This window comes from Streptomyces sp. NPDC051963, from assembly GCF_044593495.1.
GTDB lineage: Bacteria > Actinomycetota > Actinomycetes > Streptomycetales > Streptomycetaceae > Streptomyces.
Window position 1 is genome coordinate 349,812 of record NZ_JBIUCC010000009.1, and the last position, 113,589, is coordinate 463,400.

The following is a 113,589-nucleotide window of genomic DNA, read 5'->3' on the forward strand; positions in this document are numbered from 1 at the left end:
CAGCCGCACCCGACCCGCCCGCTGGCGGAGAGGTCGACGTCGGCCCTGCCTGCCCGGTGGTGTCGGGTTGGTGCCCGGGGTTGGTGGGTGGCTGGGCCTGGGCCGTTGCTAGTTTCTCGGCGGTTTTGCGGGCGGCAGCGATCTCCTTGGGTTCCTCGGCGGCGGGGTCGAGGGCGGGTGGGGCCGGGACGGTCCACATCCAGTCGCGGAGTTTGTCCCGTTCGTGGGTGAGTTCGTGGATGTCGGTCTCGGCGTACTCGAACTCCGGGGACCAGAACAGGGCGTCGAAAGGACAGACCTCGATGCAGATACCGCAGTACATGCACAGGGCGAAGTCGATGGCGAAGCGGTCCAGGACGTTGCGGCTGCGCTCGCGGCCGCCGGGGGCCGCGGGAGGGACCGTCTCCTTGTGGGAGTCGATGTAGATGCACCAGTCCGGGCACTCGCGGGCGCACAGCATACAGACCGTGCAGTTCTCCTCGAACAGGCCGATGACGCCGCGGGTGCGGGGCGGGAGGTCGGGCTGAGTCTCCGGGTACTGGTCGGTGACGGACTTCCTCGTCATCGTGCGGAGGGTGACGGCCAGGCCCTTGGCGAGGCCCGACCCAGGAATCGACAGGCGGGGCCGTCCGGAGGGCGTCGTGGTGGAGCGGTGGTCGGGCGACGGGTGGGACATGGTTACTGGATCACCACCTTCACGATGCCGGTGAGGGCGATCTGAGCGAGGGAGAGGGGGACGAGGAGCGTCCAGGAGAGCTTCTGGAGCTGGTCCTCACGCAGGCGGGGGTAGGTCACGCGGAGCCAGATCACGATGAAGGCGAGGACGGCGGTCTTCAGCAGGGTCCAGACCCAGCCGAGCCCGTCGGCACCCCACGGTCCGTGCCAGCCGCCCAGGAAGAGGACGGTGGTCAGACCGCACAGGACGACGATTCCGGCGTACTCGGCGAGAAGGAACAGGGCGAAGCGGAGGCCCGTGTACTCGGTGTACGCGCCGAAGATGATCTCCGAGTCGGCCACCGGCATGTCGAACGGCGGGCGTTGGAGCTCGGCCAGCCCCGCCACGAAGAAGACGATCGCACCGACGATCTGCCAGGGCAGCCACCACCACTCGAAGGCGTCGAGGATGCCGGGCAGGGAGACCGTGCCGGCCGCCATGGCCACGGAGGCGGCGGTGAGGAGCATCGGGAGTTCGTAGGCGAGGAGTTGGGCGGCGGTGCGCAGGCCGCCGAGGAGGGAGAACTTGTTGGCGGAGGCCCAGCCGGCCATGAGTGAGCCGAGGACGCCCACGCCCATCACCGCGAGGACGAAGAAGATGCCCGCGTCGATGACCTCGCCGACCGCGCCCTCGCCCGGGCCGATGGGGATGGCGAGGAGGACTAGGAGGTACGGGAGGAGGGCCACTGCGGGCGCGAGTTGGAAGATACGGCGGTCCGCGCCCGCCGGGACCACGTCCTCCTTCTGCGCGAACTTCACGCCGTCCGCGACGAGTTGGGCCCAGCCGTGGAAGCCGCCGGCGTACATGGGGCCGAGGCGGCCCTGCATGTGGGCCATCACCTTGTGCTCCGTCTGACCGATGATCAGAGGGAAGGTGAGGAAGACGACGAAGACGATCAGGAGTCGCAGGGTGACGTCGAGCACGTCGTTCACTGCGGGCCTCCTGCGGGGTCGTCAGGGGTCGGGGAATCGGGAGTCGCCGACGGCTCCTCGGTGGGCTTCGGGGTCGGGCCCGGCTCCGTTTCCTTCGGCTCGGGTTCGTCGAAGGTGGGGCGGGCGTGGTGCCAGGGGGCATCCGCGCTGCGGGGGGCGGCGGGCGGTCGGCTGGGGGCAGAGTCCTCCGTGCCAGCCGGCGTCGGCGGCTGCGCGCGCTGCGAGGTCGAGCCCTCGCTCACGCTTCGCGAACGACGCGGCCGAGCCGCAGGAGCCTGAGGAGCCGCCGGAGTCGTGCCTTCCGGTGTCTGCTCGGCTGTCTGCTCGGCTACCTGCTCGGTCGCCTGCTCGGCGCCCCCCGGTCCCTGACTCGCCGAGCCCTCCGAGGCCGTGCGGGCGCGGCGTACGGGACGCTCCCCCGCGCCGGCCCCGCCCGCTCGCGCAGGACGTTCGCCGGTTCCGCGTGCTGCGGCGCCCCGTGCCGGTCGGGCCGGGGCGGGCGGGAGTTGGCCCTTCTGGGGGCCCCATTCGTTGGGGTCGGGGACGCCCGGGGGCAGCATCTGGCGGCGCTTGGGCCCACCGTGTTCGGACTCGCCCGGTTCCTTTGCCCCCGGCCAGGCCTTGACCACGCGGGAGGCCAGGACGAAGTCCTTGCGGAGGGGGTGGCCCTCGAAGGTCTCCGGAAGGAGGAGGTGGTCCAGTGCCGGGTGGCCCTCGAAGGCGACGCCGAACATTTCGTGGGTCTCGCGTTCGTGCCAGGCCGCGCCCGCGTACACGTCGACGGCGGAGGGCAGCGTAGGGGCCTCGTGCGGGACCGTCGTACGGAGCAGCAGGCGTCGTACCGGCGAGAGGGCAGCGACGTGGGCCGCGACGCGGAAGCCCGTGCCGGGTTCGTCGACCGCGCTGAGCCAGTCGAAGTACGTACAGCCGAGCTCGTCGCGGGCGGTCCGGAGGGCCGTGATCCAGGCCGACACCGGAACGTCGACCGTCAGGACCTCGTACGACTCCTCGGCCGTGGCCTCAGGGCCGAAGAGCTCCTCGGCGGGGGCAGGCAACCAGCCGACCGCGGTCATCGCCCCTCCCCCGAGCCCGGCGCCGCATCCGAACCCGGCGGCCGCACCAGCCCGCTCTGCAACGCCGCCGCCGACGGACGCCCCGCCGGCGTTCCGTACCGCTCCCCCAGCGACTCCCGAGCGATCTTCTCCTGGAGCTTGATGATCCCCTGGAGGAGCGCCTCGGGCCTGGGCGGGCAGCCCGGTACATAGACGTCCACGGGGATGATCTGGTCGACGCCTTTGGTGACGGAGTACGAGTCCCAGTACGGGCCGCCGCAGTTGCTGCACGCGCCGAAGGAGATGACGTACTTGGGCTCGGGCATCTGCTCGTACAGGCGCTTCACGGCGGGCGCCATCTTGTCGGTGACCGTGCCGGAGACGACCATCAGGTCGGCCTGGCGTGGACCGGGGGCGAAGGGGATCACCCCCAGCCGAATGAAGTCGTGACGGGCCATCGACGCGGCGATGAACTCGATCGCGCAGCAGGCGAGGCCGAAGTTGAAGACCCAGAGCGAGTAGCGGCGGCCCCAGTTCAGGACGACCTTCATCGGCTCGGGGGCGAGGCGGGCGAGGGCGCCCAGCCGCTTCGGCTCCGGCAGCAGAACAGGCTCTGAAGAAGACGAAGACGAAGCAGACGAAGAAGGCGACGAAGGCGACGAAGAAGAAGTAGGAGTCACGTCCATTCCAGGACTCCCTTCTTGTAGGCGTACAGCAGGCCGACGGCCAGGAAGCCGAGGAAGAGGAACATCTCCACGAGGGTCGCCGCGCCGTAGCCGGGCGCTGCGAAGACCGTCGCCCACGGGAACAGGAAGATCGAGTCGACGGCGAAGATGACGTAGAGGAAGGCGTAGACGTAGTAGCGGACCTGGGTGTGGGCCCAGCCCTCGCCGACGGGGTCGACGCCGCACTCGTAGGTCAGGAGCTTCTCGGGGGTGGGGACCACGGGCCGCAGCAGGCGGCCGGCCCCGAAGGCGACGGCGACGAACAGCACGCCGATGACGGCGAGCAGCCCCACGACCGAGTACGACTGGAAGTAGTCCGCCGCGACGACGACGGTCGAATCGCGCACGCCGACCTCACTCCCTGACCTCGTGACCCACGTGAACCCTGCGTTCGACGATCTGTACGCACCGGAGTCTAGGCCCTGATAAAGAGACGGTAAGCAGGCCGTCACGCGTTGCTCCACAAGGGTGGGGTTTTCCCCCGTAGAACCCGGCGGTCGACCTCATGGCGCGGCGGCGCGTCGCGCGGCACGCTAGCCCATATGACCGCACGCATCCCCACCACCGGCAGACCCCGAGCCGATGCCACCGGCACGTCTCGATACGACGTCTCCGCCACCGACGCCGCCACCGACGCCGATCGGCTGCCGCCGGCCCGTTTCGCCTACGACCGGCAGACCTGGAAGGAGATCGCGCATCTGCTGGCGAACCTTCCGGTATCGCTGTTCGGGTTCGTGTACGTCGTCACGGTGCTGTTCCTCGGTGCCGGGCTGACCGTCACGGTGATCGGCCTGCCGCTGCTCGCGCTCGGGCTGATGGGCGCGCGGCAGCTGGGCAAGCTGGAGCGGAAGCGGGCCAGGGCGCTGCTCGGGGTGCGGATCGACGAACCGAGCCCGCTGCCGTTGGGCAACCGCAGGAACGGTTTCTTCACGCGGCTGTGGATGGCGCTCAAGGACCCGGTGGGCTGGCGCACCATCCTGTACGACTTCATCCGGCTGCCCTGGGGCATCCTCACCTTCGTCATCGCGCTGAGCTCGCTTTTCGTGCTGTGGCCGGTGCTGCCGTTCATCGCGCGCGGACTGACCAACGCGGACCGGGCGATGGTGCGCGGCCTGCTGTCGCCCTCGGACGAGCTGGAACGCCGTATCGCCGAACTCGAGTCGGACCGGACGGTCGTGGTCGACACGACCGCCGCCGACCTCAGGCGTATCGAGCGCGATCTGCACGACGGTGCGCAGGCCCGGCTGGTCAACCTGGCCATGGGGCTGGGCCTGGCCAAGGAGAAGCTGCTGGAGGGGCAGGCCGACGAACATGTGGCGGCGATGGTCGAGGAGGCGCACGGCGAGGTGAAGCTGGCCCTCCAGGAGCTGCGGGACCTCGCGCGCGGCATCCACCCCGCCGTCCTCACCGACCGCGGCCTGGACGCGGCGCTCTCCTCCGTCGCCTCGCGCTGCACCGTGCCCGTGAAGGTGACGGCCGACCTGAACGCCAGACCGGCCGCGGCGATCGAGGGCATCGCCTACTTCACCGTCTCCGAACTGCTCCAGAACATCAGCAAGCACAGCGGGGCACGGACCGCGTCCGTCGACGTGTGGCGGTCGGCGGACCGGCTGCTGATCCAGGTGTGGGACGACGGGCGCGGGGGTGCGCGGCTCGACGGCGGGACCGGCATGAGCGGTCTCGCCGAGCGGCTGGACGCGGTCGACGGCCTGTTCGTCGTCGACTCCCCGCAGGGCGGCCCGACGACCGTGACGGCCGAGCTGCCGTGGCGGGACCGCGCGCGGGACGCGGGTGGCCCCGGGTGACGAGGAGTGGCCCGGGATAGGCGTGGGGTAGGGAAAACCCCCCGTTCAAGACGCCGACGGACTCCATGGTCCGCGGACCTGCGGCAGAGCAGTGTGGGAGTACGACGGCGCAGCCGCGGTACGACAGGACGAGCAGGCCGAGTAGAACGGACGACGCCGATGGCCACGGAGTACGGACAGGGTTACGCCCCGCGCGACAGCGGGCTCGGATACCCCACCGAGACCAGGCGGCACCGGCTGCCGGCGGGGCTGCGGGCGCCGTTCGAGGCGCGCAGCTGGCGCGAGTTCACGTATGTGCTGCTCAGCCTGCCGGTCAGCATCCTGCTCTTCACCTACGCCGTGGCGATGGTGTCGCTGGGCGCGGGCCTGCTGGTCACCTTCCTCGGGGTTCCGGTGCTGGCGGCGGGTCTCGCCGGGTGCCGGGGGTTCGGATCGCTGGAGCGGGCGCAGGCGCGGGGGCTGCTGGGGCTCGAGGTGGCCGCGCCCGAGCCGCTGCGGATGCGCAAGTCCGGCCCGATGGCCTGGATGGGGGCCGTACTCAAGAGCGGCTCGTCGTGGCGGGCGCTGCTGTACTCGATCCTGCACTTCCCTTGGGCGGTGTTCTCGTTCGTCGTCTCCGTGACCGCCTGGTCGATCGGCTGGTCGCTGCTGACGTACCCGCTGTGGTTCTGGCTCTTCCCGATGTACGGCGGTCAGGACGGCCTGCAGCTCTACGGCGACGAGACCCACCACGTCTACCTCGACAACCCCTTCGAGATCACCGTGACGGCGCTGGTGGGACTGTTGTTCACGCTGGCCACGCCGTGGATCGTGCGGGCGCTGACGACGGTGGACCGGCTGCTGGTGCACGGGCTGCTCGGGCCGTCGCGGCTGGCGACGCGGGTGGTGGAGCTGGAGTCGGACCGGGGGGTCGTGGTCGACACGGCGGCGGCCGACCTGCGGCGTATCGAGCGGGATCTGCATGACGGGGCGCAGGCGCGGCTGGTGGCGTTGGCCATGGATCTGGGGCTGGCGAAGGAGAAGCTGACCGAGGACCCGCAGGCCGCGGCGCGGATGGTGGACGAGGCTCACGGTGAGGTGAAGACGGCGCTTCAGGAGCTGCGGGATCTGGCGCGGGGGATTCATCCGGCGGTGCTGACGGACCGGGGGCTCGATGCGGCGCTGTCCGCGGTGGCGTCCCGGTGCACGGTGCCGGTCCAGGTCGAGGTCGAATTGACTCAGCGGCCGGCGCCGGCGATCGAGGGGATCGCCTACTTCACGGTGTCGGAGCTGTTGCAGAACATCAGCAAGCATTCGCGGGCCACGTGGGCGGCGGTGGATGTGTGGCGCGTGGAGAACCGGCTGATGCTTCAGGTCGTGGACAACGGGGCCGGGGGCGCCGAGGTGAGCGGGGGGTCGGGGCTCGCGGGGCTTGCGGAGCGGTTGGACGCGGTGGACGGGATCCTGGTGGTGGATTCGCCGGCGGGCGGGCCTACCAGGGTGACCGCGGAATTGCCCTGGCGGAGCGAGCAGGTGTGAACACGTGACGTGGGCTGGGGCTGAGGCCGGACGACGGTAGGTCGCGCGGCCTCAGCGCCGTGCCGGCTGGAGCGAGAATGCCCGCAACTCGGGGCCCGACCCAGCCCGGTGAAGTCATCTGCCACCCGCAGCCGCGGGTGGCCTGTTAGTGCCCCCTCCTCCACCTGCTCCCCGATCCCTCCCTCCCCCATTTCCGCAGCCTGGGCGCAGCCAGGGGCGTTTGCTGGAATGCTGGAGGCCTTGGTGGGCGCAGTTGGGCTGTGGGGGGCCGAGGATCGTGGAGGACAGGGTGCGTGTGGTCATCGCCGAGGACTCGGTGCTGCTCCGGGAGGGGCTGACTCGGCTGTTGACCGACCGGGGGCACGATGTCGTGGCCGGTGTCGGCGACGGAGACGCGCTGATCAAGACCATCGGCGAGCTGGACGCGGCCGGCGCACTGCCCGACGTCGTCGTGGCCGACGTACGGATGCCGCCGACACACACGGACGAAGGTGTCCGGGCCGCCGTACAACTGCGCAAGGCGCATCCCGGACTGGGTGTGCTCGTGCTGTCGCAGTACGTGGAGGAGCGGTACGCCACCGAACTGCTGGCAGGTTCCAGCCGCGGGGTTGGCTATCTCCTCAAGGACCGGGTAGCCGAGGTGCGTGAATTCGTGGACGCGGTGGTCCGGGTGGCCGAGGGGGGCACGGCGCTGGACCCCGAGGTGGTCGCGCAGCTGCTGGGCCGCAGCCGCAAGCAGGACGTGCTCGCGGGACTCACCCCACGGGAGCGTGAGGTCCTGGGCCTGATGGCCGAGGGGCGGACCAACTCGGCGATCGCCCGGCAGCTGGTGGTGAGCGACGGCGCCGTCGAGAAGCACGTCAGCAACATTTTCCTGAAGCTCGGCCTGTCCCAGAGCGACGGCGACCACCGGCGTGTTCTCGCCGTTCTGACCTACCTGAACTCCTGAGGGCGCGCCCCCGTGTCAGTCGTACAGGGGGGCGGGCGAGCAAGACCCGAGTGGCACGAGAGATCAAGGGACGAGCCTAGAACCGAACCCCGTGTGGGGGCGTCTTTCAGGGAAGCGTCAGAGGGCGGGAAATCATGACAAGTCAGGGCGGCGAACCGTCCCAAAGGGGCGTCCATCATGCGAATGGCCGCGGGAAGGCGACCCTTACGGACGTAGGGTTGATCCTGGGAGGGCCCGCGGGAGGGCCGCTCCCGGACAGCCGCCTCGAGGGAGGTCCAGTTCAGTGACCAGCCAGGTCAGCAGCCCAGCGGAGCAGGCCGACGAAGCCGTCGTGGGAGAGCAGCGCAAACCGGCGGGAGCGAAGGACGTCCGCCGGCTGGACAGAGTCATCATCCGGTTCGCGGGGGACTCCGGTGACGGTATGCAGCTCACCGGTGACCGTTTCACCTCGGAGACGGCGTCCTTCGGCAACGATCTGTCGACGCTGCCGAACTTCCCGGCCGAGATCCGCGCGCCCGCAGGCACCCTGCCGGGCGTTTCCTCTTTCCAGCTGCACTTCGCCGACCACGACATCCTGACCCCGGGCGACGCACCGAACGTGCTGGTCGCGATGAACCCGGCCGCCCTGAAGGCGAACATCGCCGATGTGCCGCGCGGCGCGGAGATCATCGTCAACACGGACGAATTCACCAAACGGGCGATGCAGAAGGTCGGCTACGCCGTGAGCCCCCTGGAGGACGGGTCGCTCGACGGCTACAACCTTCATCCGGTGCCGCTCACGACGTTGACGGTCGAGGCGCTCAAGGAGTTCGACCTCACCCGCAAGGAGGCCGAGCGCAGCAAGAACATGTTCGCTCTCGGCCTGCTGAGCTGGATGTACCACCGGCCCACCGAGGGCACGGAGCGGTTCCTGAAGACCAAGTTCGCCAAGAAGCCCGAGATCATGAGGGCGAACCTGGCGGCGTTCCACGCGGGCTGGAACTTCGGTGAGACCACCGAGGACTTCGCGGTCTCCTACGAGGTCGCGCCCGCCGACACCGCGTTCCCCACGGGCACCTACCGCAACATCTCCGGGAACCTCGCCCTGTCCTACGGACTGGTCGCCGCGTCCCGCCAGGCGGACCTGCCGCTGTTCCTGGGCTCGTACCCGATCACGCCGGCCTCGGACATCCTGCACGAGCTGAGCCGGCACAAGAACTTCGGTGTCCGGACCTTCCAGGCCGAGGACGAGATCGCGGGCATCGGCGCCGCCCTGGGCGCGGCCTTCGGCGGCTCGCTGGCCGTCACCACGACGAGCGGCCCCGGTGTGGCGCTGAAGTCGGAGACCATCGGGCTTGCGGTCTCCCTGGAGCTGCCGCTGCTCATCCTCGACATCCAGCGCGGCGGCCCGTCCACCGGTCTGCCCACCAAGACCGAGCAGGCGGACCTGCTCCAGGCGATGTACGGCCGCAACGGCGAGGCGCCGGTCCCGATCGTCGCCCCGCAGACCCCCGCCGACTGCTTCGACGCGGCCATCGAAGCCGCCCGGATCGCCCTGACCTACCGCACGCCGGTCTTCCTGTTGAGCGACGGCTATCTGGCCAACGGCTCCGAGCCCTGGCGGATCCCCGAGGTCGACGACCTCCCGGACCTGCGGGTGCAGTTCGCACAGGGCCCGAACCACACGCTCGACGACGGCAGCGAGGTCTTCTGGCCGTACAAGCGCGACCCGCAGACCCTCGCCCGCCCCTGGGCGATCCCGGGCACGCCGGGCCTGGAGCACCGGATCGGCGGCATCGAGAAGCAGGACGGCACGGGCAACATCTCCTACGACCCCGCCAACCACGACTTCATGGTCCGCACCCGCCAGGCGAAGATCGACGGCATCGACGTACCCGATCTGGAGGTCGACGACCCGGGCGGCGCGCGGACGCTGGTCCTGGGCTGGGGTTCGACGTACGGACCGATCACGGCGGCGGTACGGCGGCTGCGCACGGCCGGGGAGTCCATCGCGCAGGCGCATCTGCGGCATCTGAACCCCTTCCCCCGGAATCTCGGCGCGGTGCTGGAGCGTTACGAGAAGGTGGTGGTCCCCGAGATGAACCTCGGTCAGCTCGCCACACTGATCCGGGCGAAGTACCTGGTCGACGCCCACAGCTACAACCAGGTCAACGGCATGCCGTTCAAGGCCGAACAGCTCGCCACGGCTCTCAAGGAGGCCCTCGATGGCTGAGACGTCCACGGAAGGCACGGGCACGATCGAGGCGCTTTCGCTCGTCCCCAAGGCCGAGGCCCGCCAATCCATGAAGGACTTCAAGTCCGACCAGGAAGTGCGCTGGTGCCCCGGCTGCGGTGACTACGCGATCCTCGCCGCCGTGCAGGGCTTCATGCCGGAGCTGGGCCTGGCCAAGGAGAACATCGTCTTCGTCTCGGGCATCGGCTGCTCGTCCCGCTTCCCGTACTACATGGCCACGTACGGCATGCACTCCATCCACGGCCGCGCGCCCGCCATCGCGACCGGGCTGGCCTCCTCGCGCCGCGATCTGTCCGTGTGGGTCGTCACCGGTGACGGCGACGCGCTGTCCATCGGCGGCAACCACCTCATCCACGCCCTGCGGCGGAACGTCAACCTGAAGATCCTGCTCTTCAACAACCGGATCTACGGCCTCACCAAGGGCCAGTACAGCCCGACTTCAGAGGTCGGGAAGATCACCAAGTCGACGCCGATGGGCTCGCTGGACGCACCCTTCAACCCGGTGTCCCTCGCGATCGGCGCGGAGGCGTCCTTCGTGGCGCGGACGGTGGACTCCGACCGCAAGCACCTCACCGAGGTACTGCGCCAGGCCGCCGCCCACCCGGGCACGGCGCTGGTGGAGATCTACCAGAACTGCAACATCTTCAATGACGGCGCCTTCGACGCGATCAAGGACAAGCAGCAGGCCGAGGAGGCGGTGATCCGGCTGGAGCACGGGCAGCCGATCCGCTTCGGAGCCGAGGGTTCCAAGGGAGTCGTACGGGACGAGCGCACCGGCGACCTCAAGGTCGTCACCGTCACCCCGGAGAACGAGTCCCAGGTCCTGGTCCACGACGCCCACGCGACCTCACCGACCACGGCCTTCGCCCTGTCCCGCCTCGCCGACCCGGACACCCTGCACCACACCCCCATCGGCGTCCTCCGCTCCGTCGACCGCCCCGTCTACGACACCCAGATGGCCGACCAGCTCGACACGGCGATCGAGCAGAACGGCAAGGGGGATCTGGCGGCGTTGTTGGCGGGCGGGGATACGTGGACGGTTGTCGGCTGACGGGCACCGGACACACGAAAGGCCCGGATACGGCATGGCATCCGGGCCGCCGGCGTCAGGCGTCAGGCGTCCGGGATGTCCTTCTTGGCACGGAGAAGGGTCTCGCGGGTGATCACGACGATGCGCTCGTAGTCGGCGCGGGAGGCGTCGGTCGGCAGAATTCCGTCAAGTTCGTCCGTTTTGTCGGTGCCGATGATCGCGAAGTTGCCGTCACTGAGTTCCAGGATGTCCGGGCAATGGTCGCCCCCCATGCTTCCTCGCAGGCGGGGGGAATCCCCGAGTCGGCGGACGATACTGACCACGGGGAGTTCGCTGTGCACGCGTGAGCTCTCTGTCTATCTAAGCCCGAACAGGGTCAAGTCCAGCCCTGAAGCGGGAAGTTGAACGCAGTTCCGCGAGGCTAGCAGCTGAAGTGCACCTGGGTTGCACCTGCGTCGAGCCTGCGCCGAAGTCGTCACTCGGAAGGGCCTACGACCCACCATTCCCTGCCGCCGGCGATCTCTTCCATCATCACGTCCACGGCCCGGCCCACCCTCGCCTCCAGCGACTCGTGCGCCAATGACCGGCGGGCTTCACCCGTCAGGTCCCAGTACTCCTGAAAGACATTGTTGGAACACCACCACCGCAGGTAGCCGATCAGCTCCTCCCAGTTGATGGCATCCAAGCGGTAGTGCAGCACGATGGTGCTGTACTGCGCGTTGACGAAGAGAAACTGCCTGCGTCTGGCCTCCGGCAGGTCCTGAAACCGGCTCATCGCCTCCAGCAGCACCGGATCGTCGAGAGCACGCCTCGTCTGCTCCGCCAGGGTGCGGTGCAGCTCGATCAAGTTGGACTTGCGAACCTCGTCCGCAAGCCGCGCGACCTCGTTCAGCAGCGCCAGGACCAGATCCTCCACCCCCACCGTGGAATCGCCCGCTGCAGAATCGATCCTTCGCGCATCCGGATTCTCTGTGGCCAAGGCGAACCCCCGAGTCAGGCGTCCGGGCGCCGACCGGTGCTCGCAGGCGGCACGAGGTCCGGCGCACGGGTTGGGCACGGCGCTCCGCCCCCCAGGATGCCGGGCAGCACAATGCGGCGCAGGAGGCGGAGCGGGGGCGCATGGGTGGACGTACCGCTCATGCCAACCAAGGCCTCGACCTATGTGTGCCCTACGAGCGCCGCCCGCATGCGCGTCGACCGACCGCGGCTGCCGGCATCATCCCTGCTCAGGCCTGCTTTTTCGTCGCGTCATACGCATCCCGCGCCTCCTGCACCGCGCCCATTCGACGCTCCGTCCACAGTGCGAGGTCGCGAACCTGCTCCGCGGCCTCGCGGCCGAGGTCGGTGAGGGAGTAGTCGACGCGCGGGGGGATCACCGGCTGGGCGTCGCGGTGGATCATGCCGTCGCGTTCCAGGGTCTGGAGGGTCTGGGTGAGCATCTTCTCGCTGACCGGGCGGACCTCGCCGATCGCACGGCGCAGCTCGCTGAAGCGGTACGGACGGTCGAGGAGCTGGATCAGGATGAGGACGCCCCACTTGCTGGTGACGTGCTCCAGGACCAGGCGGTACGGGCACATCGTCTCGCCGTCGGACTGCCATTCGCTTACTGCCATGCCAGTACCTTACTTCAAAGTTGGTACTTTCGCAGAGTTAGTGCAGCCCCTAGGGTTAGTGCCTACGCACCCCACAAGGAGTTCTGCATCATGAGCATCGTCGTCACCGGAGCCACCGGACACCTCGGCCGCCACGTCATCGAGCAACTGCTGGAGAAGGTCGCGGCCGACCAGATCACCGCCGTCGTCCGCACCCCCGAGAAGGCCGCCGACTTCGCGGCCCGCGGCGTGCGGATCGCGGTCGCCGACTACAACGCTCCGGAAACCTTCGACGGCCTGTTCGCGGCCGGCGACAAGGTGCTGCTCATCTCGGGCAACGAGTTCGACAAGGGCCGCGTCGGGCAGCACAAGGTCGTCATCGACGCCGCCAAGGCGGCCGGCGTCGCGCTGCTCGCGTACACCAGCGCGCCCGGCAGCCTCACCGCCGCGCTCGCCGACGACCACCGTGCCACCGAGGAGGTGCTCCTGGCGTCCGGCGTGCCCTACTCCCTGCTGCGCAACGGCTGGTACCACGAGAACTACACCGAGCAGCTCGCCCCGGTGCTGGAGCACAACGCGGTCGTCGCCGCCGCCGGCGAGGGCCGGATCTCCTCCGCGTCCCGCGCCGACTACGCGGCCGCCGCGGCCGCGGTGCTGACCGGCGAGGGCCACGAGAACTCGACGTACGAGCTGGGCGGCGACGTGGCGTGGAGCTTCGCCGAGTACGCGGCCACGCTGAGCGAGCTGACCGGCAAGGAGATCGCGTACAACGCCGTGTCCGCCGAGGCGCTCGTCGGGATCCTGACCGGCGTCGGGGTGCCCGAGACGTTCGCCACGATCCTGGCCGGTGTGGACCAGTCCATCGAGAAGGGCGAACTGGTCGTCTCCACCGGCGACCTCTCCCGCCTGGCCGGGCGCCCGACCACCCCGCTGTCCGAGGCGATCACCGCCGCACTCAAGGGCTGACCTCGCCGAATTCCCGACGACCCCTGCCCGTCATGACCGTATGCCGATACGGACATGACAGGCGGGGGCCCTCGGCGCTACCTTCGTGCAGGCGAGCGACGCATGAAGGAGGAGCCGGTGACCGGGGAGCCGAGGGGCGAGCGGCGTACAGGACTGCTGAACGGCTTCGCGGCTTACGGAATGTGGGGACTCGTCCCCCTCTTCTGGCCCCTGCTGAAACCGGCCGGCGCGGTCGAGATCCTCGCCCACCGGATGGTGTGGTCCCTGGCGTTCGTCGCCGTCGCGCTGGTCTTCATACGCCGTTGGGCCTGGGCGGGCGAACTGCTGCGGCAGCCGCGCAGGCTCGCTCTGATCACGGTCGCCGCGGCCGTGATCACCGTCAACTGGGGCGTCTACATCTGGGCCGTGAACAACGGTCAGGTGGTCGAGGCCTCGCTCGGGTACTTCATCAACCCGCTCGTCACCATCGCCATCGGCGTCCTGCTCCTGAAGGAGCGGCTGCGGCCCGTGCAGTGGGCGGCGGTCGGCGTCGGCGCCGCGGCCGTCCTGGTCCTGACCATCGGATACGGCCGTCCGCCGTGGATCTCCCTGACCCTCGCCTTCTCCTTCGCCACGTACGGCCTGGTGAAGAAGAAGGTCAACCTCAGCGGTCTGGAGTCGCTGACCGCCGAGACCGCGATCCAGTTCCTGCCCGCCCTCGCCTATCTGCTGTGGCTGAACTCGCAGGGCGACTCGACGTTCACCAGCGAGGGCCCGGGGCACGCGGCACTGCTCGCCGCGACCGGCATCGTCACCGCGCTGCCGCTGGTCTGCTTCGGCGCGGCCGCGATCCGCGTGCCCCTGTCGACACTGGGCCTGCTCCAGTACCTGGCCCCCGTCTTCCAGTTCCTGCTCGGCGTCGCCTACTTCCGCGAGGCCATGCCGCCCGAGCGCTGGGCCGGGTTCGCACTGGTCTGGCTGGCGCTGACGCTGCTCACCGCCGACGCCTGGCGGGCGGCGCGCAGGGGCAGGGCCGAGATCAACAGGCCCAGCATCACCATCCCGACGGGCACCCAGAGCGCCGTACGGAACGCGGCGAGCGCAGCCTCCGGACCCGATCCGGTCGACGCCAAGCCGTAGACCGCGGTCACCGCCGAGATCCCGATCGCCGAGCCGAGCTGCGTCGCCGTGGTCAGCAGCCCGCCGGCCAGCCCCTGCTCCTCCTCGGCGACCCCGTCCGTCGCCGCGATCGTCAACGGCCCGTACGCCAGCGCGAACGCCGTGCCCCCGATGATCAGCGTCGGGAACATCGCGGCGTACGGCCAGTCCACGCCGACCGGCAGGAACAACCCGTACGCGACGACCGCCGGCACGAAGCCGCCGACGATCACTCGGGCGTTGCCGTAGCGGGCGACCAGCTTCGGGGTGAGCGTCGGGGCGAGGATCGCGTCGCGGCGTATGACCGGCGAGGGGCAGAGGCCATATAGGACAGCCTGAGACCTGGTGCGCCGCTATAAGTGACCCATGACTCAGACAGCAGGCACACCCGCCACACCCGCCACACCCATCCACTGGAAGCTCGTCATCGACTGTGCGAGTCCGCAGCAGCAGGCCGACTTCTGGGCCGCCGCGCTCCGCTACGAGGTCGAGGACAACAACGCACTCATCGAGCGGCTCCTCGAACTCGGCGCGCTGCCGCGCGAGGCCACCGTCGAGTTCCATGCACGGCTCGCCTTCAAGGACCTGGTCGCCGTACGGCATCCGGACGATCCGTACGACGAGGACAGCGGTACCGGGCTGGGGCGGCGGCTGCTGTTCCAGCGCGTGCCCGAGGCCAAGACCGTCAAGAACCGGCTCCATCTCGATCTGCACCCGGGCGAGGGGCGGCGCGCGGACGAGGTCGAGCGGCTGCGGGGGCTGGGGGCGAGTGTGTTGCGGGAGGTGAAGGAGCCCGCCGGGGAGTGGGTGGTGATGGCCGATCCGGAGGGCAACGAGTTCTGCGTGCACTGATCGCCCGCAAACGCCCGGTATACGAACACCTCTGTCCTGATACCGCTCTTGACTGAGCGTTAGCCAGAGCTTCACCATCCAGGCACCCCATTCACTGTGGAATCCCTGTGATTCCCGAGGAATTCGGAGCCCCCCACATGAAGCTCTCGGTTCCCGGACGCGCGACGGCCACCGCCGTCATCGCGGCCGCCTCACTGCTCGTCGGCGGATCCATAGCGGGGGCGGCCCCCGCACCCGCGCCGGCCGCCGCTCCCGACATCCCCGTGGCCAACGTCCAGGCCCACCTCACCCAGCTCCAGTCCATAGCCACCGCCAACGGCGGCAACCGGGCGCACGGCCGGGCCGGCTACAAGGCCTCGCTCGACTATGTGAAGGCCAAGCTGGACGCGGCCGGATACACCACGACCATCCAGCAGTTCACGTCCTCCGGCAGCACCGGCTACAACCTGATCGCGGACTGGCCCGGCGGCGACACCAACCAGGTCGTCATGGCCGGCTCGCACCTCGACAGCGTCTCCTCCGGCGCCGGCATCAACGACAACGGCTCGGGCTCGGCGGCGATCCTGGAAACCGCGCTCGCCGTGTCCCGCGCGGGCTACCAGCCCACAAAGCATCTGCGGTTCGCCTGGTGGGGCGCGGAGGAGCTGGGCCTCGTCGGCTCCCGCTACCACGTCAACAACCTGTCGTCGGCAAACCGGGCGAAGATCAGCGCCTATCTCAACTTCGACATGATCGGCTCCCCCAACCCCGGCTACTTCGTCTACGACGACGACCCGGCGATCGAGAAGACCTTCAAGGACTACTTCACCGGCCTCGGCGTCGCCACCGAGATCGAGACCGAGGGCGACGGCCGCTCCGACCACGCGCCGTTCAAGAGCGCGGGCGTGCCGGTGGGCGGGCTGTTCACCGGCGCGAGCCGGGCCAAGACGGCCGCCCAGGTGACCAAGTGGGGCGGTACGTCCGGCCAGGCGTTCGACCGCTGCTACCACTCGTCCTGCGACACCACGTCCAACATCAACGCCACCGCGCTGAACCGGAACAGCGACGCGGTGGCACACGCGGTGTGGGAGCTGTCCTCCTAAGTCCTGCCCGGCGGATCAGCCCGCAGGAAATCGACGGCGACTGATCAGACCGGCGCCGGTGAGCGGGGGCCCGGTGCGTCCACCTGCACGGCAGAGGGGCGTGCCGGGTCCCGCGTCTGCGGCTGATCCGCCATCCGCCATCCGCCATCCGCCGGACAGGCTCTAGGAGTCCAGGGCCCGGGCGCGCTCGGCCAGACGGCCCATCCGTGCCCGGGCGGACTCGAGTTGCTCGATGTCCTCGGCCACGGACCCGTCCTCGGTGGCCAGTTCGGTCCACAGGCCGATCAGGTCGACGCCCAGGCTCAGGCCCTGCTGCGGGTCGCGTACGGCCCGCCAGGCCGTGGCCGCGCTCTGGACGTTGGCGTACGCCGCCTCGATGTCGCCGGCCTGGCTGCGGATCCCGGCCACGTCGAGCGAGAGACCGAAGGCACGGACCGGGTCGCCCGCCAAGTAGGCGACGTAGGCCGTGAGTTCACGCAACCGCAGCACTTCGGGGTGCTCCGCCCCAAGCGTCCCCGACGCCTGCGCCACCGTCTCCTCCGCCAGCTCCATCGCCGACTCGATCTGCCCCGCCTTCACAGCCTCGCCGATCCGCGCCACCGGCTCCGCGAGCTGAGCCCCGCCCTCACCATGCGCACCGGCCAACGGGTCGTCCCCCAGCACCGCTTCAGCCACCGCATCGAACCCCCGAGGCGGCGTCGGCTTGGGGTCCGGGTCAAGACCGGGGTCGGGCACGAAGGGCACGTCGACGGACGGATGCGGCTTGCGGTTCTGTGGCAGGAGGGGCTGCGGGTCCTCGGACGGGAGGGGCCGCGGTTCCTGCGGCAGGGGCGGCTGGGGAACGTCGGGGCGGAAGGGCTGCGCGTCCTGCGGGGGGACGGGGGCGGCGTCGGGGGCCGGGAGCGGCCGGACGTCCCGAGGCGGGAGCGGTGGCGCGTCCATGGGACCGGACGGACTCGCGTCCTGCGGCGGGACCGGGCCGGTGTCCGGGACCGGGAGCGGCTGCGCGTCCATCGCGGGCGGTGGGCCGAATTCGCCCGTCGGTGGCGCGACCGTGCCGGGCGGGATGTCCTGCACCGACTCCGGTACGGCGTGGAGCGGGAAGGCGGGGGCCGCGTCACGGGTTGCCTGCGGCTGCGGCTGCGGCTGCGGTTCCGGTTCCGGTTCCGGTTCCGGTAGGGCGCGCAGCACGTGGGTGGAGTTGTCGCGGGGCGGCGGCGCGGGCGGACCCGGGGGCGGTGGTACGGCATCCGCCGGGGGTACGGCGCCCTGTTCCGACCCTCGTACGGCCTCCGCCGGAGGTATGGCGCCCTGCGCCGACCCTCGCACCGCCCCCTCCGCGGGTTCGGCCTCCGCGGCCTGGCCCGAAGCCCAAGCCGGACGGGAAACCCCAGCTGAACCCGGAGCCCCCGCCGTACCAGAACCACCCACCAGACCCGGAGTCCCAGCCGCACCAGAACCACCCACCGAACCCGGAGCCCCCGTCGCCCCGGAACCTCCCGTCGCCCCCACCCGCACCGGCTCCGCCGTGAACCGCGTCGAGCCGTCGCCGTTCATCTGGAGTGGGACGACGTACCCGATGCGCTCGTCGCGGATCGTGGCGTGGACGGGGTGGCCCGTGGCGAGGGCGATGCGGTGGAGCTGGTTCAGGATGGTGTGCTGGATCTCCTCGCCGGGAGGCGCGGCGATCGGGACGCCGCCGACGGATGCGGTGCCCGCGCCGGGCCCCGCCCCGGGGACATGGACGTCGATCGGGGCCACCACGGGCGCCGCCGACTGGGCGGCATGCCGCTGTTCCCGCTTCTTGTCGCGGCTGAGTCGAAACATCGTTCCCTCACTCGGATGTGTCGGGTAGTCCGCGGACGGGACGTTCGGGTACGGGCTCGGTTTCCATGGTGCTCCCTCCGGCCCCGCTGCTTCCGCTCCCCCGACAACAAGATCCGGTCGTACACGTACTGTTGAGTAGTCTCTCCGCTCACCCCCGGTTCCCGCGTCACCGTGGCGTCACAGACTCGTCCCAGGACTCACGCCCCGTCACGGAACCAGCCCCGGCGCGGTGAGATCGGCGACGCAGGAGGAAGGAGCGCGGCATGCGGACGGATGCGCAGCAGGGCCCGGAGATCTGGCTCCGCGGGCCGACGGGCACGGCGGGATCGGAGGGCCCCGCGCACACCGGTGTCACCGCCCGGCGCTACTCCTGGGTCGGCACGCACGGCGGGGCGGGCGTCTCCACGCTGGCCGCCGTCTACGGCGGTCACGACGGCGGACGCGACTGGCCCGGCCCAGGTGATCCGCACTCGGTGCTGCTCGTCGCCCGCACCCACGCGGCCGGTCTGACGTCCGCCCTGCACTCCCTGGAGGCCTTCCGGCGCGGAGAGGCCCCTCCGGGGCTCGACCTCGACGCGGTCGTCCTCGTCGCGGACGCACCCGGCCGGCTGCCGCGCCCCCTCGCCCAGCAGGTCAAGGCGATCGAGTCGGTGATCGACGTGTACCACGTCCCGTGGGTGCCGGGCTGGCGCCTGGGCGACCTGAGCGGGACGCCGCCGCGCGAGACGGCCGATCTGGCGCGGCTCACGGGAGCGGGAGTACGGGCTCGCTGAACGCCACCGAGATCGCCGCCGCCGTACGGTCGGGGGCCCTGCGTGCCGTCGCCGTCGTGGCGGAGTCGCTGGAGCGGATCCGGCACGCCGAGCCCGAGCTGTGCGCGTTCGCCGAGGTGTGGGGCGAGGAGGCGCTGCGGCGGGCGGCCGAGGTGGACACCCGGGTTGCCGCGGGCGAGCGGCTGCCGCTGGCCGGCGTGCCGATCGGCGTGAAGGGGCGGCGGCGCGGGCTGCGTGCGGCGGCTCCGCTGATCGAGGCGGGGTGCGTCGCGGTGGGCGCCACCTCCGTTCCCGGGCCCGGAACTCCCTGGCAGACCTGGGGACTTGGCGCATACGGCCGTACCGTCAACCCCTGGCGCGCCGACCGTACGCCCGGCGGCTCCTCGGCCGGGTCCGCCGCCGCGGTGGCCGCGGGCCTGGTACCTCTGGCGACCGGGAGCGACGGGGCGGGTTCGGTGCGGATCCCGGCCGCGTGGTGCGGCGTCGTCGGTCTGAAGACGACGAACCCCGACCGCACGAACCTCACGGCGGCCGGGGTGCTGGCGGGGTGCGCGGCGGATGCGGCTGCGTGGTGGCAGGTGACGGTGGCGTCGGGGGAGCAACCCTCGGATTCCGATACGCCGGCCATGGCTGCCTGCTCTCCCGCCTTGGCCGCCGCCTGGTCCCCCGGCCTCGGTTTCGCGGTCCCCGATCCGGACCTCGGCGCGATCGCCCTTACCGCGGCGCAGCGTCTCGCGGACGCCGGCGTCGTACGGCTCGCAGACGCCGCTCTCCACCTCGATGACCCGGCCCCCGCCTGGCTCACCCTCCGTACCCCGGGTGCCGACCCCGCCCCCGCCCACCGCGTCCGCGCGGAGAACGACCGGCGCCTGGACGCACTCTTCGCGGACGTGGACCTCCTGGTGACCCCGACGACCCCGAACCCTCCCCACGGCCACGAGGGCCCGGGCGACCGCTACTCCACGGCTCTCACCTGGGCGTTCAACCTGAGCGGGCACCCGGCGATCAGCATCCCGGCGGGGTTCGACGCCGACGGCTGTCCGGTCGGGCTCCAACTGATGGCGGCGCGCGGGCGGGAGGCGTTGCTGCTGGGGGTGGCGCGGGCGGCGGAGGGACGAGCAGGGTTGCGGGTGATCCCAGCGCCGGGCGGATGAGCCCTGGAAGAGTTACATGAGTGCGCATATACTGAGTGCGCATATACTGCGTATGCATGTAGTCGCCGCACGCCGACCAATGGGGAATGTCATGAACCGCCGCTTCCTGTTCCTGCTGGGCAGCAGCCGTAGCGAGGGCAACACCGAGCTGCTGGCCCGCCGGGCCGCCGAGCAGTTGCCCGCGGGTGTCGAGCAGGAGTGGATCGATCTCGCCGCCCACCCGCTGCCCGACTTCGAGGACCTGCGGCACGACAGCGACCATGTCCGCCCCACGGAGGGCAATACGGGGTTCCTGCTGGACTCGACCCTCGCGGCGACGGACATCGTGATCGCCTCGCCGCTGTACTGGTACTCGGTGTCCGCCTCCACCAAGCGCTACCTCGACTACTGGTCGGGCTGGCTGCGCACCCCCGGCATCGACTTCAAGAAGACCCTGGCCGGACGCACCCTCTGGGGCGTCACCGCGCTCGCGCACGAGGAGGGGGAGGTCGCCGACCCGCTGATCGGAACCCTCAACCACTCGGCCGCTTACATGGGGATGCGTTTCGGCGGGGTGCTGCTCGGCAACGGCAGCAAGCCCGGCGATGTACTGAAGGACACCGAGGCACTCGCCCGCGCCAAGACGTTCTTCGCACAGGACGCACCGCTCGCCCGCTTCCCGTACGACGTCTGAGCGCTCCGTCGCCGAACCAACCGCGGCCGTCCCGGCCCTGGCGGGTCTACGCGGTGATGTCCTTCGTAGTGAACCGCGCCCACGCGGCCGCGCCGAACACCGCCGCGTAGAGGCCTTGCAGTCCAAGGTTCTTCACCAGGTCGTCCCAGTAGACGGGGTCGCGCATGAGGTCGGCGAAGGACAGCCAGTAGTGGGAGAAGAAGTACGGCTGGAGCGCGTGGAGCTGGGGGATCTGGTCGAGGATCTGGATGGTGATCAGCAGGCCGACCGTCGTCGCCATCGCCGCGATGCCGCTGTTGGTGAGGGTGGAGACGAAGAGGCCGAGGGCCGCCACGCCGATCAGCGACGCGGCGACGACCAGCGCGATCAGCAGGGCCCGGCCCAGGCCCTCGGCGAAGCTGATCTGCGTGCCGGAGATCGTCGTCAGATCGCCGAGCGGGAAGAGCAACGCGCCGACCGTGAGCGCCGAGACCGCGACCACCAGCGTGGCCACCACGCAGAAGGCCATCGTGGTCGCGTACTTGGTGAGCAGCAGACGGGTGCGGCCGGCCGGGGCGACGAGCAGATAGCGCAGCGTCCCCGCGTTGGCCTCGCCGGCGATCGCGTCGCCCGCGATGACGCCGATGGCCATGGGCAGGAAGAACGGAAGCGTGGCGGCGAGCGCGGTGAAGACCAGGAACAGGCCGTTGTTGGTGATCTGCGAGATGAACGCCGGCCCCTCGCCGCCTCCGCCACCACCCCCCATGCCCGAACCGTCGCTCGTCTCGATCTTGACGGCGATCCCGACCAGGACGGGTACGGCGGCCAGCACACCGAGGAGTGCGAGCGTGCGCCAGCGTCGGAACGTCGTCACCAGCTCGCTGCGGAGGAGGCCGAACGTCCACAACGGGCTCTGCGGCCGCGGGACTTGGACCTCACTCGACCCGACCAGCTCAACCTGCGACATCGAAGCCCTCCCCCGTCAGCGCCACGAACGCGTCCTCCAGGGAGGCCCGTTCGACCCCGAAGCCGCGGACCCGGATGCCTGCCGACACCAACGCGGCGTTCACCTCGGCAAGATCGCGGTCCGGTGGTTCCGCCGTGACCCGGTCGTCCTCGGCGATGACATCGGCCGCGCCCTGCTCCTTCAGTACCCGGGCCGCGTCGCCGGCGTCGGGCGTCGTGACGACCAGGCGTCCGCGCGCCCCGGCCGCCAGATCCGCCACCGCACCCTGGGTGATGAGCCGCCCCTGCGCCATGACGGCGGCATGGCTGCACACCTGCTCGATCTCGTCGAGCAGATGGGAGGAGAGGAAGACGGTCGTGCCGTCCGAGGCCAGCTCCCTGATCAGGGAGCGGATCTCGCGCATGCCCTGCGGGTCGAGGCCGTTCGTCGGCTCGTCGAGGACGAGGAGGCGGCGGGGCTGGAGCAGAGCGGCGGCCAGTCCGAGCCGCTGCTTCATCCCCAGGGAGTAGGCCTTCGTCTTCTTGCTCCCGGCCGCCGTCAGGCCCACCCGGTCCAGCGCGGCCGCGACGCGCGCACGCCGGGTGCGCGGGTCGGCGGTCGGGTCGGCGGCGTCGTACCGGATGAGGTTGTCGCGGCCGGAGAGGAAGCCGTACAGCGCGGGCCCCTCGATGAGCGCGCCGACGTGCGGCAGCACGGTGCGCGTGGCCCGCGGCATGGGCCGGCCGAGCACGCGTGCCGTGCCGGAGGTCGGCTCGATGAGCCCCATCAGCATGCGGATGGTGGTCGTCTTCCCCGAGCCGTTCGGACCGAGGAAGCCGAAGACGCTGCCCGCCGGGACGGTCAGATCCAGACCGTCGACGGCGAGCTGCCCGCCGCGGTAGCGCTTGCTGAGCGCACGGGTCTGGATGACGCCGTCACCCACACCCTCCGCGTCCGGCTCCGTGGCGGGCGGCTCGTCCATCGGCTCCCTCGATTCGTCGTACGCGTACGGTACTTCGCGTACGAGTGTTCTGCGTCCGGCTGTTACTTGGCCGCGTCGGCCGCCTTCACCAGGGCGTCCTTCGTGACCGCGCCGACGTAGACCTTGCCGTCGTCCGTCATCAGGGCGTTGATCAGGCGGGTCTTGAAGACCGTGCCCTCGCCGAACTTGCCGGTCACCTTGTCGCCGAGGGAGTCGAGGAAGCCACCGAACTCGCCGCCGGCCTCGGCGCCGGAGGGCATGCCCTCGCCGCCGGTGTCGAAGACCGCGATGGAGTTCCAGCCCTCACCGATGGTCTCCGGGCCCTCCTCGGAGGGAACCGTCGATTCCGGCTTCTGGGCGGGAGCGTGCTCCTCGGCCGCGACCTCGCCCTCCTCGGTGACCTTCGCACCCTTGGGCGGGGTGAAGTCGAAGGTCGAGGCGGCCGGCTTGGAGAAGCTGACCTGGGTGAAGCCCGCGTCCACGACGGCGGCGCCGCCGCCGGCCGGGGTCAGCGTGAACTTCAGCGGCAGACCGGTCTTGGAGTCCACGCCTATGGTGATCGCGCCGACCGTGGAGCCGGAGTCCTTCGGCTTGATGACCAGCCGGTAGGCATCCCGGCCCGCGATCTGCGCGGTGCCGTCGACGGTCACGGAGGTCGTGTCGTCGACCGACTTCAGGGCCTCCTCGGCGAGGTCCTGCGGTGTGGTGGGAGTGTCTTCCTTGGTCTTCCCGTCCGCGCTCTCGGCGGCGGTGCCGTGGAAGACCTCGTTGGACGAGCTGTCGTAGCCCCAGACGTCCTTGCCGTTGTGGATCAGGCTGTACTCCGCCGCGTTCTCCAGCAGCGAGAGCTTCTGCTTGTCCGGGCCGTCGGCGGCGACGCGCAGCGTGTGCGTGCCGGACGCCAGCTCCATCAGCTTGGAACTCGGGTCGGCGGACGAGCCGTCGCCCGGCTGGGTCGCGCCGGACATCAGACTGCTCTCCAGACCCCCGATGTCCGGCAGTCCGAGATCCGTGCTGACCTTCACCGTGCCGGACAGCTGCTCCACGTCCGATGCAGCGATCTTCTCGATGAGTTGCTGGGCGGTGATCTTGGGCAGGTCGGGGTCGCCGGAGTCGGCGATCGCCGGGACGAGCCCGATGGTCGCTGCGGCCACGCCCACCACCGCGACCGGGACGACGTAGCGCGCGGCCTTGCGGCGTCCGGCGCGGAGGTCGTCGGCCTCCCCGGCGGTCGTGCTGTCGTCGGTTTCGTACGGTGCCATGTGTGCCTTACCTCCGTCGTCGGCGGCGGCTGTCGCTCAACTGCACTACGTCCCCTGAGCCGCCATTCTCACCCGAATCGGTGAGGAGTGGTGTTTTCCGTGGTCTCCAGTTGACCAAATCGGCGGGAGGGAAACGTCAACCTGCGGAGCCAACTCCATGTACTGCTGCGGTATGACACACGAGGGCGACGCCTCCCCCGACCCGTAGGGGTCGTGCGGAGAGGACGCCGCCCTTTCTTGTGGATCAGCGCTGCGTGGATCAGCGCTGCCTGGATCAGACCAGCACTGCTGGATCAGCGCTGGATGAACACGTAGTCCGCCTGGTAGGGCACGCCGACGACGGCACCCGGCTCGCAGGAGCCGGCCGGGGCGACGCCGCCGACGGTGTTCAGCCGGAGGATCTCCGCCGTGTTCGCGAGGAGCCCGCGGTGCTTGCCGGACTGGGTGGCCTTGAGGTCCAGCTCCGGGATGTTCGCGTCGCCGTTGGACGTCTTGCTGATGACGGATCCGGTGACGGCGCTGCGGTCGGGCGCGATCCACTGCGGCGTACCGGAGTTGGGCTTCACGAAGGAGTGCGCGATCGGGCCGGCGAGCACGGCGGCGACGTCCCGCTGGGCGAAGGCGTACCCGCCGCCCTCGGCCGGCTTGCACTCGTAGATCTGCTTGCCCTTGAGGACGGATGCCTGGAAGTTGTCGAGTGCGTCGCGGAAGTCGAAGGCCGTGGTCACCTTGTGCAGCTGACCGCGGACGGCCCCGCCCGGGAACTGTGCCGTGTGCAGGTTGGCGTAGAACGAACCGGGGTCGGACTTCAGCGAGTTGAGCAGGGCGGGGTCGTCGACCTTGACGCTGCCGGTGACGGTCTTGCCCTTGCTGCCCGCGAGCAGCTTGGTGAAGTCGACCTTGATGCCGCCGTTGGTGCCCTTGGCCCCCTGGTGGATGTGGAGGAGGGTCGGCTTGCCGGTGCCGCGCCACTTCACGGCGACGGACACGGTCTTGCCGTGCACCTTCACGAACTCGAGCGCGGCGCCGTCCTTGTCCCCGACGGCCGGACCGCCCTCCACGGGCACCTCCTCGGCGCCCCGCAGACTGGCGGCGAGGATGGTCCCGCCCCTGCCGCCCGACACGGTGCCGCTCTGGCTCACGATGCTTTCGCCTCCGGTGTGGCCCGCGTGGTCGGCGCGGTTGCCTCCGGCGGCGAAGGCGGGAATCACCGCGGCGGCGACACCACCGGCGGTGGCCACCGCGACAGCGGTGACGATCAGGCTCTTACGGCGCGTTGAGAACGTCGCTTTCATGCCCATTTTCTTTTTTCTCCCCGTAATGCAGCCGACGCCCCCTGCGTCAGCTTCTGGGCATGAATACGGAGGCGATCTTAATTTGGACTCAGTCCAGAACTGTGACCTGTATCACGTACGTCCGTCCGTGTCGGCCGGCGCCTCTCGGGGCGAGGGGCTAACCGGCCCGATGCACCACGGCGTCGCACAACTCCAGCAGTGCCGCCTTCGCGTCGCACTCCCGCAGCGGAGCCAACGCGGCCCGCGCATCCTCCGCGTACCGCACGGTGTCCCGCCGCGCCTGCTCCAGCGCCGGATGCCCACGCAACCCCGACAGAGCCTCCGCGAGCCGCGCATCGTCGCTCAGGTCGGAGTCGAGCAGTTCGCACAGCGCGACATCCTCGGCCAGCCCCAGCCGGGCCGCCCGCTCACGCAGCCGCAGCACCGGAAGCGTGGGGATGCCCTCGCGCAGATCGGTCCCGGGCGTCTTCCCGGACTCGCGTGCCTCGGAGGCGATGTCCAGCACGTCGTCCGCGAGCTGGAAGGCGACTCCCAGCCGCTCCCCGTACTGCGTCAGCACGTCGACCACCGTCTCGTCGGCGCCCGACATCATCGCCCCGAACCGGCACGACACCGCGACCAGCGAACCGGTCTTTCCGGCCAGGACGTCCAAGTAGTGCTCGACCGGATCCCGACCGTCCGTGGGCCCGGCCGTCTCCAGGATCTGCCCGGTCACCAGCCGCTCGAACGCCTCGGCCTGTACCCGCACCGCCTCCGGACCGAGATCGGCGAGCGTGTGCGAGGCCCGGGCGAACAGGAAGTCACCGGTGAGGACCGCGACCGAGTTGCCCCAGCGGACGTTCGCGCTGGGCACCCCGCGCCGTACGGCCGCCTCGTCCATCACGTCGTCGTGGTACAGCGTCGCGAGGTGGGTCAGCTCGACGACCACCGCGGACGGCACGACACCCGGCGCATACGGGTCCCCGAACTGCGCGGCGAGCATCACGAGCAGTGGCCGGAACCGCTTGCCGCCGGCCCGTACCAGATGTTGCGCGGCCTCCGTGATGAACGGGACCTCGCTCTTGGTGGCTTCGAGCAACCCTTCCTCGACAGCCGCCAATCCGGCCTGGACATCGGCTTCCAGAGCCTGGTCCCGCACGCTCAGCCCGAACGGCCCGACGACGGTCACGAGGGGTCTCCTGTCTGCTGGTGTCTACTGCGGTTACACGGCTTGTCGATAGGTCGCTGCCATCACTCGTGTCAGCGTATCCGGTCATCTTTCGATCACCGATGCCGCCCACCCGTGCAGCACGGGCGGTATCGGATCACGACCGGTATGTTTTCGATCATCTGAAAAGAATGGACATCTATCGACTTACCCGGAAGTAGTGGAGTGTGTCCGGAACCACCGTCGATGCCCAGCCCGGCAGCCATCCGCCGCCCGAGGACGACACCGCCTTCTTCGGTCAGCCGAAAGGCCTGCTCACGCTCTCCGGTCTGGAGGTCTGGGAGCGTTTCTCGTTCCTCGGCATGCAGGCCATCCTCGTCCTGTACTTCGCCGACACCGTCGCCCATGGCGGTATGGGCATGTCCGCCGGAACGGCCGCCTCCGTCTCCGCGGCCTACGGCACCCTCGTCTACCTCGTCTCCGTGGCGGGCGGCTGGCTCGCCGACCGCATCCTCGGCTCGTACCGCGCGGTGCTGTGGGGCGGCATCCTGATCGCCTGCGGGCATTACGCCATGGCGGTGCCCACCGCCACCATGACCTGGGTGGGCCTCGGTCTGATCAGCGCGGGCACGGGCCTGCTCAAGCCGAACGTCGCCACGATGGTCGGCAAGCTCTACGCCACCGACGACGACCGCCGCGACGCGGGTTTCGCGCTCTACTACATGGCGATCAACATCGGTGCCTTCGCGGGCCCGCTGATCACCGGCTGGCTCGGCGACCACCAGGGCTGGCACTGGGGTTTCTCGGCCGCCGCGATCGGCATGACCTTCGGCCTGATCCAGTACGTCGCGGGCCGCCGTCACCTGGCCGGGCGCAAGCACGCGGCCGAATTCGCCCTCTCGCGCGAGGCGATGCTCCGCGCGATCCGGCTGATCACCGGCGGGGTCGTGGCGGCGGCCGCCCTCGCCGTGCTTCTCGCCGCGGCCGGCTGGCTCACGATGGACCGCTTCGTCGACCTGCTCACCCTGGTCTCGGTGATCGCCCCGGTCGTCTACTTCACGGTGATGTTCATGAGCCCGCGCGTGACGTCCGCGGAACGCGGCCGGCTGCGTCCGTACATCGTTCTCTTCCTGGCCTCGACCGTCTTCAACTTCATTCTGTTCCAGGCCTACTCGACGATGATGCTGCTGGCGGCGTCGAACGCCGAGACGACGATCCTCGGCTTCGACTTCCCCACCAGTTGGTACGCCTCCGCACTGGGCGCCTTCGAGGTGGCCCTGGCGCCCGTCGTCGCCACGCTCTGGGTCCGCATGGGCCACAGCCAGCCGCACGCCTCCAACAAGATCGCGATCGGGGTCGTGCTCGGCGGGCTGTCCTTCCTGCTGATGGTGGTGCCGACCAGCGGACACAGCGGCGACGACTATCTGATGTCGGCCTGGTGGATCGTCGGCTCCTACTTCCTGCTCGGCCTCGGCGACATCCTGCTGGAGACCTCCGGCATGTCCGCCACGACCAAGCTCGCCCCCGCCGCCTTCGCCAGCCAGACCATGTCCCTCTGGTTCCTGTCCCTCGCCCTCGCCAACGGCATCCAGGCCCAGACGGTGAAGCTCTACGACGACGTCTCCAAGCCGGCCTACTTCGGCGTCAACGGCGCGATCGCGGTGGCCGCGGGCCTCGCCGTGATGGCCGCGGCGCCCTGGCTGCGCCGCACCATGCACCCCGTCCACTGAGGTCACTGCGATGAGCATGCACATCCGTACGTCCTTCCCCTACGAGACGACTCACGACGACCTCCGCATCCCGCTGTCGGACGGGACGCTGCTGTACGCGCGCGTGTGGCGCCCGCTGACCGACGAACCCGTGCCGACACTCCTGGAGTACCTCCCGTACCGCCTGACCGACTGGACGGCCCCGCGCGACTTCCAGCGCCACCCCTGGTACGCGGGCCACGGCTACGTCTCCGTCCGCGTCGACGTGCGCGGACACGGCAACAGCGAGGGCATGCCGGGCGACGAGTACTCGGTGACGGAGCTGGCCGACGGGGTCGAGGTGGTCGACTGGCTGGCGGCGCAGCCCTGGTGCGACGGCAAGGTGGGCATGTTCGGCATCTCCTGGGGTGGCTTCAACTCCCTCCAGATCGCGGCCCTCGCGCCCGAGCCGCTCAAGGCGGTCGTCACGGTCTGTTCCACGGACGACCGCTATGACAACGACGTGCACTACATGGGAGGTTCCGTCCTCGCGGTGGACATGCACGCCTGGGCCGCCACCATGCTCGCCTTCGTCTCCCGCCCGCCCGATCCGCGCTACGTCGGCGAGGCGTGGCGCGACATGTGGGTCGAGCGCCTGGAGGCCGTCGAACCCTTCATCCACACCTGGCTCGCCCACCAGACCCGGGACCGCTACTGGCGCCGCGGCAGCGTCTGCGAGGACTACGGCGCGATCAAGGCGGCGGTCCTCGCGGTGGGCGGCTGGCACGACCCGTACCGCGACACGGTGCTGCGGCTCGTCGAACACCTTCCCTCCGATCGCGTACGGGGTCTGATCGGGCCCTGGTCGCACCAGTACCCCGACCGCGGCCTGCCACCCGGCCCGGCGATCGGCTTCCTCCAGGAGACGCTGCGCTGGTGGGACCACTGGCTGAAGGGCAAGGGCGAACTCCCCGAGCCCCTGCTGCGCGCCTACGTCACCGACTCCCACCCCCCGGCCACGCTCTACGACACGCTGCCCGGCCGCTGGATCGCGGAGCCCGCCTGGCCCTCTCCCGACGTCACGACAGTGTCGTACGGCTGTCAGGGCGCCCCCGCTCTCGTACGGTCACCGATGCACACCGGGGTCGACGCCGGCCGTTTCTTCCCCTTCGGCAACGATGCCGACCTGCCGCCGGACCAGCGGGAGGAGGACGCGCGGTCGGTGTGCTTCGAGTTCCCGGTGGCCGAGGAGACCTGGGTGCTGGGGCGGCCGCGGGTGACGCTGCGGCTGGCCTCGGACGTCCCGCGCGGCCAGGTGATCGCCCGGGTCTGCGACGTGGCCCCGGACGGCTCGTCGACCCTGGTCACGCGCGGGGTGCTGAACCTGTCGGCGCGGGAGGGGCGCGAGCGGGCCGTGCCGTGGACGCCGGGCGCCACCGAGGAGGTGACCTTCGAGCTGAACGGCATCGGCCACGTCTTCCCGCCCGGCCACCGCATCCGGCTCGCCGTCTCCTCCGCGTACTGGCCGTGGATCTGGCCGCAGCCCGACTCCGCGGCGGGCTTCACCCTCGACCCGGCGGGCAGCTCCCTCGAACTGCCCGTACGCAAGCCGAAAATGGGCGGTAATGTCCGTTTCGAGGAGCCCGAGCAGGCCGAGCCGCTGGGCGTGAACTTCCCCGCGACGCTGGACGAGCCGCGGCCCGAGCGCCTGGTGGTGCGGGACGTCGCCCGGGGCTCGTGGCGCCTGGAGGTCGATCCGCGGTACGGCGGCACGCGCGTGTACCCCGACGGCCTCGAGTTCACCGAGGAAGCGCTGGAGACGTACACGATCGACGAGAGGGACCCGCTCTCGGCCCGCACCCGCTCGGACTGGTCGATCCGGTTGCACCGTCCGGAGCCGGGCTGGGACACCACCGTCCGCACCCGCTCGGAGATCAGCTGCGAGGGGGACGACTTCGTCACCTCCGACGAGGTGATCTGCACGGAGGGCGGTCAGGTCCTCTTTCACCGGACATGGGAGAAGCGCATCCCGCGAACGGCCGGTTAATAAAACCCTCTTGGCCTGATTGCCCGATTTGCCAACCTTGTGCATCGACGTGACTTGACTCACGTCCGCGCCTGCACAGGAGCTCCACAGATATGGCCGGATCCGCCTTCCCTTTGCGGCCAGTTGGGCTTTGTGACCGCAAAGGATCAAGCACCGCATTCCCCTCGGATCAAGGTCAATAGGCACGATGTGTGAATCCGGTACTTGTTCCGGACATGTGCTCTCGCATACGTTCCCGGCCTGTCGGGCGGACGCCTAATCCTGCCGCCGCCCGAACGACCCGTTGACGAACTCACCGCACGGCAGGAGCGGGGGACCCAGGTAAGCCGCCGGACCGGACACCACACCGGACCGGCTTGGGGTCAAGTCGCACCCGTAAGGGCGTGGCCGGGCACCTCCCAGCCCGAACCCGACAGCTCACCTCGCAGGCGCCGGAGAGGAACTTCGCCATGTCTGCAGCCGGAAAGCACCGCCGCACCAGAACCGCCCGCGTCACCCGCGCCATCGCCGTCGCCGGCACCGGCGTCGCCGTGCTCGCGCTGCCGATCGTCGGCGCGACCAGCGCCTCCGCGGCCACCCCGACCGTGACCACAGCCACCTCGCTGGGCTACGCCAACAGCCTCGACGGCTGGATCCAGGCGTCCCTCCAGGTGATGGCGCAGAACGGAATCCCCGGGTCGTACGACGGCATCTACCGCAACATCATGCGGGAGTCCTCGGGCAACCAGTACGCCATCAACAACTGGGACTCCAACGCCGCCGCGGGCACCCCGTCGAAGGGCCTCCTCCAGGTCATCGACCCGACCTTCCAGGCCTACCACGTGGCCGGCACGTCGTTCGACCCGTACGACCCGGTCGCGAACATCACCGCCGCCTGCAACTACGCGTTCCAGCGGTACGGCTCGATCGACAACGTCTTCGGCGCGTACTGAGTCCCGGTACGTTCCGAGTTTTCGGCGCACACCGGGAACTACCCCTTCGGGAAGAGTCGTTCGAGGACGACGGCGATGCCGTCGTCCTCGTTCGACAGGGTGACCTCGTCGGCCACCGCCTTCAGTTCGGGATGGGCATTTGCCATGGCAATGCCGCGAGCCGCCCAGTCGAACATGGGAATGTCGTTGGGCATGTCCCCGAAGGCGATGGTCTGTTGAGGCCCCAGCCCCAGGTGCTCGGCCGCCAGCGCGAGACCGGTCGCCTTGGTCACTCCGCATGGCTGGAGTTCGACGGTCCCGGGCCCCGACATGGTGACCGTCGCGAGGGAACCCACCACCGATCGCGCCGTCGCCGCCAACTCGTCGTCGGACAGCGCGGGATGGCGCAGCAGCACCTTGCTGATGGGCGCGCACCACAGGTCGTCGCGGCGCCCCACGCGTACGGCGGGCAGGGTCGGGTGGGGCATCAGGTACCCCGGCTCGATGAGCGTGAGCCCTTCGACGCCGTCCTGGTCGACGGCGGCGTACACCTGCCCGACCTCCGCCTCGATCTTGCCGAGCGCGGTCTCGGCCAGCTCCCGGTCCAGGGTGACGGACCACAGCAGACGGTCCGCGCCGGCGTCGTACACCTGCGCGCCCTGTCCGCACACCGCGAGCCCCCCGCAGCCGAGGATGTCGAGCAGCGGCCGCACTCTCGGGGCCGGACGCCCCGTCACCACCAAGTGCCGGGCGCCGAACGCCGTCACCTGCGCAAGCGCGGCGAGCGACCGGTCGGAGAGCGTGTCATCGCCCCGGAGCAGCGTGCCGTCCAGGTCAGTGGCGATGAGTGAATATTCGGTGGATGCGGCCATGATCAGAGAATACGGACAGAATCCCTGACCGACTCGACGTGAACCGGACGCCTCCCACGCTCACATGCGCCCCCACCGTCCCGAACACGCCGTGAACCGGGGCTCGTTGAGATCTTGCCGCCGGCCGGCGCATCCACGGCTCCATGACCCCGCTGACCTGCGCCTCCCCCGGCGGGCAACGCACCCGTAACGTGTTCCGCGACCACATGACACAGCAGGCATACGGACCGCACGAGAGAGAGGCAGCACCCATGCCCCCCTTCGATGTCCCCGAGGGCGACCCCTTCGGCCCGCACAACCTTCCGTACGGTGTCTTCTCCCCCGCCGGTACCGACGAACGCAGGGTCGGCGTCCGGCTCGGCGACCACGTCCTCGACGCGGGCGCGGCAGCGCACGCGCTCGGCTCGCCGTACGCCCCCCTGCTCGCCCGGCCGACCCTCGACGCGCTGCTGGCCGCGGGCCGCACCACCTGGTCGGACGTACGGCGCGCCCTCACGGCATGGCTGACGGTCCCCTCCCACCGCGAGACCATCGAGCCGCTGTTCCACCCCCTGTCCTCCGTGACCCTGCACCTGCCCTTCGAGGTCGCGGACTACGTCGACTTCTACGCCTCCGAGAACCACGCCCGGAACGTCGGCCGCATCTTCCGCCCCGACGCCCCCGACTCCCTGACCCCCAACTGGAAGCATCTGCCGATCGGCTACCACGGCCGCTCCGGCACGGTGGTCGTCTCGGGCACGGACGTCGTACGACCGTCCGGCCAGCGCAAGTCCCCGGCCGACCCCGCGCCCGTCTTCGGCCCGTCCGTCCGCCTGGACATCGAGGCGGAGGTCGGCTTCGTGGTGGGTGCGCCGTCGCCGATGGGCCGACCGGTGGGACTGGGCGGCTTCCGGGACCACGTCTTCGGCCTGTGCCTCCTCAACGACTGGTCCGCACGCGACATCCAGGCCTGGGAGTACGTCCCGCTCGGCCCGTTCCTCGGCAAGTCCTTCGCGACGTCGGTGTCGGCGTGGATCACGCCGCTGGAAGCGCTGGAGGCGGCGCGGGTGACGCCGCCGGAGCGCACGCACGCGTTGCTGCCGTATCTGGACGACACCGCATCCGACGTGGAGCCCGGCGGCTACGACCTGCGTATCTCGGTCGCCGTCAACGGCCACGTGATTTCGGAGCCCCCCTTCTCCACCATGTACTGGACGGCCGCCCAGCAACTGGCCCATATGACCGTCAACGGCGCCTCCCTGCGCACGGGCGACCTGTACGGCTCCGGCACGGTCAGCGGCCCCACTGAGTCCGAACGCGGCTCCCTCCTGGAACTGACCTGGAACGGCCGCGACGCCCTCGAACTCCCCGACGGCAAGCGGACGTTCCTGGAGGACGGGGATGTGGTGACGCTGTCGGCGTGGGCGCCGGGGGCGGATGGGGTTCGGGTGGGCCTTGGGGAGGTTGTCGGGAGGGTTGTGGCGGGGAGCTGACGAGGGACGGGGCGGGTGACCGCTGTCCAGGGCTCGGGCGGGTTCGGACGGCGGCTGTCCACGACCCGGGCGGGAACCGGGTGACGGTTGGCCCATGACGCGGGCGGCCATCGCCGTCATACTTACGGCGGGCGGCGTGCCCGGCGCGTACGTCGCGCCGTCCGCCCCCGTACCGCGCCGCAAGTGCCACCCGTACCGCACCACGAGTAGCCGCACCTCTTCCCGACCAGGATCCGGAGCCCTCGGCATGACTGTCTGCCTGCTCCTGCTGAGCGTCGTCGCCCTCACGGCCGCCGTGCCGGTTCCGCGTACGCTGACGCGAGCCCTGTGGCCGGAGCGGGAACCCGTGGTCGGGCTGTGGGTGTGGCAGTGCCTGGTCGCCACCGTGCTGCTGTGCTGTCTGACGGCCCTGGTGCTGGGCGCGGCCGCCGTCTTCCACACCGTCCGTGACCATGTCTTCGCCCCGGCGCCGCCGTCGGTGACCGCCGCGTACGACCTCTCCACGGCCCCGACCTGGGCCGCCGCCCTCACCCTGCTGCTGGCCTGCGGTGCCGCCTGGACGACGGCGATGCTCGCCCGCGAACTGGTGGAGGCGCGCCGGCGTCGCGGCCAGACCCGAGCGCACCTGCGCGAACGCGCCCCCGAGCTGCCGGCCGGACTGGGTGCCGCCGCGCGCGGTCCCCTTCTCGTCCTGGAGGACGAGTACCCGGACGCCTGGTGGATGCCCGGCAACCCGCCCCAGCTGGTCGTCACCACCGGCGCCCTGCACCGCCTCACGGACCACCAGCTGGACGCCGTCCTCACCCATGAGCGCGACCATGCCCGCGCCCACCACGACTGGCTGCTGCACCTGTCCACCGCGCTGGCCACCGGATTCCCCCGCATCCCGTTGTTCGCCCATTTCTGCGACCAGACCCACCGCCTGGTCGAACTCGCCGCGGACGACACGGCGTCCCGCCGGTGCGGCCATCTGACGACCGCGCTGGCGCTGATCGAGCTCAACCAACACCGGGGCGTCCTCTCCTGCGCGTCCAGCCATCGTCTGCTCGGCGAGCGGGTGGACCGGTTGCTGGAGCCCCGTCCGCGACTGGGCCGCCGGCACCGGGCCCTCGCGTCGGCCGCGGCCGCGCTGGTGCCGTTGCTACCTCTCCTGATCGTCTTCGGGCCCGGGTTGACGGCGTTGGCGTAAGTCGGGTCGCCATTCGGCTGCGGCCGAGTGGGGGCTGGTCGCGCCCACGCGGCGGAGCCGCATATCGATACAGCCCCGCGCCCCTCGGGGGCGTCGCAGTCGTGGTCGGTCGCATGCCGCCGCGAGTGGCCGCTGCCTCCCGCCCAGTCCTCACCCCGGGCAGGCCGCGAACCCGGGTGGCAGATCTCCCCTGCAGCCTCCAAAAACCCCAGCTCAACGGCCAAGCCGGCGGAGCCCCTGGTGGCGCAACATTCCCGCAACACTGCTTTCCCTACCGGATCGCTATGGTTCAAAACATGCCCCCCTCCGACCGCATCCGAGACCACGCCGGCCAGGGCGCGACCACCGTCGCCGCCCACCGCGCGCGGCGCCGGCTGCGCGCGGACCAGGCCCGCCAACTCGCCGACCTCCTCCGCCACCAGCTCCTCACCGACGGTTTCCCGGACGGCACCCTCCCCCATGAGTCGGCCCTCGCCACCGACTACCGAGCCTCCCGCAACACGGTCCGCCAGGCCCTGGATCTGCTCCGCGCGGAAGGCCTGGTGGAACGCCTCCCCGGCGTCGGCACGGTGGTCGTCGCCCAGAAGTACCCGCACGGTCTCGACCGCCTGATGGGCCTCGCGGAAACCCTCCTCGAACACGGCCGGGTCACCAACGAGGTCCGCACGATGGGCCCCGCCCCCGCCCCCACCCCCGTGGCCGAACGCCTGCGCATCCCGCCCGGCACCGACGTCCTCTACATCGAACGCCTGCGCCGTCTGAACGCCCTCCCCCTCTCCCTGGACCTCACCTACATCCCGCTGGACATCGGCACCGACCTGCTCGGCGCCGACCTCGAGAACACCGACGTCTTCCGCCTGCTGGAGACGATCACCGGACAGCGCCTCGGCCACGCGGAGATCACCCTGGAGGCGGTGAACGCGGACGCCCACTCCGCCGCCGTACTCGAAGCCCCGCGCGGCACGGCCGTCCTGATGCTGGAACGCCTCACGCACCTGGCCGACGGCCGCCCGGTCGACCTGGAGTTCATCCGCTTCCGCGGCGACCGCATCACGATGAGCGGCCTGCTGCACCGCTCCCTCTGACCCTGCTTGCCTCTTTCCTGGAGACAGCCATGCCCTTGGCGCCCCAGCGGGCCGACGTGCCCGTGACCATCGACGAGTCGAAGTGCATCGACGGCTGCACGCTCTGCGTGGACATGTGCCCGCTGGACTCCCTCGCCATCGACGAGAGCAACGGCAAGGCGTACATGCACGTCGACGAGTGCTGGTACTGCGGTCCGTGCGCGGCCCGCTGTCCCACCGGAGCCGTGACGGTCAACATGCCCTATCTGCTCCGGTGAGAGGCCCGAACCCGTATGAAACACAAAGCAGTTGCCGCGGGAATCCTGCTGCTGGCTCCCTTGACGGCCTGCGGCGGCAGCGCCGAGGCGGGTGACGGCTCCACGGTCACCGTGACCGTCGGCTACCAGTCCAAGACCATCAACACGGTCACGGCCGGAACCCTGCTGCGCTCCCTCGGCTCCTTCGAGAAACAGCTGAACTCCCTTCACGACGGCATCACCTACAAGGTGGACTGGCAGGACTACGCCACCGGTGCCCCCATCACGGCCCAGATGACCGCGGGGAAGATCGACATCGGTTCGATGGGCGACTTCCCGCTCCTCATCAACGCCGCCCGGGGCAAGCAACTCGGCAAGCCCACCCACCTCGTCTCCGTCACCGGCTACAACCTCCGCGGCGGCCTCAACACCGTCGTCACCTCCCCCGACTCGGAGTTGGCCTCCCTCGCCGACCTGCGCGGCAAGAAGGTGTCGACCAGCATCGGCTCGGCCGCCGACGGCACCCTCGTACGAGCCCTCCAGCGCGCCGGCATCGACCCGGACGACGACATCGAGAAGCTCAACCAGCAGCCCGCGGTGGGCGCTTCGGCCCTCTCCTCCAGCAGCGCGGACGCCCTCTCGCAGTTCGTCGCCTGGCCCGGCCTGCTCGCCTACCAGGGCAAGGCGAAGGCCCTGTACGACGGCGCCCAGCTGAACCTCCCCACCTTCCACGGCGTCACCGCCCGCGAGGACTTCGCCCAGCAGCGGCCCGCCGTCCTGGAGGCCTTCCTCAAAGCGCAGGCTGAGGCCACCGACTACCTCGACGACCACCCCGTCGCTGCCGCCGAGAAGGTCGCCGAGGCCACCGGCCTGCCCGCCGAGGTCGTCTACCTCTACAACGGCGCCCACGGCATCGCCACCTTCGACCCGGCGATCAAGCCCCAGCTGATCTCCGCCCTGAAGGACGACGTCTCGGTCCTGAAGTCGGCCAAGCTGACCGGCGACGTGGACGTCGACTCCTTCGTCGACGACCAGTACGTCAAGAAGGCCCTCGGCGCGGACTACGCGAAGCGACTCGCCACCACGCCCGCACCGGCCGCCGGCGAGGTCTGGCCCAAGGGCGCCGAGCAGACGCGCAGCTTCAAGTCCGCCGCTGAGCTGCTGAGTTACGTCGCTCAGCACCAGGACGGCATCCGCGCCGCCTACGTCCCCGACGCCACCACCGGCACCCTGTGGTTCGCCGACAAGGCGGTATGGGTCGCCGACGGCGATCAGCTCCTCCCCTTCGTCGCACCGGCCACCGCGCAGGCGTACGTCGCCGGTCACGGAGGCGCCCGCGTCATCACATACGCCGACGCGCTGGAGCGGGCGTCGTGACCCGGTATGCGCTGCGGGTGTCCGCCCTGGCTGCCGCCCTCGGCCTCTGGCAACTGCTGACCAGCCTGAACGTCGACCTGTGGCTGCGCTTCTCGCAGTTCCCCACCGTCGCGGACGTGGCCCGAGCCTTCGCCGACCGCGTGACCGGCCCCGACTACTGGACGGACCTCACCGACAGCCTCACCCGCATCCTCACCGGCTTCCTGCTGGCCGCCGTCCTGGGCATGGCCACCGGCGTGCTCGTGGCCCGCTCCCGGCTCGCCGAGGACCTGCTCGGCCCCGTCCTGGAGGTGATCCGCCCGATCCCGGCGATCGCCCTCGTCCCCGTCGCGATCCTCCTCTTCCCCTCCAACGAACAGGGCATCGTCTTCATCACCTGCACGGCCGCCTTCTTCCCCGTCCTGGTCTCCACCCGGCACGCGGTCCGCGCCCTGACTCCCGTGTGGGAGGAGGCAGTTCTCACCATGGGCGGCGGCCGGTGGCGGATCCTCGGCTCGGTCGTCCTGCCGGGCGCCCTGCCCGGCATCTTCGGCGGTCTGTCGGTCGGCATCGGCGTCTCGTGGATCTGTGTGATCTCCGCCGAGATGATCTCCGGCCAGTACGGCGTCGGCTACCGCACCTGGCAGGACTACACGGTCGTCGACTACCCGGGCGTGTTCGTCGGCATGGTCACGATCGGCGTACTCGGCTGGGCCACCTCCACGGCCGTGGAACTCCTGGGCCGCCGGCTGACCCGCTGGCTGCCCCGCACGTCGTACGTCCCCGGTGCCCGGCCCCGGCCCCGGACACTCCGGGCCACCGCCACCGCGTCCACCGCCGCCGCCCCCGTACCCACGAAGAACGAGACGGAGGGAGCGCGTGATGAGCACCTCGTCTGAGACCCTCGCCGACACGGCGGCCGAAGCACAGGCCGCGCACGGCACCCGGCTCACCCTCCGCGCCGCCGTGCTCGGCCGGCCCGGCGCCCCGGTCCTGACCGGCGTCGACCTGGACGTGGCACCCGGTGAGATCCTCACCGTCGTCGGCCCCTCGGGCTGCGGCAAGTCGACCTTGCTGCGCACGCTCGCGGGCCTGCTGCCCGCGCTCGCCGGATCGATCGAGCAGGACGGGAACCCGCTGCCCGGACCGTCCGCCGACCGCGCGCTGGTCTTCCAGGAGGACGCCCTGCTGCCCTGGCGCACCCTGCGCGCCAACCTCGAACTTCCGCTCGCCATCAAGGGGTTCCCGCGGGCCGAACGCCGCACCCAGGCCGACTCCTGGCTCGCCCGCGTCGGACTCGCCGCGCAGGCACGGCAGTTGCCGCACCGCGTCTCCGGCGGCCAGCGCCAGCGCGCACAGCTGGCCCGCGCCCTGGCCGGCAGCCCGCGCGCCGTCCTCATGGACGAGCCCTTCGGCGCCCTCGACGCCCAGACCCGGTCCGGCATGCAGGAACTGCTGGTGGAGGTGTTGCGGGGCACCGGCGCGACCGTCGTGTTCGTCACCCACGACGTGGACGAGGCCCTGTTCCTAGGCGACCGGGTAGCGCTGCTCGGCGCCGGCCGACCGGTCTCCGTACGCGACGTGCCGCGTCCGCGCGACCGTACCGCCCACGACGACCCGGCCCGCGTCGCCCTGCGCCGCGACGTCCTCAGCTCACTCGGTACTTGAAAGGCACCCCGGTGGACACCCCTGTGCAGATTCCGGCCCTCACCGACGCCGAGGAGATCAGCTGCGACGTCCTCGTCATCGGCGGCGGCACCGCCGGCACCATGGCCGCACTGACCGCCGCCGAGCACGGAGCCGACGTGCTGCTCCTGGAGAAGGCCCACGTCCGCCACTCCGGCGCCCTCGCCATGGGCATGGACGGCGTCAACAACGCGGTCATCCCCGGCCGCGCCGAACCCGACGACTACGTCGCCGAGATCACCCGCGCCAACGACGGCATCGTCGACCAGTCCACCGTCCGCCAGACCGCGACCCGCGGCTTCGCGATGGTGCAGCGCCTGGAGTCGTACGGCGTGAAGTTCGAGAAGGACGAGCACGGCGAGTACGCGGTGCGGCAGGTACATCGCTCCGGCTCGTACGTGCTGCCGATGCCGGAGGGCAAGGACGTCAAAAAGGTCCTGTACCGACAACTGCGGCGACGCGAGATGCGGGAACGGATCCGCATCGAGAACCGGGTGATGCCGGTGCGGGTGCTGACGGCTCAGGGGCGGGCCGTGGGGGCGGTCGGCTTCAACACGCGCACGGGCGCCTTCGTCACCGTCCGCGCCGGCGCGGTGATCCTGGCGACCGGGGCCTGCGGCCGCCTCGGTCTGCCCGCCTCCGGCTACCTCTACGGCACCTACGAGAACCCGACCAACGCCGGCGACGGCTACGCCATGGCCTACCACGCGGGCGCCGAGCTGACCGGCATCGAGTGCTTCCAGATCAACCCGCTGATCAAGGACTACAACGGCCCCGCCTGCGCCTACGTCGCCAACCCCTTCGGCGGCTACCAGGTCAACCGGCACGGCGAACGCTTCGTCGACTCCGACTACTGGTCCGGGCAGATGATGTCCGAGTTCGCGGCCGAGGTGGCCTCGGACCGGGGCCCGGTGTACCTCAAGCTGAGCCACCTTCCGGAGGAGTCGATCTCCGCCCTGGAGTCGATCCTGCACTCCACGGAGCGGCCGACCCGTGGCACCTTCCACTCCGGCCGCGGTCACGACTACCGCACCCATGACGTCGAGATGCACATCTCCGAGATCGGCCTGTGCGGCGGCCACTCCGCCTCCGGCGTCCGCGTCGACGACCGCGCCCGTACGACCGTGCCCCGTCTGTACGCCGCCGGCGATCTGGCCTGCGTCCCGCACAACTACATGATCGGCGCGTTCGTCTTCGGCGACCTCGCGGGCGCGGACGCGTCCCAGTACTCGCCGTACGAAGGGGAGTTGCCCCTCGACCAGCTCCGCGATGCGCACGAGCTGATCTACCGCCCGCTGCACAACCCGGACGGCCCACCGCAGACCCAGGTCGAGTACAAACTGCGCCGCTTCGTGAACGACTACGTGGCCCCGCCGAAGTCGGGAGCCCGCCTCTCGCTGGCCCTGGAGGCCTTCGAGCGGATGCACGAGGACATCGCCTCGATGGGGGCCCACACCCCGCACGAGCTGATGCGCTGCGCCGAGGTCTCCTTCATCCGCGACTGCGCGGAGATGGCCGCGCGCGCCTCCCTGGCCCGTACGGAGTCCCGCTGGGGCCTCTATCACGAGCGTCTCGACCACCCCCGGCGTGACGACGCGTCCTGGTTCCACCATCTCGATCTGCACAAGTCCCCCTCTGGTGCGATGGAGTTCACGGCCCGTCCCGTGGCTCCCTATCTGGTCCCGATCGAGGAGTTCACCCCGACCGGCGGTCCCTCCCGGCATCTCGGCGAGATCCGTCCCGAGCACGTGGCCACGGCCGGGGCGCGGGACGTGCCACCGATGGCGACGGAGCCCACGTCCCCGCGCGTCACCGAGTCCCCGGACAGCGCACGGGACACCGCCTCACCCCGGCTCCTGGAACTGCTGACCCTCGCCGAGGAGCAGCCCGAACTCGCCCTCGTCGAGCCCTACTTGACCGACCCCGACCCCTCGGTCCGCCGAACGGCAGTCACCGTCCTCACGGAGACCGCGCCCTCAGGCACCGGACGGGCGCTGGCCGGCGCCCTCTCCGACCCCGACGCCGGCGTCCGATCGGCCGCCGCGGCCTCCCTGCGCGAGCTCGTCGAGACCCTCCCGCCCGAACCCGCCCTGCGGGACGCCCTCGCCGGTGCGCTCGCCGAGGCCGACCCCGTCGTCCGGGCCGCCGCCCTCGACCTTCTGCGCGCCCTACGGCTGGGCGACTCCGATGTGTTCGCCGCCGCCCTGGACGACCCCGACATCGCCGTCCGCATCGAGGCCGTGCGCGCACTCGTCTCCATCGACGCGGTGCCCCCTCTGGCACGGGCCGCCGACGACCCCTCCCGTGAGGTCCGCGTCGCCGTGGCCAAGGCGCTGGCCGGCGTCGGCGCAACCACCCTCCCGGCGGTGGACCGCGAGCTCCTCAACGGCACCCTGGACCGGCTCACCGGGGACCTGGACGTCCTGGTCCGCGGCGCCGCCTACACCGCGCTGGGCACCACCGGCTGCACGCCCCCGCTCGCCGCCCGCGCCGTGACCGCCCTGGCCGATCCGGCCTGGCAGGTGCGGTCCGGTGCCGCCAAGGCGCTGTCCACCGCCGAGCCGGAGGTGGCCGTGCCGGCCCTGACCGAGGTCCTCACGGACCCGAACGCCGACGTCCGCAAGGCCGCCGTCCTGGCCCTGACCCGGCACCGCCACACCGAACAGGCCCGCACGGCTCTCGCCACGGTCACGTCCGACTCGGACGCGGACGTCAGGGCGTACGCGGTCCGGGCGCTGTGAGGAGTGCCGTCGGCCGATCCTGCTGAGGGCGGACGAGCCGACCGTGCTGAGGGCGGACCGGCCGACCCGGCAGAGAGCCGACGGGCCGACCCGGCAGAGGGCCGACGACCGACCGCTGAGGGCCGACGGCCCAGACCGTCATATCCAGTCGTCCGGTTCCGGTTCCGCGTCCATCTCGGGCCAGTGGTCGTCGTCTCCCGCCGCTCCGGCGGCCGCCGGAGCGGAGCCGGACGGCCCGCCCTCCAGCGAAGCCAGTACCGCGACGACGCCCTCCCCGTACGTGGCGAGCTTCTTCTCACCGACGCCGCTGATGCCGCCCAGCCCCCGCACCGACGTCGGCCACACCGTGACGATCTCCCGGAGCGTGGCGTCGTGGAAGATGACGTACGCCGGAACGCCCTGCTCGCGGGCCTGCTCGGCGCGCCAGGCACGCAGCGCCTCGAAGGCGGGCAGCAGCTCCTCGGGCAGCTCGGCCACGGCCGCCTTGGACTTGCCCGCGCCTCGGCCGGACGAAGAGGACGTGGTGCGCGCGGACGCCGGCTTCTTCGGCTCCTTGCGCAGCGGCACCTCCCGCTCCCGCCGCAGCACCGCCCCGCTGGCCTCGGTCAGCACCAGCGTGCCGTACTCCCCCTCGACCGCGAGCAGCCCCTGTGCCAGCAACTGCCTTACGACGCCCCGCCATTCGCCCTCGGACAGCTCCTCGCCGATACCGAAGACGGACAGCTGGTCATGGTCGAACTGGATCACCTTGCCGGTGCGCTTGCCCAGCAGGATGTCGACGATCTGCACCGCGCCGAACTTCTGCCCGCGCTCCCGCTGGAGCCGCACCACCGTCGACAGCGCCTTCTGCGCCGCGACGGTGCCGTCCCATGTCTCCGGCGGAGTCAGGCAGGTGTCGCAGTTGCCGCAGCCCGCCGGATCGGGGTCCTGACCGAAGTAGGCGAGGAGCTGTGCCCGGCGGCACTGCGCCGTCTCGCACAGGGCCAGCATGGAGTCCAGGTGGGCGGCGGCCCGTCGCCGGAACGCCTCGTCGCCCTCGCCCGACTGGATCAGTTTGCGCTGCTGTATGACGTCGTTGAGCCCGTACGCCATCCAGGCGTTGGACGGCAGCCCGTCTCGGCCCGCACGTCCTGTCTCCTGGTAGTACCCCTCCACCGACTTCGGCAGATCCAGATGCGCGACGAACCGTACGTCCGGCTTGTCGATGCCCATCCCGAAGGCGATGGTCGCCACCACGACCAGGCCGTCCTCCCGTAGGAACCGGGACTGGTGCGCCGCGCGCGTGCCCGAGTCCAGGCCGGCGTGGTACGGCACCGCCTCGATGCCGTTGCGGCTCAGGAACTCGGCCGTCGACTCCACCGACTTGCGGGAGAGGCAGTACACGATGCCCGCGTCGCCCGCGTGCTCCTCGCGCAGGAAGCCCAGCAGCTGCTTCTTGGGGTCGGCCTTCGGCACGATCCGGTACTGGATGTTGGGCCGGTCGAAGCTCGCCACGAAGTGGCGGGCCGTCGGCATGTTCAGCCGCTGGGTGATCTCCTGGTGGGTCGCGTGCGTGGCCGTGGCCGTGAGCGCGATCCGCGGGACGTCCGGCCAGCGCTCGCCGAGCAGGGAGAGGGCCAGGTAGTCGGGGCGGAAGTCGTGGCCCCACTGGGACACGCAGTGCGCCTCGTCGATCGCGAAGACGGCGATCTTGCCCCGGGAGAGCAGATCGAGGGTGGAGTCCAGCCGCAGTCGCTCGGGGGCCAGGTACAGCAGGTCCAGTTCGCCCGCCAGGAACTCGGCCTCGACCACCCGGCGCTCGTCGAAGTCCAGAGTGGAGTTCATGAACCCGGCGCGCACACCGAGCGCCCGCAGCGCGTCGACCTGGTCCTGCATCAGCGCGATGAGCGGCGAGACGACCACGCCCGTACCGGGTCTGACCAGGGACGGGATCTGATAGCACAGCGACTTGCCGCCGCCGGTCGGCATGAGCACGACGGCGTCTGAGCCGGCCACGACATGCTCGATGACCGCTTCCTGCTCGCCGCGGAAGGCGTCGTACCCGAAGACCCTGTGCAGCGTGGCAAGAGCCTCACTCTCGGCTACCGCTGTCATTCCACCGATCCCGCCCGTCCCACCCATCGCCGTGCCCCCGTACGTCGTGCCTCGACCACTGCGTCCACGATAGGCGCCCGCACCGACAGCCCCGGAGTTATCCACAGGCTTCACCCGTTCTCTCTCGTGATCGCCCGACAGGCTGGGGTGACGGCGACCCGATCCGGGAACCGACAGGCGCCCTCACACGCAACCGCCCGGCACCCCGAAACAGGGGTGCCGGGCGGCCGCATGTGCGGATCGGTCAGCGCACGAACACTCCCGCCTGGCTCGCCAGGTCCAGGAAGTACTGCGGTGCCACACCGAGTACCAGCGTGACGGCGACGCCCACCGCAATGGCCGTCGTCGTCATCGCCGACGGCACGGCGACGGTCGGGCCCTCGGGCCGCGGTTCGCTGAAGAACATCAGCACGATGACGCGGATGTAGAAGAACGCGGCGATCGCCGACGAGATCACGCCGACCACGACCAGCGGGGCCGCGCCGCCCTCCGCCGCCGCCTTGAACACGGCGAACTTCCCGGCGAAGCCGGAGGTCAGCGGAATGCCCGCGAAGGCCAGCAGGAACACCGCGAACACGGCCGCCACCAGCGGCGAACGGCGCCCGAGACCGGCCCACTTGGACAGGTGCGTCGCCTCACCACCGGCATCCCGTACGAGCGTGACCACCGCGAACGCGCCGATCGTCACGAACGAGTAGGCGGCCAGATAGAAGAGGACGGACGACACTCCGTCCGGCGTGGTCGCGATGACGCCCGCGAGGATGAAGCCCGCGTGCGCGATCGACGAGTACGCCAGCAGGCGCTTGATGTCGGTCTGTGTGATCGCGACGATCGCACCGCCGAGCATGGTGACGATCGCGACCGCCCACATGACCGGCCGCCAGTCCCAGCGCAGGCCGGGCAGCACGACGTACAGGATCCTGAGCAGCGCTCCGAACGCGGCCACCTTGGTCGCGGCCGCCATGAAGCCGGTGACCGGGGTCGGCGCGCCCTGATAGACGTCCGGCGTCCACATGTGGAACGGCACCGCGCCCACCTTGAACAGCAGGCCCATCACGATCATCGCGGCGCCGATGAGCAGCAGTGCGTCGTTGCCCATGGTGTCCGCGAGGGCCGGGGTGACGTTCGTGACCGTGCCGTCGACGACCTGGGCGATCGTGGCGTACGACACCGAGCCCGCGTAGCCGTACAGCAGCGCGATGCCGAACAGCGTGAACGCGGAGGCGAACGCGCCGAGCAGGAAGTACTTGACCGCGGCCTCCTGCGACATCAGCCGCTTGCGGCGGGCGAGCGCGCACAGCAGGTACAGCGGCAGCGAGAAGACTTCCAGGGCGATGAACAGCGTCAACAGGTCATTGGCCGCGGGGAAGACCAGCATGCCCGCGATCGCGAACAGCAGCAGGGGGAACACCTCGGTGGTGGTGAACCCCGCCTTGACCGCGGCCTTTTCGCTGTCGCTGCCCGGCACGGAGGCGGCCTGCGCGGCGAACGAGTCCACCCGGTTGCCGTGCGCCGCCGGGTCCAACCTCCGTTCGGCGAAGGTGAACAGGCCCACCAGACCGGCCAGCAGGATGGTGCCCTGGAGGAACAGTGCCGGGCCGTCGACGGCGATCGCTCCCATCGCCGCGATGCCCGCACGGGTGGTGCCGTATCCGTCCGCCGCGAGCGCGACGACCGCGGCGAACGCGGCGACGAGCGCGACCACGGAGACGAACACCTGCACGTAGTAGCGGGCCTTGCGCGGCACCAGCGCCTCGACCAGTACCCCGACCACCGCCGCACCGACGACGATCAGGGTCGGCGACAATTGTCCGTATTCGATCTTCGGCGACTCGATCTTCGAGATCGGATCGGCCGCGGTTGTCCACAGGCTGTGGACGACTGCTGTACTCACTTGGCCGCCTCCACCTCGGGCTGGGGATCCTTCTGGTCCACGTCGGACATGGTCTGCTGGACCGCCGGGTTGACGATGTCCGTGACGGGCTTCGGGTAGACGCCCAGGACGATCAGCAACGCGACCAGCGGGGCGACGACCACGAGTTCACGCACCCTGAGATCCGGCATCGCCGCCACTTCGGGCTTCACCGGGCCGGTCATCGTCCTCTGGTAGAGGACGAGGGTGTACAGCGCGGCGAGGACGATGCCGAAGGTGGCGATGATGCCGATCACCGGGTAGCGCGCGAACGTGCCGACCAGGACCAGGAATTCACTCACGAAGGGCGCGAGCCCCGGCAGCGACAGGGTCGCCAGACCTCCGATCAGGAAGGTCCCGGCGAGCACCGGAGCGACCTTCTGCACGCCTCCGTAGTCCGCGATGAGCCGCGAGCCGCGCCGCGAGATCAGGAAGCCGGCCACCAGCATCAACGCGGCCGTCGAGATTCCGTGGTTGACCATGTACAGCGTCGCGCCCGACTGGCCCTGGCTGGTCATCGCGAAGATGCCCATGATGATGAACCCGAAGTGCGAGATCGACGCGTACGCCACCAGCCGCTTGATGTCCCGCTGGCCCACGGCGACCAGCGCCCCGTAGATGATGCTGATCAGCGCCAGTACGAGGATGGCGGGCGTCGCCCACTTCGACGCCTCCGGGAACAGCTGGAGGCAGAAGCGGAGCATCGCGAAGGTGCCCACCTTGTCGACGACCGCCGTGATGAGGACGGCGACCGGAGCGGTGGCCTCCCCCATCGCGTTGGGCAGCCAGGTGTGCAGCGGCCACAGCGGGGCCTTCACCGCGAAGGCGAAGAAGAAGCCCAGGAACAGCCAGCGTTCGGTGTTGGTCGCCATGTCGAGCGAGCCGTTGGCCCGCGCCTCGGCGATCTCCGTCAGCGAGAAGTTCCCGGCGACCACATACAGGCCGATCACCGCGGCCAGCATGATCAGGCCGCCGACCAGGTTGTAGAGCAGGAACTTCACCGCCGCGTACGACCGTTGCGTCGACGCCGCCTTCTCTCCGTGCTCGTGGGCACGGTCCCCGAAGCCGCCGATGAGGAAGTACATCGGGATCAGCATGGCTTCGAAGAAGATGTAGAAGAGGAAGACGTCGGTGGCCTCGAAGGAGATGATCACCATCGCCTCGACGGCCAGGATGAGGGCGAAGAAGCCCTGCGTCGGACGCCAGCGCCTGCTTCCGGTCTCCAGGGGGTCGGCGTCGTGCCAGCCCGCGAGGATGATGAACGGGATCAGCAGGGCGGTCAGCACGAGCAGCACCACCGCGATGCCGTCCACACCCAGCTCGTATTTGACCCCGAACTCCGCGATCCAGGCGTGGGATTCGGTGAGCTGGTAGCGGTCGCCGTCCGGATCGAAACGCACCAGCGTCGTGATGGCCAGCCCGAGGGTGGCCAACGAGACCAGCAGCGCCAGCCACTTGGCGGCGGTGCGCTGCGCGGCCGGTACGGCGGCCGTGGCGATCGCCCCGATGGCCGGGAGCGCCGCCGTCGCTGTCAGCAGTGGAAAGGACATCGGTATCAGACCGCCCTCATCAGCAGGGTCGCGGCGACGAGGATGGCCGCACCGCCGAACATCGAGAACGCGTACGACCGCGCATAGCCGTTCTGCAGCTTGCGCAAGCGTCCGGAGAGGCCGCCGACCGAGGCCGCCGTGCCGTTGACGACTCCGTCGACCAGGGTGTGGTCGACGTACACCAGGGACCGCGTGAGGTGCTCGCCGCCGCGGACCAGGACGACGTGGTTGAAGTCGTCCTGGAGCAGGTCGCGGCGGGCGGCCCGGGTGAGCAGCGATCCGCGCGGGGCGAGGACCGGGACCGGGCGGCGGCCGTACTGGGCGTAGGCGAGGGCGACGCCGAGCACCAGGACCACCATGGTGGCCAGGGTGACCGTGGTCGCGCTGAGCGGAGAGTCGCCGTGGTCGTGCCCGGTGACGGGCTCCAGCCAGTGCAGGAAGCGGTCGCCGATGCTGAAGAACCCGCCGGCGAAGACCGATCCGAAGGCCAGCACGATCATCGGGATCGTCATGGACCGCGGCGACTCGTGCGGGTGCGGCTCATGGCCGTCCGCATCGGGCTGCCAGCGCTTCTCGCCGAAGAAGGTCATCAGCATCACGCGCGTCATGTAGAACGCCGTGATGGCCGCGCCCAGCAGGGCCGCGCCGCCGAGGATCCAGCCCTCTGTGCCGCCCTTGGCGAACGCCGCCTCGATGATCTTGTCCTTGGAGAAGAAGCCGGACAGGCCGGGGAAGCCGATGATGGCGAGATAGCCGAGGCCGAAGGTGACGAAGGTGATCGGCATGTAGGTGCGCAGGCCACCGTACTTGCGCATGTCGACCTCGTCGTTCATGCCGTGCATCACCGAACCGGCGCCGAGGAACAGCCCGGCCTTGAAGAAGCCGTGCGTCACCAGGTGCATGATCGCGAAGACGTAGCCGATGGGGCCGAGGCCCGCGGCGAGGATCATGTAGCCGATCTGCGACATGGTCGAGCCGGCCAGCGCCTTCTTGATGTCGTCCTTCGCGCAACCGACGATCGCACCGAACAGGAGCGTGACGGCACCGACGATGGTGACCACCAGCTGCGCGTCGGGCGCCGCGTTGAAGATCGCGCCGGAGCGGACGATCAGGTAGACGCCCGCGGTCACCATCGTCGCGGCGTGGATGAGGGCCGAGACCGGGGTCGGGCCCTCCATCGCGTCCCCGAGCCAGGACTGAAGCGGCACCTGGGCGGACTTGCCGCAGGCTGCCAGGAGCAGCATCAGGGCGATACCCGTGAGTGTGCCCTCGCTCGCGTCCGAGGAGAGGCCCGCCTCTTCGTGGGTGCCGAGCACCGGGCCGAACGCGAAGGTCCCGAACGTCGTGAACATCAGCATGATCGCGATCGACAGGCCCATGTCGCCGACCCGGTTGACCAGGAAGGCCTTCTTGGCGGCGGTCGCCGCGCTGGGCTTGTGCTGCCAGAAGCCGATCAGCAGGTAGGACGCGAGACCGACGCCCTCCCAGCCGACGTACAGCAGGAGGTAGTTGTCGGCTAGGACGAGCAGCAGCATCGCCGCGAGGAACAGGTTCAGGTAGCCGAAGAAGCGGCGGCGCCGCTCGTCGTGCTCCATGTACCCGATCGAGTAGAGGTGGATCAGCGAGCCGACGCCGGTGATCAGCAGCACGAACGTCATCGACAGCTGGTCGAGCTGGAAGGCGACGTCCGCCTGGAAGCTCTCGACCGGTACCCAGCTGAACAGGTGCTGGCTGAGCTCGCGTTCCTCGGCGCCCTTCCCCAGCATGTCGACGAAGAGGACGACGCCGATCACGAAGGAAGCGGCCGCGAGGACCGTCCCGATCCAGTGGCCGACGGCATCGAGCCGCCGACCGCCGCACAGCAGTACGGCCGCTCCGAGCAGAGGCGCCGCGATCAGCAGCGCAATCAGGTTCTCCACGATTCAGCGACCCCTCAGAGCTTCATCAGGCTGGCGTCGTCGACCGAGGCCGAGTGGCGGGAACGGAACAGCGACACGATGATCGCGAGCCCGACCACGACCTCCGCGGCGGCGACGACCATCGTGAAGAACGCGATGACCTGACCGTCGAGATTGCCGTGCATCCGGGAGAAGGCGACCAGCGCGAGGTTGCAGGCGTTGAGCATCAGCTCGACGCACATGAAGAGGACGATCGCGTTCCGCCGGATGAGCACGCCGGTGGCGCCGATCGTGAACAACAGGGCGGCGAGATACACGTAGTTGACCGGGTTCACTTCGACGCCTCCCCGCTGTTCGTGCGCTCCAGACGGTCTTCGGCGCGCTGCTCCAGGGCCTTGAGGTCGCTGATCGCCTCGGCGGACACATCACGGATCTGGCCGCGCTCACGCAGCGTCTTGCTGACGGTGAGCTCGGACGGGGTGCCGTCGGGCAGGAGGCCCGCGATGTCCACCGCGTTGTGCCGGGCGTAGACACCGGGCGCGGGCAGCGGCGGAAGGTGCTTGCCCTCGCGCACGCGCTCCTCGGCCAGCTCGCGCTGGGTCTTGGCCCGCTCGGTGCGCTCGCGGTGGGTGAGGACCATGGCGCCGATGGCCGCCGTGATGAGCAGGGCTCCGGTGATTTCGAAGGCGAAGACGTACTTGGTGAAGAGGAGGGTCGCGATGCCCTCCACATTGCCGTTCGCGTTCGCCTGCGCCAGGCCGTTGAACTCCTTCAGGGAGGCGTTGCCGATGCCCGCGACCAGGAGGATGCCGAAGCCGAGCCCGCAGAGAAGGGCCAGCCAACGCTGGCCCTTGATGGTCTCCTTCAAGGAGTCCGCCGCCGTCACGCCGACGAGCATCACCACGAAGAGGAACAGCATCATGATCGCGCCGGTGTAGACGACGATCTGCACGACGCCCAGGAAGTAGGCGCCGTTGGCGAGGTAGAACACCGCCAGAATGATCATGGTCCCGGCGAGGCAGAGCGCGCTGTGCACGGCCCTTCTCATGAAGACGGTGCACAGGGCGCCGATCACCGCGACGGTGCCGAGGACCCAGAACTGGAAGGCCTCTCCGGTGGAGGTCGAATAGGCGGCGAGCTGCGCGCTCATGCGCCCACCCCCTTTTCCTCGGGCTTCTCTCCCTTGGAGACGGCCGTCTGCGGCTCGGTGCCGGGCGCGGCCTCCGTGACCAGGCCCCGGTAGTAGTCCTGCTCGTCCATCCCCGGGTAGATGGCGTGCGGCGAGTCGACCATGCCGTCCTCGAGGCCGGCCAGCAGCTGCTCCTTGGTGTAGATCAGGTTGGCGCGGCTGGAGTCGGCGAGCTCGAACTCGTTCGTCATCGTCAACGCGCGCGTGGGGCACGCCTCGATGCACAGGCCGCACAGGATGCAGCGGGCGTAATTGATCTGGTAGACGCGGCCGTACCGCTCGCCCGGCGAGTAGCGCTCCTCGTCCGTGTTGTCCGCGCCCTCGACATAGATCGCGTCGGCGGGACAGGCCCAGGCGCACAGCTCGCAGCCGACGCACTTCTCCAGGCCGTCCGGATGGCGGTTGAGCTGGTGCCGTCCGTGGAACCGTGGGGCGGTGGTCTTCTGCTGCTCCGGGTACTGCTCGGTCAGCCGCTTCTTGAACATGGCCTTGAAGGTCACGCCGAAGCCGGCCACGGGGTTCTGGAAACCAGGCTTCGTCTGCCCGGCCTCCTTGGGCTCCTCAGCCATCGGACGCCTCCTTTCCATCCAGAGATCCGTCACTGGCAGTATCCGGCCCACCACTGACAATCAACTCCCGCTCGCGGCGCGAACGGCGCCGGGGCACCGGCGGCAACTCCTGTCCCGGCAGTGGCGGTACGGGGAATCCGCCCGCCATCGGGTCGAAGGCCGGGGGCCCTTCGGCGGACCGGTCGGCCGCCTTCCCCTTCTCGCGGAACATGTCGGCGAGGAAGGAGAGCAGCAGCAGGGCGAGGACACCGCCACCGACATAGAGGGCGATATCGGCGAAGTCGTAGTTCTCGTTCCGCAGCGTCCGCACCGTGGCGACCAGCATCAGCCAGACCACGGAGACCGGGATGAGAACCTTCCAGCCGAGCTTCATCAGCTGGTCGTAGCGGACCCGCGGGAGCGTGCCGCGCAGCCAGATGAAGAAGAACAACAGCAACTGGACCTTGACGACGAACCAGAGCATCGGCCACCAGCCGTGGTTCGCGCCCTCCCAGAAGGTGCTGACCGGCCAGGGTGCCCGCCAGCCGCCCAGGAAGAGCGTGGTCGCCACCGCCGAGACGGTCACCATGTTCACGTACTCGGCGAGCATGAACATCGCGAACTTGATCGACGAGTACTCGGTGTTGAAGCCGCCGACCAGGTCGCCCTCGGACTCCGGCATGTCGAACGGCGCGCGGTTGGTCTCGCCGACCATCGTGACGATGTAGATCACGAAGGAGACCGGCAGCAGGATGATGTACCAGCGGTCCTGCTGCGCCTCGACGATCGCCGACGTGGACATCGACCCCGAGTAGAGGAAGACGGAGGCGAAGGCGGCGCCCATGGCGATCTCGTACGAGATCATCTGTGCGCAGGAGCGCAGGCCGCCGAGGAGCGGATAGGTGGATCCGGAACTCCAGCCCGCAAGGACGATGCCGTAGATGCCGACCGAGGCGACCGCGAGGATGTAGAGCATCGCGATCGGCAGGTCGGTGAGCTGCATCGTGGTGCGGTGGCCGAAGATCGAGATCTCGTTGCCGGCCGGCCCGAAGGGGATCACCGCGATCGCCATGAAGGCCGGGACGGCCGCGACGATCGGCGCGAGGACGTAGACCGCCTTGTCCGCGCGTTTGACGATGAGGTCTTCCTTGAGCATCAGCTTGATGCCGTCGGCGAGCGACTGGAGCATGCCCCAGGGGCCGTGCCGGTTGGGGCCGATGCGCAGCTGCATCCAGGCAACGACCTTGCGCTCCCAGACGATGGAGAAGAGCACGGTCACCATCAGGAAGGCGAAGCAGAACACCGCCTTGATGACGACCAGCCACCAGGGGTCGCGGCCGAACATCGAGAGGTCTTCAGCGGCGAAGTACGCGTTCATGCCTCCACCTCCTTGGGGGCCTCGGACGGACGGGTTGCCGGGCCGATGCGGACGAGGGAGCCGGGCAGCGCCCCGGTGTCGGAGGCGACGCCCCCGCCGGTGGAGTTCAGCGGGAGCCAGACCACCCGGTCGGGCATCTCCGTGATCCTGAGGGGCAGTTCGACCGATCCCGCGGTTCCGGTCACGGCGAGGATGTCGCCGTCCTTGACGCCCGCCTCGGCGGCCGTCGCGGCCGACACACGCGCGTGGGCGGCGTGCCGGGTCCCGGCGAGCGCGTCGTCGCCTTCCTGGAGGCGACCCTGGTCGAGCAGCAACCGGTGTCCGGCGAGCACGGCCTCCCCGGCGGCCGGCCGCGGCAGCACGCCCGCGGTCTCCAGCGGTTCGGTGGCCCGCGGCCCGTCCCAGGCACCGAGCCGGTCCAGCTCCGCACGCGCGGTACGCAGATCCGGCAGCCCCAGGTGTACGTCCATGGCGTCGGCCAGCATCTGAAGTGCACGCGCGTCGGTCGGCGCGAGGGTGCGGGTCATCTGGTCGGGCTTGAGCGCGGCCTCGAAGAGACGCACTCGGCCTTCCCAGTTGAGGAACGTGCCGGCCTTCTCGGCCACCGCGGCGACGGGCAGCACGACGTCGGCGAGCTCGGTGACCTCGCTGGGCCGCAGCTCCAGTGACACCACGAAGCCCACCTCGTGAAGTGCTTCACGCGTGCGTGCCGGGTCGGGCAGGTCGGCGATCTCGACGCCCGCCACGAGCAGCGCCTGGAGTTCGCCGGCGACAGCGGCCTCGACGATCTGGCCGGTGTCACGGCCGTAGCGGTGCGGGAGTTCGGCGACACCCCAAACCGCTGCGACCTCCTCACGCGCGCGTGGGTCGGTGGCCGGGCGCCCGCCGGGCAGCACCGACGGCAGCGCACCCGCCTCGATCGCGCCCCGCTCGCCGGCCCGGCGCGGGATCCACACCAGTTGGGCGCCGGTCGCGGACGCGGCCCGTACCGCGGCGGTGAGCCCGCCCGCCACCGCGGCCAGCCGCTCACCGACGACGATCACCGCACCCTCGGTGCGCACCGCCTCGGCGGCTTTCGCGCCGTCGTCCTCCAGGCCCACCCCGCTCGCGAGCGCGTCCAGCCACTCGGTCTCGGTGCCGGGAGCGGCGGGCAGCAGCGTGCCTCCCGCCTTCTCCAGCCCACGCGTGGCGTGCGTGGCCAGCGCGAACACCTTCTGCCCGTGTCCCCGCCATGCCTTGCGCAGCCGCAGGAAGACGCCGGGCGCCTCCTCTTCGGCCTCGAACCCGACCAGCAGGACCGCGGGCGCCTTCTCCAGAGAGGTGTACGTGACGCCCGTACCGTCGAGATCCCGGCCCCGCCCGGCGACCCGGGCGGCCAGGAAGTCGGCCTCCTCGCCGGTGTGCACGCGCGCGCGGAAGTCGATGTCGTTCGTGTCGAGCGCCACGCGCGCGAACTTGCTGTAGGCGTAGGCATCCTCGACGGTGAGACGGCCGCCGGTCAGCACGCCGGTGCGACCACGTGAGGCGAGCAGCCCCTGGGCTGCGATCTGAAGGGCTTCGGGCCACGAAGCGGGGACCAGCTCGCCCTCGGCGTTGCGCACCAGCGGCGTATCGATCCGGCCCCGCTGCTGCGCGTACCGGAAGCCGAAGCGCCCCTTGTCGCAGATCCACTCTTCGTTGACCTCGGGGTCGTTGGCCGCGAGGCGTCGCATGACCTTGCCGCGCCGGTGGTCGGTGCGGGTCGCGCAGCCGCCGGAGCAGTGCTCGCACACGGAGTGCGAGGAGACGAGGTCGAAGGGGCGGGAGCGGAAGCGGTACGCCGCCGAGGTGAGCGCGCCGACCGGGCAGATCTGGATGGTGTTGCCGGAGAAGTACGACTCGAAGGGGTCGCCCTCACCGGTACCGACCTGCTGGAGCGCGCCCCGCTCGAGGAGCTCGATCATCGGGTCGCCCGCGATCTGGTTGGAGAACCGGGTGCAGCGGGCGCAGAGCACGCACCGCTCCCGGTCCAGCAGCACCTGCGTGGAGATCGGGACCGGCTTCTCGTAGGTCCGCTTCTTCCCTTCGAAGCGGGACTCGGCCTGGCCGTGCGACATGGCCTGGTTCTGCAGCGGGCACTCGCCGCCCTTGTCGCAGACAGGGCAGTCCAGCGGGTGGTTGATGAGCAGCAGCTCCATCACACCGTGCTGCGCCTTCTCGGCGACCGGCGAGGTGAGGTGGGTCTTCACCACCATCCCGTCCGTGCACGTGATCGTGCAGGACGCCATCGGCTTGCGCTGGCCCTCGACCTCGACGATGCACTGACGGCAGGCGCCGGCCGGATCGAGGAGGGGATGGTCGCAGAACCGGGGGATCTCGATGCCGAGTTGTTCGGCGGCCCGGATGACCAGGGTGCCCTTGGGCACGCTGATCTCCACGCCGTCGATCGTCAGCGTGACGAGGTCTTCCGGCGGGACCGCCGCCTCTCCCCCTCCGGAGGGAGCGTTGGTGGTCACGGTCATGCGTTCACCTCCGTGCGGTCGGCCCAGGCCGTCGACTTGGCCGGGTCGAAGGGGCAGCCGCGGCCCGTGATGTGCTGCTCGTACTCCTCGCGGAAGTACTTCAGCGAGGAGAAGATCGGCGAGGCGGCACCGTCGCCGAGGGCGCAGAAGGACTTGCCGTTGATGTTGTCGGCGATGTCGCCCAGCTTGTCGAGGTCGGTCATCACGCCCTTGCCGGCCTCGATGTCGCGCAGCAACTGCACGAGCCAGTACGTCCCTTCGCGGCACGGGGTGCACTTGCCGCAGGACTCGTGGGCGTAGAACTCGGTCCAGCGGGTGACGGCGCGCACGACGCAGGTCGTCTCGTCGAAGCACTGGAGGGCCTTCGTGCCGAGCATGGAACCCGCGGCGCCCACTCCTTCGTAGTCAAGAGGGACGTCGAGGTGCTCGTCGGTGAACATCGGCGTCGAGGACCCGCCCGGCGTCCAGAACTTGAGGCGATGCCCCGGCCGCATGCCACCGCTCATGTCGAGGAGCTGGCGGAGCGTGATGCCGAGCGGCGCCTCGTACTGGCCCGGATTGGTGACATGGCCGCTGAGCGAGTAGAGCGTGAAGCCAGGCGACTTCTCGCTGCCCATCGACCTGAACCATTCCTTGCCGTTTTTCAGGATGGCGGGAACTGACGCGATCGATTCGACGTTATTCACCACAGTCGGGCAGGCATAGAGGCCCGCGACGGCAGGGAAGGGGGGACGGAGCCGCGGTTGACCCCGACGGCCTTCGAGCGAGTCGAGCAGTGCGGTCTCTTCACCGCAGATGTACGCGCCGGCGCCCGCGTGCACGGTGATATCGAGATCGAGGCCGCTACCGAGGATGTTCTTGCCGAGGTAGCCGGCCGCATAGGCCTCGCTCACGGCCGAGTGCAACCGCCGCAGCACTGGGACGACTTCACCACGCAGATAGATGAAGGCATGCGACGACCTGATGGCATAACACGCGATGATCATGCCCTCGATGAGGCTGTGCGGGTTCGCGAAGAGGAGCGGGATGTCCTTACAGGTTCCCGGCTCCGATTCGTCGGCGTTGACAACTAGATAGTGCGGTTTTCCATCGCCCTGCGGAATGAACTGCCATTTCATTCCCGTCGGGAATCCCGCGCCACCGCGGCCACGCAGCCCGGACTCCTTCACATACGCGATGAGGTCGTCCGGCGACATGGCGAGTGCCTTGCGAAGCCCCTCGTATCCTTCGTGCCTTCGGTAGACGTCCAGCGTCCAGGACCTGTCCTCGTCCCAGAAGGCCGACAGCACGGGTGCGAGCAGCTTCTCCGGACTCGTGTCCTTGAACTCGGGTGCCAAGGTCATCACTCCCCCTCCTCGGCGGTAGGCCCTGCCGGGTGGGCCGGGTCGGAGGCCGATGTGTCCTGCGGCGCGTCGTGCGAGCTCAGGTGCTCCCCTGGCGACGGCTCGTGTACGGCCCTGTCCTGCGGCTCGGTGTGCGGGCCGCCCTCCCGCGGATGGACCACGCGCGCGGGTGCGACCTCTCCCCTGGCCAGGCGGAGGCCCACCAGCGAAGCGGGTCCCGCTCCGCCGCTTGCCTCGACGGCCCCGGGCCGCTCGTCGGGGAAGCCGGCCAGGATCCGGGCGGTCTCCTTGAAGCTGCACAGCGGCGCCCCGCGCGTGGGCTCGACCGGGCGCCCCGCACGGAGGTCGTCGACGAGGCGCTTGGCGCTCACCGGGCTCTGGTTGTCGAAGAACTCCCAGTTGACCATCACGACCGGCGCGAAGTCGCAGGCCGCATTGCACTCGATGTGTTCCAGGGTGACCTTGCCGTCCTCGGTGGTCTCCCCGTTGCCGACGCCGAGGTGCTCCTGGAGCTCCTCGAAGATCGCGTCCCCGCCCATCACCGCGCAGAGCGTGTTGGTGCAGACGCCTACCTGGTAGTCACCGCTCGGCCTGCGCCGGTACATCGTGTAGAAGGTCGCGACCGCGGTGACCTCGGCCGTGGTCAGGTCCAGCATGTCCGCGCAGAACTGCATCCCGGTGCGCGTGACATGGCCCTCCTCCGCCTGCACGAGGTGCAGCAACGGCAGGAGTGCGGACCGGGAGTCCGGGTAGCGGGCGATGACCTCGCGCGCGTCCGTCTCCAGCCGCGTTCGAACGTCGTCCGGGTAGTCGGGCGCGGGCAGTTGGGGCATGCCCAGGCTGACACCCTCGGGGGTGGTGGTCACCGGTCGACGCCTCCCATCACGGGGTCGATGGACGCGACGGCGACGATGACGTCGGCCACCTGGCCGCCCTCGCACATCGCCGCCATGGCCTGAAGATTGGTGAAGGACGGGTCGCGGAAGTGGACCCGGAAGGGGCGGGTGCCTCCGTCGGACACGGCGTGCACCCCGAGTTCGCCCTTGGGGGACTCGACCGCTGCGTACGCCTGCCCCGGCGGCACGCGGAAGCCCTCTGTCACCAGCTTGAAGTGGTGGATCAGGGCCTCCATGGAGGTGCCCATGATCTTCTTGATGTGATCGAGGGAGTTGCCGAGCCCGTCCGGTCCCAGCGCGAGCTGGGCGGGCCAGGCGATCTTCTTGTCGGCGACCATGACCGGTCCGGGCTGCAGCCGGTCCAGGCACTGCTCGACGATCCTGAGCGACTGGCGCATCTCTTCCAGGCGGATCAGGAAGCGGCCGTAGGAGTCGCAGGTGTCGGTGGTCGGGATGTCGAAGTCGTAGGTGTCGTAGTCGCAGTAGGGCTGCGTCTTGCGCAGGTCGTGCGGCAGGCCGGTGGAGCGCAGGATCGGGCCGGTGGCACCGAGGGCCATGCAGCCGGACAGGTCGAGATAGCCGACGTCCTGCATACGGGCCTTGAAGATGGGGTTCCCGGTGGCGAGCTTGTCGTACTCCGGGAGGTTCTTCTTCATCTTCTTCACGAACTCGCGGATGTGGTCCACCGCACCGGGCGGCAGATCCTGCGCGAGCCCGCCGGGGCGGATGTACGCGTGGTTCATCCTGAGGCCCGTGATGAGCTCGTAGATGTCGAGAATCATTTCACGATCACGGAATCCGTAGATCATGATCGTGGTGGCGCCGAGCTCCATGCCGCCGGTGGCGATGCACACCAGGTGGGACGACAGCCGGTTCAGCTCCATCAGGAGCACCCGGATGATCTTGGCGCGCTCGGTGATCTCGTCCTCGATGCCGAGGAGCTTCTCGACGGCGAGACAGTAGGCGGTCTCGTTGAAGAAGGACGTCAGGTAATCCATGCGCGTGACGAAGGTGGTGCCCTGCGTCCACGTGCGGAACTCGAGGTTCTTCTCGATGCCGGTGTGGAGGTAGCCGATGCCGCAGCGGGCCTCGGTGACCGTCTCGCCGTCGATCTCCAGGATCAGGCGGAGCACCCCATGGGTGGAGGGGTGCTGGGGGCCCATGTTGACGACGATGCGCTCGTCGTCGGCGCGGGCCGCGGACTGGACGACCTCGTCCCAGTCGCCACCGGTGACCGTGTACACGGTGCCCTCGGTGGTCTCACGCGGAGTTGCGTGCTGCGTGCTCATGAGTACGACCTCCGCTGGTCCGGAGCCGGGATCTGGGCGCCCTTGTACTCGACGGGGATGCCGCCGAGGGGGTAGTCCTTGCGCTGCGGGTGGCCCTGCCAGTCGTCCGGCATCATGATCCGCGTCAGGGCCGGGTGACCGTCGAAGACGATCCCGAAGAAGTCGTAGGTCTCGCGCTCGTGCCAGTCGTTCGTCGGATAGACGGAGACCAGGGACGGGATGTGCGGGTCGGCGTCCGGGGCGCTGACTTCGAGGCGGATCAGCCGGTTACGGGTGATCGAGCGCAGGTGGTAGACGGCGTGCAGCTCGCGGCCCTTGTCGTGGAGATAGTGGACACCGCTCACGCCCGTGCAGAGTTCGAAGCGCAGGGCGGGGTCGTCGCGCAGTGTGCGGGCGACACGGAGCAGGTGCTCACGTTCGATGTGGAAGGTGAGCTCGCCACGGTCGACGACCGTCTTCTCGATCGCGTTCTCGGGAAGGAGGCCCTGTTCCTCCAGTGCGCCCTCGAGCTCGTCGGCGACCTCGTCGAACCAGCCGCCGTAGGGGCGGGCGGTCGGTCCCGGCAGCCGGATCGAGCGGACCAGGCCGCCGTAGCCGGAGGTGTCGCCGCCGTTGCTGGCGCCGAACATGCCGCGCTGGACGCGGATCTCCTCACCGCCCTCGCCACGCTGGCCGGGGAGGTTGTCGGTGCCGAGGTCCTTCTCGGGGTTCACACCGTTCGCGCCGGTGCCGTTGGCGTCGCTCACCGCAGCAGCCCCTTCATCTCGATCGTCGGCAGGGCCTTGAGGGCCGCTTCCTCCGCTTCACGAGCCGCCTCCTCGGCGTTCACGCCGAGCTTGGAGGTCTGGATCTTGTGGTGGAGCTTGAGGATCGCGTCCATCAGCATCTCCGGCCGTGGCGGGCAGCCGGGCAGATAGATGTCGACCGGGACGATGTGGTCGACGCCCTGGACGATGGCGTAGTTGTTGAACATGCCGCCGGAGGAGGCGCACACCCCCATGGAGATCACCCACTTGGGGTTCGGCATCTGGTCATAGACCTGCCGCAGCACCGGCGCCATCTTCTGGCTGACCCGGCCCGCGACGATCATCAAGTCCGCCTGGCGCGGTGATCCGCGGAAGACCTCCATGCCGAAGCGCGCCAGGTCGTAGCGGCCGGCGCCGGTGGTCATCATCTCGATGGCGCAGCAGGCGAGGCCGAACGTGGCGGGGAAGACGGACGACTTACGCACCCAGCCCGCGGCCTGCTCGACGGTGGTCAGCAGGAAGCCGCTCGGCAGCTTTTCTTCGAGTCCCATGAGTTAAAGGCCCCTCAGTCCCATTCCAGACCGCCGCGCCGCCATACGTACGCGTAGGCCACGAAGACGGTGAGCACGAAGAGCAGCATCTCCACGAGCCCGAAAACACCCAGGGCGTCGAAGGTGACGGCCCACGGGTAGAGGAAGACGATCTCGATGTCGAAGACGATGAAGAGCATCGCCGTCAGGTAGTACTTGATGGGGAAGCGCCCGCCGCCGGCCGGCGTGGGGGTCGGCTCGATACCGCATTCGTAGGCCTCGAGCTTGGCCCGGTTGTACCGCTTCGGACCGATCAGCGTGGCCATGACCACGGAGAAGATCGCAAAGCCTGCCCCGAGGGCTCCCAGTACGAGGATGGGCGCATACGCGTTCACCGCTCCTCGCTCCTCTCAGTCGGCACTGACTGCTGGCGGTTGGTCGGGTTCACACCTGCCTCACCCGTCCCACGAGCCCCGCTCGTCCCGGCGAAGATCGAGAACATGTGAAGCAGGTCACAAGCCCAACTGCCTCGCATCTTATGCCCGGCACTCTGTGATCTGCGACACGGGGTATTGCACAAGCTTTGTGATCTCCACCACCTGACGAAGGATCATGAAGTCGGATGAGCGGTGATCTTCGCACAAGAAGCGTCGGACTGATCACCAGAGGTGATATTTCCGCTCGTCGGCGCAGTTGGGAGGCGGCGTCTCCATATCAAGAGACTTCCCTTGCATGCAAATTCGCGCTGGACGGGACGCCTTGGTAGAGGACCGCGTTCACACATCAGAGGGAGGTGCGGGGCGCGGTGTGGACGCGTGCACGCGTTCACGAGCGGATCCACTGAAGGCGCGCACACAGGACGCACTCAATGCCGTGACCGTTGCGTGACCTCGGACACACTCATGAGAGGCGTCTGAGAGCGGGGCTTGGCCACCTGTCCCAACCGGTGGTAGGTGGGGGGCAATTCGGGCGTATCAAAGAAAGGCCGTGATCACCGGCGGAATGGACTGCGTCCGCAATGTCCGTTACGGCGTCAATAAAGAGTGACGCGCCCGGGATTCGGGGCGCCGATTGAACAACTGTGGCGCACCACACGTTTCTTGAAGGTATGGAGGAGCCCCTGATACCGGTTAGTCCCATGTCCCACACCGCTCACATACGCAGCCACCGGAAACCCCGCCGCAACGCGTCGACAGTCGCGATGCGTGCCGGAGTTGCCGGTGGCATCCTCAGCACCGTGGCAGTGGCCGGCGCGTCCGCTTCGGCGAACGCTGCCGAGCCGGTGACGCAGACGCTCGAACTGCCCACGCTCACCGCCGACCTGGCAGGCCAGGTCGAGCAGTCCGCGGTGGCCACCCAGCTGGCCGCGGCCACCTACGAGCTTCAGGCCGAGCGTGACGCGGCCGCCGCAAAGGCAGCTCAGGAGGCCAAGAAGGACCTCGCCGAGGCGAAGCAGAAGGCCGAGGCCAAGAAGAAGGCTGAGGAGGCCCGCAGGGCCGCCGCCGAGGCCGCCACCTCCCGCGCTTCCGAGCGGACCACGCTCTCCGCCGACACCTCCACGTCGGTGTCCGCCCCGGCCAGCGGCAGTGTCGCGACGGTCATCTCCTTCCTCCAGGCCCAGCTGGGCGACGCCTACGTCATGGGTGCCTCCGGCCCCGACGCGTGGGACTGCTCCAGCCTGGTGCAGGCCGCGTTCAAGCAGGTCGGCGTGGACCTTCCGCGGGTCTCGCAGGACCAGTCGATGGCCGGCACCGATGTCCCCCTGTCCGATGTTCAGGTCGGCGACATCCTGTACTGGGGCGGCAAGGGATCCGCGTACCACGTGGGCGTCTACGTCGGGAACGGCCAGTACCTGGACGCGGCGAACCCGTCCAAGGGCGTTGTGGTCCAGGACCTGTCCGGGTACCCGGCGTCCGGTGCGGTGCGCGTGCTCTGAGCCGCGCACAGCGAACGTACGACCGGAAGGGCCGCAGCCGCTCGGGGGCAGCGGCCCTTCCGGAGTTCCCTCCGGGCGTTCTCCGGGGCGTTCAGCCGAGGTCGAAGGTGTTGGGCAGACCCAGCCGGTAGCGGACCTCGTCGATGCGTTTCAGGGGCTCCATCTCCGGCGGGCGGAACAGCTCCTGGATCTCACAGCGCTCGGCGTCCGAATTGTCCGCGTCCAGCAGCGCGTTGACGGCCAGCCGCGCGGACTCGTTGGCGCCCTCCATCGTCGCCAGGTCCACATCCGTGCGGACGTAGTCGCCCGCGAGATAGAAGCCGGGCACCTTTGTGCGGGCCGTGGGGCGGCTGTAGAGCGTGCCCGTGGGGTGGATGAGGAGTTGCTCGCGGTTCTGCGGGTCACCGCCGCCCAGGCCCGTCACAGCCGGGTCCATGAACCAGCCGAGCCGGTCCTCGTCGGTGAGGGTCGTCTTGCCGGAGTCGTTCAGACCGTCCTTCAGTTGGGCCCAGAGCTCGGCGACGACCTCCTCGCGTGTGCACTCACGGGCCGTCTTGCCGTACAGGATGCCCGGCTTGTCCCACTCGGAGACGATGGCCGAAAGGCAGTCGTGGGCCCGGCCGTCTCCGTAGTCGCGTGCGAAGTCCCGTCCGTCCCAGAACTGGGCCTGGCCGACGGCCGTGACCGACCAGGGTGAGTCGAGGCAGTTGATGTGCCCGTTGACGACGGGCGTCGGGGTGCGCAGGTAGAACATCACGCCGACCATCCAGTCCGTCTGAAGCGCGTCGCAGCGCCCGAGCTGCCGGTCGGCCGCGCGCAGGGCGGAGCCCCACGTGAGACGGGCGTGTTCGACGGGGAGGGCGGAGATGTAGTGGTCGGAGGTGACGGTGCGGTCCTGGCCGCCGTCGCGCGCGGAGACCCGTACGCCGCTCACCCGGCCGCCTTCGTACTGGATCTCCTTGACCTCGGTCCCCAGCACGAACTCGACGCCGAGGGAGCGCAGATGGGTCTCCCACGGATCGATCCAGGCCTCGCTGGTGGGAGCGTTGAGGACCCGGTCGACATCGGCGTCGCCGTCCATGCCGCGGCCGAGGAGACCCCACAGCAGCAGGGCCTCGATGATGATGCGGCCGACGGTTCGGGTGGAGGCGACCTCCGCGCGCGTGGCCACCAGATTGCGGGTCTGGCCGATGCCGAGGAGGGTCTGGTACTCCTCGCTCATCTCCTCCGCGCGGATGAAGTCCCACCAGGAGGTCTTCTCCCACTGGTCCTGGCGGCGGGCCTCGCAGCTGGTGAGGTGGACGAGGAGGCGGTCGGCGAAGTAGGCGGCCTCGTGGGCGGGCAGGCGGGTGCCGAGGTCGAGGACGGACAGGAGCTGGTCCCGTATCCAGGACGGGGTGAGGTCGCCGGGGGCGGGCGGGGTGGTGAGGCGGCGCAGCGGGAAGTGCAGATCGGGGCGGCCGGCCGCACGGGCGAAGAGGGCCTCCGTGCCGCTGCGGAGGTTGTCGTGGACTCCGTTCGCGTTGCCGGGGAAGGGTATGCGGCGCATCGTGTCCGGCAGGTTGCGGTAGAAGCCGGGGAAGAACCGGAAGCCGTGTTCGGCGGGCAGGTCCGCCCTTCCTCCGGCCGCCGTGCCGGGGAAGGGCATCGAGCGGGCCTTGCCGCCGAGGGTGTCGTAGTACTCGTAGACGGTCACCGCGTAGCCGCGCTCGGCGAGTTCGTGGGCGGCGCTGAGTCCGGAGACCCCGCCACCGAGGACGGCGACGCGCTTGCCGGACGCCGCCGCGACCGCGCCCCCGGCAGCTCCTAACGCGAGGGCGACTCCCCCGGCGCCCGCCCCCGCCAGGAAGCGTCTACGGGTGTGACCGGACTGCTGCTCGGGCTGCTGCGTGTGTTCTGTTGTCATGACTACGGGAGGGTAGGGAGGGGCGCCGGAGGCCGGAACCCCGTTTCCCGGCCACCTACAGCATCCACACAACAGCCAGCGGACGAAGGGGAGTTCGGGGTTGCCGGGTCAGGCCTTCGGCGCCACCTTGCTCAGCCCGTTGATGATCCGGTCCATCGCGTCGCCGCCCGTCGGGTCGGTGAGGTTGGCCAGCATTTTCAGGGTGAACTTCATCAGGAGCGGGTGGGTCAGGCCGCGCTGGGTCGCGATCTTCATGACCTTCGGGTTGCCGATGAGCTTCACGAAGGCGCGGCCCAGCGTGTAGTAGCCGCCGTAGGTGTCCTTGAGGACGCGCGGGTAGCGCTGGAGGGCGATCTCACGCTGGGCCGGCGTGGCACGCGCGTGTGCCTGGACGATGACCTCGGCGGCGATCTGGCCGGACTCCATGGCGTAGGCGATGCCCTCGCCGTTGAAGGGGTTCACGAGGCCACCGGCGTCGCCGACCAGCAGCAGGCCCTTGGTGTAGTGGGGCTGGCGGTTGAAGGCCATGGGCAGGGCGGCGCCGCGGATCGGGCCGGTCATGTTGTCCGGGGTGTAGCCCCAGTCCTCGGGCATGGAGGCGCACCAGGCCTTGAGGACCTCGCGCCAGTCCAGTTCCTTGAAGGAGTCGGAGGTGTTCAGGACGCCGAGGCCGACGTTCGACGTGCCGTCGCCCATGCCGAAGATCCAGCCGTAGCCCGGGAGCAGCCGGTCCTCGGCCCCGCGGCGGTCCCACAGCTCCAGCCAGGACTCCAGGTAGTCGTCGTCATGGCGCGGGGAGGTGAAGTACGTACGGACCGCGACGCCCATCGGGCGGTCCTCGCGGCGATGCAGGCCCATCGCCAGGGAGAGGCGGGTGGAGTTGCCGTCGGCGGCGACCACCAGGGGCGCGTGGAAGGTGACCTCGCGTTTGTCCTCGCCCAGCTTGGCGTGCACGCCGGTGATGCGGCCGGTGCGGTCGTCGATGATCGGGGCGCCGACGTTGCAGCGCTCATGCAGACGAGCGCCCGCCTTCTGGGCCTGGCGGGCGAGCTGCTCGTCGAAGTCGTCGCGCTTGCGGACGAGGCCGTAGTCGGGGAAGGAGGCGAGATCCGGCCAGTCCAGCTGGAGCCGCACCCCTCCACCGATGATCCTGAGCCCCTTGTTGCGGAGCCAGCCGGCCTCTTCCGAGATGTCGATGCCCATGGAGACGAGCTGCTTGGTGGCGCGCGGGGTCAGGCCGTCGCCGCACACCTTCTCGCGGGGGAAGCTGGTCTTCTCCAGCAGCAGTACGTCGAGTCCTGCCTTCGCCAGGTGGTACGCGGTCGTGGAGCCTGCTGGCCCCGCGCCGACGACGATCACATCGGCGGTGTTTTCGGAGAGGGGCTCGGTCACGACGGGATCTCCCCAAGTTCGAAATCTGCGTGCCGACGGGCACTGGACATGGGCAGTCTATTCAGCGTTACTGATCACCCGGCTGAAGGGCTGCCCCGTGAACCGAGCGCTCCCCCTGGTACGGCTGCGCGTCCCCACCGACGAGGACGCCGTCGCCTGGCATCGGATCTTCGACGACCCGGACGTCATGGAGTTCCACGGCGGCAAGTCGGCCGAGCTGTCCGTCTACGAGGAACTCACCGCCCGCCAGCGCCGGCACGACGCCGAACGCGGCTTCTGCCTGTGGACCATGCTCGACGAGTCCGGCGAGGTCATCGGCTTCACCGGGGCCCAGCCGTGGGAGCGGGACTGGGGTCCCACGGGCGAGATCGAGATCGGCTGGCGGCTCGGACGGACCTACTGGGGCAAGGGGTATGTCACCGCCGCGGCGCAGATGACGCTGGAGCGGGTGCGGGCGGCGGGGGTTCCGAGCGTCGTGGCGATGGTCCTCGCCGGCAACGCACGGTCGATCGCGGTGACGCAGCGGCTCGGTATGCATCTCGCCGAGGTCTTCACGACGCAGGAGTCGAAGCTGGAGGGGCACTGCTACCGACTCGATCTGTAACTCTGAGTAACTACCTGCTACAGAAAGCCACTTGACGCTTCCGGATGACACCCCCGGGCGGTTACCCTGCCAGTACCGCTGGGGGTGACATCTGTGCGCATAACACCCAAGACGCCCGAAGTGCGCGTCCCGAAGCTGGTCGGTCTGATGGCCATGGACGCGCGCGAGACGGCAGTGGCACAAGGAGTGCTGCTCGCCGCGCCCGACCGGCCCGACTTCCATCTCACGGTCGTCGACTACGTCGTACGGCAGTACCCGCTGCCCGGCGTCGAGGTGCCGCGCGGGGCCGTGGTGACCGTGTGGTTCGACCTCGGTGAGGGCGAGGGCGGCGGAGGCGCGGGCGTGCGCGAGCCACGGATCCCGAATCCGCCCTCGGGCGGAATGCAGCGCGAGCTGGACGCGCCGGGGGACGCCTTCGAGGTGATCCGGTGAAAGGTGATCCGGTGAAAGGTGATCCGATGACGGGTGAGCCGATGACAGACCACCCGGTGACCTGACCTGAGCTCAGCTCTCCTTGAAGCCCCGGTGCAGGGCGACCACCCCGCCGGTCAGGTTCCGCCAGGCCACCTTCGACCAGCCGGCCTTGCGCAGGCGCTCGGCCAGCGCGGGCTGGTCGGGCCAGGCGCGGATGGATTCGGCGAGGTAGACGTAGGCGTCGGGGTTGGACGACACCGTGCGGGCGATCGGCGGCAGGGCGCGCATCAGGTACTCGGTGTAGACCGTGCGGAAGGGCGCCCACGTCGGGTGCGAGAACTCGCAGATCACCACTCGGCCGCCGGGCTTGGTCACCCGGTACATCTCGCGCAGGGCCGCGTCGAAGTCCTGGACGTTGCGCAGCCCGAAGGAAATCGTGACGGCGTCGAAGACATCGTCCCCGAAGGGCAGCTTCGTCGCGTCGCCCGCGGTCAGCGGCAGCCAGGGATGGTTCCGCTTCCCGACCTGGAGCATGCCGAGCGAGAAGTCGCACGGGACGACGTACGCGCCCGTGCGGGCGAAGGGCAGCGACGAGGTCGCCGTACCGGCGGCCAGGTCGAGGATCTTCTGCGCGGGCCGCGCGTCGACCGCCTTTGCCACCTCCTTGCGCCACACCCGGTCCTGGCCGAGCGACAGCACGTCGTTCGTCAGGTCGTACCGTTCCGCGACGTCGTCGAACATCGAGGCGACTTCGTGCGGCTGCTTGTTCAGGGAGGCGCGGGTCACGAGCCCATTCTTGCAGCCGCCCGCACGGAACCGGCCGACGCCCTCACGGCAGCAGCCGCGGCTTCTTCCTCCCGGCCACGTCCTCCACCCAGCCGCACGCCAGCACGAAGACCGCGATCAGGATCCAGCCGATGCCGAACATGAACCACTGGCTCTCCAGCGGCAGGTACGTCTCGAACGCGGGCACGTTCCAGAACTGGTCGATCAGCGGAACGGCGAGGATCAGCGCGATCTCGTGCCAGAGATAGATCGTCACCGCACGGGCGTTGAAGATCGTGACGAGACGGTCCAGCCGCTTGAAGCGGGTCAGCCCGGCGAAGTCGATCCCGAAGTGGGCCTTGGCCCACATCAGCAGCATCACGAACCCGGCCGACCAGAAGGCCTGCGCGAGCGGGATCTCGTCGAGGTCGTACGTGCCCACCTCGCCCTGGTGCGTGAAGGCGTACCAGCCGCCGAAGCCCATCGCGGCCAGCGACAGGACGACCACCAGGGCCGGCTTCATCTTCTGGAGCACTCCGTCGCGGTGCGCGAAGCCGAGCATCCAGCAGAAGAGGTATGTCGAGAAGTCCCACAGGGCGTTGCCGAGGCGGTCGGGCGGGCCCGCCCAGACGAAGTTCAGGACCAGGATCGGCGCGAGGGACAGCAGCAGCACCGGGACCGGCGCCTTGCGGAAGAGCCACAGCAGGGCCGGGGAGAGCAGCACGAACCAGAGGTAGGTCCGCAGGTACCAGAGGATCTCCCAGGCCTGCACGCCCCATTGGTTGCCCGGCGGATCGCCGAGCGGCACGATCCAGAAGACGATCTGCCAGCCCGGCATCCAGTCGTGGATCAGCATCGCGACGACCACGAAGAAACCCCAGAACCAGAACGGCGGCAGCAGCCGGCGCAGCCGGCTCCTGACCACCTTGACCGCGGGGCGCTCCAGGGACTTCGCCATCAGGGTGCCGGCCAGGCCGAACATGATGCCCATGGAGGGGAACACCATGCCGGCCCAGGCCCAGCCGAAGGTGTGGTACGCGACGACGCGGATCAGGGCGAGCGCCCTCAGAGTGTCGAAGTAGCGGTCGCGGCCGGTGAGTTCTGCCGGTGGCGGAGGCTTCTCCTCCTCCGCCCCGACAGCAGCCTCGGCCTCGAGCCCCCCCACGGGCTCCGGTTCCGGCTTCGGCTCCTCCATCACGGGCAGCGGCGCGGTCGAGTCGGCCGCCTGCTGCTGCCCGTAGTCCGTGTACTGCTGTGGATAAGGCTGCTGCCCGTACCCGTACCCCTGGCCGTACGGATCCGGCTGCTGGCCGTGCCCGTACCCGTAGCCGTAGCCCTGCTGGTACCCCGGCTGTTGGTATCCCGGCTGCTGGTACCCCTGGTTCTCCGACCCCCAGCTCATCAGCTCGCCCCCGCCGGTGTCCCGACCTCGCCGGTGCGCTTCAGCTTCTGCCAGCGCAGCCGGCCGCCGGTGAGGGCGGTGATGCAGGAGTGGATCAGGACGAGGTACATCATCTGCCGGTAGGCCAGTTGCTGGAGCGGCATCATCAGCAGGTAGCGGTACCGCTCCCGGTCCAGGCGGAAGGCGTACGCCGCGCAGAACAGCTGGACGCCGAGGACCGCGAGCCACGCCAGCAGCGCCGCCTGGAAGTCGACGAAGATCATCGAGTAGACGGTGAAGACGTCGATGAGCGGGGCGAAGACCGGCGTGATGATCTGGAAGATCACCACCAGTGGCATGCCGACCCGGCCGAAGCGGCCCGAAGGACCCTTGTCCGTAAGGGACTTGCGGTGCTTCCACAACGCCTGCATCGTGCCGTACGACCAGCGGTAGCGCTGCGACCAGAGCTGCTTCAACGACCCCGGCGCCTCCGTCCAGGCCTTGGCGTGCTCCTGGTAGACGACCCGCCAGCCCGCGCGGTGCATGGCGATGGTGATGTCGGTGTCCTCGGCGAGGGTGTCCTCGCTCATGCCGCCGACCTGGAGGACCGCCTCGCGGCGGAACGCGCCGATCGCGCCCGGGATGGTGGGCATGCAGCGCAGCAGGTCGTACATGCGGCGGTCGAGGTTGAAGCCCATCACGTACTCGATGTGCTGCCAGGCGCCGATGATCGTGTTGCGGTTGCCGACCTTGGCGTTGCCGGCGACCGCGCCGACCCCGGGGTCGGCGAAGGGCTGCACCAGCTGCCGTACGGTGTCCGGCTCGAAGACGGTGTCGCCGTCCATCATCACGACGATGTCGTAACTGGCGCTGCGCACACCGTTGTTGAGTGCGGCTGGCTTGCCCGCGTTCTCCTGGCGGATGACGCGGACGTTGCGCATGCCGAGGGAGTCGGCGGCGTTGCGCGCGATCTCGGACGTACCGTCCGACGAACCGTCGTCGACGATGATGATCTCGATCGGATGGGTGCTCTTCGCCAGTGACTCCAGGGTGTTGGCGATGCACTCCTTCTCGTTGTACGCCGGGACGATCACGCTCACCGGCTGGGTGACCTCCGGCCCCCAGCTGAACCGGCGTTTGTTGCGCCGTCTGTAGTGGCTTCGGGCCAGGATCAGCATCATCCCGAACCGGCCCATCACGGCCACGCCGACGATCAGCAGCCCGACGGACAGCACCGGGACGGTCCATTCGGCGACCGCGACGGCGGCGATGAGGGCCTTGCCCTCGTAGAGGGTGGCGCCGGTGGCGGTGCGGTGGGCGGCCTGGAGGTTCGAAGTGCCGTTGCCCGTCCGACCGTTGCCCGCCTGGCCGTTGCCCGCCTGGCCGTTGCCCGCCTGGCCGTTGCCCGTCTGGCCCTCCAGCTGCCCTCCCGGCTGCTGTCCCTCGGCCCCCGGAGCGCCAGTCGCAGCCCCGGCTGCCCCCGCAGCTCCCGCTGCCCCCGCTGCCGCACCCGACTGCTGCCCGGCAGCGGCCTGCTGGATCTCTCGCTGGCCCTGCATCACCCCGCTGACAGTGGTGAAGGTGTACCCCTTCGCCTTCATCTTCTTGATGTACGTCGGCAGCGCCTTGATCGTCTGATCGCGCACGCCACCCGCGTCGTGGAAGAGGACCGAAGCGCCCTTGTTCTTGGAGGGCGTGGCCCACTTGATGATCTTCGAGACGCCCGGCTGCTTCCAGTCGTCGCTGTCGGTGTCGACGAAGACACTGGTGTAGCCGTCCTCGCCGAGCTTCTTGTAGACGGGCCAGCTGTAGTTGTCGATGGCGTCCGTCTCCGAGGAGTACGGGGCTCGGAACAGGGTGGTCGTGATGCCGGCGGCACCCGCGAGCGCGAGCTGCGTCTGGGTCATCTCGCGCTTGATGCGGGCATCGCTCTGGTACGACAGGTCGACGTGCGTGAAGGTGTGGATGCCCACCTCGTTGCCCTGCTCGACCAGGTCCTTCACGATGCTCGGGTAGCGGGAGACCATCGAGCCCACCACGAAGAACGTGGCCGGGACGTCGTACTCTTCGAGGATCTTCAGGACCTGGGGCGTGTACGTCGGGTTCGGACCGTCGTCGAAGGTGAGCGCGATGGTCTTCTCCGGGACGGACAGCGAGGTGGCCTCACCGCCCCGGAAGGTGACGATCGGGCCGCCGTCGATGATCTTGTCCGGGACCTTGCTGGAGCTGGCTCCGCTGCGCACCCGCTGATCGCCGCCGACCTCGGCGCGCAGATAGCCGTCGAGCAGCATGATGCTGGTCAGCGCGAGCAGGAGCAGCAGGGCGAGGATCACACGCGGTTTCTGGAGCGCCGCGGCCTTGCCGGCGACCCGCTGCACCTTCGAGGGGGCTCGCCTGCGGCCGCGAGAGGGCGTCGTCGTAGTCATGTGAGTGGCTGCGTTCCGGTCAGTTGGCGGCGGAGGTCGCGGACGGGGCGGCGCTCGGCGGGGCGCCGGTGGCGGTCCCCGTGGGGGGAGTGCCGGTGGGCTGCACGGGTGGGGTGCCGGTGGGGGCGACGCCGCCCTGCGGCTGGTAGCCGCCGGGCCCCTGGTTGCCGCCGGGGGCGCCGCCCTGGCCGCCGACGAAGGGCAGCAGCTGGGACGGGTTCAGCGAGATGCCGACACCCATGAACGCCATGCCCAGTACGACCGCGTAGCCGAAGCAGACGACACCGACGAGGACGCCGATCCGGCGCAGGGCCTTGGACCGGCGCCCGGAGTTGTCAACGAACACAGGGCCCTCGGCCGAGGGCCCGCTGCCGCGCTTGCGGCGGCGACCGCGCACCGCGGCGCGGGTTTCGATGGCAGGCTCGGAATGCATTCCCCGGATATTAGGGAGCCTTTATGTGGCAAAAACTCAGGAGTTCATGTGAGACGCCCATGAGAAACGCCTTAACCTGTCCATTCGCTGAGAGATTACCGAGACGGCTGCGGAACCCATCGGTCAGCAAAAGGAGTTGAATGTCCCACTCCCTTGCCCGAATAGCCCGCTTTGCTCACCTGGATCTGTGAGCCGTCTGTGGGATTCCTGCCCTCATGAAGCTCAGCTCCGTGTGGGACCTTTCCACTCGAGAAACACACCTTGTTTCCGACCTGAGACAGAAATCACGAGAGCGGGTGCATACGCAATGCGGAGTTTCCTGAAGCCGGCGGCCGGGCTCACCTGTCTGATTGCCCTGGCCACCGCGGGGTGCTCCAGTGGCTCCGACGACTCCTCGGACTCGGCGTCCGAGGCGCCGACACAGACGGCGGCCCCCTCCGAATCCGCGTCGTCCGGCACGTCGTACGCCCCGTACGTCAGTGCCACGACGGCGTCCGACAACGACTCCGCCGGCTCCCCCACGACGTACAACCTGTCCTTCGTGATCTCCGACGGCAGCAGCTGCACGCCGAAGTGGAACGGCACGGACGCCATCGGTGACACGGCCGTGCAGTCCCGGATATCCGAGCTGACGGGGTCCGGCGCGTCCGTCCGCGTCTCCTTCGGCGGGGCGTCAGGCGAGGAGTTGGCCGAGAGCTGCGACAGCGCAAGCGCGTTGGCTGAGGCGTACGGCAAGGCGCTGGACGCCGCCGGGTCCACTCAGGCCGACTTCGACATCGAGGGCGACGCGCTGACCGACACCGCGTCGGTCGAACTGCGTTCCAAGGCAATCGCGTTGCTCCAGGAGGAGCGCAGTGACCTGGAGGTGTCGTACACGCTGCCGGTCATGCCGTCCGGGCTGGACGACGACAGCCTGACCCTGCTGGAGTCGGCCAACAACAACTCGGTGCAGGTCTCGACCGTCAACCTCATGACCATGAACTACGGCGAGTCCTACACCGGCGACATGGGGGCCTACGCGATCACCGCGGCGAAGGCCGCGCACGACCAACTGGCCGATGTCTTCGGGCTGTCCGATGCCGCCGCGTGGCGGGGAATGGCGCTGACTTCGATGATCGGGGTCAACGACGTGGACAACGAGACCTTCACCTTGTCCGATGCGGCGCAGGTGCGGGCGTTCGCGGAGGAGAAGGAGGTCGCCTGGGTGTCGATGTGGTCGACGTTCCGGGATCAGGAGTGCGAGGAAGGCGTCACCGACGAGGACGACGCGGCGACCGACTGCAGTGGGGTGGAGCAGGAGGCGGGGGCGTTCGCGGAGGCGTTCGCCCAGTAGGCCGCTATCGGCGTCTGTGGACCAACCGTCCGGCGCAGACCGTCGCGAGACACTCGCCCGACTCGTCGAACACGGCCAGATCGGCGCGGCCGTTGCCGGTGATCGCCGCGGGGCGCGTGCGGGTCAGCACGACCACGTCGTTCCGTGCGGCCGCCGCCCGGAGTTCGGGGGTGTCGGCGTACTCCGCGAGGACGGCCACCGCCCCGGACTTCAGCACCGCGTGGATGCGTTCACGCGGTGTCGGCGCGACCGGGAGCGGGGCGTCGTGCACGCGCGCGGGCCCGAGCACCCCGCCGGGCCAGCGCCGTACCCGCGCGTGGGGGAACCGCTCCGTCAGCTCGGCGAGCGGCCCCACGGCGACGACCCGGGCTCCCTCGACGACGACCGCGCCGTCCTTGACGGACTCCCCGCCCTCCCAGGCGTACCGGACCTCGTCCGCCGTGTGAATCGTCAGCACGCGTAGGTCGGTTTCGTCAGCACGCGTATGTCGGTTTCGTCAGCACGCGTACGTCAGTTGGAAGCGAGGAGCTTCAGCTCGGGGTGCGCGGTGCCGCCCTCGATCGCGGTGGACGAGATGTGGGACATGACGCGCTCGTCGACGGGGTCGTTCGCCGGGTCGTCGTGCACGACGAGGTGCTCGTACGTCGTCGCGCGCTGCGCCGGGACGCGCCCCGCCTTGCGGATCAGGTCGATGATCTCCATGCGGTTGGAGCGGTGCTTGGCGCCGGCGGAGGAGACGACGTTCTCCTCCAGCATGATCGAGCCGAGGTCGTCGGCGCCGTAGTGCAGGGAGAGCTGCCCGACCTCCTTGCCGGTGGTCAGCCACGAGCCCTGGATGTGCTGGATGTTGTCCATGAACAGCCGCGCGATGGCGATCATCCGCAGGTACTCGAAGAGCGTCGCCTGCGTGCGGCCCTTCAGGTGGTTGTTCTCGGGCTGGTAGGTGTACGGGATGAAGGCCCGGAAGCCGCCCGTCCGGTCCTGTACGTCACGGATCATCCGCAGGTGCTCGATGCGCTCGGCGTTGGTCTCGCCGGTGCCCATGAGCATCGTGGACGTCGACTCCACGCCCAGGTTGTGCGCGGCCTCCATGATCTCCAGCCAGCGCTCACCGGACTCCTTGAGGGGCGCGATGGCCTTGCGGGGGCGCGCGGGGAGCAGCTCCGCACCGGCGCCGGCGAAGGAGTCGAGACCGGCCGCGTGAATCCGCGAGATGGCCTCCTCCACGGACACCTTGCTGATCCGGGCCATGTGCTCGACCTCGGACGCGCCCAGCGAATGGATCACGAGCTGCGGGAACGCGTCCTTGATCGCCTTGAAGTGCTTCTCGTAGTACTCGACGCCGTAGTCCGGGTGGTGACCGCCCTGGAACATGATCTGCGTACCGCCGAGCTCGACGGTCTCGGCACACCGCCGCAGGATGTCGTCGAGGTCGCGGCTCCAGCCCTTGGCCGCGTCCTTGGGGGCCGCGTAGAAGGCACAGAACTTGCAGGCCGTGACGCAGACGTTCGTGTAGTTGATGTTGCGCTCGATGATGTACGTCGCGATGTGCTCGGTCCCGGCGTACCTCCGGCGGCGTACGGCGTCGGCGGCAGCGCCCAGCGCGTGCAGCGGGGCGTCGCGGTAGAGGTCGAGCGCCTCCTCCGGGGTGATCCGCCCACCCTCGGCGGCACGGTCGAGGACGGACTGAAGGTCGGCCTTCTCGGTCACCGGGGCGTCCCTTTCGTCAAGGGTTGTGGACAGACTCAGCCAGCCTACGCCAGCCCCTTTGCCCGCCCGACCTCAGGCCGTGTACGCGCCGATCAGCAGCCCGACGTACGCCCCCGCGATCAGGAACGGCCCGAACGCGATCGCCGTCTTGCGGCCCGCCTTCCGCGCGACGACGAGCGCACCGCCGTACACCGCACCCAGCAGGAACCCGGCGAGGGTGCCGAGCATCACGGTCGCCCAGCCGTACCAGCCGAGCACCGCGCCCGCCCCCAGCGCCAGCTTGACGTCGCCGAAGCCCATGCCGCCGGGGTTGATGAGGAAGAGGACGAAGTAGCCGCCGCCGAGCGCGAGGGCCCCGAGCAGTGCGGTGAGCCACCGACCGGTGTGCTCGGGGACGAGCGCGACCGCACCGAGGAGGACGAGCGCCGCGGCCGCGAGGGGCAGGGTCAGGACGTCGGGCAGGCGCTGCACCCGGAAGTCGACGACGGTGAGGAGGACGCCGACGGGCGCGAGGAGCAGCCAGACGGCGAGTTCGGGGCGGGTGTCGGTGGCGGCGGCCAGGGCGGCGCAGACGAGGGCGGTGGCCAGGGAGAGGAGCGGGGCGGAGGGGCCGTACGACGGATCATCCGCGCACTCCGCGCAGCGCGCCCGCCCGATCCAGCCCCGGATCGCGTGCCCGCCCGGACACCGCTGCCGCCATTCCTGCTCCGACGGCACGGAGAGACGGTAGGCGGCGCGGGGCAGGAACACCCCCGCCGCAGCGCCCCACAGCGCGGCGACGGCGATCAGCGACACGGTGCTCACGCCGACAGATCCTCTTGACCACGCGGCAGCATGATCGTCCGGGAGACGACGAAGGTCGCCGGAATCGCGAACATCGACGCGAGCAGCGGGGCGAACCGGCTGCCGGCGTGCAGGACGTCGACGATCACGTACACGCCTGCCGTCGTGACCAGGAAGCTGGTGGCGTTCGTGAGGGGGAACAGCAGGAACTTCCGCCAGGTCGGCCGGGTCCGGTAGGTGAAGCGGGTGTTGAGGAAGAAGGATCCGACCATGCTGAGGGCGGACGCGAGGAGATGCGCGGCCATATAGGGCAGGTGCGGCAGGAGGAGCAGGTAAAGGCCGTAGTACGTCCCGGTGTTGATGACGCCGACCACGGCGAAGACGAGGATCTGGCCCGATATCGGGCGCGCCTGCTGTACGGCGGTGCGCGTGCTCATCAGGGAATGAGGTCCTTGGTCGGCTGACCGCCGCACGGCGCCTGCTTCCGGTCTCCTGCCACGCGTTGCTCCCGCTCCCCACCTTCGACGTTCGTCGCCTTCACCAGGAAGTGCGGGCGGCCCTTGACCTCGTAGTAGATGCGGCCCGTGTACTCGCCGATGATCCCCAGCATGATCATTTGCATCGCGGCGGCGGCGGTGACTGCCGTGATGATCGTGACATAGCCGGGTGTCTCCACTCCGTTGACGATAGCGGCGCCCACGATCCATGCCGTGTACAGCCCGGTGACCAGCAGCAGGCCCATGCCGAAGTAGAGCGCGGCGCGCAACGGCCGGTTGTTGAAGGAGAGCAGGCCGTCGAGGCCGTAGTTGAGCAGGCTGCGGAAGCTCCAGGAGCTGCGGCCGTGGGTGCGTACGGCGTTCTCGTACTCGAAGGTGGTGCTGGGGAAACCCACCCAGGCGAACAGGCCCTTGGAGAAGCGGTTGTACTCGGTGAGGTCCACGATCGCGTCCACCACCCGCCGGGACAGCAGACGGAAGTCGCCCACGCCGTCGACCAGTTCGACATCCACGAGGCGGTTGATGAGGCGGTAGTAGAGACGGGCGGTGACCGTGCGGGTGATCCGGTCGCCGGTCCTGGTGCGTTTGGCGATGACCTGGTCGTAGCCCTGTGTGTGCAGTTCGACCATGCGGTGGATCAGCTCCGGCGGATGCTGGAGGTCCGCGTCCATGACGACCACGGAGTCTCCCGAGGCGTGGCGCAGACCGGCGAGCAGCGCCGCCTCCTTGCCGAAGTTGCGGCTGAAGGAGACGTACCGTACCCGCGCGTCGAGTTCGGACAGCCGCTGCAATTCGGCGAGGGTCCCGTCGCGGCTGCCGTCGTCGACGTACACGAATTCCATGTCGTGGCCGAGGGGCAGGAGTTCTTCCGCAATCTTCTGGACCGCGTCGTGGAATCGGCTTATGACGTCTTCTTCGTTGTAACAGGGTGCGACGATCGATATCAGCATGGTGCGAGTTCTCCCCGTGGGATTCGGTCAGAGAGCGGTGGTCAAGCGCTCACGTGGTCGTGTGCGCGCCGTCGCCTGACGGCGGCGAACGTGCCGAGGCCGACGAGCGTCAGCAGGGAGGCGGCCCCCACTGCTCCGCCCAGTCGTAGGCCTGGTGGGTGGAACGTGCAGGTGAGGTCGGTCGAGGAACCGTCCAGGGGGACGGCGATCAGGCCGTAGTACTGCTGTGCCGGTACGGCGGTGGCGTCGCCCGTCGCACACCGCCAGCCCGCGATGCGCGGTGCCGCGATCACCGCGGTTCCCTTGCTGCCGGCGGGGAGTTCGGCGTGGATCGTGCCGTCGGAGACGGTCACCTTCGTGGCGCCGGTGGTCTTGAGCCGGTCGACGGCCGCCCGCAGGCGCCCGGTGTCCAGACAGCCGACCGCTCCGTCCGCGACGACGCCCGGCCGGTTCGGGGACAGCTCGATACGGAGCCGTCCGGACGCCGGGACAGTGCCGAGCGGCTCCATGGCGGCGATCTTGGTCCCGGGGTCGGACCTGAAGCGCCCGACGATGTCCGAGCCGGTGATGCCCGCGGTGCCCGAGAAGTGCGGTGCCCAGAGGTACGCCTCGCTGCCGGCCGGGCAGGTGGTCGTGATCGTCGACCTGGCGGACGTCTCGACGCGCTTGATGCGGGGCACGGTGTAGACCCGGGCGCCCAGCAGCAGTTCCTGATTGCGGTACGCCGAGGGGCCGAAGGCGGAGACGCCGGCGCCGCCGGACGGCCGTACCGTCACCAGGGGCGGCACCTCCTGCCGGGACACGGTCACCTTGCTGCCGTCCTGCGGGAACCAGCCCTGATGCGGGTCCGGCGGGGAGTGCACCCGCGCGCCGACGGAGAAGATCGCGTCCGTGACAGCGTTGTCCAGGCTCTGGATGTTGCGGCCGCGCGAGGTGTAGCCGTCCCCGAGGGCGATGAGCGTGCGGCTGAGGACGTCGGAGGTCAGGCTGCTGTAGTACTGGGCGCCCTGACCGCCCACCATCAGCGGGTCGTTGCCGACGGTCTGCTCGCGGCCCGGGTCGGTCCGGTACCGGGGCCAGCCGTCGGCCTCGGCGATCGCGTCCGCCTGTTGCCGCTGCCGGTCTCCCCAGGGCGCGTAGTCGTCCAGGTGCCCGAAGCGCAGCCGGGTGGCCACCGCGGAGGTCGCGGTCGCCTCGCCGAGCTGTGTGCCGAGGAGCAGGGTCACGGCCAGCCCCGCCATCAAGGCAGGGCGCTTGGCGGGGCGTTGGGCGAGCCGGGCGAGCAGGGCCAGCCCGGCCAGTGCGCCCACGGCGGCGAGCAGGGTGAGCGGCAGGACGAAGGAGCGGTCCGTCAGCGCACTGCCGCTCGCGACGGCGACGATCAGCGCCAGCAGCCCACCCGCCGCACCCAGCGCACGCAGGTCGGGCGGGCCGTACGACAGCGCATGCCACGCGGCGATCACCAGCAGCCCGCAGAGCACGAAGGTCTGGCGGTAGGAGCTGCCGTTCGGAGTGGAGAAGGCGTGCCAGAGAAGGTGCGTCGGGCCCCACTGGAACGACAGCGCGACGGCGACGGCGAGCAGCGTCCAGCCGTAGCGGACCCGGCGCGGGACCTTGCGGTGGAAGGGCAGCGCGAGGGCGAGCAGCAGCGCTGTCATGCCGACGTACACGGCCGGCGAGCCGAAGCTGTACGTCGTCGGCAGCAGCCGGGCCACCAGGTCTTCCGTCGGTGCGGGCACGAACGTCCGGACCACGCCGGGGTAGGCGTGTCCGGTGCCGAAGTACACGACCACCACGAGCGGAGCCGCCAGACCCACGCCGAGCGCGACGGTCAGGGCGGCCCGGCCCGCCGCCGCGAGCTTCTGCCGCACCGGCGGGTCGGCGAGCCAGAGCCGGAGCAGCAGCACCAGACCCGCGGCGAGCGTGGCCATGTACGCCGTATAGAAGTTGGCGATCCAGGCGACCGCCACGACCACCACACCGAGCACCCGGCGCCGGTCGTCGAGCGTCCACTCACCGACCAGGCACAGCAGCGGCAGGGCGATGAGGCCGTCGAGCCACATCGTGTTGTAGACGGACGTCGCCAGGGTCCAGCCGCACAGGGCGTACGACGCACCGAGCAGCCCCGCCGCCCACCAGCGGCCCGGGCGCATCCTGAGCAGCAGCCAGGCCATGGCGGCCCCGGCGGACGCCACCTTCAGCAGGGTGATCACATACACCGCGAGATCGATCTCGTCCCGCGGGAACACCCCCACGAGCAGGGCGAACGGGCTGCTGACGTATGTACCGAGGTCGGGCAGGAAGCTGGAGCCGTACCCGGACTGCCAGTTGACGAGGAGACCGCCGTCGGCCCGTCCGTGCAGCAGGTCCCACAGGTGGGCGTGGAAGGGGACGTACTGGTTGCCGAGGTCGTTGACGCTACGGGTACGGAAGCCGAAGGGGTAGCTGCGGGCAACGATGTCACCGACGCACAGGACGGTGACGGTGAGGGCCGCGGCGAGCAGAGCGGCGGTGGGGGCCGGGCCGGTGACGCGCTCACGCAGACGGAGGCGGAGCCGGTTCGTGTTCCTGTGAGTAATGCCACTTCTACTCAGGGAACCGGCCAAGGGCAGGCTCGGACTGACCATTCTCGGCAAGCCTCCGGGGAATTTCTGGACGCGCGGCGTCACTTGGGGCAGTGGCGTCACTCCCCCTGCGTCATTCGATTCGCCGTCTTAGATGAGCGCCGTTCAGGAATGGTTGTGTCCCGTTCGGAAGCGGACGGACGAATTTCGAATACGGGTACAGGAACCCCCAACGGAGCGCCCCTGAAAGTGAATCAAAGGTGTCCCGAAGGCGAAGCCGGGGAACGGGCCCTACTTGATCTTCGACATCCGGGCCGTCGGATTCCCCGACTCCGTACTGTCGGAGGCGTACTCGAGGTCATCGCCCATAGGAGTGATCCGCACGGTCGCCACGGCCTGACTGCACCCCGCATGGTTGCCCTCGGCCCCCACGGACGTCGCCACGATCTGCTTCTCGGACACGCTCTTCAGGGTCAGCACGTCATTGCAGGCGAGGCCGAGCTGATCGGTCTGCCGCATCCGGCCCAGTTCCTCGCCCACGTCCGCCTTGTGGACGGTGAGCCGGAAGGTGCCCATGGGCAGGCTGCCGTCGAGAGCGGTGGCCTGGCCCTCCCAGGTCCCGAGGTAGGCGGCGGGGACGGTCGTCCCGCTGCCCCCGCTCGGCGACTCACTGTGCTGGGCGCTGGGTGTCGAACCGTCTGCGCTGTTCTGGTCGTTGCCGCTGCCGTTGCCCGGCAGCAGATCGAACACGAACACCGACCCGACCGTCACCGCCGCCAGCGCCCCGGCGACCGCGAGAGCCACCGTGCAACTCAGCCGACGCCCACGCCCACCGGCCCCCGGCGCCGATGTCGCCGCGACGGAGACGGAGAGCTTGCCGGGCGGCTGGGCCTGGACCGGTCGGGGTTCGGCATCACGCGGCTCAGGCACGGAGACGCCACTCGGCTCAGGCACCGAAACAGACGGTGGGCCCGTGACAGGCGGCTGGCCCATGACCGGCGGCGGCCCGAACACCCCCACCGACGGACTGCCGGAACCCACCGACGAACTGCCTGATCCCACCGACGGGTTACTGAACTGCACCGGCCCCGACGGCTGCCCCTCGACCGCGTCAAGATTCAGCAGCTGTACGGCACTACGGCTCACCTGCTCGACCAGCACCCCCGGCAGCCACCCGCCCGCGACCAGCCGAGCCGCACCCTCGGGGGCCAACCGCCGCGCCACCTCGCCCGGTGCGGGTCTCCCACCCGGGTCCTTCGTCAGACAGGCCGCCGTCAACTCCCGCAAGTCACCCGTCAGGGACCCGAGTTCGGGCTCCTCGTGCACGACCTTGTAGAGCAACGCCGCCGACGAATCACCGGGGAACGGCGGCTCGCCCAGCGCCGCGTACGCCAGCACCGCCCCCAGCGAGAAGACGTCCGCCGCACCCGTGACGCTCTTGCCGAGGATCTGCTCGGGCGACATATAGCCGGGCGAGCCGATCGAGACGCCGGTCGAGGTGAGGGACGCCGTACCGTCCGTGGCCCGCGCGATCCCGAAGTCGATCAGCAGCGGCCCGTCGAGGGTGAGCAGCACGTTCGAGGGCTTCACATCCCGGTGGACCAGGCCCAGTTCGTGCACGGCCGCGAGCGCCTCGGCCAGACCCGCACCCAGGGCCCGTACGGAATGCAGGGGCAGCGGGCCCACGTCCGCGATCGCCGCGCTCAGCGACGGGCCCGCCGCGTACCCCGTGGCCACCCACGGCACCCGCGCGTCGGGGTCGGCGTCGAGCACCGGCGCGGTCCATGCGCCGCCCACCCGGCGCGCGGCCTCGACCTCGCGCCGGAAACGGGCGCGGAACTCCTCGTCGAGCGCGAAGTGCGGGTGCACGATCTTGACCGCGACGGTGCGGCCGCCGGAGCTGCGGCCCAGGTAGACCCGGCCCATGCCGCCGGAGCCGAGCCGGCCGAGCAGCCGGTAGGGACCCACGGCGGTGGGTTCGTCGACGTCGAGCGGTTGCATGGCGCCCCCCTTTTCCCCGTACGCCTGCGCCAACCGGAGCCTATTGGTCAGGACGCTCCTACGGCTGCAACAGATCCACCTTCACGTCCGCCGGGAAGCCGGTCGTCGGACCGACACGGCGCGCGAACTCGGCGACCGCCTCCAGCTGCGGGCCCCCGAAGCGGAAGTCGAGGGTGGTGAAGTACCGCTCCAGGACCTCTTCGTCGAAGGCCTCCCAGCGGGCCGCCTGCTCGGCGACCTTGCCGACCTCGTCCAGGGAGAGGTTGCGGGAGGCGAGGAAGGCCTGGTGGACCTGTCGGGTGATGTCCGGCTCGCGCTCGAGGTAGTCACGGCGGGCGGCCCATACCGCGAAGACGAACGGCAGCCCCGTCCACTCCTTCCACAGCGCGCCGAGGTCGTGCACCTGGAGGCCGAATCGCGGCCCGTCGAGGAGGTTGGCGCGCAGGGCGGCGTCCCCGATGAGTACGGCCGCGTCGGCCTCCTGCATCATCAGGCTGAGGTCGGGCGGGCACGTGTAGTAGTCGGGCTGCACGCCGTACCGGTCGGCGAGCAGCAGCTGGGCGAGGCGGACCGAGGTGCGCGAGGTCGAGCCGAGGGCGACCCGGGCCCCGTCCAGCCGGTCCAGCGGGAGCTGCGAGACGATCACACAGGACATCACGGATCCGTCGCAGCCGACGGCGATGTCCGGGAAGGCGACCAGGTCGTCGGCGTTGCGCAGGAACTCGACGAGCGTGATGGGCCCGATGTCGAGGTCTCCGTGCACCAGCCGCTCGCTGAGCTTCTCCGGCGTGTCCTTGGTCAGTTCGAAGTCGAGGAGGGTGCCGGTTCTCGCGAGCCCCCAGTAGAGGGGCAGGCAGTTCAGAAACTGGATGTGGCCGACGCGCGGCCGGGTGCGAGAAATGTCCACATCGCGAGACTAGACCCCATGAGGTACGGTGCACTCTTCAGGGTGCCCGCGAACCGCCACACAGGCCCCGTCAACCCCACGCCGAGGTCCTCAAACTTCCGAGTGACGTGATCTTGGCCTCTATTGCTTTCGGCTGCCTGCGTGCTAGGCTCGCCGCAAGTTGCAGTTTGGTTTCCCTTGCAGTACAGAGCCTGCGGAGCATGTAACCGCGGGCTCTCGTCGTTTTCAGACGTATGCAGTTGTGCGGCACTGTTTTCACACTTGCAGGTTCTGGAGCAGGGCAACCCTTTGGGCCCAAGGAGGGCTTATGGCTACCGGAACCGTGAAGTGGTTCAACGCCGAAAAGGGCTTTGGTTTCATCGCCCAGGAAGGCGGAGGCCCCGACGTCTTCGTCCACTACTCCGCGATCAATGCGAGCGGCTTCCGCTCGCTCGAGGAGAACCAGCAGGTTTCCTTCGACGTGACCCAGGGCCCGAAGGGCCCGCAGGCGGAGAACGTCACCCCCGTCTGATCATTCGGTCCTCGGAGCCTGGTGCTTTGATCCGGAACTGAGAGCAGTACCCAAGGAGCCCCGCGCCGCAAGGCAGCGGGGCTCCTGCCTTCTCACATGTGCTGCATGACCAGCACGAACGTCGTCCCCGGCAGCAACGCCTCATACGAATGGCGCGCATCCCCGCGATACGACATGTAGTCACCGGGCGCGAGATCGACCTCGTCCCCGCGCGGCCCCGCCTTCAGCCGCCCCGAGCTGACGATCAGATGCTCCACGGTCCCCGGAATGTGCGGCTCCGACTCCCGGGCCGCCCCCGGCTCCGCCCGCAGGTGGTAGATGTCCCGGCGGGCACCCGGCGGACTGGCCGACAGCAGCGTGGCGACATAGTCCGCCCGCTCGGACGCCACGGTCGGCCCCTGCCCGGCCCGGACCACCTGCACGGCCGGCGTCGGCGGCTCGACCAGAGCACTGAACGGCACCCCCAGCGCGACCCCCAGCGCCCACAGCGTCTCCACACTGGGATTTCCGCTGCCCGCCTCCAGCTGGGACAGCGTGGACTTGGCGATCCCCGCCCGTTTGGCCAGCTCGGACAGTGACAGTCCGGTCCTGGCACGCTCGCGCCGCAGCGAGGCGGCGATCCACGTGAGGGGCTCGCTCATGCGGTTCACTTCCATCTGTTCGCTCTGCAAGTACGATCGTTCGCCTTGACGAACGATAGCCGACCGTTCATTGTGGAAAACATGCGTTCGCTGATCCGAACACCGATGATGACACCCCTCATGACGCCCCACATGACACCCCTCCTGCGCGACAGCGCCCTCGTCTGGCTGGCCGGCGGCGTCGTCGGTGTCTCGTTCGGCGCGATCGCGGTGGCCGGCGGGCTGCCGGTGTGGGTGCCGGTGGTGATGTCGCTGGTCGTGTACGCGGGCTCCGCCCAGTTCAGCGCGGTCGGCGTGCTGCTCGCCGGGGGCGGCCCGGTCGCGGCGGCCGCCACGGGCCTGCTGCTCAACACCCGTACGGTCGCCTTCAGCCTCGCCGTCGCGGAGATCATCGGCCCAGGCCGCGTGTCCCGCCTCCTCGGCGCCCACCTGGTCACCGACGAGACGGTCGCCTTCGCGCTGGCCCAGACGGATCCGGTACAGCGACGGACGGCGTTCTGGGTCTCCGGGATCGGCCTGTTCGTCGTATGGAACGCGGGCGTGCTGGTCGGGGCGCTCGCCGGGAGCGCGCTCGGCGACACCGGGAAGTACGGCCTCGACGCGGCCTTCCCCGCCGTCCTCGTCGCGCTGGTGCTGCCCGCGCTGCGGAAGGACGCGGGCATACGGCGGGCCGCCGTGCTCGGCGCGGTGGTGGCGCTGGCGGTGACCCCCGTCGTCCCGGCCGGGGTGCCGGTGCTGCTCGCGCTCGCCGGGCTCTTTGTGCACGGGCGGAGGCGGGCGGCGGTATGAGCGCGACGATCGCGATGATTCTGGCGCTGGCGGTAGGGACGTACGCCTTCCGGCTGGTGGGGCCGGTCCTGTACGGACGTGTCGAACTCCCCTCGAAGGTCCAGGAGTTGATGTCGGCCGGTGCGGTCGTCCTGCTCGCCGCTCTCCTCGTGACCGGTGCGCTGACCGAGGGCGGGGAGTTCGCGGGGTGGGCGCGGCCGGGCGGGGTGCTGGTGGCGGGCGTGCTGGCCTGGAGGCGGGCGCCGTTCGTGGTCGTGGTGCTGGGCGCCGCGGGGACCGCGGCGGTGCTGCGGGCGGTGGGAGTGGGGTGAGTGTCAGTGGGGGTCGGTAGGGTCCCCCGCCATGACCGAAGCCGAGTTCCTCACCGCCACCCGCACCTTCTACGACGCCATCGCCGAGGACTACGCCGACCTGTTCCGTACCGAGCTCGCCAAGCCGCTGGACCGGGCGGTGTTCGCCGGGTTCGCGGAACTGGTGGGGCCGGGCGGGCGCGTGGCCGACCTGGGCTGCGGACCGGGGCGGGTGACCGCGCACCTCGCCTCCCTCGGGCTGGACGTCGTCCTCGGGCTCGACCTGTCGGAGTCGATGCTGGCGATCGCCCGGCGGGAGAACCCCGGGCTGCGGTTCGAGCAGGGCTCGATGCTGGAGCTGGACCTTCCCGACGGTTCGCTCGCGGGGGCGGTGTCCTGGTACTCCTCCATCCACACGCCTGTGGACGAACTCCCCTCCCTGTTCGCCGAGTTCCGCCGCGTCCTGGCACCCGGCGGCCACCTCCTGATCGCGTTCCAGATCGGCGACGAACCCCGGCGCCACGACCGGCCCTTCGGGCATGAGGTGGTGCTGGACTTCCAGCGGCGGCGGCCGGAGCAGATCGACGGGCTGCTCCGGGCCGCCGGGTTCGCGCCCGTCATGCAGATGGTGCGCGAGCCCGCCCCGAACGAGGTGGCTCAGCAGGCGAGCCTGATCGTCCGCAAACCCGCCTAGCGGACGCGCTCAGCCGCCGAGACCACGGCGAGACAGTCCCGCCGGCCCGGCGGTCGCAGCTCACGTAGAGACCGGGACTGTCCGTGCCCGGCGACCAGGGCGTTCGCGGATCTGGTGGAGAGCTACCGCCGGGACACCCGGGGCTGACTACTTCAGGCCGATGGCCTCGCAGTCCGCCTCGTACGCGGAGGTGCAGATGTCCTTGACGGTGTAGACGCCGTCCGCGATCACCGTGTCCTCGATGTTGTCCTGCGTGACGGCGACCACCGGCACCAGCTGCGCGGGGATGTCCTCCTGCGTCGGGCTGTCGACCGAGTCCTGGGTCAGCGAGTCGAACTGGATCGAGAGCCCCTGGATCTTGTACACGGCCATCTTGGCGGCGTTGGTCGCCTCCAGCTGGAACGGCTTGTAGACGGTCATGAACTGCTCGCCCGAGACGATCCGTTGCACCGCGTCCAGATTGGCGTCCTGCCCGGTGACCGGCGGAATGCTGCTTGCACCCGCATCCTTCAGCGCCTCGATGACGGCGCCCGCCATACCGTCGTTCGCGGAGTAGACGGCGGCGATGTTGTTCAGCCCGACGGCCTGGATCGCCGCCTTCATGTTCGCCCTGGCGACCTCGGGCGACCACTTGTCGGTGTCGTACTGCTTGACGATTTGGACCCTGCCGTCCAGCTCGTCGAGTGCGCCCTTCTTGAACCGCGCCGTGTTCGGATCGCCGGGATCGCCGTTCATCATGACGACCTTGCCGGACGCGGCCTTCGAGCCGAGTTCGTCCACGAGCGTGCGGCCCTGGACCTCACCGACGAGTTCGTTGTCGTGGGAGACGTACGCGTCGATGGGCCCCTCCGCGAGCCGGTCGTAGGCGATGACGGGAATCTCCGCGTCCTTGGCCTTCTGCACATCCGACGCGATGGCCTTGGAGTCCAGCGCGTCGACGAGGATCACGTCCACCTCGTCGTCGACCATCTGCTGGAACTGTCTGCTCTGCTCGTCCACGCTCGCCTCGGCGTTGGCGTAGACGACCTTGCCCTTGTTGTTGGTGAGGGCGGCTACTTCCTTCTTGATGAGCGGGTAGTCGAACCTCTCAAAACGTGCCGTGTCCTTGTCGGGCAGGAGGAGACCGACCGTGATGTCGTCGCCCTTCTCCGGGGACGCGGAGCTGTCGCCGCCGCCGATCCCGTCGATGACACCGCAGGCGGCGAGCGAGAAGGCCGAGGCCGAGGCGGCGAGGGCTATGACGACACGACGTGCAGCTGACGTGTGGGGGGTACGAACGTTCACTACTGGCGCCTTCCGAGCGGACGAGCGACATTGCTGACCCGGGTGGCGGTAGCAAACGCGGAAACGGCATGTCACGTCAAGCTGTTGTCGTAACGAGCTAGCAACCGTTTTCCATCCTGTCGTCCCTCACCTCGCGTAGAGCCCCTCCACCTCCGCCGCGAAGTCCCGCATGACGGCCTCCCGGCGCAGCTTCATGGAAGGGGTCAGATGGCCGGAGAACTCCGTGAAGTCCCCGGGGAGGATCGCGAAGCGGCGGATCGACTCGGGACGGGAGACCAGCTTGTTCGCCTCGTCCACCGCACGCTGGAGGATGGCGGTCAACTCCTCGTCGTTGACGAGCAGTTCCGCGGGGACGGGGTGCTTGCCGTTCATCTGGCGCCAGTGGGTGATGCCGTCGAGGTCGAGGGTGATCAGCGCGGAGACGTAGGGGCGGCCGTCGCCCAGGACGATGCACTGGGAGATCAGGGGGTGGGAGCGGAGCCAGTTCTCCAGCGGCGCGGGGGCCACGCTCTTGCCGCCCGACGTGATCAGGAGTTCCTTCTTGCGGCCGGTGATGGTCAGGTAGCCCTCGTCGTCCAGGACTCCGATGTCCCCCGTCGCCAGCCAGCCGTCGGGGGCGGCGGGCACCACGCCCCCGGCCTGCGGGTCCCAGTAGCCGCGCAGCACCTGACCGCCGGCCAGCAGGATCTCCCCGTCCGCCGCTATCCGGACCTTGGTGCCGGGCAGCGGCCAGCCGACCGTGCCCAGGCGGGGTTTGAGCGGGGGCGTGATGGTCGCCGCGCCGGTGACCTCGGTCAGGCCGTAGCCCTCGTAGATCTCGATGCCCGCGCCGGCGTAGAACGCGGCCAGCCGCCTGCCCAGCGGTGAGCCGCCGCAGATCGCGTACCGCACGCGTCCGCCCATGGCGTTGCGGATACGGCGGTAGACCAGGGGGTCGTAGAAGGTGCGCGCGGCCTTCAGGGCCCGGTTCGGGCCGGAGCCCGTCCCCGTCTGTTTCGCCTCCGTGGCCTCGCCGTACTTGATGGCCACGTTCGCCGCGCGGTCGAAGGACGAGACCCGGCCGCCGCTCTCCGCACGGGCCCGCGCGCTGTTGAAGATCTTCTCCAGCATGTACGGGATGGCCAGCAGACAGGTCGGTTTGAAGCTGGCCAGATCCGGGAGCAGTTCGTCCGGTTTCAGGCTCGGCGCATGGCCCAGCCGTACGCGCGCCCGGACGCATGCGATCGCCACCATGCGGCCGAAGACATGCGACATCGGCAGGAACAGCAGGACCGACGCCTCTTCGCTCGTCCTCGACTTGAAGATCGGGTAGAGGAGTTCGATCGCGTTGTCGACCTCGGCGAAGAAGTTGCCGTGCGTGAGCGCGCAGCCCTTGGGCCGGCCGGTCGTGCCCGAGGTGTAGATGAGGGTGGCGAGGGTGTCGGGGACCAGCATCCCGCGGCGTACGTCCACCTCCTGGTCCGGCACCCGCTCACCCAGCTCCGCGAGCCGGTCCACATGGCCCTTCTCGATGATCCACATATGGCGCAGGTCGGGCAGGCGTTCGCGCTCGGGGCCGAGGGCGGAGGCCTGCCCGGCGGTCTCGGTGACCAGGGCGACCGCACCGGAGTCCTGGAGGATCCAGCGGACCTGGAAGACGGAGGAGGTGGGGTAGACGGGGACGGTCACCAGGCCGGCGGCCCAGGCGGCGAAGTCGAGGAGCGTCCACTCGTACGTCGTGCGCGCCATGATGGCGACCCGGTCGCCGGGGACCAGTCCCTCGGCGATCAGCCCTTTGGCCACCCCGTGCACCTGCGCGGCGAACTCGGCCGCCGTCACGTCCGTCCAGCTGCCGTCCGCCGTCTTGCGGCTGAGGACCACCTGACCCGGCGCGGCCTCCTCGTTGTCGAACGGCAGGTCGGCGAGCGAGCCGTGCGCGGCCGGCGCGACCAGCGGCGGTATGGACGCCTCCCGGACCACCCCGTCCAGCCGGCGTATCTGCGGCGCCCTGAGGACCGGCTCGCCGTCGTAGTCGAGGTCGATGCCGAAGTCGGGGGTGTAGCCGGACGAAGACGCTTGCGGGATCGACATGGGCAGCTCCTGGGGCGTGCAGCTCGAACCGCTCTGCTGCATGAAGTACGCGCAGCGCGTACTGCGGCGTTCACCAGCGGGTGTGCGGCCACGCGTGTTACCGCTGGTTAGGTGGGAGATCGTACGGCGCCCAGGTGTGGGGTTCGTGCGGGTTACGGGGCGGTACAGGGCCGGGGATGTGCAACCTCGGCGATCACACAGGCCGCCGCCGAAACGAGGTCAACTTACCTAATCTACCTGGCCATTCACGGCGCCCCAAGGTGAGAAATCCTCACCTCCGACGCCTCCGGGCCGTCTCCTCGACGCCACCTTACCTGCGGTAACATTACTCCCGAGTAAGCAGAGTTTTCACGTGGGGAGATGAACATGGCCGTCCTGACCGATGTGCCCGCCCTCGCACCTCTGCTCGCCCGCGGCGCACTCCTCTCCCCCTTCAAACGACCCCGCCCCGACGCCGACTTCCCCCGCACCCGGCTCGTCCTGCCCGGCCTGCGCGTCGACCTCGCCCGGCTGGCCGCGTACGAGCGCGTGTGCGGGTTCGCCACCGGGGACGACGCGCTGCCGGTGACCTATCCGCATGTGCTGGGCTTCCCGCTGGCCATGCGGCTGATGAGCGGGCGGGGCTTTCCGCTGCCGTTGCTCGGTCTGGTCCACACGTCGATCGAGATCACGCAGCGGCGGGCCCTCGCGGCCACCGGGGAGTACGAAGTGACGGTCTACGTCGACGGACTGGCGCCGCACCGACGGGGCACGCAGGCCGCTGTCGTCACCGAGATGCGGACGGCCGGGGACGTCGTATGGGAGTCGCGGAGCACGTATCTCGCCCGGCATCGGACGGACGGCCGTACGGACCGGGCGCCGAAGGAAGACCCGGGGCCGGCGCTGCCCGGTGTCGCCGAGTGGCGGCTCGCGGAGGACGTCGGGCGGCGGTACGCGGCCGCGTCCGGGGACCGCAACCCGATCCATCTCCATCCACTGACGGCCCGGCTGTTCGGCTTCCGGCGGGCCATCGCGCACGGGATGTGGACGGCGGCACGGTGTCTGGCGGCGCATGGTGTGCCGGAACGGGCGCTGGTGCGGGCCGAGTTCAGAGCGCCGGTGCTGCTGCCGGGGACGGTGACGTACGCGGCGGAGGGAGAGCGGTTCGAGTTGCGGGGCGGCGACCGCACGCACGTCAGCGGCGGGGTCTACCCGGCCTGAGCCTCCGGCGGCGACCAGGGGCGGCCCTCCGTCAGATCGCCCAGGCCCGCCCAGGCGAAGTTCATCAGGGTCGCCGCGGCCTGGCGGGCGGTCACACCCGGGGTCGCGTTCGCCCAGGCGGCGAGCGACTCGGCGGCGCCGACCAGGGCCTCCGCGAGACCGGCGACCTCACGCTCCGGCAGATCGGGGTTGCGGTGGGCCTCACGGGCGCCGGCCAGGATCAACTGGGTCACGAACGCGACGATCTCCTCGCGCATCGCGGTGACCTCGGCGGCGAACCGCTCGCCGTGCGTACGGGCCTGGAGGTGCAGCACCGACCAGCCGTCCGGGTTCCGCGCGGTGTGCGTGAAGAACGCCCGCAGTCCCGCCCAGAGTTGGCGGTCCGCGGGAAGGCTCGGGTCGACGCCCTTGCGCACCGCTTCGGTGAGAGCGGTCGCCTCCCGGCGGATGCACGCCGTGAAGAGGTCGTCCTTCGAGTTGAGGTACAGATAGACCAACGGCTTCGACACGCCCGCGAGTTCGGCTATCTCGTCCATCGACGCGGCCATGTATCCGCGCTGGCCGAAGGTCTGTACGGCGGCGTCGAGCATCTGCTGCTCACGAACGGCACGCGGCATCCGCTTGGTCTTCACGGCACCCATGGGGGTCAGCCTACGGTTCGCAGGCCGGGGCAGAGCCCTAAGAAGCGTGCCCCTGTGCCCGGGAGGTGTCGTCCGCCATGTCCTCCTGGGCGCGGTTGGCGTCCAGGTTGGCCTTCACCCGGTCCACCTTCTGGACGATCTTCACCGACGCCCGGTCCCGCTCCTTGCGCAGCACCACGAAGCTGATCGGGGCGGAGAGCACGAGGGCGAGGAGGACGACCCACATGCCGTTGGAGGCACCGAGGCCGCGCGGGGCGAGGCCGGAGTAGACGAGGCCCCAGACGACCACGAGGCAGCCCGCGAAGACTCCGAGGCGCATCAGTGTGTAGCGGAGCATCTCAATCCACTCTTCCGGTTCCGGTCGGTCCGCGTGTCCCCGAAGGACACCCTCCAGTGAAGCACGGTGGCGTCCCGCTCTTGCAGGGGGGTACGGCGGTCAGGTCAGCGGCAGCAGCATGACGATGTCGTCCCTGTCGTCCCCCGGCGCCACCCTGATCGCGCCCGGTATCCGGCCGACCTCCTTGTAGCCGCAGGAGCCGTAGAAGCGCTCCAGACCCAGGCCGCCGCGGCAGGTGAGGCGGATCGCCTCGATGCCGTCGAGGGTGCGGACCGCGTTCTCGGCGGCGGCGAGCAGGTCACGGCCGTAGCCCCGGCCCTGGTGCCGCGGGTGGACCATCACCGTGTAGAGCCACACCCAGTGGGTCATCAGCCGGTGCGTGTTGTGGGTGATGAACGCGGTCGCGGCGACCGTGCCCGCCGCGTCCCGGCCCACGAGCAGCCGGGTACGGCCCTCCGCCATGGCCGCCAGGTGCTTCACCAGCTCGGGGCGTATCTCGTCCGCGGTGACCGGCGGCACGAAGCCGACCGAGCCGCCCGCGTTCGACACGTCCGCCCACAGCGTGAGCACCTCGTCCCGGAGGGCGGGCGAGACCGCCGGGTCCAGCTCGAACGACAACGTCACCGGCTCACACCCGCATGGGCTGCGGCGACTCCCGGCGCGCCGGGTCCGGGCCGTCGTACTCGCGGATGATCTCGTAGCGCGTGTTGCGCTCCACCGGACGGAAGCCGGCGTCCGTGATCAGGTCCAGCAGGTCCTCGCGGGTCAGCTTGTTCGGGGTGCCGTAGTTGTCGGCGTCGTGCGTGATCTTGTATTCGACGACCGAGCCGTCCATGTCGTCGGCGCCGTGCTGGAGGGCCAGTTGGGCGGTCTGCACGCCGTGCATCACCCAGAAGACCTTGACGTGCGGGACGTTGTCGAAGAGGAGCCGCGACACCGCGAAGGTCTTCAGGGCCTCGGCGCCGGTCGCCATCTGGGTGCGGGCCTGGAGGCGGTTGCGCACCTTGCCGTCCTGCATGTCCACGAAGTCGTGCTGGTAGCGCAGCGGGATGAAGACCTGGAAGCCGTTCGTCTCGTCCTGGAGCTCACGCAGGCGCAGGACGTGGTCGACGCGGTGCTTCGGCTCCTCGATGTGGCCGTACAGCATGGTGCACGGGGTCTTCAGACCCTTCTCGTGCGCCAGCCGGTGAATACGCGACCAGTCCTCCCAGTGGGTGCGGTGATCGACGATGTGCTGCCGCACCTCCCAGTCGAAGATCTCCGCGCCACCGCCGGTGAGGGACTCGAGCCCGGCGTCGATCAGCTCGTCCAGGATCTCGCTCGCGCTCAGCCCGGAGATCGTCTCGAAGTGGTGGATCTCCGTCGCCGTGAACGCCTTGAGCGACACGTTCGGCAGAGCCGCCTTCAGCTCCCGGAGCGACCGCGGGTAGTACCGCCACGGGAGGTTCGGGTGCAGGCCGTTGACGATGTGCAGCTCGGTGAGGTTCTCGCCCTCCATCGCCTTGGCGAGCTTCACCGCCTCCTCGATGCGCATCGTGTACGCGTCCTTCTCGCCCGGCTTGCGCTGGAAGGAGCAGTAGGCGCAGGAGGCCGTGCAGACGTTGGTCATGTTGAGGTGACGGTTGACGTTGAAGTGCACGACGTCGCCGTTCTTGCGCGTCCGCACCTCGTGCGCGAGACCGCCCAGCCAGGCCAGGTCGTCCGACTCGTACAGCGCGATGCCGTCCTCACGGGTCAGCCGCTCACCGGCCCTGACCTTCTGCTCCAGCTCGCGCTTGAGCCCGACGTCCATGCGTTTGCCTCTCCTAGTGACGAACCCCGACAACCGTACGCCTAGCCCTCCCCCGGCAGCTCGCCCACCCGGTTCTCCCACTTCGTGGAGAGCACGATCGTCGTGCGGGTCCGGGACACGCCCTTGGTACCGCTGAGCCGACGGATGATCTTCTCCAGACCGTCGACGTCCGCGGCGCGCACCTTGAGCATGTAGGAGTCCTCGCCGGCGATGAACCAGCAGTCCTCGATCTCAGAGAGGTCCTTCAGCCGCTGGGCCACGTCCTCGTGGTCGGTGGCGTCGGAGAGCGAGATACCGATCAGGGCGGTGACGCCGAGGCCGAGCGAGGCGGCGTCCACGGTGGCGCGGTAGCCGGTGATGACGCCGGCCGCCTCCAGCCGGTTGATGCGGTCGGTGACGCTGGGTCCCGACAGGCCGACGAGGCGCCCCAGCTCCGCGTACGAGGCCCGGCCGTTCTCTCTCAGGGCCTGGATGAGCTGCCTGTCCACCGCGTCCATGCGATTCGAAGCCTTCCGCTGATTCCGACGATTGGGATGTTCTTGGGTGTGCTGAGAGGCTCAGGTCCTGCCCGACCCGCCGCCGAGTTCGCCCTTCCAGCGGCGGTAGAGGTCGTGCTCGGCACCCGCCGCGTCCAGGACCCGGCCGGCCACGAAGTCCACCAGGTCCTGGATGTGCGTGGCCCCCGCGTAGAAGGCGGGCGAGGCGGGCACCACGGTCGCGCCCGCGTCGTCCAGTGTCACCAGATGGCGCAGGGTCTGCCCGTTCAGGGGTGCCTCGCGCACGGCGACGACGAGCTTTCGGCCCTCCTTCAGGGTCACGCTCGCTGCCCGCTGGAGCAGGTCCTTCGACAGCCCGAGCGCGACGCCCGCGACACAGGCGGTCGAGGCGGGCACGATCAGCATCCCCTTGGTGACGTACGACCCCGATGACGGGCCCGCGGCCAGGTCCCCGGCAGCCCAGTGCCGCACGCCCGTGACGTCCACGTCGAAGATGTCCGGCTTGCCGTCGGCCCCCCGCGACAGCCATTCCCGCAGGTCCTCCCGCCAGTGCGCGTCCCGGTAGGAGATGCCCGTCTCATCGAGCAGGGTGAGCCGGGAGGCCCGGCTGACGACCAGGTCGACGCTCTCACCGGCGGCCAGCAGGGCGCGCAGCACGGCGGCGGCATACGGGGTGCCGGAGGCGCCGGACACCCCTACGATCCAAGGCGTACGCGCCGTCTCTCCTGGCTTGGCTCGGTTCACGACACCGAGCCTATCCGGCTTCGCGGGGCGGGAACCGGCCGAGGGTGCGGGCCGTTGCCATGAGTGACGGGCTGGGACTGCTAGGGCTGGGGGACGCCATGGCGGATTTGGGTGCGGGCTCCGGCTGGAGGGCGGGAGCGAGGCCGGGTGTCGGTGCCGGTGCGGGCCGGACACCGACGGGCGGCGACCGTGCGAGGACAGCGGCCAAGCTGATGCTGGGCTGGGTGGCCCTGCTCTGGCTGCTCGAAGTGGTCAACGTGGTCAGCGGCCATGCGCTGGACGGCCTGGGCATCACCCCGCGCGAACCGTCCGAGCTGGTCGACATCGTGCCCGCCGCCTTCCTCCACTTCGGCTTCGCCCATGTCGCCGCCAACAGCGTGCCGCTGCTGGTCCTCGGCTTCCTCGCGGCCCTCGGCGGCCTGCGCCGGTTCGCGATGGCCTGCGCGCTGATCATCGTCGCGGACGGACTGGGTGTGTGGCTCATAGCCCCGGCGCACAGCAACACCGCGGGCGCCTCCGGCCTGATCTTCGGCCTCTTCGGCTTCCTGCTGGTGAGCGGCTTCGTGGAACGCCGACCACTCGGCGTCCTCGTCGGCCTGCTGATCGCCGCGGTGTGGGGCGGCTCGATACTGGCCGGGCTGGCACCGACCCAGACCGGCGTCAGCTGGCAGGGCCATCTGATCGGCCTGGTGTCGGGCGTCGTGGCGGCGTTTCTGTTCCGTCGCCCGGCCATACCCATGCGCGGCGCCTGAGGGGAACTGGTTGAAGCCGGGTGCGCATCACGCCCCTTCAGGGGCGCGGGGCTGTATCGATATGCGGCTCCGCCGCGGGGCGCGACCAGCCCCCACCGGCCCGCAGACAAACGAACCGCACACCCAACGGAGCGCGGCCGCTAGACCGTGAGTCCCCGCACCAGCAGATCCATCAACGCACACACGAACAGGGCGATCCCGATGAACCCGTTGACGCTGAAGAACGCCCTGTTCAGGCGGGACAGATCGTGCGGGCGGACGATCGAGTGCTCGTAGACGAAGGCGCCGGCGACGATCATCAGGCCCAGCCAGAAGAACGCACCCGCGTCGGTGGCCACGGCGTACCAGACGAGGAGGCCGGTCGTGACGGCGTGGCAGACGCGGGCGCCGTGGATGGCGGCCGGGATGCCGAACCGGGCCGGGACCGACATGACGCCGATCTCGCGGTCGGTCTCGACGTCCTGGCAGGCGTAGATCAGGTCGAAGCCGCCGATCCAGACGCCGACGGCGAGACCCAGGATCACCGCGTCCCAGGACCACTCACCGGTGATCGCGAGCCAGCCGCCGATCGGGCCCATGGCCTGGGCGAGTCCGAGGATGGCCTGCGGGAAGTTCGTGAACCGCTTGCCGTAGGGGTAGACCACCATCGGCACGACCGCGATCGGGGCGAGGGCCAGGCACAGGGGGTTGAGCAGAGCCGCCGAGCCCAGGAACACCACGACCGCGACCAGCGCGCCCGTCCAGGCGTGCCGCACCGACATCGCGCCGGTCACCAGCTCGCGGTGCGCCGTGCGCGGGTTACGGGCGTCGATCTCCCGGTCGATGATCCGGTTCACCGCCATCGCGAACGTCCGCAGACCCACCATGCAGATGGTCACCAGCAGCAGCCGGCCCCAGTGGATGTTCCCGTCCATCTCGAACATCGCGGTGAGCGCGGCGATATAGGCGAAGGGCAGGGCGAAGACCGAGTGCTCGATCATCACCAGGCGCAGAAACGCCTTGGTGCGTCCCGGCTGCGGGATCGCGGCGGAAGCCGAACTCACAGGCCGTACTCCTTCCACCGGCGGTCGACCGTCGCCGCCGTCTCCGGATCGGACAGGACCATGTCGGGCCAGCCGCCGTCTCGTGTGTAGCCCTCCTCGGGCCACTTCTTCGTTGCGTCGATACCCGCCTTGCCGCCCCAGAACTGCTGGTAGGAGGCGTGATCGAGATGGTCGACGGGACCCTCCACGACCGTGAGGTCGCGGGAGTAGTCCGTGTTGCCGAGGGCCCGCCAGGCGACCTCGTGCAGATCGTGGACGTCACAGTCGGAGTCGACGATCACGATCAGCTTGGTGAGGGACATCATGTGCGCACCCCATACAGCGTGCATCACCTTTTGGGCGTGCTTGGGGTACTTCTTGTCGATCGAGACGATCGCGCAGTTGTGGAAACCCCCTGCTTCCGGCAGGTGGTAGTCCACGATGTCCGGGACGATGATCTTCAGCAGTGGGAGGAAGAAGCGTTCCGTTGCACGCCCCAGCGGTCCGTCCTCCGTCGGGGGGCGGCCTACGACGATCGACTGCAGGAGCGGCCGCTTCCGCATCGTCACACAGTCGATCTTCAGGGCGGGGAAGGGTTCCTGCGGGGTGTAGAAGCCGGTGTGGTCGCCGAAGGGACCCTCGGGCAGCATCTCACCGGGTTCCAGCCAGCCCTCGATGACGACCTCCGCCTGCGCCGGCACCTGGAGCGGCACGGTCTTGCAGTCGACCATCTCGATCCGCTTGCCCGCGATGAACCCGGCGAACAGGTACTCGTCGATGTCGCCGGGGAGCGGGGCGGTCGAGGCGTAGGTCACGGCGGGCGGGCAGCCGAAGGCGATGGCGACCGGCAGGCGTTCACCGCGCCGGGCCGCGACCTGGTAGTGGTTGCGGCTGTCCTTGTGGATCTGCCAGTGCATGCCGATGGTGCGCTTGTCGTGGCGCTGGAGGCGGTAGAGCCCGAGGTTGCGGATGCCGGATTCCGGGTCCTTGGTGTGGGTGAGCCCCAGGTTGAAGAAGGAGCCGCCGTCCTTGGGCCAGGTGAAGAGGGCGGGCAGGTCGTCGAGGTCGACCTCGTCGCCGTACAGGGTGACTTCCTGGACGGGGGCGTCCTTCACCTTCTTCGGCGGTACGTGCGTCATCGCGCCGAGTTTCCCGAAGGCCTCGCGTACGCCGACGAAGCCGTGCGGCAGTTCGGGGCGCAGCAGGCCGCCGATCTTCTCGGAGATCGCGCCGTACGACTTCAGCCCCAGGGCCTTCAGCAGGCGCCGGTCGGTTCCGAAGACGTTCATGGCGAGCGGCATGCTGGAGCCGCGCACGTTCTCGAAGAGCAGCGCCGGGCCGCCCGCCTTCTGGACCCGGTCGACGATCTCCCCGACCTCCAGATACGGGTCGACCTCGGCCTTGATGCGCTTGAGGTCGCCCTCGCGCTCCAGCGCCCTGAGCAGGGAGCGAAGATCGTCGTAAGCCATGTGTCCCAGTATCGGTCACCGGCTACCCTGGCCCCGTCACCGGGGCCGTCGCCAGCCCCTCGCCGTCTACTGGGGGATCGCCGCCTTCATGCTCAGGTATCTGCCCCTTCTGCTGGTCCTGGCCCTGTGGATCTACGCCTTCATCGACTGTCTGAACACCCCGGAGAACGAGGTGAAGGGGCTGCCGAAGGTGGCGTGGGTGTTCATCATCCTGCTCTTCGGCGAGGTGCTGGTCGGCCCGGTCGCGTGGCTGGTGGCGGGCAAGGTCCGCAAGTCCCCGGCGAGCGGCATCACGCCGTTCTCCCCGGGCCGCCGTACGAAGTTCGTCGCGCCGGACGACAATCCCGACTTCCTCAAGTCCCTCAAGGACGAGGAGGAGGAGAAGAAGCGCGGTGACGACCCCAAGGGCGACTGAGGGGCTCCGGCTCACAGGCTCCGGCTGACAGGCTGTACGCCTCCGAGCCCCCCGAAGCGGACAATGCGCCCCTGGGCCGGGGTGCGTGCGGGCCGGACACTTGTCACGCATGACGACAGCTCCCGCCGACTCCGCCGGCACGATCGCCCCCGAATACGGTGACAAGGTCATCGCCGTCGAGACGGCGGGCTCGGAACCCATCCCCGACGCCGAACGGCACGGCAGTCCGCTTCAGTTGCTGTGGACCTGGGCGTCTCCGAACATCGAGTTCGCGACCGTCTACATCGGCGTGATCTCGGTCCTCTTCTTCGGCCTGAACTTCTGGCAGGCGACGGCAGCCCTGTTGCTGGGCACGGGGCTCGGGGCGCTGACCCACGGGATCCTGTCCCTGGACGGCCCGCGGTTCGGCGTGCCGCAGATGGCGATCGGCCGCTTCTCCTTCGGGTTCAAGGGAAATCTGCTGCCCTCCGGGGTGAACGCGCTGGTCGCCGGTGTCGGCTGGTTCGCGGTGAACAGCGTGAGCGCCGCATTCGCGCTCAACACGCTGACCGGCCTGCGTCCGCTCCCCTCGCTCCTGCTGGTGGTGGCGGCCGAGATCGTGATCGGCTTCATCGGGCACAACTTCGTGCACGCCTTCGAGAAGTACGCGTTCCCGGCCCTCGCGGTGATCTTCCTGCTGGCCGGGGTGTGGACCTTCAAGGAGGCGGACCTCGGCGCCCCCGACGCGGGCGGCGGCATCGGCGGTTTCCTGCTCGCCTTCAGCGCGGCCTGGGGTTATGCGGCGGGCTGGAACCCGGGCGCCGCCGACTACTCCCGCTACCTCCCGCGCACGGCGAACCGTTTCCGGACGGCGCTGTATCCGGCCGTCGGTCTCTTCGTCTCCGTGGCGGTGGTCTCCGTGATCGGCGCGGCGTCGGCGACGATCGTCGCCCCGGAGGGCGCCACGCCGACGGCCGCCTTCACGGGCCATCTCCCGGGCTGGCTCAGCAACTTGGTCCTGCTCGCCATCATCCTCGGCGCGGTCTCCGCCAACGCCCTGAACGTCTACTCCTCCGCCATGTCGATCACGTCCCTGGGCCTGAAGCTGCCCGCGTGGCTCGGCCGCGGCGCGATCGTCGTGCTGTGCGGTCTTGCGGGTACGGCGGCGGCGTGGGCGTCGCTCGCGGACGCGGGGCACGCATATGAGGCGTTCCTGCTGGTGATCGCCTACTGGGTGGGTCCGTGGCTGGGGGTGGTCCTGGTGGAGCGGTGGCTCCGGGCCCGTACGCCGGACGCGGAGCTGTCCCGGCGTCTGGGCGACCGTACCTTCGCCAACTGGCCCGGTGTCGCCGCCCTGTTGACCGGCATCGTGGTGTCGGTGCCGTTGTTCTCCAACCAGGAGAAGTACGTGGGCTGGGTGCCGGAGCAGTGGCCGGCCTTCGGCGACATCACGTGTCTGGTCGGGTTCGTGGTGAGCGCGGGGTTGTACGGGGTGCTGCGGGCGCGGCCGCGGGTCACTGGAGCGACTTGATCCGGGCGGCGCTGAGGGCCTGGCCGAACACCCGGACATCCTTGATGGATCCGGGGAAGAAGCCGCTGGGCCGGCCCTGGTACTGCGCCCGGCCGATCAGCAGAGGGCCGGTGGAGACGGTCGGGTTGGTGTCGTCGATCGCCGCTTCCTGGACGCCGTTGACGTACAGCCGCAGCTTGCGGGCGGGGCCGTCGCAGACACCGGCCAGATGCGTCCAGGTGTTCATGGTGGGCACGGTGTAGCCGACGGCCCACAGGCCGGGGCGGGCGAAGGCCCAGCGCTTCTCGACGCCCGAGTACTGAAGGTAGAAGCCGCTGTCGGAGGCTGCCTCCTGGCTGACGGCGGTGGCGAAGGAGTCCGGCGCGGCGGGCAGGCAGACCCAGGCCGCGACCGTGAAGCTGCGGCCGGGGCCGGTCTGGAGTACCGGGCCGTCGATGACGACCTGGCTGTTGGACCCGTCGAATGCGGCGGCACCGTCCTTGCCCGCGTTCCAACGGACGTCGGTCGCCGTGCCGTTGTGGCCGCCGACGGTGGCTCTGACGACGTTCCCCGAGGCCTCGCCGAGCCGCCAGACGCCGACGGGCTGGGGGCGGCGGGACGTGGCGGACGGTGCGGGCGAGGCGCCTCCCGCCGCGCCCGTGCCATCGGTTCCGGACCGGTTGAGCCAGAAACCGGCGCCGGTCCCGGTCGCGGCGAGCACAGCGGCGCCGGAGAGGAGGAAGGCGCGGCGGTTGCGGGCGGGAGTGGAGGGGGCGGTCTGCTGGTGCGGCTCGCTGAGGGATGGCGAGGCGGCGCGGGCCGAGTCCGACTGCGTGGCCGGACGGTCCGGGTAGGGCCGGGTGGGGGTGCGCGGGTGCGGCGGCCGGGTGGCCGGGGTGGGGGCGGCCGAGGGCTCACCCGCCTCATGGGCGGCCGGGTGCGCCGAGGAGTCATGAACGGCCGGGCGCGGGAGCGGGGCCGCTCCGGATGCGGGAGCCGACTGCCACTGGGTGGCGCGCGACATGGCAACGATGTCCTCGCCGCCCGCCGGGCCCACGCGGGCGAGTATCTCGCGCGGTGTGGGGCGAACCGCGGGGTCCTTGGCCAGGCACGCGCTGATCAGGGACCGCAGGGCGGGGTCGGCGATCGCCTCGACGTCGGGTTCGTTGTGGACGACGCGGTACAGCAGGGCGGGGGTCGGGCCGCCGCCGAAGGGGTTGCCGCCGGTCGCCGCGAAGGCGAGGACCGCGCCGAGGCAGAAGACGTCGCTGGCCGGTGCCACCTCGTCGCCGCTGACCTGCTCGGGGGACATGAATCCCGGCGAGCCGGCCATGCTGCCGGTGCTGGTGATCGAGTCGGCCTCGATGGTGCGGACGATCCCGAAGTCGATGACTCTCGGACCGTCCTCGGCGAGCAGCACGTTTGAGGGCTTGAGGTCGCGGTGGACGAGGTTCACGGAGTGGATCGACAGCAGCGCCTCGGCCAGCCCGGCCGCCAGGCCCAGCACGGCCTCCGTGGACATCGGACCGTCCTCGGCGACCCGCTGCGCCAGTGACGGCCCGGCGATGTAGCTGGTGACCAGCCACGGCTGGGCCGCGTCCGGGTCGGCGTCGATCACCGGTGCGGTGAAGGCCCCGCTGACCAGCCGGGCCGCCCGCACCTCCCGGCGGAAACGGGACCGGAACTCCGGCCGGCGGACCAGTTCGGCGTGCACCACCTTGACCGCGACGAGCCGCCCGCCGGGTGACCGGCCGAGGTACACCCGGCCCATGCCGCCCGCGCCGAGTCGGCTCAGCAACCGGTAGTCGCCCACGGAGACCGGGTCGTCGGGCTCCAGCGCTGCCACAATCCCCTCCAGGTACGTTCCCGCGTGCCCGGTGGCCAGGGTGACCGTGTGAGCCCTGTGGCTCTGGTGACTCCTGTGACCTGTGCGGGCACGCTCAGCATAAGCGCAGCACCGAACGCTCACACCGAAGCCCCGTACCCCGTGGGACTGTTCGACCCGCCCCGGCGCATGCTGCGGGACTCACCCGACCTGCGCTTGCGCCTGCTCCACGTGCCCGACCTTGAGGTACCTCTCCCCGTAGGCCTCCTTCAGGATCGGCTCGGCCTTCGCGGGATCGTCGACGCCGATACTCACGAACCCCTCCTCCTGCACACCGACTTCACGCATCTGGAAGGTGCCGTCCCAGCGGTGCATGTCCTCGCTGATCCGCTCCGCGAGGGCGTCGAGGGTCTTGCGGGTGACGTCGGTGTCGTACAGCCGGATCGTCACGCCCTTCTCGGCGGCGCCGCAGAGGTCGGCGTCGAGGGCGGCGGAGGGGATGCGCCAGACCTTCAGGGTCCGGTGGGGTTCGTCGATGGACAGCCCGGTGAAGGCGGCGGGGTAACGGGGCTTGGCGTCCAGGTCGATGTAGGCGAGCGTCCGGTACAGGGGGGTGTCGTCGGAGCCGCCCTCCGCGCCGGGGAAGCCGGGGAGGGAGTCCAGGGGCCGGGTCCCGACGCACTTCGTTGTCGTACCGCCGGCGGTCGCGGTCTCCGTCTCGGACGCGGGCTCCGTCCTCGTACTGGCTCCTGTCTCGGTGCCGCAGGCCGGTAGCGCGCCCAGGGCCAGGACGGCGGCTGTCGCCGCGATGGCTCGATACGTTCGGTTACTCATGTCCCCCTCCGTCCGCTTCGGTCGGTACTGTGACGCCGAAAGGGGAGAAAGCGTTCACGCCCGGAGCGGCCCGGAGCTGCCCAGAGCTGCCCAGAGCAGAGGCGCCGATGCCTCCCCCCAGGCACCGGCGCCCCGCCCCCTCCGGCGTCAGTCAGCCGCCGTCGGCCGTACCCCCGGACAGTCCGCCCGCGTCGGCTGCCCCGCTCTCGATGTCCCCCGGCGTGGGGTCCTCGGTGACGGTGCCGGCGCTCGCCACGGTCAGCGTCACCAGGGCGTCGCCCGGAGCCTCGGTCCCCGCCTCCGGGCTCTGTGCGAGGACCGTGCCGGGCAGGGCCGCGTCGGTCACCTCCTCGAACGTGGTGACCTGGAACCCCTGGGCCTCCAGGGCGGGTTGGGCGTCGGCGAGGAGCTGACCCCGTACGTCGGGCACCGTGACCGTCCCCGCCGTGGGCGTGGTCGGGTCGGAGGGCGTCACGGACGGGTCGTCCGGATCCGGCATCTCCGGCAGGACCTCGTCCTGCGTGCCGTCCGAGCCCGCCTCGCGGGCGAGTCCCGTGTCCGGGTTCTCGACGTCGACGAGCTGGTAGACGTCGACCGGTTCGTCCTCGGGCGCGGGCTTGACCTTGACCAGCTTCTCCGAGTCGTACGACGCCCACTTCTGGTTGCGGTCGTCGAACTTCACGTCGGCCACGTCGATGTCCTTCTCGTACGCGGCCAGCGGGTTGCCGCAGCTGCACTGCACCGCCGGGTTCCCCAACCGGTCGACCAGCACGGCGATGCCCGCTTCGAGCAGCGCGTCGAACGCCGTCGCCCTGCCCTTCCTGAAGTCGTGGTTCTTGACCAGGGTGTCGGCCCGCAACAGGACCGGTGTCAGCTTCTCCACGAAACCCCTGATCTCGCCGATGCCGTCCAGGCCCTCGACGTCGGCCCATTCCTCGGCCTTGCCCCGGTTCTCCGGCTTCTCCAGGTACTCGACGAGCTTCGCCTTGTCGCAGTGGCCGGCGTCCCGGGTCCCCCCGTACAGACCCGGGTCGCCGCCCTCGATCTCCCCCGTGATGTAGTCGATCGCGGCCCCGAGAGCGATGTCGCTGCCGAGCCGCACGAAGAAGGGCGCGGCGCTCGTCACTCCGCGCGCGACGGCCTTGACGGCGACCTTCTGGGCGGCCTTGTCGCCGGGGCACTTGGCCGCCAGCAGGCCGAGAACGGCCAGGACCAGCGTCAGCGCTACGGCCGTACGCCCTCTCCCGCTCCCCCTGGTAGCCGATGCCTCCGGCGGCGGCCGCGGGCCCCGCCTCCAGGAGCTGCCGCAGATGGGTCAGCTCCATGTCCTTGGACAGCAGCAGGATGCCCACCGACGGGTGGGCGCGGCGGATCTCCACGGCCGCCCGTAACCCTTCCAGGGTGTGCGTGGGCGGCATCCTGATGTCGACCACGGCGAGATCGGGCAGGGTGTCGGCGACGGCGGCCCGCAGCCCGCGCGCGTCCCCGGCCCGTGCCGTGATCTCGTGGCCCTCTTCCTCCAGGATGATCGCAAGTCCCCGCAGGTAGACCGGGTCGTCGTCGGCCAGCACGATGCGCAGCCCCCGGGAACCGGTGTCGCCCGTCATGCCGGCTCGCCCTTCTCGCCCTTGGTCGTGGTGGGCAGGGTCACGGCGACGACCGTGCCCTCGCCGGGGCCGCTGCGGACGGTCAGCCGGCCGTCGTACGCGGAGACCCGGTGGCGCAGTCCGAGCAGCCCGGTGCCGCCGTCGCCCGGGTCCGCGCCGCCCACCCCGTCGTCGGTGACGTTCAGGCTCAGCAGCCCGACCGGGTTCCCGGGCCGGCGCAGCCGCGCCAGCAGCCCGGCCCCGAGATACAGCCCGCCGACCGCCCCCGAGAACAGCGTGGAGGTGGAGTCGTGGTGCCGGTCGGGTGCGGTGACGACCAGGACGTAGGTCCCGAACGCCGTACCGGCCGCGGCGAGCAGGACCGGGGTGCGCCACGGGGGCGGACCTGCCATAACCGCCTCCCCCGTGACGGCCGTTCACGTGCGCTTCCGTGCCCTCACGGTACGCGATCGGCCGACTGCCGTACGGAGTTTTCGGCGCAGTCGCGACAAGGAGAGAAGGGGCGTCGCAGGGACCGCCGTAGCCCGCGATGTCCCCGGGTTCTCCCGCCTTTCAGGCCACTGTCCGCAGCCCGCTCCCCACTTCGGCCCCCATTCCCCGCACCACCCGATGCGCACAGGCCGCCGCCAGCAACTCGCCCAGCAGATCCGGATCGTCGATCTCCAGGCCGAGCAAGGACTCGATCCGCTCCAGCCGCTGGTAGAGCGACTGCCGGCCGATGTGCAGGAGCGCGGCCGTGCGGGTCGGTGAGCAGCCATGGCGCAGGTGGACCTCAAGAGTGCGTACGAGGTCGCTCGGGTGGGCCGCCTCCCAGGCGAGCAGGGGGCCGAGCGCGTGCTGGACCATGCCCGCGAGGCGCTCCCGGTTGGCGTCCACGCCGCCCCTCGTCAACTCCCGTTCCAGGGCGAGGGCGCGGGAGGAGGTGACGAGCGGTCCCTCCGGCACTCCCGGCTCCGCGGCAGGGACCGTCAGCGCCAGTTCCAGCGTCGTACGGGCCGCCCGCAGCGTGTCGCTCCAGCGCAGCCAGCCGCTGCCGGCGGCGACCGAGTGGCCGACCGCATGACCGACCGCCACCGTCAGGCCGGTGTCGGCCGCCGTGCGGAACGCCTCCTGGACCGCCCGCACCGGGTCCCGTGCGCCACCGGGGCGGGACTGCGCGGGCAACGCCAGCAACGCCAGCACGTCCCCGGGGAAGGCGGCCCTCAGTACGCCCGCCCCGCCCAGCAGCCGAACCGCCCGGTCCACGGCGCCCGTCTCGCGCGTGCCGTGCAGGGAGACGCCGATCAGACGTGCTCCCGGGCCCGGGTGGAATCCGGCCAGGGCGGCCCGCGCCTCCACCTCCGGCTGGTTCAGCGCCGCCCGGTCCGCCAGATCGGCGAGCAGCGCGGCGGTGTGGTCGTCACCCCACGGTCGTACGACCGAATGCCGGGCCGAGAGGCCGCGCGCCACGATCGCCCGGTTCGCGGCCTCCGTGATGCGTACGAAGGGCACGACCCGGTGCAGGGCCAGCAGCGGCAGGCCCACCCGGCCCGCCTCGTCGATCACCTCGGGGGGCATGGTCGGCAGGGAGCGGCCCACCTCCACGGCCAGCCCGGCCGCGTCGCGTGCCGCCAGTTCGCGCACATACCGCCGGCGGACCCCGTCGTCGGCGTCCGTCAGTCCGAAGCCGTTGGTCAGCAGCAGTTCGCCGCCGTCGAGGAAGTTCGCGCCCTCGTAGACCTCGCTGGAGTGCACCCAGCGCACCGGGCGGTCCAGCGCGCCCGCGCCGGCCAGCAGCTCGGGCTCGGCCGCGCGGACCGGGTCGAGGGCCAGGACTTCACGGAGGGTGAGTGCGGACACGGGGCCTCCAGGGCGGGCGGCGGAGGGGCTGCGAGGGGGACGCTGACAGTTCGTCCGGCTGTGGGCTGCCCGGAGAGTACTTTCCGCACGTTGCCCCGGTGTTTCCGGGCCAGCAGAGTGGACCCATGGATCAGGCACAGGCACGCACCTGGCTCACCACCGCGATCGACGAGGCCCGCGCCGGGCTCGCCGAGGGCGGCATCCCGATCGGCGCCGCGCTCTACGGCGCCGACGGCACCCTCCTGGGCCGCGGCCACAACCGGCGCGTCCAAGACGACGACCCGTCCATGCACGCGGAGACGGCCGCGTTCCGCGCCGCGGGACGGCAGCGGTCGTATCGCGGGACGACCATGGTGACGACCCTCTCGCCCTGCTGGTACTGCTCGGGTCTGGTCCGGCAGTTCGGCATCTCACGGGTGGTGATCGGCGAGGCGACCACCTTCCACGGCGGCCACGACTGGCTGGCCGGACACGGCGTCGGCATCGTGCTCCTGGACGATGCCGAGTGCGTCGAGATGATGCGCGAATTCATCAAGAACAATCCGGCCCTGTGGAACGAGGACATCGGTGACTGAACCCCGTATCCCCACGATCGACCTGAAGCCATGGTTCGACGGCGACCCGGAGGTCCGCGCCCGGATCGCCCGCACCGTCGACGAGGCGCTGCAGACCGCCGGGTTCCTCCTCGTCACCGGGCACGAGGTGGACCCAGGTCTGCGCTCCCGGATCCGGACGGCCGCGAAGGCGTTCTTCGCGCTGCCCGTCGACGTCAAGCAGGCCTACGCCGTGAAGGTCGGCGGACGCGGCTGGCTCGGGCCGGGAGCGGAGGCCAACGGGTACTCGGAGGGGACCGAGACCCCGCCGGACCTGAAGGAGTCGCTGACCTTCGCGACCCACGAGCCGTTCGACGACCCGGAGATCAACGCGGAGTGGTACGCGCCGAACGTATGGCCCGCCGAGGTGCCGGAGCTTCAGCGCCTCTGCGAGGAGTACCTGGCCCGCATGGCCGACCTGGAGAAGGCCCTTCTCTCCCTCCTCGGTGAGGCCCTCGGGCTCGAACCCGACTTCTTCTCCCGGCACATGGACCATCCGACGTACGGCTTCAACATCAACTGGTATCCGGGGACCGAGGTCATCGGCGAACCCGAGCCCGGCCAGTTCCGGATCGGCCCGCACACCGACTTCGGAACGGTCACCATCCTCGACCGGCAGGCCGGCAAGGGCGGGTTGCAGGTCTACACGGACGAGGGGGGATGGGAGGACGCCCCCTTCGACCCGGCTGCGTTCACCATCAACATCGGTGACCTGATGGCCCGTTGGACCGGCGACCGCTGGCGCTCCGGCCGCCACCGCGTCCTGCCCCCGCCCGCCGACACCCCCGCCGAGGAGCTGATGTCCCTCGTCTACTTCGGCGAGTGCACCCCGGGCACGCTCGTGGAGTCCGTACCGGCACCGGTGGGGAGGGTGGCCTACGAGCCGGTCGACTCGCATGCGTATCTGCGGGGGAAGCTGGACTCGATCACGGTCGACTGAGGTCGCCGACCAACCGCTCGAACCGGGCCCGCCACCGCCGCTCCGACTCCTGCCCGCCCCGGAACTCGTGAGTGAAGCGGAGGACGCTGCCGTCGTCCCCGTCCCGCTCCAGATGGAACCTGAGCCGCGCGCCGCCCTCCAGCGTGTACTCGGCGATCCGCTCCACGTCCCAGGCGGTGACCCGCCCGGAGCCGAGGTCACGGAGGGTGACCGCGCCACCCAGGCGGGGTTCCAGGACGTCGGCCGGGGTGAACCAGCCGGCGAGCCCGTCCGTCGTGGTCAGAGCGGGCCAGACCGTCTCCATGGGCCTCGGGAGCCGCACCAGGAAGTGCAGGATGTGCGTGCTCCCGCGGGTCCGGCTGGCGCCCTGCTCGATGGAACCGGTCATGACACCAGCGTGGCCCTTCACCGGTCGATCTGCACGCGTTGCGCGCCCCGACCCGCCGTCACCGTGGACGCGCTAGACGCCGGCGTAGGAGTGCTTGCCGGAGACGAAGATGTTGACGCCGTAGTAGTTGAACAGCCAGCAGCCGAACGCGACGAGGGCCAGGTAGGCGGCCTTGCGGCCCTTCCAGCCGGCCGTGGCGCGGGCGTGCAGGTAACAGGCGTACGCGACCCAGGTGATGAACGCCCAGGTCTCCTTGGGGTCCCAGCCCCAGTAGCGGCCCCAGGCGTCGCCCGCCCAGATCGCGCCCGCGATGATCGTGAACGTCCACAGCGGGAAGACGGCCGCGTTGACGCGGTAGGAGAACTTGTCGAGGGACGACGAGGCGGGCAGCCGCTCCAGGAAGGAGGTGGCGAACTGGCCGGGCGTGCCGCCGGTGGCGAGCTTGTTCTCGTACGAGTCCTTGAACAGGTACAGGATCGTGCTGACGGCGCCCACGTAGAAGACCGCGCCGCACAGGATCGCCGTCGAGACGTGGATGTACAGCCAGTACGAGTGAAGGGCGGGAACCAACTGGTCGCTGGCGGTGTACAAGACAGTGACGGCGATGCCGAGATCAAGGAGGACCGTCGTGATCAGGAACAGGCCGAGCCAGCGGACGTTCTTCTTCAGCGCGAGCAGCGAGAGGTACACGCCGACCGCGACCGTGGAGAAGGTGATGTTGAACTCGTACATGTTGCCCCACGGCGCCCGCTCCACCGAGGCCGCGCGGGCGACGACCCCGCCGAGCTCGATGAGAAAAGCGAGCACAGTGAAGGACACGGCGATACGCCCGTAGAGGTCGCCCTTCTCGTCCCCGCCGTGCGCCCCGGGCCCGTCGGGCACATCACGCGTCCCGGTGGCAGCCCGCACCACGACCTTCGGCCGCTCCAGTACGGCGGTGCTGCCTGCCTTCTTCACCGTCACGGCCGGTGCCTTCGCCCCGGCCTCGGTGGTGAGCGCGGCGGCGGTGCGGCCGATCTTGCTGCGGCTGCCGAAGATCCATTCGGTGATGTAGGCGAAGAAGGCGAGGGTGTAGACGGCCATCGCGGAGTAGATCAGCGTGTTGCTGAGGTTCGCGAGGTTTTCGTTGGTGGCAGCGGCGAGAGTCACTTCTCAGCCCCTTCGGCAGGTACGACTTGGGGGTCGGGGGATGTGGAGGGGTCATCGGAGTCGTCGTCAGGGTCGGGGGCCCCCGGCGCCTGGTCGTACAGGATCCCGGCGAGGTCGCCGAGTTCCTCGGGCACCTTGGCGGACTCGCTGCGGCCGAGGCCGGCCATTTCGACGACCGTCACCCCGTCCGCACTGCGCGAAGCGCGCACCCAGACCCGGCGGCGCTGGATGAACAGGGAGCCGGCGAGACCGAAGATCGCGGTGACGGCACCGGCGAGCGCCCAGCCGCTGGCGGGCTGCTGGGTGACCTGGAAGTTCGCCCACTCCTTGGTGCCCTCGTAGGTGATCGAGCCGGCACCGTTCGGGAGCTTCATGGTCTCGCCGGGCTTGAGGTTCTCCCGCATCTGCGCGCCCTTGGAGTCCTTGAAGTTCTTCATATGGGACTTGTCGAGCTGGTACACGCTCTGCGGGATGCCCGAGTTGACGCCGAGGTCGCCGTGGTAGGGCTCCAGGTTCAGGACCGGGTTGAGCAGGGCCGGGAAGGTGGAGGAGACCTCGTTGCCCTTGACGTAGGACGGCAGGAAGAAGGCCTGGAAGCCGAGCTGTTCGCTGACGCCCTTGGCGTTCTTGTAGCCGTCGTAGACCTTGATCACGCCGGAGGAGGTGACGTTGGAGTCCAGCGGCAGCAGCGGCACGGCGTCGTTGTAGACGACGTTGCCCTTGCCGTCCCGGACGGTGACGACGGGCGCGTAGCCGTGGGCGGTGAGGTAGACCTTCGAGTCGCCGATCTCCAGCGGCTCGTTGACCTTGACCCTGGCCTTCTCCTCCTTGCCGTAGGCGCCTTGGCTGTAGGTGATGTCCGCCCGGTAGATGCGCGGAGTCCCCTTGTTGGGGCCGGAGGCCTCGTAGGTGCCGGTGAAGTTCTTCAGGTTGAAGCTGAAGGGGGCCAGGTCGTCGGTGTCGAAGAGGGTGCCGGACTTGAAGTCGTCGTACTGGGTGAGGGTGTTGGAGAAGCCGTCGCCCTCGACGACCAGCTTGTTGCCCTCGGTCTTGAACAGCTGGCCGACGGCGAAGGCGACCAGCATCACGATCAGCGCGATATGGAAGGCGAGGTTGCCGACCTCGCGCAGATAGCCCTTCTCGCCGGCGACCGCGTCACCGACCGGGTGGGCCCGGAAGCGCCGCTTCTTCAGCAGGACGAGCGCGGCCTCACGCACCTGCTCGGGCTCGGCCCGAGTACGCCAGGTCGTGTACGCGGGCAGCCGGGTCAGCCGCTTGGGCGCGCCCGGCGGACGGCCGCGCAGTTGGCCGACGAACTGCCAGGTGCGGGGCACGATGCAGCCGATGAGGGAGACGAACAGCAGGATGTAGATCGCGGAGAACCACACCGAGCTGTAGACGTGGAAGAGGCCGAGCTTGTCGTAGATCGGCGCGAGGATGTCGTGCCGGTCGCGGAAGTCGGCGACCTTGGTGGCGTCGGTTCCGCTCTGCGGGATCAGCGAGCCGGGGATCGCGCCCAGCGCCAGCAGCAGCAGGAGGAGCAGGGCGACCCGCATCGAGGTGAGCTGGCGCCAGAACCAGCGGGCCCAGCCGATGGCGCCCAGGGAGGGCAGGTTCGGCGGCTCCTCCTTGGGGGCGGTGGAGAGCTGGGAGCCGGCGGCGCTCAGGTCCCGGTCCTCGGCCTCGGCCGGGGTCGCATCGGAGGCGGTCGTCTTGCTCATCGGTCAGATCCCCACAGTGAAGCCGTTGGACCAGTTCTGCATCTCCGACACAAGACTGTCCCAGGCGCCGGTCAGCAGCAGCAGACCGGTCGCGATCATCATCGTGCCGCCGATCCGCATCACCCAGACATAGTGGCGCTTGACCCAGTCGAAGGCGCCGAGCGCCTTGCGGAAGGCGATCGCCGCCAGGACGAAGGGCACGCCGAGGCCCAGGCAGTACGCGACGGTCAGTATGGCCCCCCGTCCCGCACTCCCCTGCTGGGAGGAGAGCGCGATCACCGAGGCGAGGGTCGGGCCGATGCACGGCGTCCAGCCGATGCCGAACAGCGCACCGAGGAAGGGCGCGCCGACCAGCCCGGTCATCGGCCGCTTGTGGAAGCGGAACTCGCGCTGGGTGAGCCAGGGCATCAGGCCCATGAAGAAGACCCCCATGGCGATCATGAGCACGCCGAGCACCTTGTTCAGCACACCGTGCTGTTCCTGGAGGTTGGCGCCGAAGTACCCGAACAGCGCGCCGCTGGAGACGAACACGGCCGTGAAGCCCAGCACGAACAGCGAGGCACCCGCGACCATCCGCCCGCGCCGGGCCTCGGCCAGGTCGGTGCCGGCGACTCCGGTGACGTACGACAGATAGCCGGGGACGAGCGGCAGGACGCAGGGCGAGAAGAAGGAGACGAGGCCGCCGAGCAGCGCGATGGGCAGGGCGATCAGCAGGGCGCCGTTGAGCACCGTGCCGTTGACGCCCGTCGCGGCCAGTGTGGACACTCCGGTCACGTCACTTCTCCGCGAGGACCGGGGCGAGCATCTTGCGCAGCTTGTCCTCGCTGAGCGCGGCCAGGGAGCGGGCCGCGACCTTGCCGTCCCGGTCGATGACGAGCGTGGAGGGGATCGCCTGCGGGTTGAGCGTGCCCTTCTCGAAGCGGAGCATCAGCTTGCCGGTCGGGTCGTACAGGCTGGGGTAGGTGACGCCGTACTGCTTCTCGAAGGCGAGGGCGTTCTTGGTGCTGGTGTCACGGGTGTTGATGCCGACGAACTGCACGCCCTGGCCCTTGAGGTCCTTGTAGACCGTCTCGAAGCCCGGCGCCTCGGCGCGGCACGGGGCACACCAGGACCCCCACACGTTCAGCACGACGACCTTGCCCTGGTACGAGGCCACATCGAGCTGCTTGCCGTCGATGGTCCCGCCGGACAGGTCGGGGGCCGCGGTCCGCTCGCCCTGCTCCACGGTCGAGATGCCGTCCTTGCCCATGACGAAGTTGGTGTTGCCGCCTCCGCCGGAGGTCCCTCCGGAGCCGCAGGCGGACAGCAGCAACGCGGCTACGGCGGCACCGGTGAGGGTCAGGGGGGCGCGGCTGGCGGCACTCATGTGAAAAGTTTCGCATGTCCGTTCCGGGGATCTTGCGCACCCCCCTTCCGGGCGGAAACTCCCATTTCAGAGCTGCTTCCACCCCGCGGCGGGCGCCTGTCCGACGTCAAGGGTGCGCAGCTTGTCGAGGACGGCCGGCGACTGTATGTCCATCCAGTCCACGAACTGCCGGAAGGAGACCAGCCGTACGTCCTCGCCCTTCTCCTTCTCGCGCGCGATGTGCTTCAGCGCCTCTTCCACGGCGTCCATGTAGATCCCGCCGTTCCACTGCTCGAAGTGGTTGCCGATGAAGAAGGGCGCGCGATTCGTCTCGTAAGCCCGCTTGAATCCGGATATGTACGCCTGCGCCGACTGCGTCCGCCACCCCGGGTAGTTGTACGAGGGTGCATTGGTCGAGTTGATCGACTGGTTGGCGAGCATGTTGTAGTCCATGGACAGGACCTCGAACGAACGTCCGGGGAAAGGTATCTGCTGAAGCGGCAGGTCCCATATGCCCTGCTTCTTCTCCGGCCAGACCTGACGGCCACCGGGCGAGGAGGCGTCGTAGCGCCAGCCGAGGTCGCGGGCGACGGGCAGCAGATTGTCCTGGCCGAGGAGACAGGGCGTGCGGCCGCCGACGAGTTCCTTGTCGTAGTCGAAGGGCAGGGCGGGCAGGTCGGTCCACCCGGAATTGGTCCGCCACTCCTTCACGAACGCCTTCGCCTGCTGGATCTCGCTCTTCCACTGCTGCGGCGTCCAGTTGCCGACCGTGCCGTAGCCGGAGCAGAAGTGGCCGTTGAAGTGGGTGCCGATCTCATGCCCGTCGAGCCAGGCCTGGCGGACGTTCTTCAGCGTCTCCTTGATGTGCGCGTCGGTGAGGTAGCCGATGTCGGAGGCGCCACGCGGGTTGTTCGGGGGGTCGTAGAGCCGCTTCTTGCTCTCGGGCAGCAGATACAGCCCGGAGAGGAAGAAGGTCATGTGCGCCTCGTACTGCTTCGCGAGTTCGAGGAAGCGCGGGAAGAGGCCGTTGCCGACCTCGCCGGCGCCGTCCCAGGAGAAGATCACGAACTGCGGCGGGGTCTGGCCGGGCTCCAACGGCTCGGGCTTCGACGGCTGGTGGGGCTGCTTGCCGGTGAAGGAGGTCGAGCCGTCGCCGATCGGGCGCGCGGTGGCGGTCGGCTTGCTCGAAGGGCCCTTCCCGGAACCTCCGACGCCCGTCGACCCCTCTGACGGGGTGAAGGTGCCGCAGCCCGCCAGTCCGGCAGCGGCCGCGGCACCGGCGCCGAGTCCGAGTGCTCCCCTTCGGGTGAGAGTGCGCATTGCGTCCCCGATCATCACGTTCTCTGGTGGTCACCCAGTCAGAGGACGCGAGGAACGGGGAGGTTCCGGTGAATCGACAGCGTTTCGGAACAAATGCAACAACCCCGTCACAGGGGCACTCAGGTCACAGGGGTCACTACGCCCCGAAGGCCTTGTCCTTGCCCTTCACCGGCTTGGCGCCCGCGAGGAGATGCGGGGGGACGAGATCGCGGGCGGGCTCGGTGTAGCCGACGGAGACGATCCGGTCGTCCTGGTACGTGAAGGTCGTCAGGGACGCGAGTGTGCACTGCCGCTTGCGCGGGTCGTGCCACAGCCGCCGCCGCTCGACGTACGACCGCACGATCCACACCGGCAGCTGATGGCTGACCAGCACGGCCTCGTGCCCACGGGCGGCGTCCTTGGCGGCGTCCAGCGCCCCCATCATCCGGACGACCTGGTCGACGTAGGGCTCGCCCCAGGACGGCTTGAACGGATTGACGAGGTGCTTCCAGTTCTCGGGCCGGCGCAGCGCCCCGTCGCCGACGCCGAAGGTCTTGCCCTGGAAGACGTTGTCGGCCTCGATGAGCCGCTCGTCGGTGGCGAGGTCGAGGCCGCGGGCCTTGGCGATCGGCGTGGCCGTCTCCTGCGCGCGCTCCAGCGGGGAGGCGCAGACGTAGGTGATGTCGCGGGGGGCGAGGTGCTCGGCGACCCGGTCGGCCATCTGCCGCCCGAGCTCGGACAGGTGGTATCCGGGCAGCCGCCCGTACAGCACCCCGTCCGGGTTGGCGACCTCGCCGTGCCGCATGACGTGTACGACGGTGATGTCGGGGTTGCTCATGCCTGGGTCTCCGCCGCCGCTCGGGCCGCCGCCGGGAGGGCGTCGGCGATCCGCTGCACGGCACGTTCGTCGTGGGCCGTGGACACGAACCAGGACTCGAAGGACGACGGCGGCAGATAGACGCCGTTCGCCAGCAGCGAGTGGAAGAACGCGGTGAAGCGGAAGGACTCCTGCTTCTTGGCGTCCTCGTAGTCCCGCACCGTCCGGTCCGTGAAGAAGACGGAGAACATGTTGGAGGCGGTCTGGAGCCGGTGCGCGACGCCTTCCTTGGTGAGCGCCTCGGTGACGAGGCCCTGGATCTGCGCCGAGACGGCGTCGACGGTCTCGTACGCGGCGTCGTCGAGGAGACGGAGCTGGGCGAGCCCGGCGGCGGTGGCGATCGGGTTCCCGGAGAGGGTGCCGGCCTGGTAGACGGGCCCGGCGGGCGCGAGGTGGGCCATGACGTCCTCCCGTCCCCCGAAGGCGGCGGCGGGGAAGCCGCCGCCCATGACCTTGCCGAAAGTCATGAGGTCGGGCCGGACGCCGTCGATGCCGTACCAGCCGGCCCTGCTGGTCCGGAAGCCGGTCATGACCTCGTCGGAGATGTAGAGCGCGCCGTTCTCCCGGCAGGCGTCCTTCAGCCCCTGGTTGAACCCGGGCCCCGGAGGCACCACGCCCATGTTGCCGGGCGAGGCCTCGGTGATCACACAGGCGATCTCACCGGGGTGCCGGTGGAAGGCCTCCTGCACGGCCTCGAGGTCGTTGTACGGCAGCACGATGGTGTCGCCGGCCTGGGCGCCGGTGACGCCG

General features: G+C 69.8%; 106 protein-coding genes, 1 pseudogene and 1 riboswitch (1 of these 108 cut by a window edge). Of the genes and pseudogenes, 38 read left to right on the top strand and 69 right to left on the bottom strand.

The features are described from left to right. From ACIHFB_RS36025 to ACIHFB_RS36045, 5 genes are all read right to left on the bottom strand, one after another. Positions 1–565, bottom strand: a 565-nt coding sequence (locus tag ACIHFB_RS36025; protein WP_400129187.1) for a 4Fe-4S binding protein, incomplete at its 3' end; no start/stop codon positions are given. Positions 566–678: 113 nt separating this feature from the next. After that, positions 679–1,647: a complex I subunit 1 family protein gene (locus tag ACIHFB_RS36030; RefSeq protein ID WP_365281209.1), complete on the bottom strand. Its 969-nt coding sequence runs from the start codon at positions 1,645–1,647 to the stop codon at positions 679–681. Beyond that, complete coding sequence (locus tag ACIHFB_RS36035; protein ID WP_400129090.1) at positions 1,644–2,720, bottom strand: NADH-quinone oxidoreductase subunit C; 1,077 nt, start codon at positions 2,718–2,720, stop codon at positions 1,644–1,646. The genes ACIHFB_RS36030 and ACIHFB_RS36035 overlap by 4 nt, the downstream gene beginning before the upstream one ends. Further along, the gene (locus tag ACIHFB_RS36040; protein ID WP_400129091.1) at positions 2,717–3,385 is read right to left on the bottom strand and encodes an NADH-quinone oxidoreductase subunit B; all 669 of its coding nucleotides are present in this window, start codon (positions 3,383–3,385) and stop codon (positions 2,717–2,719) included. The genes ACIHFB_RS36035 and ACIHFB_RS36040 overlap by 4 nt, the downstream gene beginning before the upstream one ends. Continuing rightward, complete coding sequence (locus ACIHFB_RS36045; protein WP_365281218.1) at positions 3,376–3,771, bottom strand: NADH-quinone oxidoreductase subunit A; 396 nt, start codon at positions 3,769–3,771, stop codon at positions 3,376–3,378. The genes ACIHFB_RS36040 and ACIHFB_RS36045 overlap by 10 nt, the downstream gene beginning before the upstream one ends. 195 nt (positions 3,772–3,966) lie before the next feature. Between ACIHFB_RS36045 and ACIHFB_RS36050 the strand changes: the two genes are divergently transcribed. From ACIHFB_RS36050 to ACIHFB_RS36070, 5 genes are all read left to right on the top strand, one after another. Then, positions 3,967–5,229, top strand: coding sequence for a sensor histidine kinase (locus tag ACIHFB_RS36050; protein ID WP_400129092.1), 1,263 nt, complete (start codon positions 3,967–3,969; stop codon positions 5,227–5,229). A gap of 159 nt (positions 5,230–5,388) precedes the next feature. After that, positions 5,389–6,747: a sensor histidine kinase gene (locus tag ACIHFB_RS36055; protein ID WP_365281223.1), complete on the top strand. Its 1,359-nt coding sequence runs from the start codon at positions 5,389–5,391 to the stop codon at positions 6,745–6,747. 289 nt (positions 6,748–7,036) lie between these two features. Next, positions 7,037–7,696, top strand: coding sequence for a response regulator transcription factor (locus ACIHFB_RS36060; RefSeq protein WP_365281226.1), 660 nt, complete (start codon positions 7,037–7,039; stop codon positions 7,694–7,696). Positions 7,697–7,979: 283 nt separating this feature from the next. After that, complete coding sequence (locus ACIHFB_RS36065) at positions 7,980–9,908, top strand: 2-oxoacid:acceptor oxidoreductase subunit alpha (RefSeq protein ID WP_365281229.1); 1,929 nt, start codon at positions 7,980–7,982, stop codon at positions 9,906–9,908. After that, positions 9,901–10,980: a 2-oxoacid:ferredoxin oxidoreductase subunit beta gene (locus tag ACIHFB_RS36070; protein ID WP_365281232.1), complete on the top strand. Its 1,080-nt coding sequence runs from the start codon at positions 9,901–9,903 to the stop codon at positions 10,978–10,980. Before ACIHFB_RS36065 ends, ACIHFB_RS36070 begins: the two co-directional genes overlap by 8 nt. Before the next feature lie 62 nt (positions 10,981–11,042). On the opposite strand, the gene ACIHFB_RS36075 is transcribed toward ACIHFB_RS36070, so the two are convergent. The 3 genes from ACIHFB_RS36075 to ACIHFB_RS36085 form a co-directional block, all read right to left on the bottom strand. Further along, entirely contained in the window at positions 11,043–11,282 is a 240-nt protein-coding gene (locus tag ACIHFB_RS36075) for a hypothetical protein (protein ID WP_365281235.1), read from the bottom strand. Positions 11,283–11,434: 152 nt separating this feature from the next. Beyond that, a complete protein-coding gene (locus ACIHFB_RS36080; protein WP_365281237.1) occupies positions 11,435–11,938 on the bottom strand; it encodes a DUF6082 family protein in 504 nt (167 codons plus the stop codon). 247 nt (positions 11,939–12,185) lie between these two features. Next, the gene (locus ACIHFB_RS36085) at positions 12,186–12,572 is read right to left on the bottom strand and encodes a helix-turn-helix domain-containing protein (protein WP_365281240.1); all 387 of its coding nucleotides are present in this window, start codon (positions 12,570–12,572) and stop codon (positions 12,186–12,188) included. A 90-nt stretch (positions 12,573–12,662) separates the two neighbouring features. On the opposite strand from ACIHFB_RS36085, the gene ACIHFB_RS36090 reads away from it, so the two are divergent. The 5 genes from ACIHFB_RS36090 (at position 12,663) to ACIHFB_RS36110 (ending at position 16,588) form a co-directional block, all read left to right on the top strand. After that, a complete protein-coding gene (locus ACIHFB_RS36090) occupies positions 12,663–13,517 on the top strand; it encodes an SDR family oxidoreductase (protein WP_400129093.1) in 855 nt (284 codons plus the stop codon). A gap of 180 nt (positions 13,518–13,697) precedes the next feature. Continuing rightward, positions 13,698–14,636 carry an EamA family transporter RarD gene (rarD, locus tag ACIHFB_RS36095; RefSeq protein ID WP_400129188.1) on the top strand — a complete coding sequence of 313 codons (939 nt, stop codon included), beginning with the start codon at positions 13,698–13,700 and terminating at the stop codon, positions 14,634–14,636. 48 nt (positions 14,637–14,684) lie between these two features. Next, positions 14,685–14,903, top strand: coding sequence for a hypothetical protein (locus tag ACIHFB_RS36100; protein ID WP_400129094.1), 219 nt, complete (start codon positions 14,685–14,687; stop codon positions 14,901–14,903). Between the two features lie 117 nt (positions 14,904–15,020). Continuing rightward, a complete protein-coding gene (locus ACIHFB_RS36105) occupies positions 15,021–15,506 on the top strand; it encodes a VOC family protein (protein ID WP_365281252.1) in 486 nt (161 codons plus the stop codon). 137 nt (positions 15,507–15,643) lie between these two features. After that, positions 15,644–16,588 carry a M28 family metallopeptidase gene (locus tag ACIHFB_RS36110; RefSeq protein WP_365281255.1) on the top strand — a complete coding sequence of 315 codons (945 nt, stop codon included), beginning with the start codon at positions 15,644–15,646 and terminating at the stop codon, positions 16,586–16,588. Positions 16,589–16,750: 162 nt separating this feature from the next. Here the strand turns inward: ACIHFB_RS36110 and ACIHFB_RS36115 are convergent, their stop codons facing one another. Beyond that, on the bottom strand, positions 16,751–18,415 hold the full coding sequence (locus ACIHFB_RS36115) for a tetratricopeptide repeat protein (RefSeq protein WP_400129095.1): 1,665 nt from the start codon (positions 18,413–18,415) through the stop codon (positions 16,751–16,753). Positions 18,416–18,678: 263 nt separating this feature from the next. Between ACIHFB_RS36115 and ACIHFB_RS36120 the strand changes: the two genes are divergently transcribed. The 3 genes from ACIHFB_RS36120 (at position 18,679) to ACIHFB_RS36130 (ending at position 21,015) form a co-directional block, all read left to right on the top strand. Beyond that, on the top strand, positions 18,679–19,188 hold the full coding sequence (locus ACIHFB_RS36120) for a DUF6668 family protein (RefSeq protein ID WP_365281261.1): 510 nt from the start codon (positions 18,679–18,681) through the stop codon (positions 19,186–19,188). A gap of 56 nt (positions 19,189–19,244) precedes the next feature. Next, positions 19,245–20,342 carry an amidase family protein gene (locus tag ACIHFB_RS36125; RefSeq protein ID WP_400129096.1) on the top strand — a complete coding sequence of 366 codons (1,098 nt, stop codon included), beginning with the start codon at positions 19,245–19,247 and terminating at the stop codon, positions 20,340–20,342. A gap of 91 nt (positions 20,343–20,433) precedes the next feature. Continuing rightward, positions 20,434–21,015 (top strand): flavodoxin family protein, encoded by a 582-nt coding sequence (locus tag ACIHFB_RS36130; protein WP_400129097.1) that lies wholly within the window; start codon positions 20,434–20,436, stop codon positions 21,013–21,015. A gap of 46 nt (positions 21,016–21,061) precedes the next feature. Here ACIHFB_RS36130 and ACIHFB_RS36135 read toward each other — a convergent pair whose 3' ends face one another. The 5 genes from ACIHFB_RS36135 to ACIHFB_RS36155 all read right to left on the bottom strand — a co-directional run bounded on the left by ACIHFB_RS36135 (position 21,062) and on the right by ACIHFB_RS36155 (position 26,647). Further along, a complete protein-coding gene (locus tag ACIHFB_RS36135) occupies positions 21,062–21,961 on the bottom strand; it encodes an ABC transporter permease (protein WP_400129098.1) in 900 nt (299 codons plus the stop codon). Next, positions 21,948–22,922 carry an ABC transporter ATP-binding protein gene (locus tag ACIHFB_RS36140; protein WP_400129099.1) on the bottom strand — a complete coding sequence of 325 codons (975 nt, stop codon included), beginning with the start codon at positions 22,920–22,922 and terminating at the stop codon, positions 21,948–21,950. The genes ACIHFB_RS36135 and ACIHFB_RS36140 overlap by 14 nt, the downstream gene beginning before the upstream one ends. 62 nt (positions 22,923–22,984) lie before the next feature. After that, the gene (locus ACIHFB_RS36145; RefSeq protein ID WP_400129100.1) at positions 22,985–24,184 is read right to left on the bottom strand and encodes an outer membrane lipoprotein carrier protein LolA; all 1,200 of its coding nucleotides are present in this window, start codon (positions 24,182–24,184) and stop codon (positions 22,985–22,987) included. A gap of 293 nt (positions 24,185–24,477) precedes the next feature. Next, positions 24,478–25,479, bottom strand: a complete 1,002-nt coding sequence (locus tag ACIHFB_RS36150; protein WP_400129101.1) for a CHRD domain-containing protein — start codon at positions 25,477–25,479, stop codon at positions 24,478–24,480. Between the two features lie 157 nt (positions 25,480–25,636). Beyond that, the gene (locus tag ACIHFB_RS36155) at positions 25,637–26,647 is read right to left on the bottom strand and encodes a polyprenyl synthetase family protein (protein WP_365281281.1); all 1,011 of its coding nucleotides are present in this window, start codon (positions 26,645–26,647) and stop codon (positions 25,637–25,639) included. A 206-nt stretch (positions 26,648–26,853) separates the two neighbouring features. Here ACIHFB_RS36155 and ACIHFB_RS36160 point away from each other — a divergent pair, with 206 nt between their 5' ends. From ACIHFB_RS36160 to ACIHFB_RS36170, 3 genes are all read left to right on the top strand, one after another. Continuing rightward, positions 26,854–28,356: a peptide MFS transporter gene (locus ACIHFB_RS36160; RefSeq protein WP_365281284.1), complete on the top strand. Its 1,503-nt coding sequence runs from the start codon at positions 26,854–26,856 to the stop codon at positions 28,354–28,356. Positions 28,357–28,372: 16 nt separating this feature from the next. Further along, on the top strand, positions 28,373–30,361 hold the full coding sequence (locus ACIHFB_RS36165; protein ID WP_365281663.1) for a CocE/NonD family hydrolase: 1,989 nt from the start codon (positions 28,373–28,375) through the stop codon (positions 30,359–30,361). Between the two features lie 283 nt (positions 30,362–30,644). Next, positions 30,645–30,807: riboswitch (cyclic di-AMP (ydaO/yuaA leader) on the top strand. A 3-nt stretch (positions 30,808–30,810) separates the two neighbouring features. Then, the gene (locus ACIHFB_RS36170; protein WP_400129102.1) at positions 30,811–31,293 is read left to right on the top strand and encodes a transglycosylase SLT domain-containing protein; all 483 of its coding nucleotides are present in this window, start codon (positions 30,811–30,813) and stop codon (positions 31,291–31,293) included. Positions 31,294–31,331: 38 nt separating this feature from the next. Here the strand turns inward: ACIHFB_RS36170 and ACIHFB_RS36175 are convergent, their stop codons facing one another. After that, positions 31,332–32,144: an HAD family hydrolase gene (locus ACIHFB_RS36175; protein WP_365281290.1), complete on the bottom strand. Its 813-nt coding sequence runs from the start codon at positions 32,142–32,144 to the stop codon at positions 31,332–31,334. A gap of 251 nt (positions 32,145–32,395) precedes the next feature. Between ACIHFB_RS36175 and fahA the strand changes: the two genes are divergently transcribed. The 8 genes from fahA (at position 32,396) to ACIHFB_RS36215 (ending at position 41,909) form a co-directional block, all read left to right on the top strand. Next, positions 32,396–33,616 (top strand): fumarylacetoacetase, encoded by a 1,221-nt coding sequence (gene fahA / locus ACIHFB_RS36180; RefSeq protein ID WP_400129103.1) that lies wholly within the window; start codon positions 32,396–32,398, stop codon positions 33,614–33,616. A 247-nt stretch (positions 33,617–33,863) separates the two neighbouring features. After that, a complete protein-coding gene (locus ACIHFB_RS36185; protein WP_400129189.1) occupies positions 33,864–34,805 on the top strand; it encodes a M56 family metallopeptidase in 942 nt (313 codons plus the stop codon). 296 nt (positions 34,806–35,101) lie between these two features. Then, complete coding sequence (locus ACIHFB_RS36190; RefSeq protein WP_400129104.1) at positions 35,102–35,890, top strand: GntR family transcriptional regulator; 789 nt, start codon at positions 35,102–35,104, stop codon at positions 35,888–35,890. Between the two features lie 29 nt (positions 35,891–35,919). Further along, positions 35,920–36,147 carry a ferredoxin family protein gene (locus ACIHFB_RS36195; RefSeq protein ID WP_010986276.1) on the top strand — a complete coding sequence of 76 codons (228 nt, stop codon included), beginning with the start codon at positions 35,920–35,922 and terminating at the stop codon, positions 36,145–36,147. A gap of 15 nt (positions 36,148–36,162) precedes the next feature. Beyond that, a complete protein-coding gene (locus tag ACIHFB_RS36200; protein ID WP_400129105.1) occupies positions 36,163–37,503 on the top strand; it encodes an ABC transporter substrate-binding protein in 1,341 nt (446 codons plus the stop codon). Further along, a complete protein-coding gene (locus ACIHFB_RS36205; RefSeq protein WP_400129106.1) occupies positions 37,500–38,381 on the top strand; it encodes an ABC transporter permease in 882 nt (293 codons plus the stop codon). Before ACIHFB_RS36200 ends, ACIHFB_RS36205 begins: the two co-directional genes overlap by 4 nt. Then, a complete protein-coding gene (locus tag ACIHFB_RS36210; RefSeq protein WP_365281305.1) occupies positions 38,365–39,150 on the top strand; it encodes an ABC transporter ATP-binding protein in 786 nt (261 codons plus the stop codon). The genes ACIHFB_RS36205 and ACIHFB_RS36210 overlap by 17 nt, the downstream gene beginning before the upstream one ends. Before the next feature lie 11 nt (positions 39,151–39,161). Then, complete coding sequence (locus ACIHFB_RS36215) at positions 39,162–41,909, top strand: fumarate reductase/succinate dehydrogenase flavoprotein subunit (protein WP_400129107.1); 2,748 nt, start codon at positions 39,162–39,164, stop codon at positions 41,907–41,909. A gap of 138 nt (positions 41,910–42,047) precedes the next feature. On the opposite strand, the gene recQ is transcribed toward ACIHFB_RS36215, so the two are convergent. The 15 genes from recQ to ACIHFB_RS36290 all read right to left on the bottom strand — a co-directional run bounded on the left by recQ (position 42,048) and on the right by ACIHFB_RS36290 (position 60,178). After that, positions 42,048–44,030: a DNA helicase RecQ gene (gene recQ / locus ACIHFB_RS36220; RefSeq protein ID WP_365281311.1), complete on the bottom strand. Its 1,983-nt coding sequence runs from the start codon at positions 44,028–44,030 to the stop codon at positions 42,048–42,050. 217 nt (positions 44,031–44,247) lie between these two features. After that, positions 44,248–45,897: an NADH-quinone oxidoreductase subunit NuoN gene (nuoN, locus tag ACIHFB_RS36225; protein ID WP_365281314.1), complete on the bottom strand. Its 1,650-nt coding sequence runs from the start codon at positions 45,895–45,897 to the stop codon at positions 44,248–44,250. Then, complete coding sequence (locus ACIHFB_RS36230) at positions 45,894–47,465, bottom strand: NADH-quinone oxidoreductase subunit M (protein WP_365281317.1); 1,572 nt, start codon at positions 47,463–47,465, stop codon at positions 45,894–45,896. Before ACIHFB_RS36230 ends, nuoN begins: the two co-directional genes overlap by 4 nt. Before the next feature lie 5 nt (positions 47,466–47,470). Then, positions 47,471–49,384, bottom strand: coding sequence for an NADH-quinone oxidoreductase subunit L (gene nuoL / locus ACIHFB_RS36235; RefSeq protein WP_400129108.1), 1,914 nt, complete (start codon positions 49,382–49,384; stop codon positions 47,471–47,473). Positions 49,385–49,398: 14 nt separating this feature from the next. Beyond that, positions 49,399–49,698 carry an NADH-quinone oxidoreductase subunit NuoK gene (gene nuoK / locus ACIHFB_RS36240; RefSeq protein ID WP_365281323.1) on the bottom strand — a complete coding sequence of 100 codons (300 nt, stop codon included), beginning with the start codon at positions 49,696–49,698 and terminating at the stop codon, positions 49,399–49,401. Next, on the bottom strand, positions 49,695–50,513 hold the full coding sequence (locus tag ACIHFB_RS36245) for an NADH-quinone oxidoreductase subunit J (protein ID WP_365281326.1): 819 nt from the start codon (positions 50,511–50,513) through the stop codon (positions 49,695–49,697). The genes nuoK and ACIHFB_RS36245 overlap by 4 nt, the downstream gene beginning before the upstream one ends. Beyond that, on the bottom strand, positions 50,510–51,121 hold the full coding sequence (nuoI, locus tag ACIHFB_RS36250; RefSeq protein ID WP_400129110.1) for an NADH-quinone oxidoreductase subunit NuoI: 612 nt from the start codon (positions 51,119–51,121) through the stop codon (positions 50,510–50,512). Before nuoI ends, ACIHFB_RS36245 begins: the two co-directional genes overlap by 4 nt. Further along, positions 51,114–52,478, bottom strand: a complete 1,365-nt coding sequence (gene nuoH, locus ACIHFB_RS36255; protein WP_400129111.1) for an NADH-quinone oxidoreductase subunit NuoH — start codon at positions 52,476–52,478, stop codon at positions 51,114–51,116. Before nuoH ends, nuoI begins: the two co-directional genes overlap by 8 nt. Then, complete coding sequence (locus tag ACIHFB_RS36260) at positions 52,475–54,979, bottom strand: NADH-quinone oxidoreductase subunit G (RefSeq protein WP_400129112.1); 2,505 nt, start codon at positions 54,977–54,979, stop codon at positions 52,475–52,477. Before ACIHFB_RS36260 ends, nuoH begins: the two co-directional genes overlap by 4 nt. Then, positions 54,976–56,322: an NADH-quinone oxidoreductase subunit NuoF gene (gene nuoF, locus ACIHFB_RS36265; RefSeq protein WP_400129113.1), complete on the bottom strand. Its 1,347-nt coding sequence runs from the start codon at positions 56,320–56,322 to the stop codon at positions 54,976–54,978. The genes ACIHFB_RS36260 and nuoF overlap by 4 nt, the downstream gene beginning before the upstream one ends. Further along, on the bottom strand, positions 56,322–57,155 hold the full coding sequence (gene nuoE / locus ACIHFB_RS36270; protein WP_365281672.1) for an NADH-quinone oxidoreductase subunit NuoE: 834 nt from the start codon (positions 57,153–57,155) through the stop codon (positions 56,322–56,324). The genes nuoF and nuoE overlap by 1 nt, the downstream gene beginning before the upstream one ends. A 29-nt stretch (positions 57,156–57,184) precedes the next feature. After that, positions 57,185–58,507 carry an NADH-quinone oxidoreductase subunit D gene (locus ACIHFB_RS36275; protein WP_365281340.1) on the bottom strand — a complete coding sequence of 441 codons (1,323 nt, stop codon included), beginning with the start codon at positions 58,505–58,507 and terminating at the stop codon, positions 57,185–57,187. Next, positions 58,504–59,253, bottom strand: a complete 750-nt coding sequence (locus ACIHFB_RS36280) for an NADH-quinone oxidoreductase subunit C (RefSeq protein WP_365281343.1) — start codon at positions 59,251–59,253, stop codon at positions 58,504–58,506. The genes ACIHFB_RS36275 and ACIHFB_RS36280 overlap by 4 nt, the downstream gene beginning before the upstream one ends. After that, positions 59,250–59,804 (bottom strand): NADH-quinone oxidoreductase subunit B family protein, encoded by a 555-nt coding sequence (locus ACIHFB_RS36285; RefSeq protein ID WP_043442859.1) that lies wholly within the window; start codon positions 59,802–59,804, stop codon positions 59,250–59,252. The genes ACIHFB_RS36280 and ACIHFB_RS36285 overlap by 4 nt, the downstream gene beginning before the upstream one ends. Before the next feature lie 14 nt (positions 59,805–59,818). Then, on the bottom strand, positions 59,819–60,178 hold the full coding sequence (locus ACIHFB_RS36290) for an NADH-quinone oxidoreductase subunit A (RefSeq protein ID WP_007383963.1): 360 nt from the start codon (positions 60,176–60,178) through the stop codon (positions 59,819–59,821). 713 nt (positions 60,179–60,891) lie between these two features. Between ACIHFB_RS36290 and ACIHFB_RS36295 the strand changes: the two genes are divergently transcribed. Then, positions 60,892–61,719 (top strand): C40 family peptidase, encoded by an 828-nt coding sequence (locus tag ACIHFB_RS36295; protein ID WP_400129114.1) that lies wholly within the window; start codon positions 60,892–60,894, stop codon positions 61,717–61,719. Positions 61,720–61,810: 91 nt separating this feature from the next. Here ACIHFB_RS36295 and ACIHFB_RS36300 read toward each other — a convergent pair whose 3' ends face one another. Together ACIHFB_RS36300 and ACIHFB_RS36305 are read right to left on the bottom strand one after the other, a co-directional pair. Continuing rightward, positions 61,811–63,625 (bottom strand): FAD-dependent oxidoreductase, encoded by a 1,815-nt coding sequence (locus tag ACIHFB_RS36300; RefSeq protein ID WP_400129115.1) that lies wholly within the window; start codon positions 63,623–63,625, stop codon positions 61,811–61,813. A 108-nt stretch (positions 63,626–63,733) separates the two neighbouring features. After that, positions 63,734–65,017 carry a geranylgeranyl reductase family protein gene (locus tag ACIHFB_RS36305; protein WP_365281353.1) on the bottom strand — a complete coding sequence of 428 codons (1,284 nt, stop codon included), beginning with the start codon at positions 65,015–65,017 and terminating at the stop codon, positions 63,734–63,736. A gap of 97 nt (positions 65,018–65,114) precedes the next feature. Here ACIHFB_RS36305 and ACIHFB_RS36310 point away from each other — a divergent pair, with 97 nt between their 5' ends. Then, entirely contained in the window at positions 65,115–65,621 is a 507-nt protein-coding gene (locus ACIHFB_RS36310) for a GNAT family N-acetyltransferase (protein ID WP_365281356.1), read from the top strand. 93 nt (positions 65,622–65,714) lie between these two features. Next, a complete protein-coding gene (locus ACIHFB_RS36315) occupies positions 65,715–66,053 on the top strand; it encodes a PASTA domain-containing protein (protein ID WP_365281358.1) in 339 nt (112 codons plus the stop codon). A gap of 72 nt (positions 66,054–66,125) precedes the next feature. On the opposite strand, the gene ACIHFB_RS36320 is transcribed toward ACIHFB_RS36315, so the two are convergent. Genes ACIHFB_RS36320 through ACIHFB_RS36335 form a run of 4 tightly spaced genes read right to left on the bottom strand, consistent with a single transcriptional unit; the run spans position 66,126 to position 71,040 of the window. After that, positions 66,126–66,821 (bottom strand): demethylmenaquinone methyltransferase, encoded by a 696-nt coding sequence (locus ACIHFB_RS36320; protein WP_365281361.1) that lies wholly within the window; start codon positions 66,819–66,821, stop codon positions 66,126–66,128. A 43-nt stretch (positions 66,822–66,864) separates the two neighbouring features. Further along, positions 66,865–68,202 carry an acyltransferase gene (locus ACIHFB_RS36325; RefSeq protein WP_400129116.1) on the bottom strand — a complete coding sequence of 446 codons (1,338 nt, stop codon included), beginning with the start codon at positions 68,200–68,202 and terminating at the stop codon, positions 66,865–66,867. Beyond that, a complete protein-coding gene (locus ACIHFB_RS36330) occupies positions 68,202–70,607 on the bottom strand; it encodes a bifunctional polysaccharide deacetylase/glycosyltransferase family 2 protein (RefSeq protein ID WP_400129117.1) in 2,406 nt (801 codons plus the stop codon). Before ACIHFB_RS36330 ends, ACIHFB_RS36325 begins: the two co-directional genes overlap by 1 nt. A 19-nt stretch (positions 70,608–70,626) precedes the next feature. Next, complete coding sequence (locus ACIHFB_RS36335) at positions 70,627–71,040, bottom strand: hypothetical protein (protein ID WP_365281370.1); 414 nt, start codon at positions 71,038–71,040, stop codon at positions 70,627–70,629. A gap of 307 nt (positions 71,041–71,347) precedes the next feature. Here ACIHFB_RS36335 and ACIHFB_RS36340 point away from each other — a divergent pair, with 307 nt between their 5' ends. Then, complete coding sequence (locus ACIHFB_RS36340) at positions 71,348–72,373, top strand: chitinase (RefSeq protein ID WP_365281373.1); 1,026 nt, start codon at positions 71,348–71,350, stop codon at positions 72,371–72,373. Between the two features lie 4 nt (positions 72,374–72,377). Here ACIHFB_RS36340 and ACIHFB_RS36345 read toward each other — a convergent pair whose 3' ends face one another. The 8 genes from ACIHFB_RS36345 to ACIHFB_RS36380 form a co-directional block, all read right to left on the bottom strand. Beyond that, positions 72,378–72,830, bottom strand: a complete 453-nt coding sequence (locus ACIHFB_RS36345) for an imidazolonepropionase-like domain-containing protein (RefSeq protein WP_365281376.1) — start codon at positions 72,828–72,830, stop codon at positions 72,378–72,380. Positions 72,831–72,883: 53 nt separating this feature from the next. Beyond that, the gene (mqnC, locus tag ACIHFB_RS36350; RefSeq protein WP_365281379.1) at positions 72,884–74,083 is read right to left on the bottom strand and encodes a cyclic dehypoxanthinyl futalosine synthase; all 1,200 of its coding nucleotides are present in this window, start codon (positions 74,081–74,083) and stop codon (positions 72,884–72,886) included. Between the two features lie 72 nt (positions 74,084–74,155). After that, positions 74,156–74,887, bottom strand: coding sequence for a prepilin peptidase (locus ACIHFB_RS36355; protein WP_365281382.1), 732 nt, complete (start codon positions 74,885–74,887; stop codon positions 74,156–74,158). Continuing rightward, positions 74,884–75,303: a GtrA family protein gene (locus tag ACIHFB_RS36360; RefSeq protein WP_365281385.1), complete on the bottom strand. Its 420-nt coding sequence runs from the start codon at positions 75,301–75,303 to the stop codon at positions 74,884–74,886. Before ACIHFB_RS36360 ends, ACIHFB_RS36355 begins: the two co-directional genes overlap by 4 nt. Continuing rightward, positions 75,303–76,313 (bottom strand): glycosyltransferase family 2 protein, encoded by a 1,011-nt coding sequence (locus tag ACIHFB_RS36365; protein WP_365281388.1) that lies wholly within the window; start codon positions 76,311–76,313, stop codon positions 75,303–75,305. Before ACIHFB_RS36365 ends, ACIHFB_RS36360 begins: the two co-directional genes overlap by 1 nt. A 41-nt stretch (positions 76,314–76,354) precedes the next feature. After that, a complete protein-coding gene (locus ACIHFB_RS36370) occupies positions 76,355–78,940 on the bottom strand; it encodes a YfhO family protein (protein ID WP_400129118.1) in 2,586 nt (861 codons plus the stop codon). A gap of 228 nt (positions 78,941–79,168) precedes the next feature. After that, positions 79,169–80,878, bottom strand: coding sequence for a protein kinase (locus ACIHFB_RS36375; protein WP_400129119.1), 1,710 nt, complete (start codon positions 80,876–80,878; stop codon positions 79,169–79,171). A gap of 58 nt (positions 80,879–80,936) precedes the next feature. Continuing rightward, on the bottom strand, positions 80,937–81,785 hold the full coding sequence (locus tag ACIHFB_RS36380; RefSeq protein ID WP_400129120.1) for a menaquinone biosynthetic enzyme MqnA/MqnD family protein: 849 nt from the start codon (positions 81,783–81,785) through the stop codon (positions 80,937–80,939). Between the two features lie 307 nt (positions 81,786–82,092). Here ACIHFB_RS36380 and ACIHFB_RS36385 point away from each other — a divergent pair, with 307 nt between their 5' ends. Then, positions 82,093–82,296, top strand: coding sequence for a cold-shock protein (locus ACIHFB_RS36385; RefSeq protein WP_003992177.1), 204 nt, complete (start codon positions 82,093–82,095; stop codon positions 82,294–82,296). Positions 82,297–82,388: 92 nt separating this feature from the next. Here ACIHFB_RS36385 and ACIHFB_RS36390 read toward each other — a convergent pair whose 3' ends face one another. Continuing rightward, entirely contained in the window at positions 82,389–82,937 is a 549-nt protein-coding gene (locus tag ACIHFB_RS36390) for an XRE family transcriptional regulator (protein ID WP_365281398.1), read from the bottom strand. Positions 82,938–83,069: 132 nt separating this feature from the next. Between ACIHFB_RS36390 and ACIHFB_RS36395 the strand changes: the two genes are divergently transcribed. Genes ACIHFB_RS36395 through ACIHFB_RS36405 form a run of 3 tightly spaced genes read left to right on the top strand, consistent with a single transcriptional unit; the run spans position 83,070 to position 84,710 of the window. After that, positions 83,070–83,726: an AzlC family ABC transporter permease gene (locus ACIHFB_RS36395; protein ID WP_365281401.1), complete on the top strand. Its 657-nt coding sequence runs from the start codon at positions 83,070–83,072 to the stop codon at positions 83,724–83,726. Beyond that, positions 83,723–84,037 (top strand): AzlD domain-containing protein, encoded by a 315-nt coding sequence (locus tag ACIHFB_RS36400; RefSeq protein ID WP_365281404.1) that lies wholly within the window; start codon positions 83,723–83,725, stop codon positions 84,035–84,037. Before ACIHFB_RS36395 ends, ACIHFB_RS36400 begins: the two co-directional genes overlap by 4 nt. 31 nt (positions 84,038–84,068) lie before the next feature. Further along, on the top strand, positions 84,069–84,710 hold the full coding sequence (locus ACIHFB_RS36405; RefSeq protein ID WP_365281407.1) for a class I SAM-dependent methyltransferase: 642 nt from the start codon (positions 84,069–84,071) through the stop codon (positions 84,708–84,710). Positions 84,711–84,857: 147 nt separating this feature from the next. On the opposite strand, the gene ACIHFB_RS36410 is transcribed toward ACIHFB_RS36405, so the two are convergent. Next, positions 84,858–85,994: a substrate-binding domain-containing protein gene (locus ACIHFB_RS36410; RefSeq protein ID WP_365281410.1), complete on the bottom strand. Its 1,137-nt coding sequence runs from the start codon at positions 85,992–85,994 to the stop codon at positions 84,858–84,860. A 126-nt stretch (positions 85,995–86,120) separates the two neighbouring features. Further along, positions 86,121–88,064 carry an AMP-dependent synthetase/ligase gene (locus ACIHFB_RS36415; protein ID WP_365281413.1) on the bottom strand — a complete coding sequence of 648 codons (1,944 nt, stop codon included), beginning with the start codon at positions 88,062–88,064 and terminating at the stop codon, positions 86,121–86,123. 366 nt (positions 88,065–88,430) lie between these two features. Between ACIHFB_RS36415 and ACIHFB_RS36420 the strand changes: the two genes are divergently transcribed. Then, positions 88,431–89,264 (top strand): MaoC/PaaZ C-terminal domain-containing protein, encoded by an 834-nt coding sequence (locus ACIHFB_RS36420; RefSeq protein WP_365281416.1) that lies wholly within the window; start codon positions 88,431–88,433, stop codon positions 89,262–89,264. Here the strand turns inward: ACIHFB_RS36420 and ACIHFB_RS36425 are convergent. The 6 genes from ACIHFB_RS36425 to ACIHFB_RS36450 form a co-directional block, all read right to left on the bottom strand. After that, positions 89,252–89,905 carry a TetR/AcrR family transcriptional regulator gene (locus tag ACIHFB_RS36425; protein ID WP_365281418.1) on the bottom strand — a complete coding sequence of 218 codons (654 nt, stop codon included), beginning with the start codon at positions 89,903–89,905 and terminating at the stop codon, positions 89,252–89,254. The two genes, ACIHFB_RS36420 and ACIHFB_RS36425, sit on opposite strands and share 13 nt — an antisense overlap. Positions 89,906–89,942: 37 nt before the next feature. Next, positions 89,943–90,242, bottom strand: coding sequence for a DUF4229 domain-containing protein (locus ACIHFB_RS36430; RefSeq protein WP_365281421.1), 300 nt, complete (start codon positions 90,240–90,242; stop codon positions 89,943–89,945). 99 nt (positions 90,243–90,341) lie between these two features. Then, positions 90,342–90,866, bottom strand: coding sequence for a GNAT family N-acetyltransferase (locus tag ACIHFB_RS36435; RefSeq protein ID WP_400129121.1), 525 nt, complete (start codon positions 90,864–90,866; stop codon positions 90,342–90,344). Positions 90,867–90,870: 4 nt separating this feature from the next. Further along, on the bottom strand, positions 90,871–92,034 hold the full coding sequence (mqnE, locus tag ACIHFB_RS36440) for an aminofutalosine synthase MqnE (RefSeq protein ID WP_365281427.1): 1,164 nt from the start codon (positions 92,032–92,034) through the stop codon (positions 90,871–90,873). 41 nt (positions 92,035–92,075) lie between these two features. Then, a complete protein-coding gene (locus ACIHFB_RS36445; protein ID WP_365281430.1) occupies positions 92,076–92,531 on the bottom strand; it encodes an Lrp/AsnC family transcriptional regulator in 456 nt (151 codons plus the stop codon). Between the two features lie 60 nt (positions 92,532–92,591). Continuing rightward, a complete protein-coding gene (locus ACIHFB_RS36450) occupies positions 92,592–93,275 on the bottom strand; it encodes a UbiX family flavin prenyltransferase (protein WP_365281433.1) in 684 nt (227 codons plus the stop codon). Positions 93,276–93,487: 212 nt separating this feature from the next. On the opposite strand from ACIHFB_RS36450, the gene ACIHFB_RS36455 reads away from it, so the two are divergent. Beyond that, the gene (locus ACIHFB_RS36455) at positions 93,488–94,027 is read left to right on the top strand and encodes a rhomboid family intramembrane serine protease (RefSeq protein WP_400129190.1); all 540 of its coding nucleotides are present in this window, start codon (positions 93,488–93,490) and stop codon (positions 94,025–94,027) included. Between the two features lie 140 nt (positions 94,028–94,167). On the opposite strand, the gene mqnP is transcribed toward ACIHFB_RS36455, so the two are convergent. Then, positions 94,168–95,070, bottom strand: a complete 903-nt coding sequence (gene mqnP / locus ACIHFB_RS36460; protein ID WP_400129122.1) for a menaquinone biosynthesis prenyltransferase MqnP — start codon at positions 95,068–95,070, stop codon at positions 94,168–94,170. Next, positions 95,067–96,518, bottom strand: a complete 1,452-nt coding sequence (locus ACIHFB_RS36465; RefSeq protein ID WP_365281439.1) for a menaquinone biosynthesis decarboxylase — start codon at positions 96,516–96,518, stop codon at positions 95,067–95,069. Before ACIHFB_RS36465 ends, mqnP begins: the two co-directional genes overlap by 4 nt. Positions 96,519–96,606: 88 nt before the next feature. Here ACIHFB_RS36465 and ACIHFB_RS36470 point away from each other — a divergent pair, with 88 nt between their 5' ends. Together ACIHFB_RS36470 and ACIHFB_RS36475 are read left to right on the top strand one after the other, a co-directional pair. Continuing rightward, positions 96,607–96,933: a PLD nuclease N-terminal domain-containing protein gene (locus ACIHFB_RS36470; protein WP_365281442.1), complete on the top strand. Its 327-nt coding sequence runs from the start codon at positions 96,607–96,609 to the stop codon at positions 96,931–96,933. Positions 96,934–97,042: 109 nt separating this feature from the next. After that, positions 97,043–98,443, top strand: coding sequence for a cytosine permease (locus tag ACIHFB_RS36475; RefSeq protein ID WP_365281445.1), 1,401 nt, complete (start codon positions 97,043–97,045; stop codon positions 98,441–98,443). On the opposite strand, the gene ACIHFB_RS36480 is transcribed toward ACIHFB_RS36475, so the two are convergent. The 6 genes and pseudogenes from ACIHFB_RS36480 to ACIHFB_RS36505 all read right to left on the bottom strand — a co-directional run bounded on the left by ACIHFB_RS36480 (position 98,427) and on the right by ACIHFB_RS36505 (position 104,527). Next, positions 98,427–100,268 carry a LamG-like jellyroll fold domain-containing protein gene (locus ACIHFB_RS36480; protein WP_400129123.1) on the bottom strand — a complete coding sequence of 614 codons (1,842 nt, stop codon included), beginning with the start codon at positions 100,266–100,268 and terminating at the stop codon, positions 98,427–98,429. The two genes, ACIHFB_RS36475 and ACIHFB_RS36480, sit on opposite strands and share 17 nt — an antisense overlap. Before the next feature lie 180 nt (positions 100,269–100,448). Then, entirely contained in the window at positions 100,449–101,081 is a 633-nt protein-coding gene (locus ACIHFB_RS36485) for a hypothetical protein (RefSeq protein WP_400129124.1), read from the bottom strand. Positions 101,082–101,232: 151 nt separating this feature from the next. Continuing rightward, positions 101,233–102,207, bottom strand: coding sequence for a DUF6777 domain-containing protein (locus ACIHFB_RS36490; protein ID WP_400129125.1), 975 nt, complete (start codon positions 102,205–102,207; stop codon positions 101,233–101,235). A gap of 172 nt (positions 102,208–102,379) precedes the next feature. Continuing rightward, positions 102,380–102,688: pseudogene (locus ACIHFB_RS36495) on the bottom strand (response regulator); the annotation flags it as partial. Beyond that, entirely contained in the window at positions 102,685–103,080 is a 396-nt protein-coding gene (locus ACIHFB_RS36500; protein ID WP_400129126.1) for a hypothetical protein, read from the bottom strand. The gene ACIHFB_RS36500 and the pseudogene ACIHFB_RS36495, both read right to left, overlap by 4 nt. Positions 103,081–103,240: 160 nt before the next feature. Further along, a complete protein-coding gene (locus ACIHFB_RS36505) occupies positions 103,241–104,527 on the bottom strand; it encodes a PucR family transcriptional regulator (RefSeq protein WP_400129127.1) in 1,287 nt (428 codons plus the stop codon). Positions 104,528–104,652: 125 nt separating this feature from the next. Between ACIHFB_RS36505 and ACIHFB_RS36510 the strand changes: the two genes are divergently transcribed. Together ACIHFB_RS36510 and ACIHFB_RS36515 are read left to right on the top strand one after the other, a co-directional pair. Further along, positions 104,653–105,102 carry a nucleoside deaminase gene (locus ACIHFB_RS36510; protein ID WP_400129128.1) on the top strand — a complete coding sequence of 150 codons (450 nt, stop codon included), beginning with the start codon at positions 104,653–104,655 and terminating at the stop codon, positions 105,100–105,102. Beyond that, a complete protein-coding gene (locus tag ACIHFB_RS36515; protein WP_365281467.1) occupies positions 105,095–106,060 on the top strand; it encodes a 2-oxoglutarate and iron-dependent oxygenase domain-containing protein in 966 nt (321 codons plus the stop codon). The genes ACIHFB_RS36510 and ACIHFB_RS36515 overlap by 8 nt, the downstream gene beginning before the upstream one ends. Here the strand turns inward: ACIHFB_RS36515 and ACIHFB_RS36520 are convergent. The 8 genes from ACIHFB_RS36520 to hemL form a co-directional block, all read right to left on the bottom strand. Then, positions 106,047–106,448: an SRPBCC domain-containing protein gene (locus tag ACIHFB_RS36520; RefSeq protein ID WP_365281469.1), complete on the bottom strand. Its 402-nt coding sequence runs from the start codon at positions 106,446–106,448 to the stop codon at positions 106,047–106,049. The two genes, ACIHFB_RS36515 and ACIHFB_RS36520, sit on opposite strands and share 14 nt — an antisense overlap. 72 nt (positions 106,449–106,520) lie before the next feature. Further along, positions 106,521–107,597: a c-type cytochrome biogenesis protein CcsB gene (gene ccsB, locus ACIHFB_RS36525; RefSeq protein ID WP_400129129.1), complete on the bottom strand. Its 1,077-nt coding sequence runs from the start codon at positions 107,595–107,597 to the stop codon at positions 106,521–106,523. Beyond that, complete coding sequence (locus ACIHFB_RS36530; protein ID WP_365281475.1) at positions 107,594–109,318, bottom strand: cytochrome c biogenesis protein ResB; 1,725 nt, start codon at positions 109,316–109,318, stop codon at positions 107,594–107,596. Before ACIHFB_RS36530 ends, ccsB begins: the two co-directional genes overlap by 4 nt. 3 nt (positions 109,319–109,321) lie before the next feature. Beyond that, the gene (locus tag ACIHFB_RS36535; RefSeq protein WP_365281479.1) at positions 109,322–110,092 is read right to left on the bottom strand and encodes a cytochrome c biogenesis protein CcdA; all 771 of its coding nucleotides are present in this window, start codon (positions 110,090–110,092) and stop codon (positions 109,322–109,324) included. Between the two features lies 1 nt (position 110,093). Further along, positions 110,094–110,684, bottom strand: a complete 591-nt coding sequence (locus tag ACIHFB_RS36540) for a TlpA family protein disulfide reductase (protein ID WP_400129130.1) — start codon at positions 110,682–110,684, stop codon at positions 110,094–110,096. Positions 110,685–110,750: 66 nt separating this feature from the next. Next, the gene (locus ACIHFB_RS36545; protein ID WP_400129131.1) at positions 110,751–111,983 is read right to left on the bottom strand and encodes a hypothetical protein; all 1,233 of its coding nucleotides are present in this window, start codon (positions 111,981–111,983) and stop codon (positions 110,751–110,753) included. A gap of 136 nt (positions 111,984–112,119) precedes the next feature. After that, the gene (locus tag ACIHFB_RS36550; protein WP_365281487.1) at positions 112,120–112,800 is read right to left on the bottom strand and encodes a histidine phosphatase family protein; all 681 of its coding nucleotides are present in this window, start codon (positions 112,798–112,800) and stop codon (positions 112,120–112,122) included. Continuing rightward, positions 112,797–113,589, bottom strand: the 3' portion of a protein-coding gene (gene hemL, locus ACIHFB_RS36555) for a glutamate-1-semialdehyde 2,1-aminomutase (protein WP_400129132.1). Its footprint extends 524 nt past the window's final position; the window shows 793 of its 1,317 coding nt (coding positions 525–1,317); its start codon lies off the right edge, out of view — the gene reads right to left on this strand; the stop codon is at positions 112,797–112,799. The genes ACIHFB_RS36550 and hemL overlap by 4 nt, the downstream gene beginning before the upstream one ends.

Coding starts and splice junctions, on each gene's coding strand:
- fahA (WP_400129103.1), top strand. CDS start 32,396: ATGCCCCCCTTCGATGTCCCCGAGGGCGACCCCTTCGGCCCGCACAAC.
- ACIHFB_RS36520 (WP_365281469.1), bottom strand. CDS start 106,448: ATGACCGGTTCCATCGAGCAGGGCGCCAGCCGGACCCGCGGGAGCACG.
- ACIHFB_RS36300 (WP_400129115.1), bottom strand. CDS start 63,625: ATGACAACAGAACACACGCAGCAGCCCGAGCAGCAGTCCGGTCACACC.
- ACIHFB_RS36145 (WP_400129100.1), bottom strand. CDS start 24,184: ATGGCACCGTACGAAACCGACGACAGCACGACCGCCGGGGAGGCCGAC.
- ACIHFB_RS36545 (WP_400129131.1), bottom strand. CDS start 111,983: ATGCGCACTCTCACCCGAAGGGGAGCACTCGGACTCGGCGCCGGTGCC.
- nuoH (WP_400129111.1), bottom strand. CDS start 52,478: ATGAACGCGTACTTCGCCGCTGAAGACCTCTCGATGTTCGGCCGCGAC.
- ACIHFB_RS36090 (WP_400129093.1), top strand. CDS start 12,663: ATGAGCATCGTCGTCACCGGAGCCACCGGACACCTCGGCCGCCACGTC.
- rarD (WP_400129188.1), top strand. CDS start 13,698: ATGTGGGGACTCGTCCCCCTCTTCTGGCCCCTGCTGAAACCGGCCGGC.
- ACIHFB_RS36110 (WP_365281255.1), top strand. CDS start 15,644: ATGAAGCTCTCGGTTCCCGGACGCGCGACGGCCACCGCCGTCATCGCG.
- ACIHFB_RS36170 (WP_400129102.1), top strand. CDS start 30,811: ATGTCTGCAGCCGGAAAGCACCGCCGCACCAGAACCGCCCGCGTCACC.
- ACIHFB_RS36070 (WP_365281232.1), top strand. CDS start 9,901: ATGGCTGAGACGTCCACGGAAGGCACGGGCACGATCGAGGCGCTTTCG.
- ACIHFB_RS36395 (WP_365281401.1), top strand. CDS start 83,070: ATGACACCCCTCCTGCGCGACAGCGCCCTCGTCTGGCTGGCCGGCGGC.
- ACIHFB_RS36120 (WP_365281261.1), top strand. CDS start 18,679: ATGCGGACGGATGCGCAGCAGGGCCCGGAGATCTGGCTCCGCGGGCCG.
- ACIHFB_RS36135 (WP_400129098.1), bottom strand. CDS start 21,961: ATGTCGCAGGTTGAGCTGGTCGGGTCGAGTGAGGTCCAAGTCCCGCGG.
- ACIHFB_RS36405 (WP_365281407.1), top strand. CDS start 84,069: ATGACCGAAGCCGAGTTCCTCACCGCCACCCGCACCTTCTACGACGCC.
- ACIHFB_RS36275 (WP_365281340.1), bottom strand. CDS start 58,507: ATGAGCACGCAGCACGCAACTCCGCGTGAGACCACCGAGGGCACCGTG.
- ACIHFB_RS36445 (WP_365281430.1), bottom strand. CDS start 92,531: ATGGACGCGGTGGACAGGCAGCTCATCCAGGCCCTGAGAGAGAACGGC.
- ACIHFB_RS36370 (WP_400129118.1), bottom strand. CDS start 78,940: ATGGTCAGTCCGAGCCTGCCCTTGGCCGGTTCCCTGAGTAGAAGTGGC.
- ACIHFB_RS36470 (WP_365281442.1), top strand. CDS start 96,607: ATGCTCAGGTATCTGCCCCTTCTGCTGGTCCTGGCCCTGTGGATCTAC.
- ACIHFB_RS36190 (WP_400129104.1), top strand. CDS start 35,102: ATGCCCCCCTCCGACCGCATCCGAGACCACGCCGGCCAGGGCGCGACC.
- ACIHFB_RS36130 (WP_400129097.1), top strand. CDS start 20,434: ATGAACCGCCGCTTCCTGTTCCTGCTGGGCAGCAGCCGTAGCGAGGGC.
- ACIHFB_RS36035 (WP_400129090.1), bottom strand. CDS start 2,720: ATGACCGCGGTCGGCTGGTTGCCTGCCCCCGCCGAGGAGCTCTTCGGC.
- ACIHFB_RS36475 (WP_365281445.1), top strand. CDS start 97,043: ATGACGACAGCTCCCGCCGACTCCGCCGGCACGATCGCCCCCGAATAC.
- ACIHFB_RS36050 (WP_400129092.1), top strand. CDS start 3,967: ATGACCGCACGCATCCCCACCACCGGCAGACCCCGAGCCGATGCCACC.
- mqnE (WP_365281427.1), bottom strand. CDS start 92,034: ATGGACGTCGGGCTCAAGCGCGAGCTGGAGCAGAAGGTCAGGGCCGGT.
- ACIHFB_RS36335 (WP_365281370.1), bottom strand. CDS start 71,040: ATGCATTCCGAGCCTGCCATCGAAACCCGCGCCGCGGTGCGCGGTCGC.
- ACIHFB_RS36455 (WP_400129190.1), top strand. CDS start 93,488: ATGCTGGGCTGGGTGGCCCTGCTCTGGCTGCTCGAAGTGGTCAACGTG.
- ACIHFB_RS36175 (WP_365281290.1), bottom strand. CDS start 32,144: ATGGCCGCATCCACCGAATATTCACTCATCGCCACTGACCTGGACGGC.
- nuoI (WP_400129110.1), bottom strand. CDS start 51,121: ATGGCTGAGGAGCCCAAGGAGGCCGGGCAGACGAAGCCTGGTTTCCAG.
- recQ (WP_365281311.1), bottom strand. CDS start 44,030: ATGGGTGGGACGGGCGGGATCGGTGGAATGACAGCGGTAGCCGAGAGT.
- ACIHFB_RS36415 (WP_365281413.1), bottom strand. CDS start 88,064: ATGTCGATCCCGCAAGCGTCTTCGTCCGGCTACACCCCCGACTTCGGC.
- ACIHFB_RS36040 (WP_400129091.1), bottom strand. CDS start 3,385: ATGGACGTGACTCCTACTTCTTCTTCGTCGCCTTCGTCGCCTTCTTCG.
- ACIHFB_RS36330 (WP_400129117.1), bottom strand. CDS start 70,607: ATGACTACGACGACGCCCTCTCGCGGCCGCAGGCGAGCCCCCTCGAAG.
- ACIHFB_RS36550 (WP_365281487.1), bottom strand. CDS start 112,800: ATGAGCAACCCCGACATCACCGTCGTACACGTCATGCGGCACGGCGAG.
- ACIHFB_RS36200 (WP_400129105.1), top strand. CDS start 36,163: ATGAAACACAAAGCAGTTGCCGCGGGAATCCTGCTGCTGGCTCCCTTG.
- ACIHFB_RS36485 (WP_400129124.1), bottom strand. CDS start 101,081: ATGAGTAACCGAACGTATCGAGCCATCGCGGCGACAGCCGCCGTCCTG.
- ACIHFB_RS36540 (WP_400129130.1), bottom strand. CDS start 110,684: ATGAGTGCCGCCAGCCGCGCCCCCCTGACCCTCACCGGTGCCGCCGTA.
- ACIHFB_RS36185 (WP_400129189.1), top strand. CDS start 33,864: ATGACTGTCTGCCTGCTCCTGCTGAGCGTCGTCGCCCTCACGGCCGCC.
- ACIHFB_RS36360 (WP_365281385.1), bottom strand. CDS start 75,303: ATGAGCACGCGCACCGCCGTACAGCAGGCGCGCCCGATATCGGGCCAG.
- ACIHFB_RS36245 (WP_365281326.1), bottom strand. CDS start 50,513: ATGAGCGCGCAGCTCGCCGCCTATTCGACCTCCACCGGAGAGGCCTTC.
- ACIHFB_RS36430 (WP_365281421.1), bottom strand. CDS start 90,242: ATGCTCCGCTACACACTGATGCGCCTCGGAGTCTTCGCGGGCTGCCTC.
- ACIHFB_RS36260 (WP_400129112.1), bottom strand. CDS start 54,979: ATGACCGTGACCACCAACGCTCCCTCCGGAGGGGGAGAGGCGGCGGTC.
- ACIHFB_RS36340 (WP_365281373.1), top strand. CDS start 71,348: ATGCGGAGTTTCCTGAAGCCGGCGGCCGGGCTCACCTGTCTGATTGCC.
- ACIHFB_RS36425 (WP_365281418.1), bottom strand. CDS start 89,905: ATGGGTGCCGTGAAGACCAAGCGGATGCCGCGTGCCGTTCGTGAGCAG.
- ACIHFB_RS36210 (WP_365281305.1), top strand. CDS start 38,365: ATGAGCACCTCGTCTGAGACCCTCGCCGACACGGCGGCCGAAGCACAG.
- ACIHFB_RS36150 (WP_400129101.1), bottom strand. CDS start 25,479: ATGAAAGCGACGTTCTCAACGCGCCGTAAGAGCCTGATCGTCACCGCT.
- ACIHFB_RS36465 (WP_365281439.1), bottom strand. CDS start 96,518: ATGGCTTACGACGATCTTCGCTCCCTGCTCAGGGCGCTGGAGCGCGAG.
- nuoE (WP_365281672.1), bottom strand. CDS start 57,155: ATGCCCCAACTGCCCGCGCCCGACTACCCGGACGACGTTCGAACGCGG.
- ACIHFB_RS36400 (WP_365281404.1), top strand. CDS start 83,723: ATGAGCGCGACGATCGCGATGATTCTGGCGCTGGCGGTAGGGACGTAC.
- ACIHFB_RS36530 (WP_365281475.1), bottom strand. CDS start 109,318: ATGAGCAAGACGACCGCCTCCGATGCGACCCCGGCCGAGGCCGAGGAC.
- ACIHFB_RS36285 (WP_043442859.1), bottom strand. CDS start 59,804: ATGGGACTCGAAGAAAAGCTGCCGAGCGGCTTCCTGCTGACCACCGTC.
- ACIHFB_RS36510 (WP_400129128.1), top strand. CDS start 104,653: ATGGATCAGGCACAGGCACGCACCTGGCTCACCACCGCGATCGACGAG.
- ACIHFB_RS36195 (WP_010986276.1), top strand. CDS start 35,920: ATGCCCTTGGCGCCCCAGCGGGCCGACGTGCCCGTGACCATCGACGAG.
- ACIHFB_RS36165 (WP_365281663.1), top strand. CDS start 28,373: ATGCACATCCGTACGTCCTTCCCCTACGAGACGACTCACGACGACCTC.
- ACIHFB_RS36390 (WP_365281398.1), bottom strand. CDS start 82,937: ATGAGCGAGCCCCTCACGTGGATCGCCGCCTCGCTGCGGCGCGAGCGT.
- ACIHFB_RS36055 (WP_365281223.1), top strand. CDS start 5,389: ATGGCCACGGAGTACGGACAGGGTTACGCCCCGCGCGACAGCGGGCTC.
- ACIHFB_RS36375 (WP_400129119.1), bottom strand. CDS start 80,878: ATGCAACCGCTCGACGTCGACGAACCCACCGCCGTGGGTCCCTACCGG.
- ACIHFB_RS36230 (WP_365281317.1), bottom strand. CDS start 47,465: ATGTCCTTTCCACTGCTGACAGCGACGGCGGCGCTCCCGGCCATCGGG.
- ACIHFB_RS36115 (WP_400129095.1), bottom strand. CDS start 18,415: ATGTTTCGACTCAGCCGCGACAAGAAGCGGGAACAGCGGCATGCCGCC.
- ACIHFB_RS36295 (WP_400129114.1), top strand. CDS start 60,892: ATGGAGGAGCCCCTGATACCGGTTAGTCCCATGTCCCACACCGCTCAC.
- ACIHFB_RS36365 (WP_365281388.1), bottom strand. CDS start 76,313: ATGCTGATATCGATCGTCGCACCCTGTTACAACGAAGAAGACGTCATA.
- ACIHFB_RS36500 (WP_400129126.1), bottom strand. CDS start 103,080: ATGGCAGGTCCGCCCCCGTGGCGCACCCCGGTCCTGCTCGCCGCGGCC.
- ACIHFB_RS36385 (WP_003992177.1), top strand. CDS start 82,093: ATGGCTACCGGAACCGTGAAGTGGTTCAACGCCGAAAAGGGCTTTGGT.
- nuoF (WP_400129113.1), bottom strand. CDS start 56,322: ATGACCTTGGCACCCGAGTTCAAGGACACGAGTCCGGAGAAGCTGCTC.
- ACIHFB_RS36325 (WP_400129116.1), bottom strand. CDS start 68,202: ATGAGCTGGGGGTCGGAGAACCAGGGGTACCAGCAGCCGGGATACCAA.
- ACIHFB_RS36140 (WP_400129099.1), bottom strand. CDS start 22,922: ATGGACGAGCCGCCCGCCACGGAGCCGGACGCGGAGGGTGTGGGTGAC.
- ACIHFB_RS36105 (WP_365281252.1), top strand. CDS start 15,021: ATGACTCAGACAGCAGGCACACCCGCCACACCCGCCACACCCATCCAC.
- ACIHFB_RS36085 (WP_365281240.1), bottom strand. CDS start 12,572: ATGGCAGTAAGCGAATGGCAGTCCGACGGCGAGACGATGTGCCCGTAC.
- ACIHFB_RS36420 (WP_365281416.1), top strand. CDS start 88,431: ATGGCCGTCCTGACCGATGTGCCCGCCCTCGCACCTCTGCTCGCCCGC.